The sequence below is a fragment of the Pseudomonas sp. NPDC089996 genome (assembly GCF_044748405.1).
Lineage (GTDB): Bacteria > Pseudomonadota > Gammaproteobacteria > Pseudomonadales > Pseudomonadaceae > Aquipseudomonas.
The window spans coordinates 172,088-286,165 of the sequence record NZ_JBIVGA010000008.1 but is presented as its reverse complement, the minus strand read 5'-3'; the positions used below and the strand labels follow the sequence as shown (position 1 = coordinate 286,165).

Here is a 114,078-nt window from a genome sequence, read left to right as displayed (position 1 = left end):
ACGGCCGCGGCTTCTTCCAGGTGTTGCAGCCGGACGGCACCGTCTCGTACACCCGTGACGGTACCTTCCACCTGAACTCCGATGGCCAGATCGTCACTGCCCAGGGCTTCGCCCTGGAGCCGGCGGTCGTGGTGCCGAACGAGGCCCAGACCTTCACCGTCGGCCAGGACGGCACCGTGTCGATCACCACCGCCGGCAACCCGGCCGCACAGGTCATCGGCAACATCCAGACCGCCGATTTCATCAACCCGGCCGGCTTGCAGGCGATCGGTGACAACCTGTTCCTGGAAACCGCCGCCAGTGGCGCACCGCAGGTCGGTACCCCGGGCCTGAACGGCTTCGGCACCACCCTGCAGCAGACCCTGGAAAACTCCAACGTCAGCACCGTCGAAGAGCTGGTGAACATGATCACCACCCAGCGTGCCTACGAGATGAACTCCAAGGTTATCTCCACCGCCGACCAGATGCTGTCGTTCGTGACTCAACAGCTCTGAAAGCCCTAGTGCAGGTTCTGTTCCCGTTACACCGTGAGGTAAGTGTCATGAAGCGTCTGTTGTCTGTGTTCGCCCTGGGGGGGGCGGTTGTGCTGGCCGGTTGCGTCGCGCCGACGCCCAAGCCTAACGACCCGTATTACGCGCCGGTTCTGCCGCGCACCCCGCTGCCGGCGGCAGCCAACAACGGTTCGATCTACCAGGCCGGTTTCGAGCAGGGCCTGTACACCGACCGCAAGGCGTTCCGCGTGGGTGACATCATCACCATCACCCTCAACGAGCGCACCTCGGCGAGCAAGAACGCGGGTTCGCAGATCCAGAAGAACAGTAACGCCAACATCGGCCTGACCTCGCTGTTCGGCACCACCCCGAACACCAACAACCCGTTCGGCAGCGGCGACCTGTCGCTGGAAGCGGGCTACAGCGGCGACCGCACCACCAAGGGCGACAGCAAGGCCACCCAGGGCAACACCCTGACCGGTTCGATCACCGTCACCGTGGCCGAGGTACTGCCCAACGGCATCATCGCCGTGCGCGGCGAGAAGTGGATGACCCTGAACACCGGTGAAGAGCTGGTGCGCATCGCCGGCCTGATCCGCGCCGACGACATCGCCACCGACAACACCGTGCCGTCTACCCGCGTAGCCGATGCGCGCATCACCTATTCGGGCACCGGGTCGTTCGCCGATGCCAGTCAGCCCGGGTGGCTGGACCGCTTCTTCCTGAGCCCGCTGTGGCCCTTCTGAGTACGGATGAACATGTTCAACGTTAGGCAGCTGATTGCCGCGACCCTGCTCCTGTCCTGCGCGTTCGGTGCCCATGCCGAGCGCCTCAAGGACATTGCCAGCATCTCCGGCGTGCGTTCCAACCAGTTGATCGGCTATGGCCTGGTGGTGGGGCTCAACGGCACGGGTGACCAGACCACCCAGACCCCGTTCACCCTGCAGACCTTCAACAACATGCTGTCGCAGTTCGGCATCAAGGTGCCGGCTGGCTCTGGCAACGTGCAGCTGAAGAACGTCGCCGCCGTGTCGGTGCATGCCGACCTGCCGGCATTCGCCAAGCCGGGCCAGGTGGTGGACATCACCGTTTCGTCGATCGGCAACTCCAAGAGCCTGCGCGGCGGCAGCTTGCTGATGACCCCGCTCAAGGGTATCGACGGCAATGTCTACGCCATCGCCCAGGGCAACCTGGTGGTCGGCGGCTTCGATGCCGAAGGCCGTGACGGCTCGAAGATCACCGTCAACGTTCCGTCGGCCGGCCGTATTCCTGGCGGCGCTTCGGTCGAGCGCGCGGTGCCGAGCGGCTTCAACCAGGGCAACAGCCTGACCCTGAACCTCAACCGCCCCGACTTCACCACGGCCAAGCGCATCGTCGACAAGGTCAACGAACTGCTCGGCCCAGGCGTGGCCCAGGCGGTGGACGGCGGGTCGGTGCGGGTCACCGCGCCCATGGACCCGAGCCAGCGCGTGGACTACCTGTCGATCCTCGAGAACCTCGAGATCGACCCGGGCCAGGCCGTTGCCAAGGTCATCATCAATTCGCGCACCGGCACCATCGTCATTGGCCAGAACGTCAAGGTATCGCCAGCGGCGGTGACCCACGGCAGCCTGACCGTGACCATCACCGAAGACCCGATCGTCAGCCAGCCGGGCCCGTTCTCCAATGGCCAGACGGCCGTGGTTCCGCGTTCGCGGGTCAATGCCGAACAGGAAGCCAAGCCGATGTTCAAGTTCGGCCCGGGCACCACGCTGGATGAGATCGTCCGTGCGGTGAACCAGGTCGGCGCGGCGCCGAGCGACCTGATGGCCATCCTTGAAGCCTTGAAGCAGGCCGGCGCCTTGCAGGCCGACCTGATCGTGATCTGAGGACGCCACGGATGAATTCGAAAAGCCTGGTCTCCAGCCACGCCGACAGCGGTGCCTACACCGACCTCAACCGCCTGAGCTCGCTCAAGCACGGCGATCGCGACAGCGACGCCAACGTGCGCAAGGTGGCTCAGGAGTTCGAGTCGTTGTTCATCAGCGAAATGCTCAAGGCCTCGCGCAAGGCCAGCGATGTGCTGGCTGACGACAACCCGATGAACACCGAGACGGTCAAGCAGTACCGCGACATGTACGACCAGCAGCTGGCCGTGAGCATGTCCCGCGAGGGTGGCGGTATCGGCCTGCAGGACGTGCTGGTGCGTCAGCTGTCGAAAAACAAGGCCGCCCCGGTAAACACCAGTCCGTTTCCGCGCATCGAAGGCAGCGCGCCGGCGCTGTGGGGCAGCAAGGTCGCGGAGCCGGTGCAGGCCGCCGCATCCACGGCCGCGCGCAACGACGTCGCCGCGCTCAATTCGCGGCGCCTGGCGTTGCCGGGCAAGCTCACCGACCGCCTGCTGGCCGGTATCGTGCCGTCGGCCACCAGCCCGGCTGCGGCCACTCATACCGCCGCAGTGCCGGCCCGTGACGGGCAGCAGGTGGCCAAGGCCATCGCCATTCCCGACAACGGCCTGCGCATCACCGGCCGCGCCGTGGCGCAGCCACCGCTGGCGCCGAACAAGGCCTTCAGCGACAGCGACACGTTCGTCGCGACCATGCTGCCAATGGCCGAACAGGCCGCCAAGCGCATCGGTGTCGACCCACGCTACCTGGTGGCCCAGGCCGCCCTGGAAACCGGCTGGGGCAAGTCGGTCATGCGCAACAGTGACGGCAGCAGCAGCCACAACCTGTTCGGCATCAAGGCCAGTGGCAACTGGGAAGGCGATTCGGCGCGGGCGATCACCAGCGAATTCCGTGACGGCCAGTTCGTCAAGGAGACCGCGGCGTTCCGCTCGTACGATTCGTACCAGGACAGTTTCCACGACCTGGTGAGCCTGCTGCAGAACAATTCGCGCTATCAAGATGCGGTGAAGTCGGCCGATAACCCAGAACAATTCGTGCGAGAACTGCAAAAGGCCGGGTACGCCACCGACCCGAACTACGCCAGCAAGATCACGCAGATCGCAAGACAGATGAAGTCGTACGAGAGCTACGCAATGCTCGGTACCACAACGAAACTTTAAGGGTATGGAACCATGGCGAGTCTGATCAATATTGGCCTGTCGGGACTGTCGGCCTCCCAGGCGGGGCTGCATACCACCGGCAACAACATCGCCAACGCCGATGTCGCCGGGTATTCCCGCCAGCAGAACATCCAGCGCGCCAAGGGCTCGCTCCAGGAAGGCCAGGTGTTCATGGGCACCGGCACCACCCTGGGCGATGTCCGCCGCGTGTACAACGCCTTCCTGGATGCTCAGTTGCAGACCGCCACGTCGCTCAACAGCGACAGCACCGCCTACCTGAACCAGGTTACGCCGCTCAACAACCTGTTGTCCGACAGCAATACCGGTATCACGGGTGCGCTGACCAACTTCTTCTCGGCCTTGCAGAGCGCTGCCAACAAGCCGACCGAAGACGCTTCCCGTCAGCTGTTGCTGAGCAACGCAGAGGCCTTGGCGAGCCGCTTCAACAGCCTGTCTGCCCAGTTCAAGGAGCAGAACAGCAACATCAACGGCAACCTCGCCTCGATGACCTCGCGCATCAACGAGCTGACGTCGAGCATTGCCCAGTACAACGAGCAGATATCCAAGACATCGGCCGTCAATGGCCAGCCGAACGACCTGCTGGACCAGCGTAACGAAGCGGTGCGCCAGCTCAATGAGCTGGTCGGCGTGCAGACCGTCGATCGCGACGGCAGCATCGACGTCTACCTGAAGAACGGCCAGTCGCTGGTGCTGGGCAAGACCACCAACAAGATGAGCGCCGAGCCAAGTGCCACCGACCCGACCCAGTTCGCGGTCAAGCTCGACCGTGGCAGCACCACCATGGACATCACCAGCAGCATCAGCGGTGGCGAAATGGGCGGCCTGCTGCGCTATCGCAGCGAAACCCTGGCGCCGGCCATGAACGAGCTGGGCCGCATCGCACTGGTGGTGTCGCAGCAGATCAACTCGCAGCTCGGCCAAGGTATCGACAAGAACGGCGAGTTCGGCGCGGCGCTGTTTGGCGACATCAACAGCGACAAGGCGATGTCCGCGCGCAGCACCCCCAAGGTCGGCAACAGCGGCAGCGCTGCGCTGAACGTGGTGATCCGCGATACCGGCAAGCTGAGCACCAGCGACTACCAGGTGACCTTCGTCGGCCCCGGCGCCGACAAGTATCAGGTCAAGAAACTGCCTGACGGCACCGACATGGGCACCTACAGCACCAACGACGACCCGGCACCGGTCATCGACGGTTTCAGCCTCGACCTCAAGAGCGGCACTGCCGCCGTGGGCGACAGCTTCAAGATCACCCCGACCCGCAACGCCTCGGCCGAAATCGGCGTGGTGCTCACCGATGCCAAGCGCCTGGCGCTGGCCGCGCCGCTGACCGCCACCTCGGGCAGCGGCAATACCGGCACCGGCGTGATCACCCAGCCGGTGCTGACCTCGGTGCTGGACATCGCCGACCCGGCACAACGCCAGGAGCTGCAGACCGGCATCAAGTATTCCACCCCGCTACGCCTGGTGTTCGGTGACGAAACCACGTCGCCGCAAACCTACGAAGCCTTCGATGCCAAGGGCAACAGCATTGGCACCGGCACTTTCGTCCCGGGGCAGAGCAACACCCTGAAATTCGATGTACCGATGATCGACTCCGCGGGCAACCCGATCAATGACGCCAGCGGCAACCAGAAGTCGTTCAGTTTCGAGATGGACGTTGCCGGTGCGCCGAAGAATGGCGACAGCTTCACCGTGTCGCTGACCGGCGCCGGTTCTTCGGACAACCGCAACGCGCTGTCCCTGCAGGAGCTGCAGACCAAGCAGACCATGGACATTGGTTCGACCAAGGGCATCAGCATCACCGATGCCTACGGCAAGCTGGTGGAAAACGTCGGGGCCCAGGCCAAGCAGGGCCAGATGGATGCGCAGGCAACCGGCGTGATCCTGACCCAGGCAACCGGCGCCCGCGATTCGGTATCCGGTGTGCAGCTGGATGAAGAAGCCGGCAACCTGGTGAAGTACCAGCAGTACTACACCGCCTCGTCGCAGATCATCAAGGCGGCGCAGGAAACCTTCAACACCCTGATCGCCGCGCTTTAAGGAGTCTTGACCCATGCGTATTTCCACGGCCCAGTTCTATGCGTCCAGCGCGGCAAACTACCAGCGCAACTATTCCAACGTGGTCAAGACCAACGAAGAAGCCAGCTCCTTCGTGCGGGTCAATACCGCCGCCGACGACCCGGTGGGTGCGGCGCGCCTGCTGCAGCTAGGCAACCAGGCAGACATGCTGGCGCAATACAAGACCAACGCCACCAACATCACCAACTCGCTGAACCAGAGCGAGACCACGCTCAACTCGATCAACACGATCCTGTCGCGGGTCAACGAGCTGGCGATCGAGTCGGGTAACGCCGGTTATACCGACACCGAACGCAAGGCCAAGGCGGCCGAGCTGGGCCAGCTGGAAGACCAGTTGCTGAGCCTGATGAACAGCCGTGACGAAAACGGCCAGTACCTGTTCGCCGGCTCCAAGACCGACACCGCGCCGTTCGTGCGCAATGCCGATGGCACCTATTCCTACCAGGGTGACCAGACCCAGCAGGAGCTGCAGGTCGGCGACATGCTCAAGATGGCCGGCAACACCTCCGGTTACAGCGTGTTCGAGCAGGCCCTGAACACCAGCCGCACCTCCACCACCATGACCTCGCCCGCCGTGGATGACGGGCGCGTGAAGCTGTCCAACGGCCAGGTGTCTGGCAGCGTCACCTACAACGACCGCTTCAGAAGCGGCCAGCCGTACACGGTCACCATGCTCAGCAGCACCAAGTTCAGCATCACCGACAGCCAGGGCAACGACGTGACCGCAGAAGCCAGCCAGGGCGGCAGCTTCGACCCCAACACCACCGGCGGCTCGATGGTCAGCTTCCGTGGCGTCGACCTGCGTCTGAACATCAACCTGCAGGATGGCGACAACGCCGATGCCGTGGTGGCCGGCCATACCTTCACCCTGCAGAGCAAGCCGGACACCATTACCGCCACCCGTAGCCCGGGCAACGCGTCCAGCGCCCAGGTATCGTCGATCAACGTCACCGACCAGGCCAAGTACAAGGCCATGTTCCCGAGCGGCGGTGCGGTGATCAAGTTCACCAGCGCCACCGACTTCGAGCTGTACGCCCAGCCGCTGACCGCCGACAGCCGGCCGGTGGCCAGTGGCAGCATGGCGGGCAACGTGGCGTCGGCTGCGGGTGTGGATTTCACCTTCACCAGCACGCCGCCGCAGCAGTCCGGTGACCAGTACATGGTCAATGTCGACAATCACCAGACCCAGAACGTGCTGGACAGTGTGGCCAAGCTGCGCACGGCCCTGAGCCAGCCGATCGACGGTGACAACGCGGCCTACCAGCAGCTGCGCGCCGACCTGGATTCGGCCATCGCCAACATCCAGAGCGGCCAGGACACGCTCAGCCGGGCCGTCACCGATATCGGCGCACGCGGCAAGGCGCTGGAAATCCAGCAGAACACCAACGAAAGCCTGAGCATCGCCAACACCACCACGCAGTCGTCGATCCGCGACTCGGACCCTGCCGAGGTGCTGATCCGCCTGACTCAGCAGAAGACCACGCTCGAAGCCTCCCAGCAGGCGTTCGCGCGCATCAGCCAGCTGAGCCTGTTCAACGCGCTCTGAGTGCGCGTGCTGGCGTCGCCCTACTCCTGACGGGGGAGGGGCGACGCCGCGTTCCAACCTGGTACCGACTGTTCTGAATTCTCTGCGGGCAGTCACCTGTCGAGAGATTTCCTCGTGAGCCAAGCCCCCCTAGTCAGCCTTGTCATCCCCGCCAGCAATCCGCAGTTCTTCCGTGCCGCCCTGGTCGGTGCCCTGGCGCAGGACTACGACAACCTCGAAGTCATCGTCTGCGACGACAGCCAGGGGCCGCAGATCGAATCGGTGGTCGAGTCGCTGCGCGACCTTGCGCGTCACCCGCTGATCTATGTGCGCAACCCGCAACCGCTGGGTTTTGCCGGCAACCTGCAACAGGGCCTGGAGCAAAGCCAGGGGTGCTACATCAAGTTCCTCTGTGACGATGATCGGCTGATGGCCGATTGCGTCTCCAGCCAGGTGCGGCTGTTCGAAGCCCGTGGCGATATCAGCCTGGTCGCGTCCCGGCGTCACTTGGTGGACGCCGAAGACCACATCCTGCCCCAGCGCCTGGAGACCAGCCCGGTCACCTTCGGCGATACCTTGTTCAACGGCGACGACCTGCTGGACTTTTTCGAGACCCGCCAGCTGAACTTTATCGGCGGCCTCAGCAGCGTGCTGCTGCGCGCCAGCGATTTGCGCGAACTGCTGCCGGCCTTGGCGCCGGGCTTTGTGGCCATGCTCGATTTCGTCTTGTTCGTGTGCCTGCTGCGGCGCGGGCAGTTGGCCGTGACCGCCGGGGTGCACTGCATGGAGCGGGTTCATCCCGGGCAGCTGCGTCGCCAGAGCGAGGTCAAAGCGGCAGCGGCCGGCGAGGCGCAGCAGCTGCGTGCCATGTTCGCGGCCCGCGTCGCCGAGCGCGAGCCGTTCTCTGGCTGGGTGCGGGTGCAGTTCTTCCAGTGGGATGGTCTGGATGGCCAGCGCGAGTGGGAAAACCTGTTCCTGGTCCACACCCTGCGCTGCCTGCAGGCGATCCAGGAATCCCATGTGGGCAGCGACAGCGACAGTTTTGTCGAGCTGTACGCCAAGTGGCTGGCCTGCCGTCAGGACCCCCTGGTGCTGGCACGGTTGATGCGGCTGAGCGAGCACTGGCCGCAGCGCCCGCGCATCGTGCCGGTGGTGATCGACAGCGAAGGCGATGCCCAGGCCCTGCAAGTGACCCTGGACAGCATCGCCAGCCAGGCCTATGGCGCCGAAGCGACCCTGGTGCTGTCCAGTGCGCGCCTGGCGGCCGGCCTGGGCAGTCACGTCGACTGCCAGCCGTTGCAGGCCGACTGGGCCGTGCAGTTGAACGCGCTGGTCGAGCAGCGCGACGGTGCGGACTGGGTCTACCTGCTGCGTGCCGGCGACCGGCTCAATGCCTTCAGCCTGATGCTGCTGGCCGAGCGGATCGTCTCGCACCCACAGATCGCCTGCTGCTACGGCGATGAAGGCGGCCTGCGCGATGGTGAGTCCGTGGAGCCAGTGTTCAAGCCAGACTTCAACCTCGACCTGATGCGCGGCTACCCCTACACCGGTCGCATGCTGGCGTTTGCCTGCGAGGGCTTGCACGCGCTGGGTGGTTTCACTGCCGGCTACCGCGAGCTGGCGCCCCACGACCTGCTCTGGCGCCTGGTTGAAAGCCGCGGCCCGCAGACCATCGAGCACATCCCGGAAGTGTTGGGGGAGAGTGCATTTGGCTACGCCGCCTGGCTGTCCTCGCCAGCGGTCATCGCGGAAAACCCGCAGGTGCTGGAAGCGCACCTGAAGCGCCTGGGCGTGGCCTATCGGCTGCAGAACAGCGGCGGGGCGATCAACCAGGTTCGCTACCTGCATGCTTCGCAGCCACTGGTCAGCCTGGTGCTCAGTGCCCAGGACCAGTTGCCGGCACTGGAGCGCTGCCTGGAAAGCGTGCTGCAGCACACGGCTTACGCGCAGTACGAAGTGCTGATCGTCGACAATGCCAGCCAGGGCGCGGATACCCACGCCTGGCTCGCCGCCCTGGAGCAGTTGGGCGGCGGCAAGTTGCGGGTGTTGAGGCTGGGCGAGGAAAGCAGCTTTGCCGCGGTGCAGAACCTGGCCGCGCAACATGCCAGCGGTGACTACCTGCTGATGCTCAGCCCTTACGCCGTGATCACCGAGCCTGATTGGCTCGACGCCCTGCTCAGCCATGGCCAGCGCCATGAAGTCGGCGCGGTCGGCGCCAAGCTGTGCAATGGTCACGGCCTGGTCGTGCATGCTGGCGGCGTGCTGGGCCTGCGGGGCGCCGTGGGCTCACCGTTCGTGGGCGAGCCAATGGAGGCGGGTGGCTACATGCAGCGCCTGCAGGTGGCGCAGAATTACTCGGTGGTCGGAGCTGACTGCCTGCTGGTGCGCAAGCAGCTGTTCCTGGAGTTGGGCGGGCTCGACGACAGCGTGTTCAGCCTTGCCTTCAGCGATGTCGACCTGGGGCTGCGCCTGGGGCAGGCGGGCTATCTCGTGGTGTGGACGCCCGACGCCCGGCTGGTCCTCGACCCGCCAGCGGCGCCGGCAGCCGATCCGCAGCGCGAGGCCGAGCGCCAGGCGCAGCTTGCGCAGCAGCACGAGGCCTTCTTCCGCGCCTGGATGCCGGTGGTGGCGCGAGATCCGGCCTACAACATCAACCTGTCGCTGAACGGGTCCAGCTTCTGCCTGGACCCTGGCCTGAAGGCCGCCTGGACACCGTTCATCAGCCGGCCGTTGCCCCATGTGCTGGCGTTGCCGATGAACAAGACCGCCGTTGGCCATTACCGCGTGATCCAGCCGGTAGTGGAGCTGGAAAAGGCCGGCTGGGTGACCCAGCAGCAGTACTTCGAGATTCCCACCAGCATCGAACTGGAGCGTTGTTCGCCGGACGTGGCGATTCTGCAGGGGCGTTATACCGAAGGGTTCGTCAAGGAGATCGAGCGGCTCAAGACGTTCTCCAAGGGCTTCTGCATCTATGAGCTGGACGATTACGTGATCGATGTGCCGAAGAAGAACGGTCACCTCAAGCATACGCCCAAGGATCTGGAGCGGTCGCTGCGCCGGGGGATCGAGCGCTGTGACCGGCTGGTGGTCTCGACCCAGGCCTTGGCCGATGCCCTGCATGACACCCACAGTGATATCCGGGTGATGCCGAACATGCTGGCCGAGCCACTCTGGACCGGCTTGCGCAGCCAGCGCCGGGCCTCGCGCAAGCCGCGGGTGGGTTGGGGCGGTGGCACCAGCCACACCGGCGACCTGGAGGTGATTGCCGATGTGGTCAAGACCTTGGCGAACGAGGTCGAATGGGTGTTCTTCGGCATGTGCCCGCCGGCGTTGCGGCCCTACATCAGCGAGTTCCATCCGCCGGTGCCGCTGGAGCTCTACCCGGCCAAGCTCGCCAGCCTGAACCTCGACCTGGCCCTGGCGCCGCTGGAATATCACATCTTCAACGACTGCAAGAGCAACCTGCGTTTGCTGGAGTACGGGGCCTGCGGATATCCGGTGATCGTCACCGATACCCGTGCCTATGAAGGCTACTTGCCGTGCACGCGGATCAAGACCAACAGCACGGCAGAGTGGTTGGAGGCGATTCGCATGCACCTGGCTGACCCGGATGAAAGCTACCGTCTGGGGGATCGCTTGAAGCAGGAAGTGCTGAGGGATTACGTACTGCGTGAAGAGCATGTGCAGCATTGGTATAGCGGGTGGATGCCGGGCTGACCAAAGCCGGCAACGAAAACGCGCCAGCTGGCGCGTTTCCTGCAAGCCCTCCGTCATATCGCCATAAATCGTGCAGTCACACGATCCTTGGCCGGTGACGAACAAGAGGGGACAACATGAAGGCGGTAATTCTGGCCGGTGGACTGGGCACGCGCATCAGCGAGGAATCCCACCTCAAGCCCAAGCCCATGATAGAGATCGGCGGAAAGCCAATTCTCTGGCACATCATGAAGCAGTACTCGGCCCACGGCATCCACGACTTCGTGATCTGCCTGGGCTACAAGGGCTACGCGATCAAGGATTTCTTCGCCAACTACTTCCTGCACACCTCCGACGTCACCTTCGACATGCGCGCCAATCGTATGGACGTGCACCAGAACTACAGCGAGCCCTGGCGTGTCACCCTGGTCGACACCGGTGAAGAGACCATGACCGGCGGCCGCCTGCGCCGCGCCGCACGCTATCTGGAAGATGAAGAAGCGTTCTGCTTCACCTACGGCGATGGCGTCTCTGACCTGAACATCGGCGCCCTGGTGGACTTCCACCTGGCCCATGGCAAGCTGGCCACGGTGACTGCCGTACAGCCCCCGGGGCGCTATGGCGCGCTGGAGCGCGACGGTGATCGAGTCTGCGGTTTCGTCGAGAAGCCCCGCGGCGATGGTGGCTGGATCAACGGCGGCTTCTTCGTGCTCTCGCCCAAGGTGATCGACTACATCGCCGACGACCAGACCTCCTGGGAGTCCGAGCCACTCGCCCGCCTGGCTGCGGCGTCGCAGCTCAATGCCTTCCAGCATGACGGCTTCTGGCACCCGATGGACACGCTGCGCGACAAGAACCATCTGGAACACCTCTGGCAAAGCGGGGAGGCCCCATGGAAGCAGTGGGACTGAGCCCGGCATTCTGGCAGGGCAAGCGCGTCCTGCTGACCGGCCACACCGGGTTCAAGGGCAGCTGGCTGGCCCTCTGGCTGCGAGAGCTGGGGGCGCAGGTCACAGGCTTCGCACTGGACCCGGGAACCGAACCCAGCCTGTTCGAACTGGCCCAGGTCGGCCGCGAGATCACCGATGTGCGGGGCGACCTGCGTGACCTTGGAGCGCTGCTCGATGCCGTGGCCACGGCGCAGCCTGAAATCGTCTTGCACCTGGCGGCGCAGCCGCTGGTGCGCGAGGGCTATCGCGACCCGCTGGGCACCTATTCCAGCAACGTCATGGGCACCCTCAACCTGCTGGAGGCCATGCGCCAGGTCGGTGGCGTGCGGGCCTGCGTGCTGGTGACCACCGACAAGGTCTATGCCAACCAGGAATGGCCCTGGCCCTATCGCGAGAACGAAGCCCTCGGCGGGCACGACCCGTACAGCAGCAGCAAAGCCTGTTGCGAGCTGCTGGCGCAGTCCTATGCCGCGTCGTTCTTCCCGGCCGACAAGCACGCCGAACACGGCCTGGCCATGGCGACCGCGCGTGCCGGCAATGTGCTGGGCGGTGGCGACTTCGCCGCCGACCGGTTGATCCCGGACGTACTCAAGGCCTGGTCCGCCGGTGAGCCGGTAACCCTGCGCTACCCGCAGGCCGTGCGCCCCTGGCAGCACGCCCTGGAACCGCTGGCCGGCTATCTGCAGCTAGCCGAGCGCCTGTATCGCGAGGGGCCTGCCTATGCAGGTGCCTGGAACTTCGGGCCCGGTGAGCAGGATATGTGCAGCGTCGGCGAGGTGGTTGCCCAGCTCGCCCATCAGTGGCCGCAAGCCCCCGGCATGCAGGTCGAGCCAAGCGAGCTGCACGAAGCCGGCCTGCTGCGCCTGGACAGCTCGCGCGCACGGCAGCTGCTGGGCTGGCGCACGCGCTGGTCGCTGCACGCGTGCCTCAAGCACACCCTGGACTGGCACCTGGCCTGGCAGCGTGGCGACAACATGCGTGCCCTTACCCTTGAGCAGTTGAACCTGTACGCGGAGCTGTCGTGACTGACCTGTTATTGCACGCCTTGCCCCTCGGCGGTCTGTTCAGTGTCCAGCACAAGCGCCACGGCGACGCCCGCGGCCAGTTCGCCCGGCTGTTCTGCGAGACCAGTCTGGGCGCACTGGGGGCGCCGTTCCATGTACGCCAGATCAACCATTCGCACACCGTCGGCCAGGGCAGTGTGCGTGGCCTGCACTACCAGCTCGGCGATGCCCCGGAAGCCAAACTGATCACCTGCCTGCGCGGCGAAGTGTGGGATGTGGCCGTCGACCTGCGTGAAGGCTCACCGACCTTCCTGCACTGGCACGCCGAACACCTGCGCGCCGGGGACGGCCGCAGCCTGCTGATCCCCGCCGGGTTCGCCCATGGCTTTCAGGTGCTGGGTGACGAGGCCGAGCTGCTCTACCTGCACAGCGCCGACTATGCCCCGGGCCGCGAGGGCGGCTTGTCGGTACATGATCCACGGCTGGCCATCACCTGGCCGCTGGCTGTCAAGAATCTGTCGGCCCGGGATGCCGAACATCCCTGGCTGGTCCCCTCGTTCACCGGAGTGTGTCCATGAATTGCCGTGGCTGTGGTACCTGCCTGAGCCTGCCCCTGATCGACCTCGGCACCGCGCCGCCGTCCAACGCCTACCTGCGCGCCGAGCAACTGGCGGCAGCCGAGGCCTGGGTGCCGCTGAAGGTCGCGGTGTGCGAGCAGTGCTGGTTGGTGCAGACCGAGGACTACACCCGCGCCGAGGCGCTGTTCGATGCCGACTACGCCTATTTCAGCTCCTACTCCAGCTCGTGGCTGGCCCATGCCCGCGACTACGTGGCGCAGATGGTCGAGCGCTTCGGCCTGACTGCACAGAGCCGGGTGGTGGAGATCGCCGCCAACGATGGTTACTTGCTGCAGTACGTGGCCGAGCGCGGCATCCCCTGCCTGGGCGTGGAGCCCACCCGCAGCACCGCCCAGGCGGCACGTGACAAGGGGCTGGAAATTCGCGAAGTGTTCTTCGGCCAGCAGGCTGCCGAGGCGCTTGTGGCCGAAGGCTGGTCGGCTGACCTGATGGCGGCCAACAATGTGTTGGCCCATGTGCCGGACATCAACGACTTCCTGCGCGGCTTCGCCACCCTGCTCAAGGCCGATGGCGTCGCCACCTTCGAATTCCCGCACCTGCTGTGCCTGATCGCCGAGCATCAGTTCGACACCCTGTACCACGAGCACTACTCGTACCTGTCGCTGACGGCGGTGAACACCCTGTGCCAGCGCAACGGCCTGGAGATCTTCGATGTCAGCGAACTGCCGACCCATGGCGGCTCGCTGCGGGTGTTCGCCCAGCGCGCCGGCGGCCCGCAGGCACGCTGCGCCAGTGTCGACGCGCTGCTTGAAATCGAGACGGGGGTGGGGGTGGCCACGGCGGCGTTCTACAACACCCTGGCGCCGGCCGCCGAACGTATCAAGCACCAGCTGCTGCGCTTCCTGTTGCAGGCCAAGGCCGAGGGCAAGCGTGTGGTCGGCTACGGCGCGGCGGCCAAGGGCAACACCTTGTTCAACTATGCCGGGGTCAAGCCTGACCTGCTGGCCTGGGTGGCCGACGCCAACCCGCACAAGCAAGGCAAGTTCCTGCCGGGTAGCCGCATTCCGGTGGTGGCCCCCGAGCGGCTGGCCATCGAACAGCCGGACTACGTGCTGGTGCTGCCGTGGAACCTGCTCAGGGAAGTCAGCGAGCAGCAGGCTCAGGTCCGTGAATGGGGCGGGCGCTTCGTCATTGCGGTGCCGGAGCTGACCGTCCTGTGAACGCCATGAACGTGCTGGTTACCGGCGCCACCGGGTTCGTCGGTCGCCACCTGGTTGGCGTACTGCTGGCGCGCGGCCATCAGGTGCGTGCCGTCGCACGCGGCCTGCAAGCTGCCCAGGCGATGCCCTGGTTCGACCAGGTCGAGTTCGTCCGCGCCGATATTCACGACCCGCAACTGGACGTCGGCACGCTGTGCGAAGGCATCGATGCGCTGGTGCACCTGGCCTGGCCCGGCTTGCCGAACTATCAGGGTCTGTTCCACTTCGAGCACAACCTGATGGCCGACTACGGCTTCATCCGGCGCGTTGTGCAAAGCGGCGTGAAGCAGGTGCAGGTCAGTGGTACCTGCCTGGAATATGGCCTGCAGGAGGGTGCATTGGCCGAGTCGCTGGCGTGCCAGCCGGGCAACCCCTATGGCCTGGCCAAGCATAGCCTGCGCCTGTTCCTCGAAAGCCTGGCCCGGCAGCAACCGTTCACCCTGCAATGGGTACGGCTGTTCTACCTGTTCGGTGAAGGCCAGAACCCCAACAGCCTGCTGGCGGCGCTGGACCGGGCCATCGATGCAGGCCAGCCGCATTTCGACATGTCGGGCGGGGAGCAGCTACGTGATTTCCTGCCCATCGAAACGGCTGCCGGTTACCTTGCCGGCCTGCTCGAACAGGCTGATTTCAACGGTGTGGTCAATTGCTGCAGCGGTCGGCCGATAGCCGTACGCACGCTGGTCGAGGCGCATATCGCCAAGCGTGGCGCGCAGATTGCGCTGAACCTGGGGCATTACCCCTATCCGGCCCACGAACCCATGGCGTTCTGGGGCGATGCCCGCCAGCTGCGGGCGCTGTTGGGAGTGGCTTGTGATGAAGCATGAGTTATACCGCGCCACCGGCTTGCCGGTGCTGCAGAACCGCACCTTCGCCGACGCAGCGTCGGCACGCGCCTCGGCCAGCGCCGACATGTGCCTGGTGCAGGATGGCCACACCGGCCTGGTCTACAACGACGCCTTCGATGCCGACAAGCTCAGCTACGACAGCGACTACCAGAACGAACAGGGCCATTCGGCGCGCTTCCAGCGCCACCTGGATGACGTCGAGGGCGTGATCGCCCGGCACTTCAGGGGCCGCAGCCTGATCGAGGTCGGCTGTGGCAAGGGCTGGTTCCTCGAACTGCTGCGCGAGCGTGGCTATGCCGTCACCGGCATCGACCCGGCCTACGAGGGCGACAACCCCGATGTGGTCAAGGCGCCGTTCACCCGCGAGCTGAATCGTCGGGCCGAGGGCATCGTGCTGCGCCATGTGCTCGAGCACATCCAGGACCCGGTGGCGTTCCTCGCCGCCATCGCCGACGCCAACGGCGGGGCAGGGCAGATCTACATCGAAGTGCCGTGCCTGGACTGGATCATCGAGCACAAGGCCTGGTTCGACCTGTTCTACGAGCACGTCAATTACTTCCGCCTGGATGACCTGCGCCGCCTGTTCGGTACGGTCGCCGAAGCCGGCCACCTGTTCGATGGCCAATACCTGTATATCGTCGCCGACCTCGCCAGCCTGCGTGCGACCTTGCAGCCGGTGCCCGCACTGACCCTGCCCGTCGACTTCAGCGCCAGCCTGGACCACGCCGTGAGCATCGTGCAGCGCGATGCCGGGCGCGGTTCGGCGATCTGGGGGGCGTCGTCCAAAGGCGTGATCTATTCGCTGTTCCTGCAACGTGCCGGCGCGCCGGTGGACTGGGTGATCGACATCAACCCGGCCAAGCAGGGCCGTTACCTGCCGCTCAGCGGCGCCCGGGTGAGCTCGCCGCAAGAAGCGCTGGCCGCCTTGCCTGACGGTGCGCACCTGTTCGTGATGAATTCCAACTACCTCGAGGAAATCCGCCGCATGACCGACGGCCGCTTCACCTACCACGCCGTCGACAGCGCCGATTTCACCCACCTGCCAACCGAGACCGCACAATGACCGACTCGCCGATCAAGGCCTTCGAAGCCGAATGCACCGCGCAAATCGCCGCCCAGGGTGAAGACCAGGCGCTGCAGCAAGTGTCCCGTGACTTCTTCAACCAGTCCGCTGCGCACAAGTACACCTACCACTTCTCCTGGATGGGCCGGCCGATCATTCAGCTGCCCCAGGACATGATGGCGATGCAGGAGATCGTCTGGCAGGTCAAGCCGGACCTGATCATCGAGTGCGGCATTGCCCACGGCGGTTCGATTCTTTACTACGCCTCCTTGCTGGAGCTGCAGGGCCATGGCGAAGTGCTGGGCATCGACATCGACATCCGCCCGCACAACCGCGAGGCCATCGAGGCGCACCCGATGAGCAAGCGCGTGCGCATGATCGAAGGCTCGAGCATCGACGCCGGCATCGCCGCGCAGGTCAAGGCGATTGCCGAAGGCAAGAAGGTCATCGTGGTGCTCGACTCCAACCACACCCACGCGCACGTGCTCAAGGAGCTTGAGCTGTATGCCCCGCTGGTGGCTGTGGGCAGCTACTGCGTGGTGATGGACACCGTGGTCGAGGACATGCCGGCCGACTTCTTCCCCGACCGCCCGTGGGGCCATGGCGACAACCCCAAGACTGCGGTCTGGGAGTACCTCAAGGGCAACGACAGTTTCGAGATCGACTACCAGCTGCAGAACAAGCTGCTGGTCACCGTGGCGCCGGACGGCTACCTGCGCCGGGTTCGCTGAGACACTCAACAACGGTTCGATTTCTTCGGCGGCAACGCCAATGGTGGTGAAGACTATGCAAGGCAATTTCGCGGCAGACCAGGCAGCCAAGCTGCGCGAGCGGTTCACGCTGGTACTGATGACGCACAACCGGCCGGCGTTCCTGCAGCGCACGCTGCAGTACTACAGCGACTACCCGTGCTCGATCCTCGTGCTGGACTCCTCGACCGAATCGGCCGAGGCGGTGGCCGCCTGCTACCCGGGCGTCGAATACCTGCACCTGCCACAGTTTTCCTACATGGGCTTCCAGGCCAAACTGACCTATGGCGTGAACCGGGTGAGCACGCCGTTCATGGCCTTTGCCGCCGATGACGACTTCCTGCTGTTCGACGGGCTGAACCAGTCGCTGGACTTCCTCGACGCCAACCCAGACTACGGCATGTGCCATGGCTACTGCCTCAACTACCTGGCCGAAGCCACTCAGGTGAACTACTACCGGCGCAACAAGAAGGTCCGTGAAGACTACGACGCACCGCGTGCCGAACAGCGCCTGCTGGACTACATGGGCGAGTTCATTCCGCCGTTTTTCGCCGTCACCCGCACCGCGCTGTTGCGCCAGTGGTTCGCGTTGCTGCCCGAGGGCACCAACTTCGAGTGGCAGGAAATCGGCCATGCCTACTTCCTGCTGACCAACGCCAAGGCGCGGATCCTGCCGATCGCCTATGCCGTGCGTGAAACCAATTACGGGGTTTCCGAGCACCAGACCGAGGTCATCCACGTGCTGGCCTTCACCGATGCCAAGTCGGTGGCCGAGCGTGAACAGTTCGCCGACTTCCTCGCCGGCCTGCCGACCGCGATCGAGGGGCTGGACCATGCGGCGCGGCGCCAGCTGGCCCTGGACAGCTTTGCCGCCATGGCCGACGGCCTGTTCAAGGGCCGTGCAGTAGCCCTGGACCTGGTCTGGGGGTCAAGCTGGACCGACCCGCTGCAGCCGCCAGTACGCACCTTCGAGCCGGCCCAGTATGTCGAGATGCCGTTCTACAACCAGGCGTTCTTCGACAAGCTCACCGCGTTCGAATTCCTGATCCATGCCATGCCTGCCGGGCGCCTGCAGTTGCAGCAACTGGAGCCTCTGCTGCTGCGCCAGGAGCAACTGTTGCAGGCGCAGGCCAACGACACCCCGGGCACCGTCGGTTCCCGCCTCTGGGCTGCGTTGGCGCTCAATGCCTTCAACCGCGAGGTGGTACGGCGCCTGGCCGGGCACCTGCGCGACAACGGCGAGGTGGAAGAGAGCGAGGCACTGTTCGCCTGGCTGGCGCGACTGGAAGGCGTGCTGCAGCAGAGCGGTCGCGAACTGCTCGGCAGCATGCCGTCGGGCCGCCTGCTCGACTGGCTGGAGGCACGCAAGCCGGATGCGACTGCACTGGCCGCCATCGATGAACACCTGGCGCTGCACCAGGGCGGCCCGCAGTTCGGCATCCTGCTGCTGGACCTGGACAACAATCAGGCCGCGCTGCAGGACACGTTCGACAGCCTGTTGGCCGGGCTGAGCAAAGCGTTCCGGATCGTGGTCTTCACCACCGGCGAGCCGCCGATGGCCACCTCGCTGCACAACACCCTGCATTTCATCAAGGTCAGCCGCGAGGACTATGTCGAGCGCATCAACCAGCTCGCCCGGCAGTCCTCTTGCGAATGGCTGCTGCTGGCCGAGGCCGGTGATCGCTTCACGGCGACCGGCCTGTTGCGCGCCAGCCTCGAACTGCTCAATACGCCGGACTGCCGTGCGGTCGCGGTCGACGAGATCCAGCAGCAGGCCGATGGCGTCTGGCGGGAACTGCTGCGTCCGGGGGTCAACCTGGACCTGCTGCAGACCAACCCGGCGCTGATGGCGCGCCATTGGTTGCTGCGTCGGGAAGTGCTGGTGGAAGCCGGCGGGTTCGACAAGCAGTACGACCAGGCCCTGGAGTTCGACCTGCTGCTGCGCCTGATCGAGCAGGGCGGCCTCAATGGCCTGGCCCACCTCGACGAGCCGTTGCTGATTACCCCGGCACCCCAGGCCGCGACCAGCGAGCATGCCCGTCAGGCCTTGGTCCGGCATCTGGCGAGCCGTGGCTACAAGGCCCAGGTCAGTACTCCGGTAGCCGGCACCTTGCGCATCGACTACCGCCACGTCGAACGGCCGCTGGTGAGCATCCTGCTGCGCAGCCAGGACAACCTGGACGCGCTGCAGCGCTGCCTGAAGAGCATCCTGCAGCGCACCCGCTATGCGCGCTACGAGGTGCTGATCGCCGACAACGCCAGCCAGTCGCCACAGCTGCTCGAATGGCTGGCGCAACAACAGCAGGGTGGCGGCAAGGTGCGCGTGCTGCAAAGTGCCGAGCGCCTCAGCCCGGCGGCGCTGTGCAACGCTGCCAGTGCCGAGGCCAAGGGCGACTACCTGGTGCTGCTGGCGGCGGATGCCGAAGTGGTCAATGCCAACTGGATCGAGGCGCTGCTGAACCAGGCGCAGCGCCCGGAGGTGGGCGTGGTCGGTGGCAAGCTGCTGGATGCCGGTGGCAAGCTCACCCAGGCTGGCTTGCTGCTGGATGCCGAAGGTGCAGTCACGCCGGCATTCGCTGGCGAGGCGGCCACTGCGCCGGGTTACCTGAACCGGCTGGCCGTCGAGCAGAACCGTCCGGCGGTCTCGGCGAGCTGCCTGATGGTCCGCAACGAGGTGTTCCAGGCCCTTGGGGGCCTGGACGAAACCACCTTCGCCCAGGCCTTTGGCGATGTCGACCTGTGCCTGAAAGCCGCCGCAGCCGGCTTGCTGACAGTCTGGACCCCGCAGGTGCAGGTGATCCACCCAGGCGTGGTGGCCGCGGACCCGGCGGCGCTGGCTGCACTGAGCGCCAAATGGTCGGCGCAGTGGCAGGGTGCGGTCCAGAACCAGCAGCTGAGCCCCGCCAAGGCGTCCCTGGACTGGGTCGCACTGATCGTCTGAAGCGGCGGGGTGCGGGGGCTGGCCTGTATCTTGCTTCGAGCTGCGATACAGCGCGCGCGAGTCAGAAATTTGTAGGCTGCGCGCCCGCCTGACCCTGCAACCGGGCGTCATCGTCAGTCGATGGCGCCGCCCCTAGGATCGACGTATGTTCGACGACAAGTCCATTTTCAAGCTCCGCTCCACGACAGGGATGCTGGCGTGATCCCCTATGCCCGGCAGAGTATCGATCAGTCTGATATCGGCGCAGTGGTCGAGGTGTTGCAGTCCGACTGGTTGACCCAGGGGCCGATGGTCGAACGCTTCGAGCAGGCCATCGCCGAGCGCTGTGGCGCAGGCCACGCCGTGGCGGTGTCTAACGCCACCGCCGGTCTGCACCTGGCTTGCCTGGCCGCTGGGTTGGGCAGCGGGGACTGGCTGTGGACAACCCCCATCAGTTTCGTCGCCTCGGCGAACTGTGGCCGTTACTGCGGGGCCGGCGTCGATTTCGTCGACATCGACCCACATACCTGGGCCCTTGATGCCGCAGCGCTTGCGCAGAAACTCGAGCAGGCCGCCCTGCAGGGGCGCCTGCCCAAGGTGGTGGTCGCCGTGGCATTTGCCGGCCAAAGCGCCAATATGCGTTCGATCAAGGCGTTGGCCCGACAATATGGCTTTACCTTGATCGAGGATGCGGCCCACGCGGTCGGCGCGCGTTACGCGGGTGTGGCCGTTGGCAGTGGCGAGTTCGCCGACATGACCGTGTTCAGTTTTCACCCGGTGAAGATCATTACCTCGGCCGAAGGCGGCATGGTCCTCACCAACCGGGCCGACCTGGCCCAGCGCCTGCGCTTGCTGCGCGGTCACGGGGTTACCCGCGACCCAGGCCAGATGACCGAAGAAAGCCATGGCGCCTGGTACTATCAGCAGCTCGATCTGGGGTTCAATTACCGTATCACCGACCTGCAAGCTGCCTTGGGGCTTTCCCAGCTGGCGCGGCTGGATGAGTTCCTGGAGCGTCGTCGGGCACTGGCGGCACGCTACCAGCACTTGCTCTCGCACTTGCCGGTGAGCGTTCAGGCGCCACAGCCGGAGGCCGAATCCGCCTGGCACCTGTTCGTGATACGCCTGCAGGGCGATCGCCTGCAGCGCTCGCACCGGGAAGTTTTCGACGGAATGCGGGCTGCCGGGGTCGGGGTCAATCTGCATTACATCCCCATTCACTTGCAGCCCTATTATCGCGAGCTGGGTTTCAAACCCGGGGATTTCCCGCAGGCCGAGGGCTATTACGCAGGCGCCCTGAGCCTGCCGATGTACCCGGACTTGAGCGAGGCCGAGCAAGATCACGTGGTCGACAGCCTGGGCAGGCTGCTGCAGCTGCCGGCAGGGCGCCGCCATGACTGAGCGCAGGGAAAGTAACGTCGCGATCATCCCGGCCCGTGGTGGCAGCAAACGCATCCCGAGCAAGAACCTCAAAAGCTTTGCCGGGCTGCCGATCATCGTCCATTCGATCCGCGCGGCACTCGCCAGTGGCTTGTTCGATCAGGTGGTGGTCAGCACGGACGACGCGGATATCGCGGCAGTGGCCAGGGAGCATGGTGCGCATGTGCCGTTTCGCCGGCCCGCGCACCTGGCCGACGACCATGCCACCACCCATGCGGTGGTCAGCCACGCCCTTGAGGTGCTGACCGGGCAGGGCCAGGAACTGACCCATGCCTGTTGCATCTACGCCACTGCGCCTTTCCTGCAGCAGCGCTATCTGGCTGAGGGGCTGGCGTTGTTGCGGCAGCACCCTGAGCGGTCCTTCGCCTTTTCGGTGAGCGGTTTCGGCTTCCCGGTGCAGCGGGCGCTGACGCTGGACGCCGAGGGTGCGCTGGTCCCCCTCAATCCGCAGTTCCGCGAAACCCGTTCGCAGGACCTGGCGCCGGCCTATCAGGATGCCGGCCAGTTCTACTGGGGGCGGGTGGAGGCCTGGTTGCACAACGAGGTGCTGTATTCCGAGCGCAGCCTGCCCGTGATCATTCCCCGGCACCTGGTGCAGGACATCGACACCGAAGACGACTGGCTGCGCGCGCAGTACCTGTACGCGGCGCTCAAGGCGGGAGGGGAGCTGGACTCATGAAGGTGCTGCTGCGGGCGGACGCGTCTTCATCCATCGGTGTCGGTCACACAGCACGTTGCCTGACGCTGGCCCAGGCGCTGCGTGAACAAGGGGCGCAGGTCAGTTTTGCCTGCTGCCTGCTCGATGGCCATCGCCGAGCGGCCATCGAACAGGAGGGCTTCGAGGTCTTCGCCTGGCCGCAGCCCGAACAGGCGCCGGGCACCGCATGCTGGGCGGCGGACATCGTCGCGCTGCGTGCAGTGTTGCCGGCCGATGCGTGGTTCGACTGGGTGATCGTCGACCATTACGCACTGGATGCGCGCTGGGAGCAGGCTGCCCGTGCCTTCGCCCGGCGCATCGCGGTCATCGATGACCTGGCCGACCGCGACCACGCGGCCGACCTGCTGCTGGATCAGAATTTCGGCGCCAGCGAAGCGCGCTACACGCCCCGGCTGACGGCAGCCTGTCGGTGCTTGCTGGGGCCACGCTACGCGCTGGTCCGGCCGGCGTTCCAGGTGCCGGCAAGTTCGCCACCCCGGCAGGCGCACCGGGTGCTGGTCAGCTTCGGCGGTTTCGATGTGGCCGGTATGCTGCCGCGGACCCTGCAGGCGCTGGCCGGGCTGGACGGACTGCAAGTGACCTGCATCGCCGGGCTCGGGCACCCCCACCGGGAGGCGCTGCGCCAGTTGTGCGCAGGGCGCGCGGGGTGGGATCTGCACGATTTTGTCGACGACATGCCGCTGCGGATGGCAGCAGCAGACCTGTTCATCGGTGCCGCTGGCGGCACGACCTGGGAGCGCGCCGCGCTGGGCCTGCCGAGCCTGTGCGTGAGCGTGGCCGACAACCAGCGGGCCGGTGCAGAGGCCATGGCCCGGGCCGGCATGCACCTGTACCTGGGTGAGGCCGGGCAGGTCGACATGCTGGCGCTGCGCCAGGCAACAGCCTTGCTGCTGAACAACCAGGCCCTGCGCCAGAGCTTCGCCGAGCGCAGCCGTGCGCTGGTCGATGGCCGCGGTGCGCAGCGGGTGGCTGTCGCCCTGCTGGGTGAGCAGCTGGCACTGCGCCCGGCGCGCCTCGAGGATGCCCGGCTGTTGTTCGACGGGCGCAATGCGCCCGAGGTCCGGCGCCGTTCACAACAGGGGCAAGCGCTGCACTGGGCCGAGCATCAAGCCTGGCTGGCGGCGATCCTGGCCGACCGGCAGCGCCTGCTGCTGATCGCCGAGAGCGCCGACGGGCCGGTCGGCAGCGTGCGCTATGACCGCCTGCCGGGCCAGCGTGCGCGGGTGTCGCTGTACCTCTTCACGGGGCGTTTCGGCCTGGGTTGGGGCAGGGCTCTGCTCGGCCGTGGCGAGGCCTGCGCACGTCAACACTGGCCGGACCTGCTGGCGATCGAGGCCCAGGTATTGCCCGACAATCAGGCGTCATTGCAATTATTCACGGGGGCCGGCTTCGTGCAGGCGCCGTGCGCATTCGAACGGGTATTCCAGGAGTAGCCCATGGACAGTTTCAACATCGGCCACCGCCGAGTCGGCGCGGACCAGCCACCGCTGGTGATCGCGGAGATGAGCGGCAATCACAACCAGTCGCTGGCGCGTGCGCTGCAGATCGTCGAGGCGGCCGCTGCGGCGGGTGCCCATGCACTGAAGTTGCAGACCTACACCGCCGACACCATGACCCTGGACCTGGCCCAAGGCGAGTTCTTCATAGCCGACCCGGATAGCCTCTGGCAGGGTTCGTCGCTCTACGCGCTGTACCAGAAGGCCCACACCCCTTGGGAATGGCATCGGCCACTCTTCGAGCGGGCCCGGGAGCTGGGCATGCTGGCTTTCTCCACGCCGTTCGACGAGACCTCGGTGGACTTCCTGGAAAGCCTGGATGTGCCGGCCTACAAGATCGCCAGCTTCGAGAACACCGACTTGCCGTTGATCCGCAAGGTGGCGGCCACGGGTAAACCGCTGATCATCTCCACGGGCATGGCCAGCCTGGCGGAACTCGAGCGCACCGTGCAGGTGGCGCGGGAGGCCGGGTGTCGTGACCTGGTCCTGCTCAAGTGCACCAGCACTTACCCGGCCAGCCCGCACAACAGCAACGTGCTGACCATCCCGCATATGCGCGAGCTGTTCGGTTGCCAGGTCGGGCTGTCGGACCACTCGCTGGGGGTCGGTGTGGCCGTGGCGGCCGTGGCGCTGGGAGCCACGGTGGTGGAAAAGCATTTCACGCTCGACCGCAGCGAAGGTGGCGTGGATGCGACATTCTCCCTGGAGCCCGGGGAGATGGCCGCGCTGGTGCAGGAAACCGAACGCGGCTGGCAGGCGCTGGGGCGGGTGTTCTATGGTGCCACCGAAGCCGAGCAGGCTTCGCGGCGCTTCCGGCGCTCGCTGTATGTGGTGCGCGACATGGCCGAAGGCGAGGTCTTCGACCTTGGCAATGTGCGCGCCATCCGCCCCGGGCTGGGGCTGGCGCCAGGGCATCTGGACGCGGTACTTGGGCGCAAGGCCCGGCAGCCGCTCACGCGTGGCACGGCGCTGGACTGGTCGCTGCTCGACTGAATACGGCAGCGGGCCTACCCGCCAAGAGCCGCATGGCCGTCCAGATCCCTTGGCATCAACTGCATTGCCGAGGTGACGCACCCAGGCAAAATGTGCGATTGTCTGGAAATATTCGTGACCTATCGGTCAGAGCGGGCATCTCCCTCTGTAACCGTTAATGGGGCTGGCGTGCCAATCGTCGCTTGCCTGCCCACCTGTCGCCTGGTCCACCCGGCGGCAGATCCCTTATTCTGGCGCTGCCCGAGTCATCCGGGCGGCGGTATCGAGCTGTTATTTTTTGGGAAGCCATGATGATCGGCATTAAAAGCATCGCGAGCTATGTGCCCGCTTCCGGCCTGGACAACTATGTGCAAGGCGCGAAATTCGGCAAGGACGAAGAGTTCATGTTCGGCAAGATCGGCGCGAGCTTCCTGCCACGCAAGGACGATGAGCAGGAAACGTCCGACCTGTGCGTGGAGGCAGTCAACAACCTGTTCGCCGCCAACCCGCAGCTCAAGCGCGAGTCGATCGATGCGCTGATCGTCGTTACCCAGAATGGCGACGAAGAAGGCTTGCCGCACACCGCTGCCATCGTCCAGCACAAGCTCGGCCTGCCGACCCATGTCGCGGCCTTCGACATCTCGCTGGGTTGCTCCGGCTACGTCTACGGTATCTATGCGCTCAAAGGCTTCATGGAAGCTGCCGGCCTGAAGAACGGCCTGCTGGTGACGGCCGACCCGTATTCGAAGATCGTCAACCCGGACGACCGCAATACAACCATGCTGTTCGGCGACGCCGCCACCGCCACCTGGATGGGCGAAGACGCCACCTGGCAGCTGGGCAAGGCGAAGTTCGGCACCGATGGCGCCGGCGCACCGCACCTGAAGGTGACCGATGGCGAGTTCTACATGAACGGTCGCCAGGTGTTCAACTTCGCCCTGATCAAGGTACCGGCGCACCTGCATGAACTGCTGGGCGAGTCGGGCCTGGAAAACAGCGACATCGACGCCTTCTGCATCCACCAGGGCAGCGCGGCGATCGTCGATGCCGTGGCACGGCGCTTCGAGGAAGACCCGGAGAAGTCCCAGGCCGACAAGTTCGTCAAGGACATGCTGGAGACCGGAAACACCGTATCCTCCAGCGTGCCGTTGCTGCTGCAGAAGCACATGTTCGACGGCAGCTGGAAGCGGGTGGCCATCAGCGGCTTCGGCGTTGGCCTGTCGTGGGGCTCGGCCATTCTGTACAAGGCTGAATAAACCCCGGCAGTAGGTTACCCTTCGGTGTTTCGCAGGCAAGGGAAGCTCAACCCATGAGCGCGTTTTTCCAGCGTAACGCTGAGGTGTTGCAAAGCCGCTGGCCGGCGCTGTTCGAGCGCCTGCAGGGCGAAGCGGGCGAGGCCTTGGAGGTCGAGCTGGTGGAGGGCCTGGGGTCGACCCTGAGCGTCGCCGGCATCCAGCTCACCAGCCGTCACGACCGGCTCGCCGAAGCGCGCCTGCAGGCGCAAGGTCTGCCGGCGGGCAGTTCCACTCTCCATCTCTACGGCACTGGCCTGGGTGACCTGCAGCGCGTGCTGCTGGAGCGGGCAGGGCTCGCCCGGCTGCAGGTGTACCTGCTCAATGGCGCCTTGTTCCACCTGGTGCTGCAACTGCTCGATCAGTCCGACTGGCTGGCCGACCCCCGGGTCGAGTTGGCCTACGCCGGTGACAGCACGGAAATTGCCCTGCCGTTCTTTGCCTTGCCCTCAGAGCTGGTGCTGGCTGATGAGGCCAACGCGAAGATCCGTGATCGGCTCATCAGCGAGGCCCACCTGGCGGACAACAACCGCGCTTTCGATGTGGCCGACCCGCGTCTGCAGAAGCTGCTCGAAGACAGCCTGCCGCTGTTGCGTCAGGACCCTGACGTGGCCGCGCTGTTCGATACCCAGCCCGGGCGTGACTGCTTCGTGATCGCCACCGGCCCGAGCCTGGCCGGGCACTTGCCGGCGCTGGCCAAGGTGCGTGCGCAGGCTGAGCGGCCCCTGTTCATCTGCGTCGACACCGCTTACCTGCCGCTGCTGCGTGCCGGGGTCCAGCCGGACATCGTGGTCAGCGTCGATCACAAGATCCGCATCCATCACCTGCCGCCGGACGATTCGGCTGCGACCGCCCTGGTGTACATGCCGATGCTGGACGTCGAGCTGCTCGGTAACTGGCGCGGGCCCCGCTACAGCGCCTATTCCGGCAGCGCCCTGTATGCCCGCGTGCGTGAGGCGATACCGCGTGCCGAACTGTTCGTGGGCGGCAGCGTGATCCACCCGGCGGCGGACCTGGCAGTGAAGATGGGGGCAAGGCGCGTCATTCTGTTCGGTGCCGACTTTGCCTTCCCGGGCGACCGCACTCACACCGGTTGGGACGATGGCGTGCTTGGCCCGGCGGTTTCGGCGGCGCGTCACTGGGTGCTGGATGGCAAGGGGCAGCGCGTGCGTACCCAACTGAACTTCCGTGGCTACCTGATCGAGCTGGAGCGCTTCATCGCGCGACATCCCGAGGTGCGCTTCGACAACACCAGCCGGGCGGGCGCGCTGATCGCCGGCACCGGCTTCGACCCGGAGTTCTGCCCATGAATGCTGCCAGGCACTGTGCTGCGGCCCGCGCGTGCGCCGCGCTGTTCCGTCTGGGGCGGGACGTGGAAGGGGCGCTGCGCATGGTCGAGCTGTTTGACGGGGTGTTGCCGCTGGTCGAGCCCCAGGCGGGCGCTGTGGTGCTGCAGGCCATGCTCGATGCGCAGCAGCGCCAGGACTGGTTGGCGCTGGCCGACTACCTCGAATACGAATTGCTGCACCTGATCGAGCAGGCCCCTTTGCACTGAAGTGTGATTCTCGTCACATTCGGCCTGCGGCCATCACGCCGCAGGGCAGGGCCGCAAGGCACGGTTTACAAGGGGTGGCGCCGTGATGGCATTTTTTTTTGGAAAACCCCTAAAGCAACGTGCAAACCCGACGATAACCATTACGAAGGTTCTCTAGGCCACACCCGGCGGATGCCAGGGCCGGAAGCCGCAGTATCCATCCAACGAGGAATTCGTCATGGCTTTAACCGTAAACACCAACACCACTTCGCTGGGCGTGCAGAAGAACCTGAACAAAGCTTCCGACGCACTGAGCACTTCGATGACCCGCCTGTCTTCCGGCCTGCGCATCAACAGCGCCAAGGATGACGCCGCTGGCCAGCAGATCGCCAACAAGCTGCAGACCATGGTCACCGGTACCACCGTTGCGATCAAGAACGCCAACGACGGTAACTCGATCACCCAGACCGCTGAAGGCGCTCTGTCGGAAATGACCAACATCCTGCAGCGTATGCGTGAGCTGGCCCTGCAGTCGCGTAACGACTCCAACGGCACCACTGAACGCGCAGCGCTGAACAAGGAATTCGCGGCCAAGTCCGACGAACTGACCCGTATCGCTACCTCCACCACCTACGGTACCAGCAAGCAGCTGCTGAACGGCACCGCCGGCACCATGGAGTTCCAGGTTGGCGCGATGACTGGCACCAGCCAGATCCTGAGCGTTTCGATGACCTCGTCGTTCGCAGCTTCGACCCTGGGCGTCGGCACCGGTACCCTGGCTATCTCGGGTACTTCGGACTCCGCCGTTCACACCTCGGTTGACGCCGCCATCACCGCGATCGACGCCGCCCTGCAGACCGTTGACAACAAGAAGTCGGACCTGGGTGCCATCCAGAACCGCTTCCAGTCGACCATCAACAACCTGCAGAGCATGAACGAGAACTCGGCTGCCGCCATGGGCCGTGTTCAGGACACCGACTTCGCCGCAGAAACCGCTCAGCTGACCAAGCAGCAGACCCTGCAGCAAGCTTCGACCGCCGTCCTGTCCCAGGCCAACCAGCTGCCATCCGCCGTACTGAAACTGCTTCAGTAATAGCGCGATGCAGTCTAGCGAGGGGGTGCATGCGCACTCTCTCGCTTTTTACTTTCAGAGGTGAAGTGCGATGGACATAAGCGTCAAGTCGAGCCCGTCGTATCAGATGTCATCGGTAGTCGCCAGCATCCAGAAGGATGAAGCGGCTGACAAGGCTGCCGGGCAAGCCCGCAAGGCCGTGCAGCAAGACGCTCCGAAGAGCGAGGTCGAGCTACACTCGGCCGTCAAGGAAATACAGGATTTCGTCCAGTCGTTGCAGCGCAACCTGGAATTTTCGGTGGATGATTCCACCGGTACGTGGGTGGTCAAGGTCGTTGCCCGCGACAGCGGCGAGGTGATCCGTCAGATCCCGTCGGAAACCGCGCTGGAGCTGGCCCGCAGTCTGCATGATGTCAACAGTCTGCTCTTCGACGAGAAAGCCTGACCGCCTACAGGTCAATTGAACGGTTGCGCGGCTGCAGATGTAGCGCCTGAGCTTCCGGCGTCAACCAGAAAAGGAGGATGTAATGGCAAGTCCAATTCTACCGAGTTTGGGGCTGGGTTCCGGTCTCGATACTACGGCCATTGTGAAGGCCCTGGTTGATGCCGAAAAAACCCCCAAGCAGGGCCAGCTCGATCGCCGTACTTCGGCGAACACCGCTTCGATTTCGGCGGTGGGCAGCCTCAAGAGCGCGCTGACGGCCTACAAGACGGCGCTGGACAAGCTCAACGACAGCGCCAACCCGGCGTTCATCGGCTCTGTGGCGGCTACTTCCAACGACAAGTATGTCAAGGCCACGGCCGGCAGCACGGCAGTCAACGGCAACTATTCGATCCAGGTCTCGCAGCTGGCGACGGCTTCGCGCGTGGCCAGTGAGCGCTATACGGACAGCAGTTCGGTGGTGTCCGCCAGTGGCGGCACCCTGACGCTGACCCAGAATGGCACCGCGGTCGACGTCACCATTCCGGCCAATGCCACGCTGCAGCAGACCCGTGACGCGATCAACGCCCAGGCTACCTCCAAGGGCTTCACGGCCAACATCGTCAACGACGGTACCGGCTCGCGCCTGGTGCTGAGCTCCGAGACCATGGGCGAGGGTTCGGATATCTCCGTCTCGGGCGTCATGACCATCGATCCTTCGGCGGCGATGACCGATGCCGGTGGTGCCGGTCGCGTCGGCGAGCTGGCCAAGGATGCCGAGTTCGAAATCGACGGCATGAAGCTCACCAGCAAGTCGAACAAGGTCGACAACGCCATCAGCGGCATGACCTTCGAGCTGCTGTCCAAGACCGAAACGCTGTCGCCGGTGTCCATCACCGTGACTGCGAACACCGACGGCCTGAAGAAGTCGGTGCAGTCGTTCGTCGATGCCTACAACGCGCTGGTCGGTACCATCAACAACGTCAGCGTTTCGACCAAGGCCGCAGACGGCACCTGGAACACCCCTGCACTGTCGGGCGACCCTGCGGTGCGCGGCATGCTGACGGCACTGCGCAACGAGCTCGTGGTGCCGGGCACCAATGGTTCGGGGCAGCTCAGCGTGCTCTCGCAGCTGGGCATCAATACCGTCCAGGGGACCGGCCTGCTGGAATTCGACAGCACCAAGTTCACCAAGGCGATCGACGATCAGAAGCTCGGTGGCGAGGTCCAGAACCTGTTCAATGGCGATGGTGGCCTGCTTGATCGCATGACCAAGGCCATGGAGCCGTTCTCTGCGTCCGGTGGCGTACTGGATGAGCGCAACAAGTCGCTCGAGGCGACCAAGAAGAGCCTGAGCCTGGAGCAAAGCTCGCTGGATGCCCGCATCAAGGACCTTGAAGCTTCGCTGACCAAGAAGTACAACAACATGGACACCCTGGTGGGCCAGTTGAACTCCCAGCGGGACAGCGTGCTGTCGATTTTCGAAGCCATGGCCGCCCAGCAGAAGAATTCCTGACAGGGCGTGACGGCTCAGGTCAGTGCCAAAAGCCCGGCAGCGCGTGACGCTCTGTCGGGCTTTTTGTATTCTCCCTAAAGTTTTTTGACGCCGCGCCGATAGCCCGGTCATACAGCAACCCCGTAGTGACGAGGTACCCATGAATCCAATGTTAGCCCTTCGGCAGTACCAGAAGATTGGCGCCCAGGCGCAGACCTCCGAGGCGAGCCCGCATCGTCTGGTGCAAATGTTGATGGAAGGCGGCCTGGACCGCATTGCGCAGGCCAGTGGTGCGATGCAGCGCAAGGATATCGCCGCCAAGGGTATCGCCATCGGCAAGGCCATCGGCATCATCGGCGGGCTGCGTGAAGGCCTGGATCGCGACAACATGACCGACGAACTCAATCGCCTCGACAACCTCTACCTGTACATGACGCGCCGGCTGAGCGAGGCCAACATCCAGAACGATCCGGCCATCCTCGACGAGGTCAGAGACCTGCTGATCACGGTCAAGGAAGGCTGGGACGCGATCGGCGCGCAGTAGGAGGGGGTATGAGCAAGGTGATCGAGCGTATCGAGCAGACCCGTGACGAGTTGCTGGCCGCGCTGGCCAGCCGTGACTGGCAGGCGGTCGGTGAGCTGGACCTTGCGTGCCGTGTCTGTGTCGATGATGTGCTGGCCGAAGCGCTCAGCAATGAGGCGGCGGTGCGTACTAGCCTGGAAGAGTTGCTGGTGGTTTATGGGCAGTTGATTGACGTTGCAAGTGGTGAGCGTCAATCAATAGTCGACGAGATGACGCAAATCCGTCAGGCGAAAAACGCTGCCAAGGTATACCATCTGTTCACTTGACCACAGATTCGCAAAAAGCCGTGCGCCATTAATTTGACTGCATAGGTTTTTTTGACTTTACTAGTGGCTGTTTTCGAATTTCAGACGTCCGAACACTGACCATTCAGTCGGAGATGTCGAGCATGCCCTGAGAAGGGCGCCGATATGACTAGGGAAGTTGCTATTGCATGTGGCGTGAAACCAAGATTCTCCTGATCGATGACGACAGCGCCCGCCGCCGCGATCTGGCGGTGGTCCTGAACTTTCTCGGCGAAGAAAACCTCCCATGCTCCAGCCAGGACTGGCAGCAGGCAGTAGGGGGCCTCTCTTCGAGTCGTGAAGTACTCTGCGTGCTCATCGGTACCGTCAATGCCCCGGGCAGCGTTCTTGGGCTCCTTAAGACAGTGGCCGGGTGGGATGAGTTCCTTCCGGTTCTGCTGATCGGTGAAATTTCTTCTGCGGAGTTCCCGGAGGAATTGCGCCGTCGGGTACTGTCCAACCTCGAGATGCCGCCGAGCTACAGCCAGCTGCTCGATTCGCTGCACCGTGCCCAGGTCTACCGCGAGATGTACGACCAGGCCCGCGAGCGCGGTCGTCAGCGCGAGCCCAACCTGTTCCGCAGCCTGGTCGGTACCAGCCGTGCCATCCAGCATGTGCGGCAGATGATGCAGCAGGTGGCCGACACCGACGCCAGCGTGCTGATCCTCGGCGAGTCCGGCACTGGCAAGGAAGTGGTGGCGCGCAACCTGCACTACCATTCCAAGCGCCGCGAAGCGCCGTTCGTGCCGGTCAATTGCGGGGCGATCCCGGCCGAATTGCTCGAGAGCGAGCTGTTCGGCCATGAGAAGGGCGCCTTCACCGGTGCGATCACCAGCCGTGCCGGGCGTTTCGAGCTGGCCAACGGCGGCACCCTGTTCCTCGACGAAATCGGCGACATGCCGCTGCCGATGCAGGTCAAGCTGCTGCGTGTGCTGCAGGAGCGCACCTTCGAGCGCGTGGGCAGCAACAAGACCCAGAGCATCGACGTGCGCATCATCGCCGCGACCCACAAGAACCTCGAAACCATGATCGAGGACGGGACGTTCCGCGAAGACCTGTACTACCGCCTCAATGTGTTCCCGATCGAAATGGCACCACTGCGCGAGCGCGTGGAAGACATCCCGCTGCTGATGAACGAGCTGATCTCGCGCATGGAGCACGAGAAGCGCGGCTCGATCCGCTTCAACTCGGCGGCGATCATGTCGCTCTGCCGGCACGGCTGGCCGGGTAACGTCCGGGAGCTGGCCAACCTGGTCGAGCGCATGGCGATCATGCACCCGTACGGGGTGATCGGGGTGTCGGAGCTGCCGAAGAAATTCCGCTATATCGATGACGAGGACGAGCAGCTGGTCGACAGCCTGCGCAGCGATCTCGAAGAGCGCGTGGCGATCAACGGCCATGCCCCGAACTTCAGCAACCCCGCGATGTTGCCGCCTGAGGGCCTGGACCTGAAGGACTACCTCGGCAGCCTCGAGCAAGGCCTGATCCAGCAGGCGCTGGACGATGCCAACGGTATCGTTGCGCGCGCTGCTGAACGTTTGCGTATTCGCAGGACCACCCTGGTCGAGAAGATGCGCAAGTACGGCATGAGCCGCCAGGGCGGCGAGGACCAGGCGGAAGACTGATTCCGCCTGTGCCGGCCCCTTCGCGGGCTCGCCCGCTCCCACAGGGTATTGTGGTGACCCCGTGGGAGCGGGCGAGCCCGCGAAGAGGCCGGGTCTGCGAAATCAGATTCCATCCCCGGCACGCCTATTGCTACACCGCTGGCACCACACCGTTTTTATGACGGTCAGCCACGCGAGAGAGCACGATGCCCCAGGCCGCCCACTTTTCCCGAGTCCCTGATCCGCAGGGGCGTACCCCGGTCGAACAGGAGAGTCGACAGGGGCTGGAGCAGGCGTTCGCCCTGTTCAATCAGGTTTCCTCTCAACTCAACCAGTCCTACAGCATGCTCGAAGCCCGGGTCAGTGAACTCAAGGGCGAACTGGCGGTGGTCGGCGCGCAGCGCATGGCCGAACTGAACGAAAAGGAGCGCCTGGCCAATCGCCTGCAGAACCTGCTTGACCTGCTGCCGGGCGGAGTGATCGTGATCGACGACCAGGGCCTGGTGCGCGAGGCCAACCCAGCCGCCTGCGACTTGCTCGGCGAGCCTGTGGTCGGCCAGCTGTGGCGGCAAGTGATCGCACGCAGCTTCGCCCCGCGCAAGGACGATGGCCATGAGGTCTCGCTGCGTGACGGTCGCCGGCTGTCCATCGCCACGCGCTCGCTGGATGCCGAGCCTGGTCAGCTGGTGTTGCTCAACGACTTGACTGAAACGCGCCGCCTGCAGGACCAGTTGGCCCGGCACGAGCGCCTGTCTTCGCTGGGGCGCATGGTCGCTTCGCTGGCGCATCAGATCCGCACGCCGCTGTCGGCGGCCATGCTGTATGCCAGCCACCTGGCCGATGGCGAGCGCGAACTCGCGCCAGAAACCCGCCAGCGCTTCGCCGGCAGCCTGAAGGAGCGCCTGCACGAGCTGGAGCACCAGGTGCGCGACATGCTCGTGTTTGCCCGCGGCGAACTGCCTTTGGGTGATCGGGTGACCCCCAAGGCCCTGTTCCAGGCCCTGCAGCAGGCTGCTCAGCCCCATGTGCAGGGGCACGCCGTGCGCTGGCAGTGCGACAGCCATCTGGGCGAGTTGCTGTGCAATCGCGACACCCTGGTCGGCGCCTTGCTCAACCTGATCGAGAATGCCATTCAGGCCAGTGACAGCCCTGCGCGGCTCAAGGTGCACCTGCTGCGTCGTGAGCGTACCTTGCTCCTGAACATCAGCGATGCCGGCAGTGGCATCGATGGCGAACTGCTGGGGCGCCTGGGTGAACCGTTCCTCACCACCAAAGCCACCGGCACCGGGCTGGGGCTGGCAGTGGTCAAGGCCGTGGTGCGTGCGCACCAGGGCACGTTGCAGCTGCGCTCGAAGGTCGGGCGTGGCACCTGTGTGAAAGTTGAGCTGCCGTTGATCGACGGGCAGGCAACGGAGGTCGTGTGATGGCAATCAAGGTGCTGCTGGTCGAGGATGACCGCGTATTGCGCCAGGCGCTGAGCGATACCCTGGAGATCGGTGGCTTCGCCTACGATGCCGTCGGCAGTGCCGAGGAAGCGCTGCAGGCAGTGGAGGGTGAGGTGTACAGCCTGGTGGTCAGCGACGTGAACATGCCGGGCATGGACGGGCACCAGTTGCTGGCGCAGTTGCGTCGTCATCACCCGCAATTGCCCGTGTTGCTGATGACCGCCCATGCGGCCGTTGAGCGCGCCGTGGAGGCCATGCGCCAAGGGGCCGCGGACTACCTGGTCAAGCCGTTCGAGCCCAACGCCCTGCTGAGCCTGGTCGAGCGCCATGCCGCCGGGCGCCTGACGGCGGCCGAGGCGCAGGGGCCGGTGGCCTGTGAGGCCGCCAGCCGGCAGCTGCTGGAACTGGCTGCGCGCGTGGCTCGCAGCGATTCGACTGTGCTCATTTCCGGCGAGTCGGGTACGGGCAAGGAAGTGCTGGCGCGCTATATCCACCAGCAGTCGCCGCGGGCGGCGCAACCGTTCGTGGCAATCAACTGCGCGGCAATTCCGGACAACATGCTCGAGGCCACGCTGTTCGGCCACGAGAAGGGCGCCTTCACCGGCGCCATCGCCGCCCAGGCCGGCAAGTTCGAACAGGCCGAGGGCGGCACCTTGCTGCTCGACGAGATCTCCGAGATGCCCCTGGGGTTGCAGGCCAAGCTGCTGCGCGTGCTACAGGAGCGTGAGGTGGAACGGGTCGGTGGGCGCAAACCGATCGCGCTGGACATCCGTGTGCTGGCCACCAGCAACCGCGATATGGCTGGCGAAGTGGCGGCGGGCCGTTTCCGTGAAGACCTGTACTACCGCCTTTCGGTATTCCCGCTGGCCTGGCAACCGCTGCGCGAGCGCAGTGGCGATATCCTGCCGCTGGCCGAGCGCTTGCTGGCGCGCCACGTGGCGAAGATGAAGCACGCGCCGGTGCGGCTGTCTGCCGAGGCGCGCGCCTGCCTGCAGGCACACGCCTGGCCAGGCAATGTGCGCGAGCTGGACAACGCCCTGCAGCGGGCGTTGATCCTGCAGCAGGGCGGGGTGATCGAGGCGGCGGATTTTTGTCTGGCGGGCGCCATTCCCTTGTCGGCTGGCGCGGTTGCCACGCTGTCGCCACTGCCAGTCGAGGTGATGGTCGACGCGGGGGGCTTGGGCGACGATATGCGTCGCCACGAATTCCAGATGATTATCGACACCCTGCGCGCCGAGCGCGGGCGGCGCAAGGAAGCGGCCGAAAAGCTGGGCATCAGCCCGCGTACCCTGCGCTACAAGCTGGCGCAGATGCGTGACGCCGGGCTCGACGTGGAAGCCAGCCTGTTCGGCTGAAGCATTCATTTATATGTATGCATTGCGGGCTGGCACACGTGTTGCTAGTTCAGGGCTATCCGCCGCATGAGTGTCAAAAAAATGCGGCCGCCGGAGAGAGAAGGTCATGAGCCAAGGTGTTGAATTCAATCGTCTGATGTTGGACATGCGGGCCATGCAGGCCGATGCCATGTCGTTGCCAAAAGCCACTGCCGCCCCTGAGCTGGCGCCTGGCCAAAGCACCTTTGCCGACATGCTCGGCCAAGCCATCGGCAAGGTCAGCGAGACCCAGCAGGCGTCGACCCAGTTGGCCAATGCCTTCGAGATCGGCAAGAGCGGCGTTGACCTGACCGACGTGATGATCGCCTCGCAAAAAGCCAGCGTGTCCATGCAGGCGTTGACCCAGGTACGCAACAAGCTGGTTCAGGCGTACCAGGACATCATGCAGATGCCGGTTTGAGGACGGACGTAACCCATGGCTGATGCAGTCGTCGAAAACGCCCCCGCCAAGAGCGGTGCGCCAGGTGCCAAGCCGGCGCGGTTCAACATGGCGTTTCTGGAAAACATCTCGCAGATGCCCATGCTGCGTCAGGTCGGCCTGTTGGTCGGGTTGGCGGCGAGCGTGGCAATCGGCTTTGCCGTGGTGCTGTGGTCGCAGCAGCCGGATTACCGGCCGCTGTACGGCAGCCTGGCGGGCATGGACACCAAGCAGGTCATGGACACCCTGGCCTCTGCAGACATCCCTTATCATGTCGAGCCCAATTCCGGTGCTCTGCTGGTCAAGGCCGACGATCTCTCCCGTGCGCGCCTGAAGCTGGCGGCTGCCGGCGTGGCGCCGAGCGATGGCAATGTCGGCTTCGAGTTGCTCGATAAAGAGCAAGGGCTTGGCACCAGCCAGTTCATGGAAGCCACCCGCTATCGCCGCAGCCTGGAAGGTGAGCTGGCGCGTACCGTTTCCAGCCTGAATAACGTCAAGGCCGCCCGCGTGCACCTGGCGATCCCGAAAAGCTCGGTCTTCGTGCGCGACGAGCGCAAGCCAAGCGCCTCGGTGCTGGTTGAACTGTACCCAGGCCGTTCGCTCGAGGCGGGCCAGGTCATGGCCATCGTCAACCTGGTCGCCACCAGCGTGCCCGAGCTGGACAAGTCGCAAGTCACCGTGGTCGACCAGCGTGGCAACCTGCTTTCCGAGCAGTTGCAGGACACTGCGCTGACCATGGCCGGCAAACAGTACGACTACAGCCGCCGCATGGAAGGCATGCTCACCCAGCGCGTGCACAATATCCTGCAGCCGGTGCTGGGCAATGATCGCTACAAGGCCGAGGTGTCCGCCGACCTGGACTTCAGTGCGGTCGAGTCGACGTCCGAGCAGTTCAACCCGGACCAGCCGGCGCTGCGCAGCGAGCAGGCGGTCAACGAGCAGCGTGCCAGCAGCCAGGGCCCGCAAGGCGTGCCGGGCGCACTGAGCAACCAGCCACCAGGCCCGGCCTCGGCGCCGCAAACCACTGGTGGTGCTGCCGCCCCGGCCGGCGCCATCCAGCCAGGCCAGCCGCTGGTGGATGCCAACGGCCAGCAGATCATGGACCCGGCCACCGGCCAGCCGATGCTCGCCCCGTACCCGTCGGACAAGCGTGAGCAGACCACCAAGAACTTCGAGCTGGACCGTTCGATCAGCCACACCCGCCAGCAGCAGGGGCGCCTGACCCGCCTCTCGGTGGCGGTGGTGGTCGATGACCAGGTCAAGGTCGATGCCAATGGCGAATCCACCCGTGCGCCATGGGGCGCCGAAGACCTGGCGCGCTTCACCCGCCTGGTGCAGGACGCGGTGGGCTTCGATGCCAGCCGCGGCGACAGCGTGACGGTGATGAACGTGCCGTTCGCCGCTGACCGTGGCGAGGAGATTGCCGACATCGCCTTCTACCAGCAGCCGTGGTTCTGGGACATCGTCAAGCAGGTGCTGGGCGTGCTGTTCATCCTGGTGCTGGTGTTCGGCGTGCTGCGTCCGGTGCTCAACAACATTACAGGTGGCGGCAAGCAGGCTGCTGCGGACAGCGACATGGAACTGGGCGGGATGATCGGTCTGGATGGCGAACTGGCCAACGACCGTGTCAGCCTCGGTGGCCCGTCAAGCATTCTGTTGCCGAGCCCGAGCGAGGGTTACGAAGCACAGCTGAACGCAATCAAGGGCCTGGTGGCCGAGGACCCGGGCCGCGTGGCCCAGGTCGTGAAAGAGTGGATCAACGCCGATGAGTGACAATCGAGCCATTACCGCCAAGCTGAGCCGTGTCGACAAGGCAGCGATCCTGCTGCTGTCGCTCGGTGAGACCGATGCTGCGCAAGTGCTGCGACACATGGGCCCGAAAGAAGTGCAGCGGGTCGGTGTGGCCATGGCGCAGATGGGCAATGTGCACCGTGAGCAGGTCGAGCAGGTGATGAGCGAGTTCGTCGAGATCGTCGGCGACCAGACCAGCCTGGGCGTGGGTTCCGACGGTTACATCCGCAAGATGCTCAACCAGGCTCTGGGCGAGGACAAGGCCAACGGCCTGATCGACCGCATCCTGCTGGGCGGCAACACCAGCGGCCTGGACAGCCTCAAGTGGATGGAGCCGCGTGCCGTGGCCGATGTGATCCGCTACGAGCACCCACAGATCCAGGCCATCGTGGTCGCCTACCTCGACCCCGATCAGGCCGGTGAAGTGCTGAGCAACTTCGACCACAAGGTGCGCCTGGACATCATCCTGCGCGTCTCCTCGCTGAACACCGTACAGCCGGCGGCGCTGAAGGAACTGAACCAGATTCTCGAGAAGCAGTTCTCGGGCAACTCCAATGCCGCGCGCACCACTCTGGGTGGTATCAAGCGTGCCGCCGACATCATGAACTTCCTCGATAGCTCCGTGGAAGGTGCACTGATGGACTCGATCCGCGAAGTCGACAACGACCTGTCGGAGCAGATCGAAGACCTGATGTTCGTCTTCAACAACCTGGCCGACGTGGACGATCGCGGTATCCAGGCGCTGCTGCGCGAAGTGTCGTCCGACGTCCTGGTGGTATCGCTCAAGGGCGCGGACGAGCGAGTCAAGGACAAGATTTTCAAGAACATGTCCAAGCGTGCCTCGGAACTGCTGCGCGACGACCTCGAGGCCAAGGGCCCGGTGCGCGTCAGCGACGTGGAAACGGCGCAGAAGGAAATCCTCACCATCGCCCGCCGCATGGCCGAGGCCGGCGAGATCGTGCTTGGCGGCAAGGGTGCCGAGGAAATGATCTGATCCATAAGTCGACACAAGCCCCTGTAGGAGCGGCCTTGTGTCGCGAAAGGGCTGCAAGGCAGCCCCAGGATTTCAGTGTTGTCGCCTATATTGCTGGGGCTGCGTTGCAGCCCTTTCGCGACACAAGGCCGCTCCTACAAGGATCGTGTCGCTCGCAGATGAGTAGCTGAAGACATGCCCACCAAAGAATCCCACCCCAGCGACCTGATCCGCGCCCGCGACCTCGAGGGTGTCGACGTCTGGGCGCTGCCCAGCTTCGACCCGGCGCCTGAGCCGGAACCCGAGCCTGAGCCGGAGGTCGTCGAAGAAGTCGAGGAAGTGCCGCTGGAAGAAGTCCAGCCGCTGACCCTCGAAGAGCTCGAAGCGATCCGCCAGGAGGCCTACAACGAAGGCTTCGCCACTGGCGAGCGTGAAGGATTCCACAGTACCCAGTTGAAAGTGCGTCAGGAGGCCGAGGAAGCCCTTGCCGCCAAGCTGGGCAGCCTGGAACAGCTGATTGGGCACCTGCTGCACCCGATTGCCGAGCAGGACACGCAGATCGAACGCAGCATGGTGCATCTGGTTGCCCATATGGCGCGCCAGGTCATCGGCCGCGAACTGCGCAGCGACTCCAGCCAGATCACCCACGTGTTGCGTGAGGCGCTGAAGTTGCTGCCGATGGGTGCCGACAACATCCGCATCCACCTCAATCCGCAGGATTTCGAGCTGGCCAAGGCCTTGCGCGAACGCCATGAAGAGCACTGGAAGCTGCTCGAAGACGAAGCCCTGCTGCCGGGTGGCTGCCGGATCGAGACCCTGCACAGCCGCATCGACGCGACCATGGAAACCCGCATCGAAAAAGCCGTTGCGCAATTGTTCGACCAGCTGCACGACCAGGCCCTGCATCCGGCAGTGGCGGACATGTCGGTCGAACTGGACGCCAGCGATGCGCCTTGATCGCACCAGCTTCGGTAAGCGCCTGGGTGGCTACGCCGAGGCAATCACGCTGCCGGTGCAGCCGGTGGTAGAAGGCCGCCTGCTGCGCATGGTCGGCCTCACCCTCGAAGCTGAAGGGCTGCGCGCCGCTGTGGGTGGGCGCTGCCTGGTGATCAACGACGACAGCTACCACCCGGTGCAGGTCGAGGCCGAGGTGATGGGCTTTGCCGGCAACAAGGTGTTCCTGATGCCGGTGGGCAGCATCGCCGGCATCGCACCGGGGGCACGCGTGGTGCCGCTGGACGACAGCGGCCGCCTGCCCATGGGCATGAGCATGCTTGGTCGGGTGCTCGATGGCGCCGGGCGCGCCCTCGATGGCATGGGTGGCATGCGCGCCGAAGACTGGGTGCCGATGGACGGCCCGATCATCAATCCGCTCAACCGTGACCCGATCAGCAAGCCGCTGGACGTGGGCATTCGCAGCATCAATGGCCTGCTCACCGTCGGCCGTGGCCAGCGCCTGGGCCTGTTCGCCGGCACCGGCGTAGGTAAGTCGGTGTTGCTGGGCATGATGACCCGTTTCACCGAGGCGGACATCATCGTGGTCGGCCTGATCGGCGAGCGGGGCCGCGAAGTCAAGGAATTCATCGAGCACATCCTCGGCGAAGAGGGCCTCAAGCGCTCGGTGGTGGTGGCATCGCCTGCGGACGATGCGCCGCTGATGCGTCTGCGCGCGGCCATGTACTGCACGCGCATTGCCGAGTACTTTCGCGACAAGGGCAAGAACGTTCTGCTGCTGATGGACTCGCTGACCCGTTTCGCCCAGGCCCAGCGCGAAATCGCCCTGGCCATCGGCGAGCCGCCGGCCACCCGCGGCTACCCGCCGTCGGTGTTCGCCAAGCTGCCCAAGCTGGTGGAGCGCGCCGGTAATGGTGAACCCGGTGGAGGCTCGATCACTGCCTTCTACACCGTATTGTCCGAGGGTGACGACCAGCAGGACCCGATCGCCGACGCGGCGCGGGGCGTGCTTGACGGCCACTTCGTGCTGTCCCGGCGCCTGGCCGAGGAAGGCCACTACCCGGCCATCGACATCGAAGCCTCGATCAGCCGGGTCATGCCGCAGGTCGTGGATGCCGACCACCTGCGCCAGGCGCAGAAGTTCAAGCAGCTGTGGTCACGCCTGTCGCAGAGCCGCGACCTGATCAGCGTCGGTGCCTATGTGGCCGGTGGCGATCCGGAGACCGACCTGGCGATTGCCTTGCAGCCCCGGCTGGTGGACTTCCTGCGCCAGGGGCTGGACGAAAATGTCGGCATGGGCCAGAGCCGCAGCGAGCTGGCGGCGATCTTCACGCCACCGGCGAAGGGCTGATAGACCATGAGTTTGCCTAGCCGCGCAGCACGCCTGGCACCGGTGGTCGACATGGCCGAAGAGGCCGAGCGCAAGGCTGCCCAGCGCGTGGGGCACTTCCAGCAACAGGTGGTTCAGGCCCAGGCCAAGCTGGCGGAGCTGGAATCGTTCCGCGAAGGTTATCAGGCGCAATGGATCAACCGCGGCGGGCAGGGGGTCAATGGCAGCTGGCTGCTCAATTACCAGCGTTTCCTGGCTCAGCTGGAAACGGCTATGACCCAGCAGCGGCAGAGCCTGGCCTGGCATGACAACAACCTGAAAAATGCCCGTGGCGCCTGGCAGCAGGCCTATGCCCGGGTAGAGGGGCTGCGCAAGCTGGTGCAGCGCTACCTGGACGAAGCGCGGCGGGCCGAAGACAAGCGCGAGCAGCGGTTGCTGGACGAATTGTCCCAGCGCTTGCCGCGCCAAGGCCATCTATAGCCTGCACCGGCCTCTTCGCGGGTAAACCCGCACAGATATCGTGCTGCCCTCGGGCCTTGTGATATCCCTGTGGGAGCGGGTTTACCCGCGAAAAGGCCGGTGCAGGCTTACCTTGCCAGTCCAGCCACAGGCTGCTAAACCTTGAACAGTTGAATTCGCCATCATCGAAGGAATCGCTAGCATGGCAGTCGAGACAGATTTTTCGCAGGAAGGGAAAAAGCTCACGATCAAGGTCAGGGGGCGCTTCGATTTCGGCAAGCATCAGGAATTTCGTGATGCCTACGAACGCCAGCCTGAAAAGCCCGACTCGGTAGTGGTCGACCTGAAGGACGCCACCTATCTGGACAGCTCCGCACTGGGCATGCTGCTGTTGCTGCGCGACCATGCCGGCGGCGACGACTCGGACGTACGTGTGGTGCATGCCAGCTCCGACGTGCGCAAGATCCTGGCCATTTCCAATTTCGAAAAACTGTTCGATATCAGTTGAGTGCCCAGATGCCGGCCGAACAGGCGTTGACCGTGCTGGTGGCCGAAGACGGGGCGGTCGACCGCATGCTGCTGGCGCAGATCGTCCGTCGCCAGGGCCACCAGGTTTTCACCGCGGAAAATGGCGAGCAAGCCGTTGCCTTGTTTGCCGAAAAGCGCCCGCAACTGGTGTTGCTCGACGCCTTGATGCCGGTAATGGATGGTTTCGAGGCGGCACGGCAGATCAAGGCGCTGGCCGGCGAGGCGCTGGTTCCGATCATCTTCCTGACCTCGCTGAACGAGGAGGATGCCCTGGTGCGCTGCCTGGAGGCCGGGGGCGACGACTTCATGGCCAAACCCTACAGTGCGGTGATCCTCGGGGCCAAGATTCGCGCCATGGACCGCTTGCGCCGCTTGCAGGCGACCGTACTGGAGCAGCGTGACCAGATCACTCGCCACCACCACCATCTGCTCAACGAGCAACGGGTGGCCAAGGCGGTGTTCGACAAGGTCGCCCACTCCGGATGCATCACGGCGCCGAACATTCGTTATATGCAATCGCCCTACGCCCTGTTCAATGGCGACCTGCTATTGGCTGCGTTCACCCCGGCGGGTGACATGCACGTGCTGCTCGGCGACTTCACCGGCCATGGCTTGCCGGCTGCAGTCGGTGCGATGCCGCTGGCAGAAGTGTTCTACGGCATGACCGCCAAGGGCTACGGCCTGGCACAGATGCTGCGCGAGATGAATGCCAAGCTCAAGCGCATCCTGCCGGTGGACATGTTCTGTTGCGCGCTGCTGCTCAAGATGAGCGTGCAGCGCGGTGTGGTGGAAGTGTGGAATGGCGGTATGCCGGATGGCTACCGGCTTTCGGCCGATGGCGCGATGCTTGGCCGCCTGAGCTCACGGCACTTGCCTTTGGGTATCCTGGCACCGGAGCGCTTCGACGACAGCACCGAAGTGCTGCCGCTGGCGGCGGGTGAGCGGCTGTTGCTGCTGTCCGATGGCGTGGTGGATACCGCAGACGAGCACGAGCGCCTGTTCGGTGTCGAGCGCTTGCGCGAGGTGCTGGCGGCCAATTGCGACCCGGCGCAGCTGTTCGATGAGGTGATGCTGGCCTTGAAGCGTTTCGGCGGTCGCCCCCGGGATGACATCAGCCTGTGTGACATTCGCATGTTCAGCGGCGAAGACCGGGTACCAGCGCCGACCTTGTATTCCGACAGCGGGCGCTCCAGCCCGCTGGACTGGTCGCTGGGGTTCGAAATGCGTGGCGAAAGCCTCAAGCGCTTCAACCCGGTCCCTTACCTGGTGCAGTTGTTGCAGGAAATCCACGGGCTGCGCCCGCATACCGGCGCGTTGCACAGTGTGCTCAGTGAGCTGTATTCCAATGCCCTGGAGCATGGTGTGCTGGGCCTGGATTCACAGCTCAAGCGTGATGTGCGGGGTTTTGCCGACTACTATCAGGAGCGGGCCCGGCGCCTGCTTTCGTTGGCCGAAGGTTTCGTGCGCATCGACCTTACGGTGGAACCGTTGGCGGCGGGTGGGCGTCTTACCATTGAGGTCCGCGACAGTGGCGCGGGGTTCGATGTGGGCAGCGTGCTGTCGCGACCCTCCCAGGAGCACGATCTGAGCGGGCGCGGATTGAACCTGGTGCAACGGCTTGGCAGCCGTGCGCAGTGGTGCGAGGGCGGCCGTTGTGCCCGCGTACAGTTCGATTGGTGACGCGTCTGGAGGGCCGCTGCGCGGCTCAGGCATAATCCGGCTTGATCAAGGAGTGAACAAGTGACAGAGATGCATATTGACCACAAGTTGCTCAGCGACTTGCAGGAGGTCATGGAAGATGGCTACCTGCAGCTGCTGGATACCTTTCTTGAAGACTCCGAGCGGCGTTTGAGCCAGTTGCACGAGGCCAAGAGCGCCGATGAGCTAGGCATGGCCGCGCACAGCTTCAAGGGCAGCACCAGCAACATGGGTGCTGTTGCGCTCGCACGGTTGTGCCAACAGCTCGAAGAGCGGGTGAAGGTGCGACCGCTTTATGGAATCGAAGACCTGATCCACCGCATCGATCAGGAATACCTGGAAGTGCAGTGCTTCTATCGGGGTGAGCGTGAGCGCGTTTCAGCGAGCTGATGACAAGTTGGCGCGACTTTTGCCTCTCTGTGGCCAGATGATATTCCAGTTTCTGGAGCGGAGACCGTTCAATGCCTGTCGCACCCAACCCTTTGTTGCAAGCCAACACCCTGAGCAAACCGGCGAACGCGGGCGCCTCGCGGGTGGACAAGCCGCTGCAGGCGGCGGGCGAGCAGGGCGGCGGCTTCGATCAGGTCATGGCCAGGCAAGGGCGTGACAAGGCTAGCGCGCGCCATGACAAGGTCGCCCAGCACGAACCGAAGGACAAACCCGACGTTGCCCAGGGCGGCAAGAAGCAGGCCGCCGATAAACCGGCGGTTGCCGATGACGGCAACAAATTGCCAGCTGACGATGCGCCGCCGTCCGCCGCCGATGCGGCAGCTGGCAGCGACTCGGGCTCGCTCGATGCCAACCTGGTCGCGGGCCAGGTAACCGATGCGCAGCCCGGCGCACAGTTGTTGCAGGCCCAGGCCGAAGCGGTGGCGCCCGTTTTGCAGGCCGCCATCCAGCAGCCCTCTGCGGCCGAGGTAACCGAACCCTTGCCGGCAGACCCTGAGGCCGAAGCCTTCGACCCGGACGCCGACCCCTTGGCCAACCTGCCGACCCTGCGCCTGGCCCTGGAGCACAGCGCGCAGGCCAAGGGCACGACATCGGCGCATGCCGGCGACGCATCCAAGGCTCAGCCCGATGACGGGCAGGCGCCCGTCAATCCGTTGGCGAGCCTGATCGACAAGGTCGAAGGCGAGGCAGCGAAGTCTGGCACGGGTGACAAGGCCTTCGGTGCCTTGCTCGAAGACGGGCTCAAGGACACCAAGAGCGCCAGCAGCGATACCCGTGTCGACGATTTTGCCAACCGCCTGGCCAGCCTGACCCAGGCGGTGACCGCCAAGACCGCCAATGCGCTGCCCAGCCCATTGCATCAGCCCTTGCAGATGAACCAGGGGGCGTGGGCCGAAGGCCTGGTCAACCGGGTCATGTACCTGTCCAGCCAGAACCTCAAGTCGGCGGATATCCAGCTGGAGCCGGCTGAGCTCGGTCGCCTCGATATTCGCGTCAATGTGGCGACTGACCAGTCCACCCAGATCACCTTCGTCAGCGGCCATGCCGGCGTGCGCGATGCGCTGGACAGCCAGGTGCATCGCTTGCGCGAGCTGTTTGCCCAGCAGGGTCTGGCGCAGCCGGACGTCAATGTCGCCGACCAGTCGCGTCAGCAACAGCAGCAGGCGCAACAGGAGGGGGCGCAGATGTCCGGGGTGGCCGCGCGCCGGGGGCAGGGTGGGGGCGAGCAGGGTGAGTCGGGCGAAGTTTCCCGGGCAGTCGAGCAGCAGGTGGTCATTGGCGACAGTGCTGTCGATTACTACGCCTGACCTTCAGTCGCCTGCACCGGCCTCTTCGCGGGCAAGCCCGCGAAGAGGCCGGGACAGGAAGTACACATCCTGACAAATCTGGCATAACACTTGCTCAAGCCACGTCATCCTCCTTTGAAACCCTGATGGACGACGGATTATTGGCATGGCGAAGAGCGACGCAGTGAAAGACCCCGCCGCAAAAGGCAAACTCAAGCTGATCCTGCTGCTGGTGCTGGCGCTGCTGCTGGCGGTCGGCCTGTCGGTGGGTGCCACCTGGTTCATCATGCACAAGAGTGAACCGGCCCCCGCCCCTGAAGCGGCGGCTACCAACGTCAAGGCCCCCGCAATCTACGTGCCGCTGACCCCCGCCTTCGTGGTCAACTTCAACCAGAACGGTCGCCAGCGCTACATGCAGCTGAGCATCACCCTGCAGGGCCGCAACCAGGCTGATCTGGACGCACTCTCGGTGCACATGCCGGTGATCCGCAACAACCTGGTGATGATGTTCTCCGGGCAGGGCTTCGACACGCTGTCGGCCAGTTCGGTGGGCCAGGAGATGTTGCGTCAGAAAGCCACCGCTGTGGTGCAGGAAGTGGCGCAGAAGGAAGTCGGCAAGCCGGTGGTCGACCAGCTGCTGTTCACCAATTTCGTATTGCAGTAGGAGTCCGCAATGGCCGTACAGGACCTGCTGTCCCAGGATGAGATCGATGCCCTGTTGCATGGCGTCGACGATGGGCTGGTACAGACCGAGAGCGTTGCCGAGCCTGGCAGCATCAAAAGCTACGACCTGACCAGCCAGGATCGGATCGTGCGGGGTCGCATGCCGACCCTGGAAATGATCAACGAACGTTTCGCCCGCTACACCCGCATCAGCATGTTCAACCTGCTGCGCCGTTCGGCCGACGTGGCGGTGGGCGGTGTGCAGGTGATGAAGTTCGGCGAGTACGTGCACTCGCTGTACGTGCCGACCAGCCTCAACCTGGTCAAGATCAAGCCGCTGCGCGGCACCGCGCTGTTCATTCTCGATGCCAAGCTGGTGTTCAAGCTGGTGGACAACTTCTTTGGCGGCGACGGCCGTCACGCCAAGATCGAGGGCCGCGAATTCACCCCCACCGAGCTGCGGGTGGTGCGCATGGTGCTGGACCAGTGCTTCGTCGACCTCAAGGAAGCCTGGCAGGCGATCATGCCGGTCAACTTCGAGTACATGAATTCCGAGGTCAACCCGGCCATGGCCAACATCGTCGGCCCGAGCGAGGCGGTGGTGGTGTCGACCTTCCATATCGAACTGGACGGCGGTGGCGGCGACCTGCATGTGACCATGCCGTATTCGATGATCGAGCCTGTGCGCGAAATGCTCGATGCGGGCTTTCAGTCCGACCTCGACGATCAGGACGAACGCTGGGTCAAGGCCCTGCGCGAGGACGTGCTGGACGTCTCCGTGCCGCTGACGGCCACGGTTGCCCGTCGCCAGCTGAAGCTGCGCGACATCCTGCACATGCAGGCCGGCGATGTGATCCCGGTAGAGCTGCCCGAGCACCTGGTATTGCGCGCCAATGGCGTGCCGTCGTTCAAGGCGCGCCTGGGCTCGCACAAGGGCAACCTGGCCCTGCAGATCATCGACCCGATCGGACGCCGCTGACTGCGTGCCGGTCGCTCTTAACGAATTGAATGCCTGTCGAGGACATCATGGCTAACGAAAACGAGATCACTTCCGCAGAAGACCAGGCCCTGGCCGACGAGTGGGCTGCAGCCCTGGAAGAAACCGGGGATGCCGGCCAGTCCGACATCGATGCGCTGCTCGCCGGTGACAGCGGCAAACCCGGCGCCGGTCGCCTGCCGATGGAGGAGTTCGCCAGCTCCCCGCGGCCGAACGACAACGTCAGCCTCGAAGGGCCGAACCTGGATGTGATCCTGGACATCCCGGTGAACATTTCCATGGAAGTGGGCAGCACCGAAATCAACATCCGCAACCTGCTGCAGCTCAACCAGGGCTCGGTGATCGAACTCGACCGCCTGGCCGGTGAGCCGCTCGACGTGCTGGTCAACGGCACCCTGATCGCCCATGGCGAAGTGGTTGTGGTCAACGAGAAGTTCGGCATCCGCCTGACCGACGTGATCAGCCCCAGCGAACGCATCAAGAAGCTGCGCTGAGTGAAGGGTACGATGCGGGCCGTGATGGCCCTGGCCACGCTGCTGGCCAGCGAAGTGGCCATCGCCGCCGCCACGCCTGCGGCCAGCCCGGCTGCAGCGCCGGCCGCTGCGCCAGGCAGCCTCGGCGGGCAATTGGCGCAGATGGTGTTCGGCCTGTTGCTGGTGGTCGGGCTGATCTTCTTCCTGGCTTGGGTACTGCGCCGCATGCAAGGCGCCACGCCCAGGGGCGGGCAGGTGATCGAGATCGTCGGCAGCCGTGCCATCGGCCCGCGGGACCGGTTGTTGCTGGTGCAGATCGGCAAGGAACAGATCCTCATCGGCCACACCCCCGGCAGCATCGAGGCTTTGCATGTAATGGCCGAGCCCGTCGAGGTGCCCGCCAGTGCCCGCCAGGCGACCCCGGAATTCGCCCAGCGCCTGATGGAGCTGATGGGCAAGGATCATAAGGACAAGAAGTGATGAGCAGTGCGCTGCGCATTGTGGTGACCCTGGCGCTGCTGCTGGCCGCGCCGCTGGCTTTGGCCGCCGACCCGCTGTCGATCCCGGCCATTACCCTGTCCAACACCGCGGACGGGCAGCAGGAGTACTCGGTCAGCCTGCAGATCCTGCTGATCATGACGGCGCTGAGCTTCATTCCGGCGTTCGTCATCCTGATGACCAGCTTCACCCGCATCATCATCGTGTTCTCGATCCTGCGTCAGGCCCTGGGCCTGCAGCAGACGCCGTCGAACCAGGTGCTGACCGGCATGGCGCTGTTCCTGACCCTGTTCATCATGGCGCCGGTGTTCGACCGGGTGAACCAGGATGCCCTGCAGCCGTATCTGGCCGAGAAGATGACAGCGCAGCAGGCCATCGACAAGGCCCAGGGGCCGCTCAAGGACTTCATGCTGGCGCAGACCCGGCAGAGCGACCTGGACCTGTTCATGCGCCTGTCCAAGCGCACCGACATCGCCGGCCCCGATCAGGTGCCGCTGACCATCCTGGTGCCGGCGTTCGTCACCTCGGAGCTGAAAACCGCATTCCAGATCGGCTTCATGATCTTCATTCCGTTCCTGATCATCGACATGGTGGTGGCCAGTGTGCTGATGGCCATGGGCATGATGATGTTGTCGCCGCTGATCATCTCGTTGCCGTTCAAGATCATGCTCTTTGTGCTGGTCGATGGCTGGGCGCTGATCATGGGTACCTTGGCCGGCAGTTTCGGCGGCGTCTGACGCCGCCAGGGAGAGCCCCGCATGACACCTGAAGTAGCTGTCGACCTGTTCCGTGACGCGCTGTGGCTGACTACGCTGATGGTCGCCGTGCTGGTGGTGCCGAGCCTGTTGGTCGGCCTGGTGGTGGCGATGTTCCAGGCCGCCACGCAGATCAACGAACAGACCTTGAGCTTCCTGCCGCGCCTGCTGGTGATGCTGGTCACGCTGATCGTCGCCGGGCCTTGGCTGACGCAGAAGTTCATGGAGTACATCACCGGCCTGTACACCAGCATCCCGCAGCTGATCGGTTGAGCCTGCCATGCTGGAGCTGACCGACGCGCAGATCGGCACCTGGGTCGCCACCTTCATCCTGCCGCTGTTCCGGGTGACTGCGGTGCTGATGACCATGCCCATCTTCGGCACGCGCATGCTGCCGGCGCGCATCCGCCTGTACGTGGCGCTGGCCATCACCGTGGTGATCGTGCCGGCGCTGCCGCCACTGCCGGAGTTCGACCCGCTGAGCCTGCGCGGCATGCTGCTGTGCGGCGAGCAGGTCATCGTCGGCGCGCTGTTCGGTTTCTCCTTGCAGCTGCTGTTCCAGGCCTTCGTCATCGCCGGGCAGATCATCGCCGTGCAGATGGGCATGGCGTTCGCCTCGATGGTCGACCCGGCCAACGGGGTCAACGTGGCGGTGGTCAGCCAGTTCATGACCATGCTGGTGAGTGTGTTGTTCCTGCTGATGAACGGCCACCTGGTGGTGTTCGAAGTCATGACCGAGAGCTTTACCACCTTGCCGGTGGGCAATGCCCTGGTGGTCGGTCAGTTCTGGGAAATGGCCGGCCGCCTGGGCTGGGTGTTCGGTGCCGGCCTGCTGCTGATCCTGCCGGCCATCACCGCGCTGCTGGTGGTGAACATCGCCTTCGGCGTGATGACCCGGGCGGCGCCACAGCTGAACATCTTTTCCATCGGTTTCCCGCTGACCCTGGTGCTGGGCATGGGCATCTTCTGGATCGGGCTGGCCGATGTGCTGTCCCACTACCAGACGCTGGCCAGTGAAGCGCTGCAATGGCTGCGTGAACTGGCAAGGGCGCGCTGAGCATGGCAGAGAGCGAAAGCGGTCAGGACAAGACGGAAGACCCCACCGACAAACGCAAGCGCGACGCGCGCGAAAAAGGTGAAATCGCCCGTTCCAAGGAGCTCAACACCGTCGCCTCGACCCTGGCCGGTGCCGGTGCGCTGCTGGCGTTCGGCGGCAACCTGGCGGAAACCTTGATGGCGCTGATGCAGATGAACTTCTCCCTGACCCGCGAGGTGCTGACCGACGAGCGCTCGATGGGCATGTTCCTGCTGGCATCGGGCAAGATGGCGATCTGGGCGGTGCAGCCGGTTCTGATGCTGCTGTTCGTCATCGCCTTCGTGTCGCCCATCGCCCTCGGCGGGTTCATTTTTTCGGGCAGCCTGCTGCAGCCTAAATTCAGTCGTATGAACCCCTTGTCGGGCATCAAGCGGATGTTTTCCCTGAACTCGCTCACCGAGCTGCTCAAGGCGATGGCCAAGTTCGTGGTGATCCTGATCGTGGCGCTGGTAGTACTGGCCAATGACCGCCAGGCGCTGCTGGCGATTGCCAACGAACCGTTGGAGCAGGCCATCATCCACAGCGTGCAGGTGGTGGGTTGGAGTGCCCTGTGGATGGCTGCCGGGCTGCTGCTGATCGCCGCGGCCGACGTGCCGTTCCAGCTATGGCAGACCCACAAGAAGTTGAAGATGACCAAGCAGGAGATCAAGGACGAGTACAAGGACAGCGAAGGCAAGCCTGAGGTCAAGCAGCGCATCCGCCAGCTGCAGCGTGAGGTGTCGCAGCGGCGCATGATGGCCGCCGTGCCTGAGGCGGACGTGATCATCACCAACCCGACGCACTATGCCGTGGCCTTGCAGTACGACCCGGAGAAGGGCGGAGTGGCGCCGTTGCTGGTGGCCAAGGGCACCGACTTCATCGCCTTGAAGATTCGCGAGATCGGCGTGGAGCACAAAATCCAGATCCTCGAATCGCCGGCCTTGGCGCGGGCGATCTACTACTCCACCGAAGTGGAAGGGGAGATCCCGGCAGGGCTGTACCTGGCGGTGGCGCAGGTGTTGGCCTATGTGTTCCAGATTCGCCAGTATCGCGCTGGCAAGGGCAAGCGGCCGGAGCCGCTTAAAGAAGACCTGCCGATTCCACCGGACCTGCGCCGTGACGAATGATTCCAGCCTGACACGGTCTGTGTGGGAGCGGCCTTGCGTCGCGAAAGGACTGCGAAGCAGTCCCGGCAATTTATGCGACAGCGCCGAAATCCTGGGGGCGCTGCGCACCCCTTTCGCGACACAAGGCCGCTCCCACAAGGTCCGCGCAGAAAGTTAGATCCCTCCTCCAGGCAAAGTTGGAAGGCTTCTTGCAAAGCCACGCCCAAGCGCCCCTTGGGCGTCAAAGTTTTGCATCAAGAGGACTCGCGGTGGATCGCACTCAGTTAATCAGCAACGCCCGCAACAACCTGGCCGGGCTCGGCCGGGGCAACCTGGGCGTGCCGTTGCTGCTGCTGGTGATGTTGGCAATGATGATGTTGCCGATACCGCCGTTCCTGCTCGACGTGTTCTTCACCTTCAACATCGCCCTGTCGATCGTGGTGCTGCTGGTCTGCGTTTACGCCCTGCGCCCGCTGGACTTCGCTGCGTTCCCGACCATCCTGCTGGTGGCGACCTTGCTGCGCCTGGCGCTGAACGTGGCCTCCACGCGGGTGGTCATGCTCCACGGCCAGGAGGGCCATGGCGCTGCCGGTAAAGTGATCCAGGCCTTCGGCGAGGTGGTGATCGGCGGCAACTACGTCGTCGGTGCGGTGGTGTTCGCCATCCTCATGATCATCAACTTCGTGGTGGTGACCAAAGGTGCCGGGCGCATTTCCGAAGTGAGCGCGCGCTTCACCCTCGACGCCATGCCCGGCAAGCAAATGGCCATCGACGCCGACCTCAACGCTGGCCTGATCGACCAGGCCCAGGCCAAGGCACGCCGCGCCGAGGTGGCCCAGGAGGCCGAGTTCTATGGTTCGATGGACGGTGCCAGCAAGTTCGTCCGCGGTGACGCCATCGCCGGCCTGCTGATCCTCTTCATCAACCTCATCGGCGGCATGCTGATCGGCATGCTGCAACACAATATGTCGTTTGCCGATGCGGGCAAGGTCTACGCACTGCTGACCATCGGTGACGGTTTGGTGGCGCAATTGCCATCACTGCTGCTGTCCACCGCCGCCGCGATCATGGTCACCCGTGCCTCGGGCTCCGAGGACATGGGCAAGCTGATCAACCGACAGATGTTCGACTCGCCCAAGGCGCTGGGTGTGTCTGCGGCGCTGATGATCGTCATGGGCCTGGTGCCGGGCATGCCGCACTTTGCCTTCATCAGCCTCGGCCTGCTGGCCGGGGGCGGCGCGTACCTGGTGTGGAAGAAGCAGCAGAAGGCCAAGGTCGATGCGCAGAAGGAGGTGCAGCGCCAGCAGGACCTGCTGCCGTCGCCGCAGCGCGCGATGGAGACCAAGGAGCTGGGCTGGGACGACGTCACGCCGATCGACATGATCGGCCTGGAGGTCGGCTACCGGCTCATTCCGCTGGTCGATCGCAACCAGGGTGGCCAGTTGCTGGCGCGGATCAAGGGGGTGCGCAAGAAGCTGTCCCAGGACCTGGGCTTCCTCATGCCGACCGTGCATATCCGCGACAACCTTGACCTGCAGCCCAGCGCCTATCGCCTGACGCTGATGGGGGTGATCCTCGCCGAGGCCGATATCTACCCGGACCGCGAGCTTGCGATCAACCCGGGCCAGGTGTTCGGCATCCTCAACGGTATCGCTGCGCGCGACCCGGCATTCGGCCTGGAGGCGGTGTGGATCGACGTCGCCCAGCGCGCTCAGGCGCAGTCGCTGGGGTATACGGTGGTCGACGCCAGTACCGTGGTTGCCACCCATCTCAACCAGATACTGCAGAAGCACTGCCATGAGCTGATCGGCCATGAAGAGGTTCAGCAGCTGTTGCAGGTATTGTCCAAGGCATCGCCTAAACTTGCAGAAGAGCTGGTGCCTGGTGTCATTTCCTTGTCGGGGCTGCTCAAGGTCCTGCAGGCATTGTTGTCCGAGCAAGTGCCGGTGCGTGACATCCGCAGTATCGCCGAGGCCATCGCCAACAACGCCAGCAAGAGTCAAGATACCGCCGCGCTGGTGGCGGCGGTGCGAGTCGGATTGTGTCGCGCCATCGTGCAAAGCATTGTCGGCGTTGAGCCGGAGCTGCCTGTGATCACCCTTGAGCCAAGGTTGGAACAGATCTTGCTCAATAGTTTGCAAAGGGCCGGGCAAGGTCAGGAAGACGGTGTTCTTCTTGAGCCGAGCATGGCCGAAAAGCTGCAGCGTTCGCTGATCGACGCCTGCCAGCGCCAGGAAATGCAAGGCCAGCCGGCCATTCTCCTGGTCGCTGGCCCGATCCGTGCCATGTTGTCGCGCTTCGGCCGCCTGGCTGTACCGAATTTGCATGTTCTGGCGTATCAGGAAATACCGGATAACAAGCAAGTCACCATCGTTGCCACAGTGGGCCCCAACGGCTGAGGTAGTGGGTTATGCAAGTCAAGCGTTTTTTCGCCGCCGATATGCGTCAGGCCATGAAGCTGGTCCGTGATGAGCTGGGCTCCGATGCCGCCATCATCGGCAACCGCCGCATCGCCGGTGGCGTCGAACTGACCGCCGCGCTGGACTACAAGCTGTCCGCGCTGGCCCCGCGCGTGCCCAATGCCGAGCTGGAAGAAGAGCTGCGCAAGACCCAGTCGCGCATCGCCACTGCCCAGGCCGAGCTGGACAACCGCGCCGAGGCCAGCGAGGGCAACCGCCAATTGTTCGCCGGCCAGTCGCTGACCGCTGCCGAGCCATTGATCGAGCCGCATGTCGATGTGCCGGCCGCACCGGCTGCGCCTGCTGCAGCGCCGGTCGACCCGCGCCTGTTCGATGCCATGCGCTCGGAGCTGTCGGGCCTGCGCGAGCTGCTCGAAGTGCAGCTCGGCTCGCTGGCCTGGAACCAGCTGCAAGGCAGCAAGCCGGCCCAGGCCAACCTTTGGCGCCGCCTGCAGCGTATTGGCCTGTCCGGCCCGATTGCCCGGCAACTGCTTGACCTCACCAGTGAAATCGAAGAGCCGCGCCAGGCCTGGCGCATGTTGCTGGCGCACCTGGCGCGGATGATCGAAGTGCCGCAGGTCGAACCGATCGAAGAGGGCGGTGTGATCGCCGTGGTCGGCCCGGCCGGCATGGGCAAGACCACCACCCTGGCAAAGCTCGCGGCGCGCTATGTGCTCAAGTACGGCCCGCAGAACCTGGCCCTGGTGAGCATGGACAGCTTCCGCATCGGTGCCCAGGAGCAGCTCAAGACTTTGGGCCGCATCCTCAACGTGCCGGTGACCTACGTCGACCCGGGCCAATCACTGGCGGCGGCGCTGGAACCGCTGCTGCGCAAGCGCGTGGTGCTGATCGACACTGCCGGCCTGCAGGCCAGCGACCCGGCTCTGCGCATGCAGCTGGAAACCCTGGCCGGGCGTGGCATCGCCGCGAAGAACTACCTGGTGCTGGCCACCACCAGCCAGAAGCAGGTGCTGACCGCTGCCTACCACAGCTACAAACGCTGCGGCCTGGCCGGTTGCATCCTGACCAAACTCGATGAAACGGCGAGCCTCGGCGATGTGCTGAGCCTGGCCATCAGTCATGAACTGCCCGTGGCCTACCTCACCGACGGCCCGCGCATTCCTGACGACCTGCACCTGCCGCGCCCGCACCAACTGGTGACCCGCGCGGTCAACGTGCAGTTGCAGGACGAGCCCAGCGAAGAGGCAATGGCCGACATGTTCGCTGATCTCTACCACAACCCGCGGCGCGCGGGTTGAGGATGAAGCGTATGCAAAGTACCTACATTCCGGGGCTGGCAGTAATGCTCCGCGTGTGGCTTGGGTCCAAGCGAGACAAGGTAAACAACGAACATGGGTAGCATGCATCCCGTACAGGTGATCGCCGTCACCGGTGGCAAAGGTGGCGTCGGCAAGACTAACGTTTCAGTGAACCTGTCCCTGGCGCTGGCCGAACTCGGCCGCCGGGTGATGCTGCTGGACGCCGACCTGGGCCTGGCCAATGTCGACGTCCTGCTGGGCCTCACCCCGAAACGCACCCTGGCCGATGTCATCGAGGGCCGCTGCGAGCTGCGCGACGTGCTGTTGCAGGGGCCTGGTGGTGTGCGCATCGTCCCGGCCGCCTCCGGTACCCAGAGCATGGTGCACCTGGCTCCGGCCCAGCATGCCGGCCTGATCCAGGCCTTCAGCGAGATCGGCGACAACCTCGACGTGCTGGTGATCGACACCGCTGCCGGTATTGGTGACTCGGTGGTCAGCTTCGTTCGCGCTGCCCAGGAAGTGCTGCTGGTGGTGTGCGACGAGCCGACCTCGATCACCGACGCCTACGCGCTGATCAAGCTGCTCAACCGCGACTACGGCATGAACCGTTTCCGCGTGCTGGCCAACATGGCGCAGAGCCCGCAGGAAGGGCGCAACCTGTTCGCCAAGCTGACCAAGGTCACCGACCGCTTCCTCGACGTCGCCTTGCAGTACGTTGGCGCCGTGCCGTACGACGAGTGCGTGCGCAAGGCGGTGCAGAAGCAGCGCGCCGTGTACGAAGCCTTCCCGCGCTCCAAGTGCGCCCTGGCCTTCAAGGCCATCGCGCAGAAAGTCGACAGCTGGCCGCTGCCCGCCAACCCGCGCGGGCACCTTGAGTTCTTCGTCGAGCGCCTGGTGCAACCCACCAGCGCAGGGCCCGTGTTATGAACGCGAGCGGTTTCAAGATGTACAGCAAGGCGTCGAAGGACGCCCAGTACGAGCTGGTGGAACGCTATGCGCCGCTGGTCAAGCGCATCGCCTATCACCTGTTGGCACGCCTGCCCGCCAACGTTCAGGTCGAGGACCTGATCCAGGCCGGCATGATCGGGCTGCTGGAAGTGGCCAACAAGTACGACGCCAGCAAGGGCGCCAGCTTTGAAACCTACGCCGGTATCCGCATCCGCGGGGCCATGCTCGATGAGGTCCGCAAGGGCGATTGGGCACCGCGTTCGGTGCACCGCAATACGCGCATGGTCAGCGATGCGATGCGCGCCGTTGAAGCAAGAACTGGCCGCGACGCTAAAGATCATGAAGTTGCTGCCGAACTCCAGTTGAGTCTCGATGATTACTACGGGATCTTGAACGATACCCTGGGTAGCCGCCTGTTCAGTTTCGACGACCTGTTGCAGGACGGCGAGCACGAAGGGCTGCACGAGGACGGTGCCAGTGGCCAGGTCGAGCCGTCGCGCGATCTGGAAGACGAGCGCTTCCAGGCTGCGCTGACCGATGCGATCGCCAACCTGCCGGAGCGTGAGCGGCTGGTGTTGGCGCTGTACTACGACGAAGAGCTGAACCTCAAGGAAATCGGTGAGGTGCTGGGAGTCAGCGAATCGCGTGTCAGCCAGTTGCACAGCCAGTGTGCCGCGCGCCTGCGCAGCCGCCTGGGGGAATGGCGGGCGCGTTGAGCCCGGGGTCGTTGCAGTCGTTTTCCACGTTCGTTTTCCATGTTGTACCGAATTGAATTAACGCGCGCCCGGGGGCCGGGCGCGTTTGAGACTGCTTGGAGGTCTACTTGAACAAAGACATGAAAATCCTCATCGTTGACGACTTTTCGACGATGCGGCGGATCATCAAGAACCTGTTGCGTGACCTGGGCTTCACCAACACCGATGAGGCCGACGACGGCACCACCGCGCTGCCGATGCTCGAAAGCGGCCATTACGACTTCCTGGTGACCGACTGGAACATGCCAGGCATGTCCGGTATCGACCTGCTGCGCAAGGTCCGTGCCCACGATCGCCTGAAAACCATGCCGGTGCTGATGGTGACTGCCGAAGCCAAGCGCGACCAGATCATCGAAGCGGCCCAGGCCGGCGTCAATGGTTACGTGGTCAAGCCGTTCACCGCCCAGGTGCTCAAAGAAAAGATCGAGAAGATCTTCGAACGCGTCAACGGCTGAGTCACGTCAGGGGGCGCCATGGAGTCATCAAACACGTCCTTGGGGGAGTTCGAATCGACCCTCAAGAAGCACGCGCAGGAACTGGTCGAGAGCCTTGAGAAGGGGCGCTTCGGCGATGCCGTGCAGCTGATCCATCAGCTGAACCAGACCCGCGACCGTGGCCTGTATCAGGAAGTCGGCAAGCTCACCCGTGAGCTGCACAGCGCGATCGTCAGCTTCCAGATCGACCCGCGCATGCCGCAGGCCGAGGAAGTCTCGCAGATCACCGACGCCACCGAACGCCTGTCCTACGTGGTCAAGCTCACCGAAGGTGCCGCCAACCGCACCATGGACCTGGTGGAGGAGAGCACCCCGGTGCTCAACGACCTGGCAGCCGAGGCGCAAGGCTTGAGCGTCGATTGGCAGCGCTTCATGCGCCGCGAAGTCGCCGCGCCGGAGTTCCGCGAGCTGGTCAGGCGCGTCGACAGTTTCCTGACGCACAGCGCCGAGGGCAACCGCAAGGTCGCCGGCCACCTCAACGACATTCTGCTGGCCCAGGACTATCAGGACCTGACCGGCCAGGTGATCAAGCGCGTGACTGCGCTGGTGACCGAAGTGGAAAGCAACCTGCTCAAGCTCGTGCTGATGGCCAGTCAGGTCGACCGCTTTGCCGGTATCGAACATGACCACCAGCAGCTGCGCGCTGAAAAAGATCAAGAAAAACATCCGACTCGGGGTGAAGGTCCGCAGATTCATGCCGATAAGCGTGAAGACGTTGTGTCCGGTCAGGACGACGTCGACGATCTGCTGTCCAGCCTGGGTTTTTAAGGAGCACGTTTAATGAGCTTCGGCGCCGATGAAGAAATCCTTCAGGATTTCCTGGTAGAAGCCGGCGAAATTCTTGAGCAACTGTCCGAGCAACTGGTCGAGCTGGAAAGCCGGCCCGACGATGCCGACCTGCTCAATGCGATCTTTCGCGGTTTCCACACTGTAAAAGGGGGCGCCGGCTTCCTTCAGCTGAACGAGCTGGTGGAGTGCTGCCATATCGCCGAGAACGTGTTCGACATCCTGCGCAAAGGTGAGCGCCGGGTCGACGCGGAACTGATGGACGTGGTGCTCGAAGCACTGGATACGGTCAACAGCATGTTCGGCCAGGTGCGTGAGCGCAGTGAAGTGACTCCGGCCACTCCGGAGCTGCTGGCGGCGTTGTCGCGCCTGGCGGAACCTGCCAGCGCCGACACCGCTGTATCGCTCGTCGAAGCTGCGCCTGAGCCTGTGGCCAGCGAAGCGGACATCACCGACACCGAGTTCGAGCAACTGCTCGATTCGCTCGATGCGGTCAAAGCCGAAGCGGCTGCCGCCGAACAGCAGATGCAGGGCGAGACCCTGAGCGGTTCGGGTGACGACATCACCGACGCCGAATTCGAATCGCTGCTCGACCAGCTGCATGGCAAGGGCCAGTTCTCGCCCGAGGTGGCCGTCGCCGAACCGGTGGTCACCGCCAGTGCGCCCGTGAGCGATGAGATCACCGACGAAGAATTCGAGTCGTTGCTCGACCAGTTGCATGGCAAGGGCACATTCCAGGCCGATGCCTTGCCAGTTGCAGCGGCTGCGGTGCAAAGCGCCGTCGTGCCTGCCAGCAGTGACGAGATCACCGAGCACGAGTTCGAAGCGTTGCTCGACCAGCTGCACGGCAAGGGCAAGTTTGCCGGCGAAACCGCCGTGGCCCAGGCGCCTGTCGCCGTGGCGGCCCCGGTTGAAAGCAAACCGGTCGCCCGGCCTGCGGCCGCTGCGCCTGCCGCTGCCAAGCCTGCCGCGCCAGCCCGCACCCCGGCCCCGGCCGCGGAAAAGCCAGCCAGCGAAGCGGAAACCACCGTGCGTGTCGACACCGCGCGCCTGGACGAGATCATGAACATGGTCGGCGAGCTGGTGCTGGTGCGTAACCGCCTGGTGCGACTGGGCCTGAACAGTGGCGACGAGGCCATGTCCAAGGCCGTGTCCAACCTCGACGTGGTCACCGCCGACTTGCAGACCGCGGTGATGAAGACCCGCATGCAGCCGATCAAGAAGGTCTTCGGCCGCTTCCCGCGCCTGGTCCGCGACCTGGCTCGCCAGCTGAAGAAAGAGATCAACCTGGAGCTGGTCGGTGAAGAGACCGACCTCGACAAGAACCTCGTCGAGGCCCTGGCCGACCCGCTGGTGCACCTGGTGCGCAACGCCGTCGACCACGGTGTCGAGATGCCGGACGAGCGTGAAGCGGCCGGCAAGGCCCGCACCGGCCGCGTGGTGCTCTCGGCTGAACAGGAAGGTGACCACATCCTGCTGTCGATCTCCGACGACGGCAAGGGCATGGACCCGAGCATCCTGCGCGCCAAGGCCGTGGAAAAGGGCCTGATGGACAAGGACGCTGCCGATCGCCTGAGCGAATCGGACTGCTACAACCTGATCTTCGCCCCGGGCTTCTCGACCAAGACCGAGATTTCCGATGTGTCCGGCCGCGGTGTCGGCATGGACGTGGTGAAAACCAAGATCTCCCAGCTCAACGGCTCGATCAACATCTTCTCGGCCAAGGGCCAGGGTTCGAAGATCGTCATCAAGGTGCCGTTGACCCTGGCGATCATGCCGACCCTGATGGTGATGCTGGGCAACCAGGCGTTCGCCTTCCCGCTGGTCAACGTCAACGAGATCTTCCACCTCGACCTGTCGCGCACCAACGTGGTCGATGGCCAGGAAGTGGTGATCGTGCGCGACAAGGCGCTGCCGCTGTTCTACCTCAAGCGCTGGCTGGTTCAGGGCCAGGTGCACGAAGAGCAGCGCGAGGGTCATGTGGTGATCCTGTCGGTCGGTACCCAGCGTATCGGCTTCGTGGTCGACCAGCTGGTGGGCCAGGAAGAGGTGGTGATCAAGCCGCTGGGCAAGATGCTGCAGGGCACGCCGGGCATGTCGGGTGCCACCATCACCGGTGACGGCCGCATCGCGCTGATTCTCGACGTGCCGAGCATGCTCAAGCGTTACGCGGCACGGCGTATCTGATTTTCGGCGGCGCACCCTGGCGGGTTGCGCCGCCTATATGGAGTGTTTATGGCAGTCAAGGTCCTGGTGGTGGATGATTCCGGTTTCTTCCGCCGCCGCGTTTCGGAAATCCTCTCGGCGGACCCGACGATCCAGGTGGTTGGCACCGCGACCAATGGCAGGGAAGCGATCGACCAGGCACTGGCGCTCAAGCCCGATGTCATCACCATGGACTACGAAATGCCCATGATGGATGGCATCACCGCCGTGCGGCACATCATGCAACGCTGCCCGACGCCCGTGCTGATGTTCTCTTCGCTGACCCACGAAGGCGCTCGCGTCACCCTCGATGCGCTGGATGCCGGTGCGGTGGATTACCTGCCGAAGAACTTTGAAGACATCTCGCGCAACCCGGAGAAGGTCAAGCAGCTGCTGTGCGAAAAGGTGCATACCCTCTCGCGCAGCAACCGCCGTTTTGGCAGTTACGCCAGCCACGCACCCGTCGCGGCACCGGCACCGGTCAGCAGCCAGGCACCCACCAGCAGCCTGGCCAGCCCAGCGCCGCTGCGCAGTGCCGCACCCGCCCGTGCGGCGGCACCGGCGCCGGGTGCAGCGCATGCCCCGGCACCCAAGCGCAAGCCATACAAACTGGTGGCCATCGGTACCTCCACGGGCGGCCCGGTGGCCCTGCAGCGGGTGCTGACCCAGTTGCCGGCGAACTTCCCGGCGCCGATCGTGCTGATCCAGCACATGCCGGCGGCCTTCACCAAAGCCTTTGCCGAGCGCCTCGACAAGCTGTGCAAGATCAGCGTCAAGGAGGCCGAGGACGGCGACCTGCTGCGCCCGGGCCTGGCGCTGCTGGCCCCTGGCGGCAAGCAGATGATGATCGACGGCCGTGGCACGGTGAAGATCCTGCCTGGCGACGAGCGCCTGAACTACAAGCCGTGCGTCGATATCACGTTCGGCTCGGCGGCCAAGTCCTACGGAGACAAGGTGCTGTCGGTGGTGCTCACCGGCATGGGCGCCGATGGCCGTGAAGGCGCGCGCCTGCTCAAGCAGGGCGGCAGTACCGTGTGGGCCCAGGATGAGGCCAGCTGTGTGATCTACGGCATGCCCATGGCCATCGTCAAAGCCAACCTGGCCGACGCGGTGTACAGCCTGGATGAAATCGGCAAACACCTGGTCGAGGCTTGTGTCTGATGGATGTACTTAGCCTGATTGGCCTGATCCTCGCATTCGTCGCCATCGTTGGCGGCAATTTCCTCGAGGGCGGCCACGTCGGTGCCTTGATCAATGGCCCGGCCGGCCTGATCGTGCTCGGCGGCACCCTGGCGGCGGCCTTGCTGCAGTCGCCGTTGTCGGCCTTCAAGCGCGCGCTGCAGATCCTGCGCTGGATCTTCTTCCCGCCACGGGTCGACCTGGCCGGCGGTATCGACCGGGTGGTCAACTGGAGCCTGGTGGCGCGCAAGGAAGGCCTGCTGGGCCTGGAGGGCGTGGCCGATGCCGAACCTGACCCGTACGCACGCAAGGGCTTGCAATTGCTGGTCGATGGGGCGGAGCCGGAATCGATCCGCAGCATCCTCGAAGTCGACTTCCTGACCCAGGAAAGCCGCGATATCCAGGCCGCCAAAGTGTTCGAAAGCATGGGCGGCTACGCCCCGACCATCGGTATCATCGGCGCAGTCATGGGCCTGATCCACGTCATGGGCAACCTGGCCGACCCCTCGCAACTGGGCAACGGCATTGCCGTGGCCTTCGTCGCCACCATTTACGGCGTGGCCAGTGCCAACCTGATCCTGCTGCCGATCGCCAGCAAGCTCAAGGCCATCGTCATGCGCCAGTCGCGCTACCGCGAGATGCTGCTCGAAGGCCTGTTGTCGATTGCCGAGGGTGAGAACCCGCGCTCGATCGAGCTGAAGCTGCAAGGCTTCATGGAGTAAGCCATGCGCCGTCGCCGTCATACCGAGGAACACGAGAATCACGAACGCTGGCTGGTGTCGTACGCCGACTTCATCACCCTGCTGTTCGCCTTCTTCGTGGTCATGTATTCGATATCCTCGATCAACGAGGGCAAGTACAAGGTCATCTCGCAAGCGCTGCTGGGGGTGTTCAACGACCCTGAGCGGAGCATGAGGCCGATCCCGATCGGCGATGAGCAACCGCTCAGCGTGAAGCCGGCAGAACCCTTGATCAAGGACAGCGAGCAGACCGATGCGGGCCTGGCGCAGACCAACGTCGACCCGCTGAAGACCATCAGCGACGATGTGCGCGATGCCTTCGGCGACCTGATCAAGTCCGACCAGATGACCGTGCGCGGCAACGAACTGTGGGTGGAGATCGAGCTCAATTCGTCCCTGCTGTTCGGCAGTGGCGATGCCATGCCCAGTGACAAGGCGTTCGACATCATCGAAAAGGTCGGCAACATCCTCAAACCGTTCGCCAACCCGGTGCACGTCGAGGGCTTCACCGACAACCTGCCGATCCGCACGGCGCAGTACCCGACCAACTGGGAACTGTCGGCGGCGCGCGCGGCGAGCATCGTGCGCTTGCTGGCCATGGAAGGGGTGAATCCGGCGCGCATGGCCTCGGTGGGTTATGGCGAATACCAGCCGGTCGTCAGCAACGACACGGCCGAAGGGCGCGCGCGCAATCGGCGGGTGGTGCTGGTGATTTCCCGCAACCTCGAGGTACGCCGCAGCCTGACCGGTTCCGGCGCTGCCAATGCCACCCCGGATGCGGCGCTACGCCGTGCTGGCACACAAAGTGCACCGCCAGCCCCAGCAGCGACGACGGCCAAGTGAGCCGTCAATTCTCCGTCACCGCATGCCCTGTGGGAGCCGGCGACACCAATGAGACAAGAGTTGTCCTATGAGAGTCTGGGCAGTAGCCAATCAAAAAGGGGGCGTGGGCAAGACCACGACCACCATCGCCCTGGCCGGCCTGCTGGCCGAGGCGGGCAAGCGCGTGGTCGTCGTCGACCTCGACCCGCATGGCTCGATGACCAGCTATTTCGGGCACAATCCGGACGCCCTGGAGCACAGTTGTTACGACCTTTTTCTGCACAAGGGCAGCGTCCCCGAGGGCCTGCCGGGGCAGTTGTTGCTGCCCACCAGTGATGAACGTATCTCGTTGCTGCCGTCGAGCACCGCATTGGCCGTGCTGGAGCGTCAGTCGCCCGGGCAGAGTGGCCTGGGCCTGGTGATCGCCAAGAGTCTGGCGCAGTTGTGGCAGGATTTCGATTTCGCATTGATCGACAGCCCGCCCTTGCTGGGTGTGCTGATGGTCAACGCCCTGGCTGCCAGCCAGCAGCTGGTGATCCCGGTGCAGACCGAATTTCTCGCGGTGAAAGGCCTGGAGCGCATGATCGGCACCTTGGCAATGATCAACCGCTCGCGCAAGCAGGCCTTGCCCTACCAGATCGTGCCGACGTTGTTCGACCGCCGTACCCAGGCTTCGCTGGGCACCCTCAAGGTGTTGCGCGATACCTATGAGCACCAGGTGTGGCAGGGCTATATCCCGGTCGACACGCGCCTGCGCGATGCCAGCCGCAATGGCGTCACGCCGTCGCAGTTCGATGGCAAGAGCCGTGGAGTGATCGCCTACCGGGCACTGCTCAAACATATGCTGACTTACAAGCCGGCCGCGCAGGTGGTTTCATGAACCGCCCTGTCGGCACCAAGCCGCAACTGGCTCTGCAGTCCTACCTCGATGGGCTGTTGCAGGAGGCCACCGAGGCCGAAGATATCCTCGACTTGCCGACACCGGGCGAAGCGCCCCCGGGCAGCGACGAATTCGCCGCTGCGGTGCGTGAAGAGCAGGCCCGAGATGCGCGCCAGCCCCCCCCTGTAGCGAGGCCTTTTGCCGAGCCGCAGTTGAAAGTGCTGCCAGCTGTGCTGCCGGTCGAGCAGCCGGTGGTGGCGGTTGTCGAGAGCGAAGTGGTGGCTGAGGCCAGCATCCCGGTGCTGACCGAGGAGCCGGAGCCGGTTGCACCCTTGGTGGAAGTGCACCTGCCCGCAGCAGGCATGGCTGACGCACCGGTGCCCCCGGCCAGCGTCGATGGCCGCCCGGCCTGGGCGGCCGAGCCGTTCGAATGCCTGCTGTTCGATGTTGCCGGGCTGACCCTGGCGGTGCCGCTGGTATGCCTGGGCTCGATCTACAGCCTGGAAGGCCAGGAGCTGACACCGCTGTTCGGCCAGCCGGACTGGTTCCTGGGCATCCTGACCTGCCAGGCCGGCAACCTCAAGGTGCTGGACACCGCGCGCTGGGTCATGCCCGATCGCTACCGCGATGACTTCCGCCAGGGCCTGAATTACGTGATTTCCGTGCAGGGCTACGAATGGGGCCTGGCGGTGCATCAGGTCAGCCGTTCGCTGCGCCTGGACCCATCCGAGATCAAGTGGCGCAGCCAGCGTGGCCAACGGCCCTGGCTGGCCGGCACGGTGATCGAACACATGTGTGCATTGCTGGACGTTGCCGAACTGGCCGAGCTGATCGCCAGTGGCGCGGTCAAGCAGTTGCATGCCAAACACAAATAACTGCGAACACTCCGCCATTGGCGGTACTTGAGGGCTAGGGGAATGAAAAAGTCGTCTGCACAGGGTTCTGAGGATCCGATCCTGCAATGGGTAACCTTCCGTCTGGACAACGAGTCCTACGGCATCAACGTCATGCAGGTGCAGGAAGTGCTGCGCTACACCGAAATCGCTCCGGTGCCGGGCGCGCCAAGCTACGTGTTGGGCATCATCAACCTGCGCGGCAACGTGGTGACGGTGATCGATACCCGCCAGCGTTTCGGCCTGATGCCGTCGGACGTGACCGACAATACCCGTATCGTCATCATCGAGGCTGACAAGCAAGTGGTCGGTATCCTGGTCGACAGCGTCGCCGAGGTGGTGTACCTGCGCCAGTCGGAAATCGAAACGGCGCCGAACGTGGGTAATGAAGAATCGGCAAAGTTCATCCAGGGTGTGTGCAACAAGAACGGTGAACTGCTGATCCTGGTCGAGCTGGACAAGATGATGACCGAGGAAGAGTGGTCAGAGCTGGAGAACATCTGAGTTGATCTTCGAGGTCGCGGTAATCTTCCTGGCGTTGCTGTGGGCCCTGAGCCTGTGGTTCTTCCTCAACTACAGCAAGCGCCAGCGCGAACTGGCGGCGCAGCAGGCGTTGGGCGATGCCCTGCGCGATCAGCGCATCAAGGACTTGGCCAAGCGCCTGGATGACTACCAGAACGGTACGGTGCGCATGGGCGAGGCTATTCATGAACTGCGCGCAACCGTGGCGCCGCTGCCGGAAAAGCTCCAGCAACTGGAGCAGCGTGACCCCAACAGCGTGACCTTCACCCAGGCCGCCAAACTGGTGGGCATGGGCGCGAGCGTGGCGGAACTTACCGAAACCTGCGGGCTGACCCAGGCCGAGGCGGAGCTGATGAGCAAGCTGCACCGCGGCGATTGAGTTTGCGCTGCGGTGCCCGGCCCTGACATTGCCAATCGGCTAAACAGGGCCGGGCGGCGGTCATCGTACCCAGGACTGGTAGGCGCCGATCTTCGCCAAGCGCTCCAGTGGCAACAGGTGGTACATGGCTGCACCAAAGCGCTCAAGGTCGAGAAACGCTACAAAGCCGCGCTGGCTCATACGCCCCACATTGCTGATCTGGTGTAGCAGGCGCAAATGCGGCAGGCGCCGCAACACCATATCGGTCAGCAGCCCAGGCCCGGAAATCTGCGATAACCGCTGGGCATAGGCCTCGAACGCCTGGCTATCGTCCTGCTCGCGGGGCAATTGGTCATAAAAGTGGGGTGTTTCACGGTAGCGTGCCAGCATTTCCTGCGAAATTGCATCCAGTGTCGGGTTACCGGCATGGCTACCGATCAGGCTGTTGTTGAACATATTGCCGTTCGCCATCTTCTCGTTGCCAACCGGGGGAAACAGCAGCAAGCCGTCGTCGGTTGTCTGCAGAGCGACATTGTTGAGCCCTTCACTGCGAGGGCCGAAACCTCTGCCGTCGCGTATCTCGGGGTACTCGCCCGCAGCCAGCAAGGTATCGTCCAGATCCATGTACAGGCCGCCTTCGGCTTGCAGCAGGCGGTAACGCAACACGTCGGCTGCCGAGGCGTAATGCGCGGGGCCCATGCCGTTGCCGGTGAGTGCTGCCTGATACTGCGCGTGGTAGGGGGATTGGCGGAAGGCTTCGAACACCGCTTGCTGCTCCAGCGGCAAGATGCGCAAACCTGGCGCTTTTTCATGCAGCAGCCGCAGGTTTTGCGCATAGGCTTGCGGGTGTGCATCGGACAGGTACAGGGTATAGGTGTATTCCGTGTCAGCCAGCCGCGTGGCATTGAGGGCAATGTTGTCGACCAGAGCGGGGCTCAGGATTTTGTCGCCGATCCACAGGCTGAGAATCTTTTTCGGGATCGGCCTGGCATTTTCCAGAGGCACTGGCGGTATTTCCACTGGCAGGTGCAAGTCCACGCCCAGGGCGCGGAGGGTACGCATGCGCATCTCGTGGGTGACTGGCCGGTTGTCGATGTTCACCGGTACCATGCTGCGGCCCTGCCCAGGTTCTGGTGGCCGGTAATACGTTGGGTCGACCTCGTTCGCATCGCTGGCGGCCAGGAATGCATCGGCTTCGACGTCGTAGATCAGGTTGAAGCAGTAACCGCCCAGTTGTCCCTGCAGGGCGTCTGGCTCGGGTGTGAAAGTAGGAACCCGTTGGACAGCTGCCATCACCCTTGGGTCGGCATCAGGAAGCGCTGGGACGACGTCCGGATCATGGAAGAAATGAGCGATATCATCGGCAGGCAGTCGGGGTGGATCGAATGGGCTCAAGGCATAGCCAAGCTGGCCGTTGATCCGCTGTGGCACCACGAAACCGTCATGCCTGAAGCGCCACAGCCGAGGTGCCTTGGCTGCCCATTCGCCTGCCAATGGCGCTGCATTGAGTAGGCCGAAGACCACACCGTCCACGCCACCTGCCTTTTCTGCAAGGCTCTTGCCTTCGATGGCCTGATCCAGCCCGATGCCGAACTGGGCCGCTCCGCCAATGGCGAACAGAGGCGCCAGTTCCGGCACCACCAGCGCCAACGGTGCCAGGTAGTTGATGGCTGAGCTGATATAGTTTTGCCAGCGGACCTTGTTCACTTGGGCGTTGGTAATGATCTGCTGGTCCGCATCGCTGTAGCTGCGTCGTTTCAGGCGTAGTGCGAGGGACTTGAACACATCGCCAGCGATCAGCGGGCTGTAGGTATTTTCCTTGTAATTGACATATTCCCGCGGCGGCCAATGGCCTTCGGCGGTAAAACCCGGCCGGTTCGCATTCAGGTGGTTGCGTTTCGGGTATACCGCCAAGCCATCGAGCGCGGTCGCCAGCCCGCTGTAGTCCAGCCCGTCTGGAACATCGGCGGCGGCGAAGTGAGCCATCAGGGCGGTGCGTTTGCCCAGGTCCTTGCATTGCGCGGCGACCCAGTCCTGCATCTGGCCATGCTCGGCGAATTCGTGCAGAGGCGAGGCATTGCCTGGTATGAACAGCACGGTCCTGGGCTGATCACGGTGCTTGAAGTAAACGATGTCGGTCGCCACGTAGCCGTACACATTCAGCGCTCGCACCTGCAAGGCCGGGCTCGCAGGGCTCAGGCCTGCGACCTCCCAGGCCAGCGCCGTGCCCTCGGGGGAGAGGCTACGCTGCTCGGCCTGAAGGTTGCAGGCAGCGACGAAATTGAGCCGGGCGCAGCTGCCGTAGCTGTGGAGCTGGCCGGCCCAGTAGTGATCGAGCATGGCTGTGTAGTGGCTGTGCAAATCCATGTTCCAGATGAACGACTGGAACGCTTCGGCCGGCAGGTCGATCAGGGTGGTGTGGTCATAGACCTGGGGCGTGCTGCGGCGAAACAGGCCATTGAAGACCTGGTAGTCCGAGCCGTTGCTCAGTGGGCCATGAAGCCGCAACCGCTCGACCAGATGGACTGTTCCTGGCCAATGCCCGGCCCAGGGTTCACGGAACAGGGCGCCGATCAGGTCGCTGTCGGAATCCCCTTGCCAATTGTCGAGCAGTGCCTGTGTCAGGCTCAGACGCTGCATGATCACGGCATCGACTGGATGGTCGGTGCCAGGCTGGTAATGCAGTGTGACCACATCGACCCCGTCGGGATCGATGTCGATGCCATGCTTCGCCGTCCATTGGCGAACGGCATCTGCGGCGGCGCGGTCGGGGCGGGGGAAGTGGCTGAGGTGATCGACGACGTGGCGAACACCCTGGCGGTCGAGGTGAGGAATGCGCATGGAAGCTCCTTGCTGGTGATGGGGTCTTCAAAGTGCCAGCGGCGGGTGGGGCGCAGGTGCCAATTATGTAGGGGCGGGCGTGCTAATCGGGTCGCGGCGCGGTCCTGGCCCAGCTGTGGGCGCTGCCCATACGCGCAATCCTGTCCAGCGGTAACTGTTCATGCACCACCTGGCTGAACTGGCTCAGATCGAGCGCGGCATGCAGGTCGTGGATGGGACTTGCCAACAAATTACAGATCTCCCGCAGCTGCTTGAGCGAAGGCAGGTGCTCGTCGATGATCGCGTTGAACATGGCCGGGCCGCTTAGCAGGCTGAGCCGTTTTCCGTAGCGGCGGAACAGCGCAGGTTGCAGCACGGGGTCGGGACGGCGGGCGTAAAAGTCCGGAACCACGCTGAACCGGCGCAGGATCTCCTCCGAGAAGGCAGTCAGCGTGGGGTTGCCCGGATGGCTGCCGATCATGCTGCTGTTGAACTGGATGAACATGCCCATCTGCTCGTTGGACACGGGTGGGGCCAGGAGCAGGCCTTTTGCCGTGGTTTGCAGCGTCATTCTGGCGATGGGCGCGGGGGTGTCGGCCCTGCTGGCGAGCAGCAACCGGTCATCTGCGTCCAGGTACAGGCCGCCTTGATGATGGAGCAGGCGATAACGCAGGATGTCGCAAGCAGAGGCGGGGTTGGGGGCACCACCCGTCAGCGCGGCCTGGTACTGCACGAAATAGGGCGTGCGCTGGAAGTCTGCGAAGAAGTCCTGATCCTCCAGCGGCAAGATTTGTGCTCCGGGTGCCCTGGTGCTTAGCGTGGAAAGGTTTAGCGCATAGCTGGCCTGGTCTTGCCGGGAAAGGAATATCTGAAAGCGGTAACCGCTGTCACTCAAGGCTTGGGCGTTGTGTGCGAGAGCCTCGAGAAATTCACCGTAGACAAGCTGATCACCTAACCAGATGCTGCTGACAAGCTTCGGGATGGGGCTGCTTTGCAACCCGGCGAACGCGCTGTAGTCGATGGGCAGCTTCACGTCGATGCCCAGGGTTTGCAGGGTTGCCATGCGTTGCTGGGCGGTCGCTGCTGGCGTCAAGTTCGAGCGGGTGAGGGGTGTGTCGCCACGGCCTGTCACTTTCCAGCGGGGTGGGTTGGCCTGGTCAGCATCGCTGCGGCGGATGAAGCTGTCGGTGGTGAATTCATACTCGACCGGTTCGATGACCACGCTTTGGCCTGTTTGCAGCCGTGCCATGAAGCGATGTTGCTGGGCGGCATCCACGCGGGTCACCACTGCGCCCGTGGTGTGGGGTGAAATGACCGAACTCTCGTGGAAGGCCTGTTCTGCCAGCTCCAGTTCCTGGGGTATTGGTGCAGCGCCAAGGGGTACCCCGAGCACTTCTGGCAGGCGCGCAGGGGTGAAGAATCCTCGCCTTGCGTAGCGGTACAGACCACCCGTTTCGGCAAGCGCCGTACCGGGCAATGCAACGGCATTCAGCAGCCCGTAGACTTGCTGGGTCACGCCCTCATCCTTGGCTTCCAGGCTTTTGCCGTTGATCGCTTGCTCCAGGCCGAGGTTGAATTGCAACAGGCCACCAATGGCCAGCACCGGTGACAGTTCGGGAAACACGATCGCCAGAGGGGCGAGTATCGTGGTGGTCAGGCTGAGGTAGGTGTTCCAGCGCGCTTTTTCTATGTCGTGATTGCTGGTGATCTGGCTGTCGGCATCGGCGTAGGACCGTTGTTTTTGTCGCAGGGTCAGGTACTCGAACAGGTTTCCCGACAAGGTGGGGCTGTATTTCTCGGGTTGGTAATCGATGAACGTTTGAGGGTCCCAGAAGCCGCTGGTGGCAAAGCCTGGGTGGGTGCTGCCAAAACGGTGCGCACGTGGGTAGAGGCCCAGGCCTTCAAGTGCGGTGCGCAGGCCGCTGACACCGAGGCCGTCTGGCCAGTCGGCGCGTGCGAAATGGGTCAGCAAGCGCACCCGTTTTTCCTCGCACTGGCATTGTTCGGCAAACCAGCGCTTCATGTGCGCGGCATCCTCGAACTCGTGCAGCGGAGCGGCATTGCCAGGAACATACAGCAGCACGCGCCCTTGGCTTGCTTGGCTGATCTGCAGGATGTTGGTGGAACTGTAGCCGTAGACGTTCAGCATCGACAGCCGAATATCACCTGACGGCAGCACGCCTGCTGCCCTCCCGGCCATCTGACGCGCAGCTTCCGACAGTTTGCCTTGCAGCAGTTGCGAATTGCAGGCAGTGAGCAAGGCGACGCGCAGTGCCTGCTGGTAGAGCGCCTGGTGTCTGGACCAGTAGGTATCGAGTGCAACCTTGAAGCTGTTGTGAAAATGCAGGCTCCAGATATAGATGTGCAAGTGTTCGGCGGGCAACGCTACCCGAGTGTCCGGTGCGTAGCGGGGCGGGTCGGTACGACGGTAGAGGCCATTGAACACCAGGTAAGGTGAGGCGTTGGAATACACGCTCACCGGCTCCAGACGGTCCACCAAAGTGAACGGCCTCGTTGGGACGAGGCCCGCCCAGTTACCGTAGTGGAAGCCGCCATAACCTGCGGCGCTTTCACCTTGCCAGTTGCTCAACAACGTTTCGACCATATTCATCTTCTGGGTGATGACCGCGACTTCCTTGCCATCCGGCCCAGGTTGATGATGGAAAGTGACGACGTCGATCTGCTGAGGATCGTCTTCGAGGCGCAACTGTTGCAACCAGCTCACCAGTTTCTGACGGGCCAGCAGGTCAGGGCGTGGAAAGTCCTGCAGGACCTGGCGAACCAGCTCCAGGTTTTCGAGGGGAATAGGAGTCATGTTCAGGCAGCCCTTGTAGTGAAGAGGGCTACAGGTTGGCGCTCGAAGACAGCGCCGGGTGCTACATAGAGCTGCCCGGAACCGGCAGGGCCAGCGGTTGTGGCGTGATATCGCGTGGCTGCGCGGGTGGGTCGTCGAAGCCGGGTGGTACTTTGCCACGCAGTTGCCAGGCGAAGGCGATGATCTCGGCGATGGTCAGGTACAGCGCCTCGGGGATCTGGTCGCCTAGCTCCAGACGCGCCAGCAGGCGGACCAGTTCTGCGTTTTCGTAGATCGGCACCTCGTGTTCGCGGGCCAGGGCCAGGATGGCTTCGGCGAGCTCGTCGTCGCCCTTGGCGGTCAGTGTGGGGGCTTGCTGGCCGTCGTAGCTCAGGGCGATGGCCTGGCGCGGTTGCTTGTCGATCATGCGGTTTCATCCACCCAGCGCTGTTCCACCCGCGTGCGCGGGCCCTGTGGGGGAATGCCTGTGTGGCATTCCAGGTCGCCGACCTCCAGGCCTCGGGCAAGCAGGCGTTCGCGCAATGTGCCGAGCTGGCTGTCGATCAACTGCGCGGTCTGCTCGCGCTCGGCCCACAGCTGGCCCGACAGACGTCCTTGGCTCAGCTGCGCCTGGACCTGCAAAGGGCCCAGTGGCGCCAGGTCGAACGCCAGGTCGATCCGCCACAGTGCCTGCAGCGGGTCTGGCTGCTCGCGCTGCTGGCGCTCGGCCTGCTGCTCGCGGGTTTCTTCGCGCTGCAGCTTCACTTGCAGGGGGATGAACTCCTGGCCGTGACGGATGGGCACTTCGGTCTGCCAGGTGGTCTGCAGGTTGCCGTTATCCAGCGTGCCGGATTGCTGCAGGCTGCTCAGGGCGTGGCTCTGCAGGCGCGAAATGGCAGCGGCGGCCAGGCGCAACAGCTGTTGCAGGTCGCCTTCGTTTTCCATGGCCTGCAGCAGCCGGGATGGCAGCGGGAATGCGCCTGGCGCTGTCCTTGGGCCGACCCGGTCGAGCATGCCCAGGGCACTGCGGGCCATGGCCGGCAGGGCCTGGGCCAGGGTGCTTGAGGCCGTCACCGGGTTGGCAGGCGTGTTCACCGAGGCCTGCGCCACCAGCTGCACCAGTTGTGCCTTGAGGTCAGTGGCCACGCCACCGCTGTGGCCGCCGAGCAGCTTGGCTTCGAGGAAGGCACCGCTATTGTTCAGGGCCTGGGCGAGCGCCTTGCCGTCGCTGAGCTGGCGGGCATCCGGCAGGCTGGCCAGCAGGCTGTTGGCGCTGCTGCGTAGTTCCCCGTCACTGCCTGGGTTGTTGGCAATCTGCTGCAGCGCACCGAGCAGGCCGGGCAGGGACGCCTGGCGACCTTGCTGGGTGAGCAGTTGCTGGGCAATGTTCAATTGGTCCTGGCGGCCGCTGAGGGGCACGAAGCGCAGCGACTGGTCACCTTGCACCAGGGCACTGAGCAAGCTGCCGATCGGCAGGGGGCGAGGGCTGTCGATGGTCAGTGTGGCGCCAGCCTGGGCGCTGTTGAGCAGGCTGACCAACGAGCGGAAGCTGGCAGCTTGCCCAGGGGGCAGCGGCAGTGCCTGGCTGGTCAGGACCTTGCCCTGCAGCAAGGTGCCCAGTGGAACCTTGCTGGTATCGATCTGGGTGAGGGTGGCGACATGGCTGGCGCCGGCCTGCTGTACCATCACCGCCAGGCGATTGCTTTCGGGCTGGCTGACGGTGATCTGGCTGCCTTGTACCAGCGGCTGGCTGGCATTGGCCTGGACCTGGGTCTGGCTGCCATTGGCCTGGATCACCTGCAGCACCAGCTGGAAGGTGCTGCCACTCTGGCGCATGCTCAGCACTTCGGCCTGAGCGGTCTCCCCAGGCTTGAGCAGGCCTGGCTGCGCCTGGGTCAGGTTGAGCAGTTCACCGGTCAGCTGGGCCTTGATCGCTTGCGGATTCACGGCGGTTTGTGCGCCGAGACTATTGATTTCAGTCATGATTGTATACAACCTGTGGGGCCCACCCTCTTGGCAGCGTGGCAGCACATGTAATAATGCCTGCCGCCTGCCACTGCCAGTATAACGGCCGCGAGGTGGGCGACTTGAGAAGCATTGAGATAAGGCGAATCCGTGACCCTTCACCTTCAAGCCGTGGGCCTGGCCTGCGAGCGCGACTGGCGCCTGCTGTTCGAGCACCTCGATTTCGGACTGCGCCCCGGCGACATGCTGCAGATCAGCGGCCCCAACGGCAGTGGCAAGACCAGCCTGCTGCGCTTGTTGGCCGGGCTGATGCAACCGACTGCCGGGCAGATCCTGCTGGATGGCCAGCCGCTGGGCGAGCAACGCCATGCCCTGGCCAGCATCCTGCTGTGGATTGGCCATGCCGCCGGCATCAAGGACTTGCTCACCGCCGAGGAAAACCTCACCTGGCTCTGCGCCCTGCATCAGCCTGCGCCCCAGGAGGCGATCTGGGCGGCATTGGCGGCGGTCGGCCTGCGCGGTTTCGAAGATGTTCCCTGCCATACCTTGTCCGCCGGCCAGCAGCGCCGCGTTGCGCTGGCCCGGTTGCACCTGGACAGCCCGCCGCTGTGGATTCTCGACGAACCTTTCACTGCCCTCGACAAGCAGGGTGTCGCCCAGCTCGAAGCGCACCTGGCTGACCACTGCGAACAAGGCGGCACCGTGGTGCTGACGACGCACCACACCCTCGCACGCAAGCCGTCCGGATACCGTGAACTCAATCTGGGGCAATGGGCGGCATGAGCGTATTCATTCTTTTGCTTCGCCGCGAAGCGCGCCTGCTGTTCCGCCGTCCGGCGGAGCTGGCCAACCCGCTGGTGTTCTTCGCCATCGTCGTGGCCTTGTTCCCGCTGGCGGTGGGGCCGGAAAGCCAATTGTTGCAAACCTTGTCGCCGGGGCTGGTCTGGGTCGCGGCCTTGCTGGCCGTGCTGCTGTCGCTCGACGGCCTGTTTCGCAGCGATTTCGAGGACGGCTCACTGGAGCAGTGGGTGCTCTCGCCGCATCCGCTGGCCTTGCTGGTACTGGCCAAGGTGCTGGCGCACTGGATCTTTTCCGGGCTGGCACTGGTATTGTTGGCACCCTTGCTGGCGCTGATGCTCGGGTTGCCCAGCCACTGCCTGCCGGTGCTGCTCGGCTCCCTCCTGCTGGGTACGCCGGTCTTGAGCCTGCTGGGCGCGGTCGGCGCTGCACTGACGGTCGGCCTCAAACGCGGAGGTTTGTTGCTGGCGCTGCTGATTCTGCCGTTGTATATCCCTGTATTGATCCTGGGCAGTGGTGCGTTGCAGGCGGCGTTGCAGAATATGCCGGCCACCGGCCACCTGCTCTGGCTCGCCAGCCTGACTGCCCTGGCGGTCACCCTGGCACCCTTTGCGATAGCGGCCGGCCTGAAGATCAGCGTCGGCGAATAACGAGTCCCGGGCTCTCAAGCCCGGCCAATACCGGATTTACCTGATGAAAATGAGCTGGACGTGGTTCCACAAACTGGGTTCGCCGAAATGGTTCTATGCCATCAGCGGCCGCATGCTGCCATGGCTGGCCATCTCCGCCGCCCTTTTGCTGGTCACCGGCGTGGTCTGGGGCCTGGCGTTCGCCCCCGAGGACTACCAGCAGGGCAACAGCTTCCGCATCATCTATATTCATGTACCGGCGGCGATGCTGGCGCAATCCTGCTATGTGCTGCTGGCGGTCGCCGGCGTGGTGGGACTGGTGTGGAAGATGAAACTGGCCGATGTCGCCCTGCAATGCGCAGCGCCCATCGGTGCCTGGATGACCGCCGTGGCGCTGGTCACCGGGGCCATCTGGGGCAAGCCGACCTGGGGCAGCTGGTGGGTCTGGGACGCACGGCTGACGTCGATGCTGATCCTGCTGTTCCTGTACTTCGGCATCATCGCCCTGGGGCAGGCCATCAGCAACCGCGACAGCGCCGCCAAGGCCTGCGCGGTGCTGGCCATCGTCGGCGTGATCAACATCCCGATCATCAAGTATTCAGTAGAATGGTGGAACACCCTGCACCAGGGGGCCACCTTCACCCTCACCGAAAAACCGGCGATGCCGGCCGAAATGTGGCTGCCGCTGTTGTGCACGGCGCTGGGTTTCTACTGCTTCTTCGGTGCCGTGCTGCTGTTGCGCATGCGCCTGGAAGTGCTCAAGCGCGAAGCCCGCGCCAGTTGGGTCAAGGATGAAGTGTTGAACAGCCTGGGGCGGAGGGCCGCGCAATGAGTTTCGCAACCTTCGGCGATTTTCTCGCCATGGGTCACCATGCCCTGTATGTCTGGTCGGCCTATGGCATCTGCCTGGCGGTGCTGGCACTGAATGTCGCCGCACCGTTGTTGGCCCGCCGTCGCTACCTGCAAGATGAGGCGCGCCGTTTGCGCCGGGAGAACCACCAGTGAATCCGCAGCGCAAGAAACGCCTGTTCCTGATCCTCGGCCTGCTGGTCGGGGTTGCAGTTGCCGTCGGCTTTGCCTTGAGCGCCCTGCAGCAGAACATCAACCTGTTCTACACCCCGACCCAGATCGCCAATGGCGAAGCGCCGCTGGACACGCGCATCCGTGCCGGCGGTATGGTCGAGAAGGGCTCGGTGCAGCGTTCCTCCGATTCGCTCGATGTGCGCTTCGTGGTCACCGACTTCAACAAGTCCGTGCCAATTACCTATCGCGGGATCCTGCCGGACCTGTTCCGTGAAGGGCAGGGCATCGTTGCCCTCGGCAAGCTCAGCGGCGACGGCGTGGTAGTCGCCGACGAGGTGCTGGCCAAGCACGACGAAAAATACATGCCCCCGGAGGTCACCAAGGCCCTCAAGGAAAGCGGCCAGGCGGCCAGCGGTGCGGAGGCCAAGCCATGAACGCGGCACTGGTGATACCCGAACTCGGCCAGCTGGCGATGATCCTGGCGATCTGCTTCGCTGCCGTGCAGGCAACGGTGCCGCTGCTGGGTGCCTGGCGCGGTGACAGCCTGTGGATGGGCCTGGCGCGTCCGGCGGCCTGGGGCCAGTTCACCTTCCTGGTCTTCGCCTTCGCCTGCCTGACCCACGCCTTCATGACCGACAACTTCTCGGTGGAGTACGTGGCCAGCAACTCCAACAGCGCCTTGCCGTGGTACTACAAGTTCAGTGCGGTGTGGGGCGCCCATGAAGGTTCACTGCTGTTGTGGGCGTTGATCCTGGGTGGCTGGACGTTCGCCGTGTCGATCTTCTCCCGCCAGCTGCCGCAGGTGATGCTGGCACGTGTGCTGGCGGTAATGGGCATGATAAGCGTGGGCTTCCTGAGCTTCCTGATCATCACTTCCAACCCGTTCCAGCGCTTGCTGCCGCAGGTGCCGACCAATGGCCGTGACCTCAACCCGTTGCTGCAGGACTTCGGCCTGATCGTCCACCCACCGATGCTGTACATGGGCTATGTGGGCTTCTCGGTGGCGTTCGCCTTCGCCATCGCCGCGCTGCTCGGCGGGCGCCTGGACGCAGCCTGGGCGCGCTGGTCGCGGCCCTGGACCATCGTCGCCTGGGCCTTCCTTGGCGTTGGCATCACCCTCGGCTCGTGGTGGGCCTACTACGAACTGGGCTGGGGCGGCTGGTGGTTCTGGGACCCGGTGGAAAACGCCTCGTTCATGCCCTGGCTGGTGGGCACCGCGCTGATCCACTCGCTGGCGGTGACCGAAAAACGCGGGGTATTCAAGAGCTGGACCGTGCTGCTGGCGATTGCCGCGTTCTCGCTGAGCCTGCTGGGCACCTTCCTGGTCCGCTCTGGCGTACTGACTTCGGTGCACGCGTTCGCCTCCGACCCGGCGCGCGGCGTGTTCATCCTGATCTTCCTGTTGTTCGTGGTCGGCGGCTCGCTGACCTTGTTCGCCCTGCGCGCCCCGGTGGTCAAGAGCCAGGTCGGCTTTGCCCTGTGGTCGCGTGAAACACTGCTGCTGGCCAACAACCTGGTACTGGTGGTGGCGGCGTCGATGATCTTGCTGGGTACCCTGTACCCGCTGGTGCTTGACGCCCTGACCGGGGCCAAGCTGTCGGTCGGCCCGCCTTACTTCGATGCCCTGTTCCTGCCGTTGATGGCGCTGCTGATGCTGGTGCTGAGCCTGGGCGTGGTGGTGCGCTGGAAAGACACCCCGGTCAAATGGCTGGTGAGCATGATGACCCCGGTACTGATCGGCAGCGCCGTGCTGGCGCCGGTTGCAGGCTTCATCGTCGACGACCTCGACTGGCCGGTGCTGACAGCCTTCGCCCTGGCAGCCTGGGTGGTGCTGGGTGGCCTGCGCGACATCGTCGACAAGACCCGCCACAAAGGCCTGGCCCGCGGCGTGCGTGGTCTGACCCGCAGCTACTGGGGCATGCAACTGGCGCACCTGGGCCTGGCGGTGTGTGCCCTGGGCGTGGTGCTGTCGAGCAACAACAGCGCCGAGCGCGACCTGCGCATGGCGCCGGGCGAGAGCGTCGAGCTGGGCGGTTATCACTTCCTGTTCGAAGGTGCCAAACACTTCGAGGGTCCGAACTTCATCTCCGACAAGGGCACCATCGTGGTCACCCGCGACGGCCGCGAAGTGACTACCCTGCACCCGGAAAAGCGCCTGTACACGGTGCAGCAGTCGATGATGACCGAAGCCGGCATCGATGCGGGCTTCACCCGTGACCTGTACGTTGCCCTGGGCGAACCGCTGGAGAACGGCGCCTGGGCAGTACGTGTGCATATCAAGCCTTATGTTCGCTGGATCTGGCTGGGCGGTCTGCTGACCGGCCTGGGCGGGTTGCTGGCGGCCTTCGACCGGCGCTATCGCGTCAAGGTCAAGACCCGGGTGCGTGAAGCCCTGGGCGTGTCTGGAGCTGCTGCATGAAGCGTTGGATCATGGTCGTGCCACTGGCGGTTTTTCTGCTGATGGCAGTTTTCCTCTACAAGGGGCTGTTCCTCAAGCCCGACGAGCTGCCGTCGGCAATGATCGGCAAGCCGTTCCCGGCGTTCACCCTGGCGTCGACCCAGGGTGACCGCAACCTGACCCAGGCCGACCTGCAGGGCCGGCCGGCGCTGGTCAACGTGTGGGCCACCTGGTGCCCGTCATGCAAGGTCGAGCACCCTTACCTGAATCAGCTGGCCCAGCAGGGGGTGGTTATCCACGGCATCAACTACAAGGACGACAACGCTGCCGCGCAGAAGTGGCTGGCCGAGTACCACAACCCATACCAGCTGGATATTCGCGACGAGCAGGGCAGCCTGGGGCTGGACCTGGGTGTGTATGGCGCACCGGAAACCTTCCTCATCGACGCCAAGGGCATCATCCGCTACAAGCACGTCGGCATTGTCGATGCTGACGTGTGGCGCCAGCAGCTGGCGCCGCTGTACCAGGGCCTGGTCGACGAGGCCAAGCCATGAGGCGCTGGCTGGCAGCCGCCGTGCTGGGCATGAGCCTGGCCGGCGTGGCCAAGGCGGCCATCGATACCTACCAGTTCCGCGATGACGCCGAGCGCGAGCGTTACCAGCAGCTGACCAAGGAGCTGCGCTGCCCCAAGTGCCAGAACCAGGACATCGCCGACTCCAACGCACCGATCGCTGCCGATCTGCGGCGTGAGATTTTTCGCATGCTCGGCGAAGGCAAGAGCAACCAGCAGATCGTCGACTTCATGGTCGATCGCTATGGCGACTTCGTGCGCTACAAGCCGGCGCTCAGTGGCCGCACCTGGTTGCTCTGGTTCGGCCCGGGCATCCTGCTGGCCGGTGGCTTCGTGGTGCTGGCGCTGATCGTGCGCCGTCGTCGTGGCCCGGCGACCCAGGCTGCACAGGTACTGTCCGTCGAAGAACGCGAGCGTCTCGCCAAACTGCTGGAAAAAGAACAGACCCATGACTGAATTCTGGCTTAGCGCGGGCCTGTTGCTGCTCGCGGCCCTCGGCTTTCTGTTGATCCCGATCCTGCGTGGCCGTCGCCAGCAGCAGGAAGAAGACCGCACGGCACTCAATGTCGCTCTGTACCAGGAGCGCGTTGCTGAACTGGGCGCCCAACAAGCCGCCGGTGTTCTCGACGAGGCGCAATTGGCCAGGGGGCGTGACGAGGCTGCTCGGGAGTTGCTGGCCGATACCGAAGGCGCCGAACCTGCGCGCCAGGGCCACCTGGGCAAGGCGTTGCCTTTGCTGGCGGCAGTGTTGGTGCCTGCAATGGCGCTGGGGCTGTACCTGCACTTCGGGGCGGCGGACAAGGTCGAACTGACCCAGGAATTTGCCGCCGCGCCGAAGACCATGGACGAAATGACCACCCGCCTCGAGCGTGCCGTGCAGGCTCAGCCGGACTCGGCCGAAGGCCTGTACTTCCTGGGCCGGGCCTACATGGCCCAGCAACGTCCGGCCGATGCGGCTGCTGCCTACGAGCGCGCCGTGGCCCTGGCCGGTCGCCAGCCTGAGCTGCTGGGCCAGTGGGCCCAGGCACTGTACTTCGCAGCGGACAAACAATGGAGCGCCCAGGTGCAGGCCCTGACGGACGAGGCACTCAAGGCCGACCCGAACGAGGTCACCAGCCTTGGCTTGCGGGGCATCGCCGCGTTCGAGGGCGAGCGCTACCAGGAAGCCATCGACTACTGGAACCGCTTGCTGGCGCAGTTGCCCGAAGGCGACGCCTCGCGGGCGGCGCTGCAAGGTGGCATCGACCGTGCGTCGCAGCGCCTGGGCGGCAAACCGCAGGCCATCTCGACAGCCCGCCTGAAGGTGCGGGTGGAACTGGCGGCGGCGCTCAAGGACAAGGTCAAGCCTGATGACACCGTGTTCATCTTCGCCCGTGCCAGCAACGGGCCGCCTATGCCACTGGCGGCCAAGCGGGTGACCGTGGCGCAGTTGCCGCTGGAGGTGGAATTGTCCGACGCTGACGCTATGCTGCCGCAGATGAAACTGTCCCAGTTCGCCGAAGTCCAACTGGTTGCACGTGTATCGCGCGCCGGCCAGCCGACCCGCGGCGAGTGGATCGGCCAGGGCGCGCCCCTGGCCAATACCACCCAGGCCACCCAGCACCTCACCATCGACAGCCCAGACCAGTAAGAGAGCAACGCCATGCATAGCACCGTCCGCCTGACCTTGATCACCCTGGCACTGGGTTTGTCCGCGTGTACGGCGCATCAACCGTACGAGCAGCCGTCCCCGCCGATCGAGACCGTGCCCCCACACCAGGGGCCGGCGGTGAAACCGTTGCCGGGTGGGCAGCCCTCGACGCAGCCGAGCAAGCCAGCGGCGATTCCCAAGCCGATGCCGCGCACTTCCGCCAGTTTCGCGCCGCCGCCGGGCGGGGCCAGCCACTGGGACCCGAAGCTTGGGGTGTATGTGCTGGAGAAGAAGACCAATGTCTTCTACCGGCAGCGGACCTACTACCGCTATGACAACGGCTGGAGCTGGTCGCTGAACCCGGATGGGCCGTGGCAGGAGACTGACAGCAGTGGTGTGCCTGGCGGGCTGGGGCGCGCATACGGGCAATAGTTTTTTGTGGCTTGCGGGTGTTGGCCTTTAGAGGTCTGGCGCCTGTGAGATCGAACGCCGCCCGCGCGGCGCTCGATCTGACAGGCGCTGCAACTCTCACGGCATACACCTGGAAGCCCTGACACGTTCTAAATCCCGCCCCACCCATACAGTACAGTTCCCCGCTATTTTCCCCATTGACTGTACCGGCCAGTCACTCCGCATAATGCCCTTCTGAAACTCAAAGGAGGGGTGGCATGAGCAAGACAGTCCTGGTACTGGTGGAAACCGTCGACGACTACCTGCCACTGCTCGAACAGGCCGGCTACCGCCTGATCCGTGCCCCATCCCCGCAAATGCGCGCCGACGCCATCCAGCGGCATGCCGATCAGATCGACGCCGTGCTGACCCGTGGCCCGCTGGGCCTGACCGCCGCTGAAATCGCCGCCCTGCCCAAGCTGCAGATTATCTGCGTGATCGGTGCCGGCTACGAGCAAGTCGATCTGGCCGCCGCTGCCGCCCGCGGCATCACCGTCACCAATGGCGCTGGCGCCAACGCAGCAACGGTCGCCGATCACACCCTGGCCTTGCTGCTGGCGCTGCTGCGCGACATCCCTCGTGCCGATGCCAGTACCCGCAGTGGCGAGTGGAACCGAGTGATCAGCCCTTCGGTCAGCGGCAAGCGCCTGGGCCTGCTGGGCCTCGGCGCGGTTGGCCTGGCCATCGCCAGGCGCGCCAGCCTGGGCTTCGACATGCACATCAGCTATCACAGCCGCACCCCGCGCCAGGACGTCCCCTACACCTGGTACGAAAGCCCGCTGCACCTGGCCGATGCCGTCGACATTCTGGTGGTCGCCACCCCCGGTGGCGCCCAGACCCACCATCTGGTCGACGCCCATGTACTCAAGGCGCTGGGTGCGGAGGGTTACCTGGTGAATATCGCCCGGGCCAGCGTGGTCGACACTCAGGCGCTGATATCGGCCCTTGAGCGAGGCCAGCTCGCTGGCGCCGCGCTCGATGTGTTCGATGACGAACCCGCAGTGCCTGGCGCCCTCAAGGCCCTCGGCAACACAGTCCTCACCCCCCATGTGGCCGGCCAGTCGCCCGAGGCTGCCCGTGACACCGTGAACCTGGTGCTGCGCAACCTGCAGGCCTTCTTTGCCGGCGAGCCGGTGCTCACTCCGGTCCGTGGGTAAACTTTTCAATACCCGGCATTGCCCGGATCACAAGGAGCGTTTGATGCAACTCGAAATCTTCCAGGTCGATGCCTTCTCCGCCGAGCCCTTTGGCGGCAACCCGGCGGCAGTGATCCCGCTGCAAAGCTGGCTGCCGGATGACGTGCTGCAACGCATCGCCGAAGAGAACAACCTGTCGGAAACGGCGTACTTCGTGCGCAACGGTGAAACCTTCGACCTGCGCTGGTTCACCCCCGCCGTCGAAGTCGACCTGTGCGGCCACGCCACACTGGCTTCGGCCTACGTACTGTTCGAACAGCTGGGCGAGCAAGCCGAAGTGCTGCGCTTCAATACCCGCAGTGGCGAACTGCGAGTCGGCCGGGGGGCAGACGGCCTGTTGGCCATGGACTTTCCGGCGAAGCAGCCGCAAGCCGTGGACGTGCCGGCAGGGTTGCTGGAGGCGCTGGGCCTGGTGGCGGCCAAGGCGGTCTATCGCTCCGACGACTATGTGGTGGTGGTCGATGACGCAGCGTTGCTCGACCCGCTGAAGCCCGATTTCGTCGCCTTGTCGGCATTCGACGTGCGTGGCATCGCGGTCACTGCCGCCGGCCGCGGCTTCGATTTCGTCACCCGCTGGTTCGGCCCCAACGTGGGCGTCAATGAAGACCCGGTCACCGGCTCCGCGCACACCTCGCTGGCGCCAGTGTGGGCTGAACGCCTGGGCAAGTCGTCGCTGAGCTGCGAGCAGGGCGGGGCGCGTAAAGGGCAGTTGCACTGTGACGTCCCTGGCAATGGCCGGGTGATCATCAGCGGGCGTGCGGCGCTGTACCTGCGCGGTAGCGTGTTCATCTGACCCAACGGTCGGGGCTGCGGGCTCTGTGGTCTGGGGCCCGATCTATACTTGCAGGCCCAACCTGCAAGGAGCCTGATCATGACCTTGGTAAAAAGCGGCAGCTGCCTCTGCGGTGAAACCCGTTTGCGCGTCACGGTCGACACTACTCAAATCAGTGCTTGCCATTGCAGCACGTGCCGTAAATGGACCGGCGGCCCGCTGCTGGTCGTGGACTGCAACAAGGCGCCGGTCTTCGAGGGGCTGCCTCCTTCGGTCTACGACTCGTCCGATTGGGCCCAGCGTGGTTTTTGCAACCGCTGCGGCACGCACCTCTATTACCGGCTCAAGGATAAAGTCCATTATGCGATCCCTGTAGGCTTGCTCGATGGCGACGAAGCCTGGGATTTCGCCCTGCAGATCTTCGTCGAGCAGAAGCCCACCTGGTATTGCTTCGCCAACCAGACACAGGAGCTGACCGGCGAGCAAGTGTTCGAGCAGTTCGCCTGAGCCATTGCCGCCAGCCCCACACAGCGGTAGCCTGCGCGCATCCACGAACAGGAGCGAATAGCGTGAAGCGCGGTGTGATGTATGCCGGTGGGGCCGGTGCGTTGTGGGGCATGGTACTGATGGTTCCGGAGCTGTTGCCGGAATTCAACCCGATGCTGCTGAGCAGCGTGCGCTATGCGATGGTCGGCCTGATCTCGCTGCTGCTGGCGGTGCCGATGGCCCGTCAGCTGCGCCAGCTGACCCTGGCGGATGGCTGGATGCTGCTGCGCCTGGCGGTGGTCGGCAACCTGGTGTACTTCATCTGCCTGGTGGCGGCGATCCAGCGGCTGGGCGTGGCACCTGCCTCGCTGATCGTTGGCGTGTTGCCGCTGTCCATCACCCTGTATGGCCGCAACGACAGCGGCGCGGTGCCGATCCGGCGGTTGATCGGCCCGTTGGCGCTGATCCTTGCGGGTATGTTGTGCATCAATCTCGAGACCTTTGCCTTCGCCCCGGGTGATACAGGCGACAAGCTCATGGGGCTGTTCTATGCCTTGGCCGCGCTGGCCTGCTGGACCTGGTACGCGGTACAGAACAGTCGTTACCTCAAGCAGAGCGGGCATTTCGACAGCCACCAATGGTCGGTGCTGATCGGCGTGCTGACCGGCCTGAGCAGCCTGGTGATGGTTGCCGCGCTGGCGATGTGGCAACCGCAGCAGTTGCAGGTCGAGGCGCCGATGGCACGCTGGTGGCTGTTCTGGGCGGCTTGCCTGGGTTGCGCCGTGCTGGGCTCGTGGTTGGCTACGGCGCTTTGGAATGCCGCATCCAAGCGCTTGCCGTTGACGTTGAGCGGGCAGTTGATCGTGTTCGAGACCCTGTTCGCACTGTTGTATGCCTTCCTCTGGCGACAGGCCGGGCCGAGCCTGCTGGAAGCGGCGGCGATCATGCTGGTGATCGGCGGGGTGCTGTGGTCGATGCGCCAGCACGGCACGCCACGCGAACTTGCCAAACCCGTGCATTCCTGAGAAAAGGACGCCCTTGAATTTCAGCGTTGGAGCATGCCCATGAGCAGCGAATTGCAGATCACCGACCTCGTCGAAGGCGACGGCAAGGCCGCCGTCAAAGGCGCCCTGATCACCACCCAATACACCGGCTGGCTGGCCGACGGCAGCGAGTTCGACTCGTCGTGGTCGCGGGGCAAGCCTTTCCAGTGCGTGATTGGCACCGGCCGGGTGATCAAGGGCTGGGACCAGGGGCTTATGGGTATGCGCGTTGGGGGCAAGCGCAGGCTGCAGGTGCCGGCGCACCTGGGGTATGGCGAGCGCAGCGTGGGTGCGATTCCGCCGAATTCGGACCTGACCTTCGAGATCGAATTGCTGGAAGTGCTGACGCGGGATGATTGATTAGGTCGCGTCCTGGAGTGTGTGGAAAAGGACTACACGATTTGTTGGCTTGCATCTGATTGTGGTGTATTTCTCAGAGGGCTAACCTTGCAGCTCTCATCGAGTCAAGAGGGTGCCATGCCCATGAAATCGTATTTTTCCTCGAAGGTTATCCGTGAAGCGAATGCGTTGCTTGTGGCTTCGGGTGGCCGTATGGAAATTCCTTTGCCAAGGGAGCTTGCAGGCGTCGTTACCAGTACCCGGAAAACCCGTTCCGAGCTGAATGCTGCATTCGAAAGCGCATACATGCGTTTACGCAAGGAGTAACAGCCTCATGGCCGATGGCTGTTACAACCACATCTACTCAGTCTCAACCAAGGGCCGAAACAGGTTATCGAGCAGGTATTCGATGTGGTCATCACTGATTCGCACTCGACATAATTCGGCAACACGCCTGCTCTAACGTATTCCTTGCCTAGGGAACGGCATCCACACTCAGGGAGGAACCAAACGGGATGAGGACACTCTGAGTCCTGCTCGTTGCCAAGGATGGCAATCACCATACGGATACCCTGCGGCTTTGGCCGCAGGAGAATGTGGCGGGTACCCGATACTTATAGCCACAAGAGCCTCCTACATGAAGTTGCCATCTTTCTTTCGACGTCGTCGCCATCAGCTGCTGAGCCTGGTGCTGGCCGCAGCGGCCGTGCCGCTGGCACTGGAAGTGGTCGAAAGCCGTGCCCAACCGGTCGACGGCACCCAGACGCTGGTGTTCCTGCGCCATGCCGAAAAACCTGGCGAAGGCCTGGGGCAACTGAACTGCCAGGGGCTCAACCGTGCGCTGGACCTGGCCACCTTGCTGCCAGAACGTTTCGGCAAGGCCGACTACGTGTTCGCGGCCAACCCTTCGCGGCATGTCGAGGAAGGGAGCCAGGACCAGAGCTACAGCTACATCCGTCCGCTGATGACCATCACGCCCAGCGCCATTCGCCTGGGTTTGCCGGTCAACATCGACTTCGGCGCCAACGATACCGACGAACTCGCCGACGAACTTGTCAGCGACAAGTACCGCAATGCCACGGTCTATACCGCCTGGTCCCACGGCTACCTGCCGGATCTCATCAATGCCGTGGCCGGCAAGGCGTTGGGCGATGAGCGGGTGATTACCGAAGATTGGAAAGGCGACGATTTCGACACCCTCTACGTCCTCACCCTGACCTGGCACGACGGCAAGGCCAGCCTGCTCAGCCGCAACGTCCGCCAGGGCCTCAATGGCGGCGCCCATAGCTGCCCGACTTGAGCCGCTGCAGCTAACCGAACGCTAGCGGCCCAACCGCATCGGCCAGCCCACCACCTTCTTCTGCCTTGGTGTGGCATAGGTGCGCACCTTGGAGGTGCTGAGCCCCATCCGCACCAGCGACTCGGCAATGGTCACCGCCGCGCTCACGCCATCGACTACCGGCACCCCTGTGCGCTGGCGGATCTGCTCATCCAGCCCGGCCATGCCGCCGCAACCCAGGCAGATCACCTCGGCCTTGTCGTCACGCACGGCACGCTCGGCCTGCTCGACGATGGCCTCCACCGCACGCAGCGGGTCTTCTTCCAGTTCGAGCACGGCCAGGCCGCTCGCCCGCACCGAGGCGCAACGGTCATACAGCCCGGACAGCTTCAGGCGGTCTTCGATCAGCGGCACGGTGCGGTCCAGGGTGGTCACCACCGAATAGGCGTGCCCCAGGTACATGGCAGTGCTGGCGGCGGCATCGGTGATGTCCACCACCGGAACGTTGAGCAACTCCTGCAGGCCTTCGCGGCCATGCTCGCCGTAACCGGCCTGGATCACCGCGTCATACGGCTGGTCGTAGGCCAGCACGCGGTCCATCACGGCGATGGCGGCCAGGTAGCTCTCGAAATTGCCTTCCACGGACTCGGCGCCGAACCAAGGGGTCAGGCCGATGATTTCCGTGCCGGGCGCGGCGACACTGCGCGCCTGCTCTGCGATGGCCTCGGTGATGGCTTCGGTGGTGTTGACGTTGGCGATCAGAATACGCATGGGCAGTCCTCCTTGATCAATGGCTGCTGTGGTCCACGGCGATGCACTCGCCGCTGACATCGTGGTAGTGGCGGTTGCGCGGAGCGATCAGCAGATACATGGCGGCAGCGATGCCGGCGCCGATCAGCCAGGAAAACGGCGCGATACCGTGGAAGTTCGGCACCAGCGCCAGGATGATGGCCAGCAGTGCCGCAGGCACGAACGCGGCCACGGCGCGCAGGTTGATGCCCTTGCTGTAGTGGTAGGCGCCAGTCGGGTGCTCGGTATACAGCTCCGGCACGTTGATGCGGCCTTTGCGCAGCAACCAGTAGTCGGCCATGATCACCCCGTACAGCGGGCCGAGCAGGGCGCCCAGGCCAGACAGGAAGTACACGATCACCAGCGGGCTGTTGTAGAGGTTCCAGGGCAGGATCAGCACCGCCAGGGTCGCGCTGATCAGCCCGGCGCGGCGGAAGTTGAGGTGGCGTGGTGCCAGGTTGCTCAGCACGAATGCCGGGGCGACGAAGTTGGCCATGATGTTCACCGCCACGGTGACGATCAGGAACGCGAGGCAGCCGAGCACCAGGAACGCTGTACTGGGGATGCTGGCGACGATCTGGGTCGGGCTATCGATGATCTGGCCGTTGATCTGGAACTGCGCGCCGCACAGCACCACGGTGATCATGGCGAACACCAGAATGTTCACCGGCAGGCCCCAGAAGTTGCCGACGCGGATGGTCTTGCGGCACGGCGAGGAGCGGGCGAAGTCGCAGAAGTTCAGCACCAGGGTGCCGTAGATCGCCAGCCACAGGGCGCCGCCAGCGAAGATGTTGCGCCACATCTCGAAGCCCGTCAGCGGTTCGGCCACCGACCGGGCGATGCGTGCATCGGCCTTGAAGTACATGTACAGCGCCAGGCTGGCCACGGTCAGCAGGATCACCGGGCCGGCGAAGGCCTCATAGCGGCGCACCATCTCCATGCCGTAGGCGAGGATCACCAGCTGCACCAGCCAGATCGCCACGAAGCACACCCAGCCCAGGCTCGACAGGCCCAGGATGCTGTCGTGGTCATAGGCGGCGACCTGCGGCCACACGGCGGTGAGCAGCACGCGCAGTACCACGGAGGCCAGGTAGGTCTGGATGCCGAACCAGGCGATGGCGATCACCGCACGGATCAGCGCCGGGACCTGTGCCCCGTGGATACCGAAGGCGATGCGGCTGATCACCGGGAACGGCACCCCGGTTTTCTGCCCCATGTAACCGGACAGGTTCATGAAGAAGTACACCAACGCCGCACCGATCGCCAGCGACAGCAGGATCTGCCAGCCGCCCAGGCCCAGGGCGAACAGGCCCATGGCGAAGGAGTAGTTGGCGATGTTGTGCACATCGTTGGTCCATAGCGCAAAGATGCTGTAGCCGCCCCAGCGGCGGCCTTCGCTGCGGGTGGGTGCGAGGTCGCGGTTGTGCAGGCGTGGGCTCAGTGCCAGGGGCGGGATATCGCCTGCAAGGGTGGAGGAGGGGCTGGTGCTGGCGACGGATAGTTCAGGGGCAAGGTCGAGGCTGGTACTCATTCCGGCAGGCTCCTGATGCACGTGGACTGCGATGAGCGGGCATGCGCACGGGCTCGCCATCTCGTCGGTGCAGCTTGGCATCACTGGGTTCTGGGCGCGGCGGCCGGTGTTGGGCCGGCGTCGCGAGTTCTTGTGTATTTATGTTTTGTAAGGTTTGTATACAAAACACGAACACACAAAAGCGAGTTCCATGCCAGAGGGAAACGAGTGCTTAGATAACCGTCCAATTGAAACTAAGCATTTGAAAATTAAGTTGATGAAATGAAGGGAATATAACTTGACCAAGTGAACAGGTTTAATTTTTTAGTTGGTTGATTAGTTGATCATTTGGTCAGAATTAGTTTAGCGGAATGTGTAACGTATTGGGGCGTTACCTGGAAAAGTGCACACAAAAATGGCACTTATGGTGACATCTTTGTGTACAAAAATTAGTCAATTTGCCTGGTGAGTGGATACACTCAGTTCATCGGCGGCAAGCGCCGCTTCACCGGGCTCTTCTTGATGATCGCGGTGTTGGTTTCCGCCAGCACATTGATGCGGTCGAGCAGCGTGTCGAGCTGCTCCATCGATCGCACATGCAGGCGCGCGATAAAGCAATCTTCGCCCGTCACCTTGTCGCACTCGGTGAACTCGGGGATGGCGATGATCTGCCGCTCCACCTCCTGCAACTGCCCCGGCAGCGGGCGAATGCGCACGATGGCCTGCAGTTGGTAGCCAAAGCTGCGTGGGTCGATATCCACCGTGTAACCACGCAGCACGCCGCGTTCTTCCAGTCGGCGCAGCCGCTCGCTGACGCTGGGGGCGGAGAGGCCGCTGATGTGCGCCAGCGCCTTGAGCGAACGGCGCGAGTCTTCCATCAGAGCATTGATCAGCAATTGGTCGATGGCATCGGTCATGTGCACCTCATCAGGCACTCCAGGGATTTTGCCTTGATAGTAAAGGTGAACAGGCTGATCTGCCTTGGTTATCCGCTGGAAGGCGCATGGTGACCCTCCGCATACTGTGCCCATCATCCAAAGGAGGTGTGAGATGGACAGTTCGTTGCGCCGTGGCTCGCTGGAAATGGTCGCCGCCATGCTGATTTCCGGGACTATCGGCTGGTTCGTGCTGGTGTCGGGGCAGCCGGTGCTGGACGTGGTGTTCTGGCGCTGCGTATTCGGCACCGGCACCTTGCTGGTGATCTGTGCGGCGTTCGGCTTTCTCAAACCGGGCGTGATAACCCGTACGGCGTTCCTGCTGGCCATTGCCAGTGGTGTGGCCATCGTCGGCAACTGGGTACTGTTGTTCGCCTCCTACTCGCGGGCGTCCATCGCCATCGGCACGGCGGTCTACAACGTCCAGCCATTCATGCTGGTGGGGCTCGCGGCGCTGTTCCTGGGCGAGAAGATCACCGCCGCCAAGGTTACCTGGCTAAGCGTGGCGTTCCTTGGCATGCTGGCGATCGTCAGCGCCCATGGCGCGGGGCAGGCCAGTGGGCAGGACTACCTGCAGGGCATTGGCCTGGCACTGGGCGCGGCGTTGCTCTATGCGATTGCCGCGTTGATCATCAAACGCCTGAAAGGCACGCCACCCCACCTGATCGCGCTGATCCAGGTCGCCACCGGGGTGCTGTTGCTGGCGCCGTGGGTGAACCTTGGTGAGTTGCCGGGGGAACCCTCGGCCCTGGCCAGCTTGGTGACCCTGGGCATGGTCCACACCGGGTTGATGTACGTGCTGCTGTACAGCGCCATCCAGCGCCTGCCTACGGCGTTGACCGGGGCCCTGTCGTTCATCTACCCGATTGCTGCGATCCTGGTCGACTGGGTGGCCTTCGGGCACCGTCTGGCGCCGTTGCAGTGGCTGGGGGTGGCATTGATCCTGCTGGCGGCAGCGGGCATGCAGCAGGGCTGGTGGTTCCGTTCGGCACAAGTGCCGGCCAAGGGGTAGAATGGCGGCCTTTTCACTTGCTTGCGACCCGCCATGACTTCGCCGATCCACACCCTCGAACAGCACCTGATCGCTGCCCTTGACCCCGCCCCGGTGGAAACCCGCCGCCTGTTCCACGGTCGCGGCCGGTGCTGGGAGGGCCTTGAACAGGTCACGGTGGACTGGCTGCAGGGTGTGCTGTCGGTGGCACTGTTCCGCGAACCACCCGAGGGTCAGCTGGCCGAGCTGGAAGCCATGCTGCGCCAGCTGGCCGAACGCCCGCAATGGACCGGCCAGGCGATTCTCATCCAGCACCGTTACCTGCCCGACAGCCCGGGCCAGTGGCTGCTGGGTGAGCCTTGCCAGCAGCGTGAAGTGGTCGAGGATGGCCTGACCTATCTGCTCGATCTGGGCGTGCGGCAGAACAATGGCCTGTTTCTCGATATGCGTCATGGGCGGCGCTGGGTGCGTGAGCAGGCTGCCGGCAAGCGGGTACTGAACCTGTTCGCCTACACCTGCGGTTTCTCGGTGGCGGCGATTGCTGGCGGTGCCGAGCAGGTGGTGAACCTGGACATGGCCAAGTCGGCGCTGTCGCGGGGGCGCGATAACCACCGGTTGAACGGGCACGATGCATCGCGGGTCGCCTACCTGGGGCATGAGCTGTTCAAGTCGTGGGGCAAGGTGCGCAAGTACGGGCCTTATGACCTGATCATCATCGACCCGCCGACCTTCCAGCGCGGCAGCTTCGTGCTGACCCAGGATTACGCCAAGATCCTGCGGCGCTTGCCGGAGTTGCTGAGCGCGGGCGGGACGGTGCTGGCCTGTGTCAACGACCCGGGGATCGGGCCGGAATTTCTGATCGAGGGGATGGCCGAGCAGGCGCCCTCGCTGGCCTTCGTCGAGCGGCTGGAGAACCCGCCGGAGTTTCCTGATGTGGACCCGGCGGGGGGCCTGAAGGCCCTGGTATTCCGCCAGCTGTGATGCTGCTGTGCTGGCCTCTTCGCGGCTTCAGCCGCGAAGAGGCCAGCCCTGCTTGCATCAATTACTGCTGATTGGTGTAGATCTGGTCAAACACGCCACCGTCGTTGAAGTGGGTCTTCTGCACGGTACGCCAGTCACCAAAGGTCTTCTCCACCGACAGGAAGTCGACTTTCGGGAAGCGGTCGGTGTACTTGGCCAGCACCGTCGCGTCACGCGGGCGCAGGTAGTTCTGCGCGGCAATTTCCTGGGCCGCCGGCGACCACAGGTACTTCAGGTATTCCTCGGCCACGGCCTGGGTGCCTTTCTTGTTCACTACCTTGTCGACCACGCTCACCGGCGGCTCGGCCTCGGCCGACACGCTCGGGTAGACCACTTCGAACTGATCGCGGCCGAACTCGCGGGCGATCATCTCGGCTTCGTTCTCGAAGGTCACCAGTACATCACCGATCTGGTTGGTCATGAAGGTGGTAGTAGCGGCACGGCCACCGGTGTCCAGCACCGGCGCCTGCTTGAACAGCTTGCCGACAAAGTCCTTGGCCTTGGTTTCGTCACCACCTTGCTTGAGCACATAGCCCCACGCCGACAGATAGGTGTAGCGGCCGTTGCCCGAGGTTTTTGGGTTGGGCACGATCACCTGCACGCCGTCCTTGAGCAGGTCGGGCCAGTCTTTCAGGGCTTTCGGGTTACCTTTGCGCACGATGAACACGGTGGCCGAGGTGAACGGCGCGCTGTTGTTCGGCAGGCGGGTTACCCAGTTGTCCGGCACCAGCTTGCCGTTGTCGGCCAGGGCATTGATGTCGGTGGCCATGTTCATGGTGATGACATCGGCCGGTAGGCCATCGATCACCGCCCGCGCCTGCTTGCTCGAGCCGCCGAAGGACATCTGCACGTTGACCTTCTCGTTGTGCTCGGCTTCCCAGTGCTTCTGGAAGGCCGGGTTGTAGTCCTTGTAGAAGTCGCGCATCACGTCGTAGGAAACGTTCAGCAGGGTCGGGGCAGCCTGGGCCAGGTTGCCGAGAGCCAGGCCGGCGGCGAGCAGTGAGGCGGTGAAGAGTTTTTTCACGTTGCGTCCTTGTTATCGTAGGCAGTTTGCCCGCGACTATAGCGGGTGGAATTGTGAGTACTAAAGAACAAAAAAGACTTTGGTTATGCCGACCACATCACTGCTTGGGGAACAGCGCATTGCCGCATCGCGAGCAGAAGGCAGCGCCGTGCTCGTGGGTCTTCTTGCTGCAGATTGGGCAGTCATGCCGCAGCTGCTCACCGCGCATCGCGTTGGCCAGTTCGGCGGTAAAGATCCCGGTTGGAACGGCGATGATCGAGTAACCGGTAATCATCACCAATGATGACAGCACCTGCCCCAGCGGCGTCTTCGGCACGATGTCGCCGAAACCTACCGTGGTCAGCGTGACAATGGCCCAATAGATCCCTTTTGGGATGCTGGTAAAGCCGTGCTCCGGCCCTTCGATCACGTACATCAAGGTGCCGAATACCGTCACCAGGGTAGAAACCGTCACCAGAAACACGATGATCTTCTGCTTGCTGCCGCGCAGCGCCTCCAAGAGGTAATGCGCCTGCTTCAGGTAGGGGCTGAGCTTGAGCACGCGGAAGATCCGCAGCATCCGGATCACCCGGATGATCAGCAGGTACTGGGCGTCGCTGTAGTACAGGGCAATGATCCCCGGCACGATCGCCAGCAGGTCGACTAGGCCGTAGAAACTGAAGGCATAGCGCAATGGCTTGGGCGAGCAGTACAGGCGGGTGAGGTACTCGGCCAGGAAGATCGCGGTGAAGCCCCATTCGATGCCGGCCAGCAGCCCGGCGTAGCTGTGATGCACATCGTCGATGCTGTCGAGGATCACTGTGACCAGACTGGCCAGGATGATCAGCAGGAGGATCTTGTCGAAGCGTCGGCCGGCTACGGTGTCGGTCTGGAAGACCATGATGTAGAGGCGTTCGCGCAGAGAATGCATTGAAGTTGGTTCCAAGAGTACGAAGGCAAGGGAGCAAGTCAGCCTGATAAATCTACCAGTTTCAACATAATCGTAGATCCGTCAATCTAGACTGCGTTTACCATCTGATGAGGAGCATGAGTATGCATAGTCTGTGCTACGCGCCCTATGGGTACCAGGCGGCGAGCCAGTCGGAAAGCGTGCTTGGGTTCAACGGTGAGTACCGCGAGCTGTTGAGTCAAGGATATCTATTAGGGAATGGGTATCGACTCTACCAAACCCGAATTTGTTGTTTTCTCAGTCCAGATACCCTTAGTCCTTTTGGCGACGGAGGGCTCAATTGCTACGCGTATTGCGCCGGAGATCCGATAAACAAAATTGACCCCTCAGGGCGGAAAGGTACAGGGCTGAAGGCGCTGATCCGTCAACATGGTCTTAATAAAACACATGCCAAGAAAGTACTGAATGGCATGCCAATCCCAGAGCGAGATACTCACGTCCAGACTAAACGCTACGTCGATCCAAATGGTAAGCATCTAATCGTGTACCGGAACAATACAGGGCGGTTCTCTGCCATTCCTCATTCATCAGATCTTCAACCATTCGAGGCCACGAAGTTGAAGCGCCTGATTGAGAGTCAATTGACCCTCATCGGTGAAACATTGCCCCGTAGGAGAATTAGGACATTGCTTTCAGGCGGCGGCGTTCAAGGTGGGACAAAGCATCTTCAAGGGTTGGAGCCATCGGATTATTCGAGTTATAGAGCCAATTCACAAGCACCCATGACGGGAGGGACAGTGCTTGTCAAGAGAATCCGACAAGGCTCCGCTAGCCATCAAGATAGCTTGAACTAATTTTTCAACTGATCAGGATGATTACGTCTTATCGGCCGAAGCAGATGATGGGCCCACTGCATCAGCCAGCATGCTATTACAAAGGGTGCAGTAAGTGCAGCTATAGGCAGAGCGTTGAGCAGGGGTTTCAGAAGCAGTGCCAGGGTAATCGCCAACAACGTCACCCAAGGCTTTTCACCCTGGCGGCTGAATGCCAGCGCCGCCAGAGCGGCATTGAAGCCATATAGCCCCAACCATGCGGCTTGCGCCTGGTCGGCAAGCAGTGCCACGCCGCCGCCAATGGCTGAGCCGAACACAGCCCACATCGCCGCATAGGGATTGGCAATGAACATCCCGATTATGATCAATAACCCGGCCAGCGGCTGGTCGAGCAGGAAGATCTGCCCCACGCCACGTGCCAGGGCATACGCAGGTTCTGTCTCGACGAATCCGCTGGGAGCAGGGCTTGCGAACAGCAGTGCAACCCAACCAAGCAGCACGAACGGCGCGGTATAGGCGACCAGCAATTTGCCGCCGCGCTTGCGCCACTGATGGGTGATGATGCTCGACAGGCCGCCCGCCGCGATGATCAGCGGCGGCAGGATGGCCGACCAGGGCAGCACGGTGCTGAGCAGGATGCCGATCAGCACGCCGTTGTAGCAGTACAGCCCGGCCTGGCGGTCGGCGCGGTCGTAGCCGCGGCGTTGCGCGGTGAGCAGGCCGGACAGGGCGCCGAGCAGGGCGCCGCCGACCAGGTCGGGGGCGGTCAGCAGGATGGCCAGCAGGCAGCACAGGCCGCACAGGGGGTTGCGCAGCAGCAGCACCTGGCTGAAGCCGTTGAGCAATGCCGTGGCCCAGTCGGGGCACGGGTTGACGAAATTCTTGGTGTACATGGGCAGTCAGCAAGGTTGATGGAAGAGCGGTGGGCCTCTTTGGGCCTCGGTTTTCCGCAGGTTCGGTGTGTTGGGAGGGCTTTGCCCTCCTTTCGCGACACAAGGCCGCTCCTACAAGGGATCGCGGTCTCCTGTAGGAGCGGCCTTGTGTCGCAAAAGGGGCGCAAAGCGCCCCCGGCGATCTCAGACCAGGGTCTCGATGCGCAAGGTATTAGTCGACCCCGGCTTGCCGAAAGGCACACCGGCAGTGATCAGCAGCGTGTCGCCACGGCTGGCCATGCCCTGCGCCTGGGCGATCTCCAGCGCGGTGGAAACCACCTCGTCAACCTGGCGCAGGCGGTCGTTGACCACCGAATGCACACCCCAGGTCACACTCAGGCGGCGGGCGGTGGCCAAGTTCGGTGTCAGGTTGAGGATCGGTGCGCGTGGACGCTCGCGGGCAGCACGCAGGGTCGAGGCCCCCGACTCGCTGTAGTTGACCAGTACCGCCACCGGCAGGATGCCGCTGATCCGGCGGATCGCGCAGCTGATGGCATCCGACACGGTCGCCTCGGCCTTCGGCCGGCCGACGTCGAGCTGGGCCTGGTAGTCCGGGCCATTCTCCACCTGACGGATGATCTTGCTCATCATCTGCACGGCTTCCAGCGGGTAGTCACCCGAGGCGGTCTCGGCCGACAGCATGACCGCGTCGGCGCCTTCGGCAACGGCGTTGGCCACGTCGGTGACTTCGGCACGGGTCGGTGCTGGCGAGAAGCGCATCGATTCGAGCATCTGGGTGGCCACCACCACCGGTTTGCCCAGCTGGCGGCAGGTGCCGATGATGCGCTTCTGAATTTGCGGCACGCTTTCGGCCGGCACTTCCACGCCCAGGTCACCACGGGCAACCATGATCGCATCCGCCAGTTCCGCGATGGCTTGCAGTTGTTCGACCGCCGAAGGCTTCTCGATCTTGGCCATCAGGTAAGCACGGTCGCCGATCAGCTGGCGTGCCTCGACGATATCTTCCGGGCGCTGCACGAACGACAGCGCCACCCAGTCCACACCGAGTTCCAGGCCGAAGGCCAGGTCGCGGCGGTCCTTTTCGGTGAGCGGGGAGAGGTCGAGCACCGCTTGCGGCACGTTGACGCCCTTGCGGTCGGACAGCTCGCCACCGTTGAGCACTTCGGTGTCGATGGCGTCACTGTGCTTGGCGGTCACCCGCAGGCGCAGCTTGCCGTCGTCGAGCAGCAGGTCCATGCCTGGCTCCAGCGCAGCGATGATTTCCGGGTGCGGCAGGTTGACCCGGCGGCTGTCGCCCGGGGTCTTGTCCAGGTCCAGGCGCAGGGCCTGGCCGCGTTGCAGCTGGACCTTGCCTTCAGCGAAGCGGCCGACACGCAGCTTCGGCCCTTGCAGGTCCATGAGGATGCCCAGCGGGTAGTTCAGCTGCTGCTCGACTTCGCGGATCCACTGGTAGCGCAGGGCGTGGTCGGCGTGCTCGCCGTGGCTGAAGTTGAGGCGGAAGATGTTCACGCCCGCTTCAACCAGCTGGCGGATGTCGTCGATGCCTTCGATCGCAGGGCCGAGGGTGGCGAGGATCTTTACTTTTTTATCAGGCGTCATGATTGGGCAGTCTCGAGGATCAGGATGGCGCGGAAGTCGTTGACGTTGGTGCGGGTCGGCTCGGTGACGATCAGCGCATCGAGCGCGGCGAAGTAGCCATAGCCGTTGTTGTTGTCCAGTTCGTCGCTGGCCGACAGGCCCAGGGCCTCGGCGCGGGCGAAGCTGCCTGGGGTCATGAAGGCGCCGGCATTCTCTTCCGAGCCGTCGATGCCGTCGGTGTCGCCGGCGAGGGCATACACGCCCGGCAGGCCCTTGAGGCTTTCGGTGAGGCTGAGCAGGAACTCGGCGTTGCGCCCGCCACGGCCATTGCCGCGCACGGTGACGGTGGTTTCACCGCCGGACAGGATCACGCAGGGCGCCTTAAGAGGCTGGCCGTGCAGTACGATCTGCCGGGCTATGCCGGCGTGCACCTTGGCCACTTCTCGCGATTCACCTTCCAGGTCACCGAGGATCAGCGGGCTGAAACCGGCCTGGCGGGCTTTCACTGCAGCGGCTTCGAGCGACTGCTGGGGCTTGGCGATCAGCTGGAAATGGCTGCGGGCCAGCGCGGGGTCATTGGCCTTTACGGTTTCCGAGGCGGGGTTGTTGAGCCAGTCGATGACGGCTTTCGGCGCTTCAATGTTGTAGCGCTTGAGGATCGCCAGGGCATCGGCCGAGGTGCTCGGGTCGGCCACGGTCGGGCCGGAGGCGATGACGGTGGCCAGGTCGCCCGGCACGTCGGAAATCGCATAGGTGTAGACGGTGGCCGGCCAGCAGGCCTTGGCCAGGCGGCCGCCCTTGATCGCCGAGAGGTGCTTGCGCACGCAGTTCATCTCGCCGATGGTGGCGCCGGATTTGAGCAGCGCCTTGTTGATCTGTTGCTTGTCCGCCAGGGTCAGGCCTTCGGCCGGCAGTGCCAGCAGGGCAGACCCGCCGCCGGACAGCAGGAAGATGACGCGGTCTTCTTCATTGAGGTTGCTGACCAGCTCCAGCACCCGCTTGGCCACGGCCAGGCCGGCGGCGTCGGGGACCGGGTGAGCGGCTTCGACCACCTCGATCTTCTGGCAGTTGGCGCCGTGACCGTAGCGGGTCACGACCAGCCCGGAGACTTCGCCCTGCCAGCTCTTCTCGACCACTTCGGCCATGGCGGCTGCGGCCTTGCCGGCGCCGATGACGATGACCCGGCCGCTACGGTCGGCGGGCAGGTAGGGTTCGAGGACTTGGCGTGGGTGGGCGGCGGCGATGGCTGTGTCGAACAGGTCGCGTAGAAGTTTTTGCGGATCGACCGACATGGCAGGCTCCCATTTATTGTTGTTCTGCAGAATCGAAAACGCCCCTGGAACTGCCTCCGTGCAGGCCGAACCAGGGGCGGGTGTTGCTCGGGGTCACCCCTGAGCCTGTGGTCGCAGGTTCAGCGGTGTTGGATCTGGAATTCTGGGGGCGCTTTGCGCCCCTTTCGCGACACAAGGCCGCTCCTACAAGAGACCGCGATCCCTTGTAGGAGCGGCCTTGTGTCGCGAAAGGGCTGCGCAGCAGCCCCAAACTCAAGTCAGTTCTCGTCGCGGATCGAGAAGTTGGCCATGTGCTCCAGGCCTTTGATCAGCGCCGAGTGGTCCCAGTTGCCGCCACCCAGGGCCTGGCAGGTGTTGAACACTTGCTGGGCGTTGGAGGTGTTGGGCAGGTTGATGCCCAGTTCCTTGGCGCCTTGCAGGGCCAGGTTGAGGTCCTTCTGGTGCAGGTTAATGCGGAAGCCCGGGTCGAAGGTGCCTTTGATCATGCGCTCGGCGTGCACTTCGAGGATCTTCGACGAAGCGAAGCCGCCCATCAGTGCTTCACGCACCTTGGCAGGGTCGGCGCCGTTCTTGGCGGCGAACAGCAGGGCTTCGGCTACGGCCTGGATGTTCAGGGCGACGATGATCTGGTTGGCGACTTTGGCGGTCTGGCCGTCACCGTTGCCACCGACGCGGGTGATGTTCTTGCCCATGGCTTCGAACAGCGGCTGGGCGCGCTCGAAGGCTTTCGGGCAGCCACCGACCATGATGCTCAGGGTCGCGGCCTTGGCGCCGACTTCACCGCCGGACACCGGGGCGTCCAGGTAGGCGGCGCCGGTGGCCTTGATCTTCTCGGCGAAGGCTTTGGTGGCGGTAGGGGAGATCGAGCTCATGTCGATCACCACCTTGTTCGGGCCCACGCCTTCGGCGACGCCGTTTTCACCGAACAGGACGCTTTCGACCTGCGGAGTGTCCGGGACCATGACGATGATGAACTCGGCTTCCTGGGCCACTTCTTTCGGGTTGGCCAGGGCCACCGCGCCAGCGGCGATCAGGTCAGCCGGGGCAGCGTCGTGGTGGGTGGAAACAAAGATGCTGTGGCCTGCTTTCTGCAGGTTCTGCGCCATGGGCTTGCCCATGATGCCGGTGCCGAGGAAACCGATTTTAGCCATGAGAAATTACCTCTTTTATATTTGTTCGCGTTCCCGGTGGGAGCGGTGATTCAGATCGCGTTATGCGTTTTCAGCCAGCCCAGGCCTGCTTCGGTGGTGGTCAGCGGCTTGTACTCCGCGCCCACCCAGCCCTGGTAGCCGATGCGGTCCAAGTGTTCGAACAGGAACCGGTAGTTGATCTCGCCAGTGCCTGGTTCGTTGCGGCCCGGGTTGTCGGCCAACTGCACGTGGTTGATCAGCTTCAGGTTGGCTTCCAGGGTGCGAGCCAGGTCACCTTCCATGATCTGCATGTGGTAGATGTCGTACTGCAGGAACAGGTTGTCGCTGCCGACTTCGGCCTGGATTTCCAGCGCCTGCTTTGTGGTGTTCAGGTAGAAGCCCGGGATGTCGCGGGTGTTGATCATTTCCATGACCAGGCGAATCCCGGCGGCCTTGAGCTTGTCGGCGGCGTAGCGCAGGTTTTCCACGAAGGTCTTGCGTACGTCGGCGCACTGCAGGCCTTGCGGGCGAATGCCGGCCAGGGCGTTGACCTGGGTGTTGCCCAGCACCTTGGCGTATTCGATGGCCTTGTCGACACCGGCGCGGAACTCCTCGATGCGGTCGGGGTGGCAGGTGATGCCGCGCTCACCTTTCGACCAATCGCCCGCGGGGAGGTTGAACAGCACCTGGGTCAGGCCGTGGGTGTCCAGCTGCTGCTTGATTTCGGCTGCGCTGAAGTCGTACGGGAAGAGGTATTCGACGCCGCTGAAGCCAGCGTCGGCGGCAGCCTTGAAGCGGGCCAGGAAGTCCTGTTCGGTGAACAGCATGGACAGGTTGGCAGCGAAGCGAGGCATGTTGTGTCTCCTTGCGATGAAGGCCCCCGGCGCACGCGCACCGGGGGCGTCAGGCGATCAGTCGAGCATCGAGATGGCGGTTGGCGCGTCGTTGCCGACCAGGGCCAGGTCTTCGAATTCGTTGACCGCGTTGATCTCGGTGCCCATGGAAATGTTGGTCACACGCTCGAGGATCACTTCGACCACGACCGGCACGCGGAACTCTTCGGCCATCTTCTGTGCCTTGAGCAGGGCAGGGGCGATTTCAGCCGGCTCGAACACACGGATGGCCTTGCAGCCCAGGCCTTCGACCACGGCGACGTGGTCGACACCGTAGGTGGCAGCGTCGGTCGAGTTGATGTTCTCGAACGCCAGTTGTACACAGTAATCCATGTCGAAGCCACGCTGCGCCTGACGGATCAGACCCAGGTAGGCGTTGTTCACCAGCACGTGGACGTACGGCAGGTTGAACTGCGCGCCAACGGCCAGTTCTTCGATCATGAACTGGAAGTCGTAGTCACCCGACAGCGCGACGACCTTGCGTTTCGGGTCGGCTTTGACAACGCCCAGCGCGGCAGGGATGGTCCAGCCCAGCGGGCCGGCCTGGCCGCAGTTGATCCAGTGGCGTGGCTTGTACACGTGCAGGAACTGCGCGCCGGCGATCTGCGACAGGCCGATGGTGCTGACGTAGGTGGTGTCCTTGCCGAACACTTCGTTCATTTCCTGGTACACGCGCTGCGGCTTGACCGGGACGTTATCGAAGTTGGTCTTGCGCTGCAGGCTCGCCTTGCGCTGCTGGCAGTCTTCCAGCCAGGCTTTGCGGCACTTCAGCTTGCCAGCGGCTTTCCACTCGCGGGCCACTTCGAGGAACACGTCCAACGCCTTGCCAGCGTCGGAAACGATACCCAGGTCCGGTGTGAATACACGGCCGATCTGGGTCGGTTCGATGTCCACATGCACGAACTTGCGGCCTTCGGTGTAGACGTCGACGGAACCGGTGTGGCGGTTAGCCCAGCGGTTACCGATACCGAATACCAGGTCGGACTTGAGCATGGTCGCGTTGCCGTAGCGGTGCGAGGTCTGCAGGCCGACCATGCCGACCATCAGTGCGTGGTCGTCAGGGATGGTGCCCCAGCCCATCAGGGTCGGCACAACCGGTACGCCGGTCAGTTCGGCGAACTCGACCAGCTTGTCGCTGGCATCGGCGTTGATGATGCCGCCACCGGCTACCAGCAGTGGGCGCTCGGCGTCATTGAGCAGGGCCAGGGCTTTCTCGGCCTGTACGCGGGTAGCGGACGGCTTGTTGATTGCCAGTGGCTCGTAGGCGTCGATGTCGAATTCGATTTCGGCCATCTGCACGTCGAACGGGAGGTCGATCAGCACTGGGCCAGGGCGACCGGTGCGCATTTCGTAGAAGGCCTTCTGGAAGGCGTAAGGCACTTGGCCTGGCTCCAGAACGGTGGTGGCCCACTTGGTCACCGGCTTGACGATGCTGGTGATGTCGACAGCCTGGAAGTCTTCCTTGTGCAGGCGGGCGCGGGGCGCCTGGCCGGTGATGCAGAGGATCGGGATGGAGTCGGCCGAGGCGCTGTACAGGCCGGTGACCATGTCGGTGCCGGCCGGGCCGGAGGTACCGATGCACACGCCGATGTTGCCTGGGTTGGCGCGGGTGTAGCCCTCGGCCATGTGCGAGGCGCCTTCGACGTGACGAGCGAGGACGTGATCGATGCCACCGACTTTCTTCAGGGCCGAGTACAGCGGGTTGATGGCAGCCCCCGGGATGCCGAACGCGGTATCTACACCTTCACGGCGCATGACCAGAACGGCTGCATCGATTGCTCTCATTTTGCTCATGGTTTGTGCCTCATTGATTTTGTAATTGTATACAACTTGCTTTGTGCCAGAGTGTATTCATGGCTGGCCGCTCAGGTCAACGGGTTTTCGTCGGACAGAGTCGCTTTCGTTCGAGCGCCCGTGAAAACGGCGGCTTGCGATCTCGCATACGATCGTTTCAATTTATTGTATACAAAAATAGATTCAGTTGTGTTCTATTGGCTTATCGGTTTTTTACCTGCCCTCAGGGCTTCTCACAACAAGAAGAGGACCTTTCCATGAACGCTTTGAACCTGAAAGTCGCTGTCAGCCTGGTGAACGCCGCGCTTGCGGCCGGCCGCAAGATCAATGCTGCGCCCCTGACCGTGGCCGTGCTCGATGCCGGCGGGCACGTGCTGGCCTTGCAGCGCGAGGATGGCGCCAGCCTGATTCGCCCGGAAGTGGCCACCGGCAAGGCCTGGGGAGCGATTGCCCTGGGCAAGGGCTCGCGCTTGCTGGCGCTGGACGCGCAGCAGCGGCCGGCGTTTTTCGCGGCGTTGAACGGGTTGGGCGAGCGGCCGGTAGTGCCTGCGCCGGGTGGGGTGCTGATTCGTGATCAGGACGGCAAGGTGATGGGCGCGGTGGGGATCAGCGGCGATACGTCGGATATCGACGAGCAGTGCGCGATCAGTGCGATCGAAGAGGTGGGGTTGAAGGCGGATGCCGGGGTAGCGGCGTAGGGTCTGAAAATGCGGGGGCCGCTTTGCGGCCCTTTCGCGACACAAGGCCGCTCCTACAGGGGATCGCGTTAATCCTGTAGGAGCGGCCTTGTGTCGCGAAAGGGCTGCAAAGCAGACCCGTTGGCCCTGTCAGGCCGCTTCGGGCTCACAGCCCTTGAGCACCATGCGGATGATGGTATCGGCCGCAGCATCGTAATCGCTGTCGGCCAGCTTGGCCTTGCCGGTCACTGCCGAAATCTGCCAATCGAAATCGGCATAGGTCTGGGTCGCAGCCCAGATGCTGAACATCAGGTGGTGCGCATCGACATGGGCGATCTGCCCGCGATCTATCCAGCGCTGGATGCACTCGATGTTGTGCCGGGCCTGCTCGTTCAGCTGCTCCACCTGCTTGGGCGACAGGTGCGGTGCGCCATGCATGATTTCGCTGGCGAACACCTTCGAGGCATGCGGCAGGTCACGCGAAATGCGGATCTTCGAGCGGATGTAGGCACTCAACACTTCTTTCGGATCACCGTCGGCATTGAACGGCGTGGACGCCTCCATGATCGGCGCGATGATGCTCTCCAGAACCTCGCGGTAGAGGTTGTCCTTGGACTTGAAGTAGTAGTACACGTTCGGCTTGGGCAGGCCGGCCTTGGCGGCGATGTCACTGGTCTTGGTGGCGGCGAAGCCCTTGTCGGCGAATTCTTCACTGGCTGCGCGCAGGATCAGCTCCTTGTTGCGCTCGCGAATGGTGCTCATGTCAGGGATCTTCCTCGTATATGGCCACCTCTAAGAGGGATCGGGCATGGTAGCACCGCGCCCGACGGGCGCTCAAGGCAGCGGCTTTGGGCTAGAATCCGGCACATTGACTCATTTGGATACAGCAAACATGGCAGGAAGCAGTCTACTGGTACTGATCGACGACATCGCCACGGTGCTCGACGATGTTTCGCTGATGACCAAGGTCGCCGCGAAAAAGACCGCGGGCGTGCTGGGGGATGACCTCGCGCTCAATGCCCAGCAGGTCACCGGCGTGCGCGCCGAGCGCGAGATCCCGGTGGTGTGGGCGGTGGCCAAGGGGTCGCTGGTGAACAAGGCGATCCTGGTGCCTGCGGCGCTGTTGATCAGTGCGTTCATCCCCTGGGCGGTGACACCGTTGCTGATGCTCGGTGGCGCTTACCTGTGCTTCGAGGGCTTCGAGAAGCTCGCGCACAAGTTTCTGCACAGCAAGGAAGAGGATGACGCCCAGCACGAGGCGCGCAAGGAGGCCGTGGCCGATGCCAGTATCGATCTGGTGGCATTCGAGAAAGCCAAGATCAAGGGCGCTGTGCGTACCGACTTCATCCTGTCGGCAGAAATCATCGCGATTACCCTGGGGATCGTCGCCGACTCGCCGCTGACCCAGCAGATCATCGTGCTGTCGGGCATTGCGGTGGTCATGACCATCGGGGTGTATGGGCTGGTGGGCGGCATCGTCAAGCTTGACGACCTGGGGTTGTGGATGACCCAGAAAACGTCGAGCCTGGCCCGCGCTGTCGGCAATGGCATCCTGCGTGCCGCGCCCTACATGATGAAAAGCCTGTCGGTGATCGGCACTGCGGCGATGTTCCTGGTCGGGGGCGGGATTCTGGTGCATGGCATTGCGCCACTGCATCATGCCATTGAAGCCTTTAGCGAAGGGCGGGGTGGGGCGTTGACCGGAGGGCTGCTCAATGGTGGTGTCGGGGTTGTGGCCGGTGCCGTGGTGCTTGCGTTGGTGAGCGCAGTGGGGAAGGTGTGGCGGGCGTTACGGCCAGCCTAATGATGCGGCATGGCCGGGGCTTTGCCCCGGTTCGCGGGTGAACCCGCTCCCACAAGGGCCTGCGCGGTCCCTGTAGGAGCGGCTTCAGCCGCGATGGGCCGCAAAGCGGCCCCACTGATCAGAAGTGCACTTTCACCAGGAAGCTCATGGTGTTCTGGTCGGTAGTGAACGCATCGCTGTCCTTGATGCCGTACTTGTTCTTCCAGTAGTCGTACTCAACACCCACGTACAGCTGCTTTTCACCCAGGTGCAGCGCCTTGCCCAGGTCATACTTGATCTGCGGGTTGAAGTGCAGGTTGGCGTGGTAGGTGCCGCGACGGTTCTCGTCGTTGTCCACCACCCAGTCCATGAAGCCATCGATCAGCACGTCGGAATCGCCAACCGGGATGGTGTAGGACCATACCGGGGTGATCTGCCAGACGTTGTCGCCTGCACGGCTGCCGTCGGTGGTGCGGTTGTAGAAGTTCAGCTGGAAGTAGTCGAAGCCGGGGATGGCCAGGTCGAAGCCCGGGCCGATCAGATACGACTCGGTGTCACCCTCGCCGAACTCGTAAGTCATCGCCAGCAGCACGTCCTTGACTGGGCCGAACTCGATCTTCTGGTCGAAGATCTTGTTGAACGACAGGCGCGGGCTGACTTCACCGTAGTAGGTGTTGGGGCCGTTGCCCGCGTCCTTCTGGCCCTGGTAGAAGATCTTGTCGACGAAGATGAAGTTGTCGCCGTACTTCCAGCCATCGGCGTGTTCGAAGGTAACGGTCTGCTGGATCGCCGGGTTGACCTTGAAGTTCTTGCCCCACAGGTAGGTCAGGCTGTTGTTCTGCCACTGCAGCAGGTCGCCGGCGAAGGTGGTGCCGCAGGCCAGCAGGCCGCCCGCGAGAATCAGGCTGTTGATGGTACGCATTGCGAGTGTCGCTCCCTTGATTGATCTGTTGTCAGCGCTCGGTGTTGGCGCTGTTTTTGTCTTTTGAGTCAGCTTTTTTCGATTGGCCACAGCTGTTTGGCAAGTGTCGCGCCAACTTTTTCCGCGTTAGCTGCAACCTTCCTGCTCGACTCGTTCTGAACGGATGAAAATGGGTGTTTCAGGCTGGCAACACGTTGGCCAACCGCCCGAATTCATTGACTGAGCGGTCAGTAAACGCGGGCAGAATCCCTCCTGCCCCGATCGAGGGGGCGCGCAGATTACTGGCTTGCGCGCCGCGCCTCAAGTGCTCCGTCCTGGAGCACAGTGATTCAAACTTGAGCGTTTGGTCAATATTTTAGAAATGTACCTTGATCAGCGCACTGGCGACACTCTGGTTGCTCTCCAGATTGCCGCGGCTGTCGATGCCGTACTTGTCTTTCCAGTAGCTGTACTCAAAGCCGACGTAGAGCTGCTTGGCGCCCAGGTTCAGCGCCTTCCCCAGGTCGTATTTGACCTGCGGGTTGAAGTGCAGGTTGGCGTGGTAGGTGCCGCGGCTGTTCTGGTCGTTGTCGGGGACCCAGTCCATGTAACCGTCAATCAGAATGTCCGATCTGCCCACCGGGATGGTGTACGACCAGCCGGGGGTGATCTGCCAGACATTGTCGCCCGGGCGGCTGCCTTCGGTGTTGCGTACATAGAAGTTCAGCGTGAAGTAGTTGAAGCCGGGGATGTCCAGATCGAAGCCGGGGCCGATCAGGTAGGCCTCGTTGTCGCCTTCGCCTCGCTCGTAGGTCATGGCCAGCAGCACATCCTTGACCGGGCCGAAGGCGAGCTTCTGGTCGAAGATCTTGCCGAAAGACAGGCGCGGGCTGAACTCGCCGTAATAGGTGGTCACGCCTTTGCTGGCGTCGGGCTTGCCGTTGTAGAAAATCTTGTCGACGAACATGAAGGTGTCGCCGTACTTCCATTTGTTGGCGTGTTCGAAGGTGATGGTCTGCTGGATATCGGGGTTGACCTTGAAGTCCTTGCCGTACAGGTACGTCAGGCTTTCGCCATGCCACAGCAGCCAATCGCCTGCGTGCGCGGGGAGGGTGGCCAGCAGGCTGCTGCCCAGCAGCAGGGACGTGGTGATGCGCTTCATGTTGTGATTCCCGGACTTATTGTTTTTGTTTGGGTTTATTCGGCGCGCAGGCGCCCCGAGCGGCCCATTCCGGCGGGCCGACGGTGAAGCGGTTACTGCGGAAAACGAGCAGGGGCGGCAAACTGCGCCGCCCCGACCAAGGCTCAATGCTGGTGGCAGGCGTCGTTATGCACGGCGCGCTCGGCACCACCGAGGATGTTGAACAGCACGTTGAGTACCAGGGCACTGACCGTGGCCATGGCGATCCCGCTGTGGGTGATCGGTTCCATCCATTGCGGCATCTGCGCGAAGAACTCCGGCTTGACCACGGGGATCAGGCCAAAGCCGATGCTCACCGCCACCAGCAGCTGGTTGCGACGATCGCCGATGTCGGCTTCCTGGAGGATCTTGATCCCGGTGGCGGTGACCATGCCGAACATGGCGATGGACGCGCCGCCCAGTACCGCAGGCGGGATCGAGGCAATCAGGTAGGCCGCCTTGGGCAGCAGGCTGAGCAGGATCAGCAGTGCACCCGCCGTAACCGTGACGTAACGGCAGCGCACGCCAGTCATCTGCACCAGGCCGATGTTCTGGGCGAACGAGGAGTGGGTGAAGGTGTTGAAGAAGCCAGCGACGAACGACGCACCGGCATCGCACAGCAGGCCGCGACGCAACATCCCGGGGGTGACTTCGCGATCAGTCACCTTGCCCAGGGCGAGGAACATGCCCGTGGACTCGACGAAGATGATCACCACCACCAGGCACATCGACAGGATCGGCGCCAGGCTGAAGGTCGGCATGCCGAAGTGCAGTGGCGTGACCACTTGCAGCCACGGCGTATCGCCCAGACCAGACAGGTCGACCATGCCGATGGAGCCGGCCAGGATGTAGCCCAGGCCCATGCCCACCAGCACCGACACGTTGACCCAGAAGCCGCGCATGAAGCGGTTGATCAACAGGATGACCGCCAGCACCAGGCCGGCCACCAGCAGGTAGATCGGCGAACCGAAGGTTGCAGCGCTCTCGCCGCCACCGGCCCAGTTGACCGCCACCGGGAACAGCGACAGGCCAATCGAGGTGATCACCGTACCGGTGACCAGCGGCGGGAAGAAACGCACGACCTTGGACATGAACGGTGCCATCAGCATGCCGAAGAACCCGGCAGCGATAGTCGCGCCGAAGATCCCCTGCAGGCCGACGCCCGGCATGCCGGCCATGGCCACCATGCTGCCGACGGCAGCGAAGCTGGCACCCATCATCACCGGCATGCGGATCCCGACCGGACCGATACCGAACGACTGGATGATGGTGGCGACACCGGCGACCAGCAGGTCGGCGTTGATCAGAAAAGCGACTTCTTCACGGGACAGACCCGCGGCCTGGCCGATGATCAGAGGGACGGCGATCGCCCCGCCGTACATCAATAGCACGTGTTGCAAGCCAACCAGGATCAGTTGGAACAGGGGCAGAGGCTGTCGCGGCGGCGCAACTGGAATGTACGCCTTGCGTGACTCGGACATGCAGCACCTCGAGTTTTGTTTTTATTCTCGGATCCAAGCGCCAGTCGCATACGGCAGGCCCGGTGGCGGCAGCCTGGGGTTCCCGCATGCAGTCGAACGCTCGATGCTTGCTTGTTGCATGAATCTATAAGGGCGAGGCCGGGGTTGCCGGCCTCTTGCGGCGCAAGGCCGCCCCCGCCCGGGCGCGCGGACGCCCAGGCAGGAGAGGGTGGATCAGTTGACCTGGGCGCCTTTGGCGATCCAGTCACCGACGAGCTTGCGCTCTTCGGCAGTCATCTGGGTGATGTTGCCCAGCGGCATGATCTGGCTGGCGACCGCTTGCGCCTGGATGCGCGCGGCCTGGGCCTGGATCTGCTGCGGGGTGTCGAACATCACGCCGGCAGGTGCTGCGCTGAACAGTGGGCTGGTCGGTTTCGACGAGTGGCACACGGTGCAGCGTTCCTGGATGACGTTGTGGATCTTGTCGAAGCTGCCACCGGCGGCCTGCGCGGTCGCCTGGGCCGGGGCCTCGGCTGGTGCGGCTGGGGCTTCGGCGGCCTTGGCAGCTTCCTCGGCGCGCAGCTCGGCGGCGGTCTTGCCGCCTACGGCGGTGGCTGGCAATGGCTGGTACTCGACCTTCGCCGCGGCCTGCTCAGGGCTGACTGCCATCGGCTTGGGACCGGTGACATAGGCCAGGCAGATCATCGCCAGGGCACCGACCGGCAGGGTCCAGGCGTACTTGTTGCTGTCGTGGCGGGTGTTGAAGTAGTGGCGAATCAGAACCGCGGCTACTGCGATACCGGCCAGGATCAGCCAGTTGTACTGGCTACCGTAGGTGCTCGGGAAGTGGTTGCTGATCATGATGAACAGCACCGGCAGGGTGAAGTAGTTGTTGTGACGCGAGCGCAGCAGGCCCTTGGCCGGCAGTACCGGGTCAGGGGTCTGGTTGTTCTCGATCGCCGCCACCAGCTGGCGCTGGGCCGGCATGATGATGCGGAACACGTTGCCGACCATGATGGTGCCGATGATCGCGCCGGTGTGCAGGTACGCACCACGGCCGCTGAACACCAGGCTGAAGCCGAAGCAGGCAGCGATGATCAGGACGAACAGCACGGCACCGAGCAGGGCAGGGTGCTTGCCCAGCGGCGAGTCGCACAGGAAGTCGTAGATGAACCAGCCGGCCACCAGCGAGCCGATACCGATGGCCACGCCTTCAGCACCGCTGAGGGTGCTGCCGGGTGCCAGCAGGTACAGGGTCGGGTTCCAGTAGAACACCACGCACAGCAGGGCGATACCGGACATCCAGGTGAAGTAGGCTTCCCATTTGAACCAGTGCAGGTTCTCGGGCATTTTCGGGGGTGCGAGCTTGTATTTCTCCAGGTGGTAGATACCACCGCCGTGAATTGCCCAGAGATCACCCGACAACCCATCGCGCGGGTTGCTTCGGTTCAGGTGGTTCTCCAGCCAGACGAAGTAGAACGATGCACCGATCCAGGCGACACCGGTGATCATGTGAACCCAGCGAATGCTCAGGTTCAGCCATTCGTGAAGGTGTGCTTCCACAGTATGTACCTCTGCCGATCACCGTGAACGATGACCGACCTTTTCTTATTGGTGGGGATTGAGGATCAGCATCTGTTCCTCGGTGAAGTAATGCTCATCGCAGTTGTTGCCAGAACCACTGCGATCAACCACCAGGAAGTCATCCCGCTTTTCGATCGTCAGCACCGGGTGGTGCCAGACGCCGCGATGGTAATTGACGCCCTGCCTGCCGTTACTACGGAAGGCACGGACCAAGCCTGATACAGGTGCATCGCCAACCGGCGCGACCACGATCAGAAAGGGGTTGCCGAGCAGCGGGATGAAAGCCTGGCTGCCCAGCGGATGGCGCTCCAGCATGCGCACGGTCAGCGGCATGTCCAGCGCGTCGGCGCGGAAGATGCTGATGATCGCCTTGTCTTCAGGCTCGGCGGTCTCGACCGTGGCGAGCTTGTGAAAGCGCATGGTCGAGCCGTTGTTGATCATGAAGTGGTCGCTGCCATCGGTTTCGATCACGTCTCCGAATTCGGCGAAGGCTTCTTTGGTCAGGGGCTCGATCATCAGGGTGCGCATGCGGTTATCTCTTCTGTTGTTCGTTTTTCTGAAATAGGGTTCGGCTGTTGCTTACAGCTGCAGCAGGCGGAACAGGGCGATCAGGTTGATCTGCGCCAGGGCTTCCTTGAACTCCGCATCGGTGTCGTTGTGGATGCGTTTTTCGAAGGCGGCGAGGATCTGGTGCCGGTTGCTGCCTTTGACCGCCATGATGAACGGGAACTGGAACTTGGCCTTGTAGGCGTCGTTCAGTTCGGTGAACCGGGCGAACTCTTCGGCGGTGCACTCGTGGATGCCGGCGCCGGCCTGTTCGTTGGTGCTCGATTCGGTCAGCTCGCCCTGGATGGCGGCCTTGCCGGCCAGGTCCGGGTGAGCGTTGATCAGCGCCAGCTGGTCGGCGTGGTTGGCGCTGAGCAGGATGTCGCTCATGCGCTGGTGCAGTGCCTCGATCTCGTCCAGTTCGCCCAGTTGGCCCAGGTCGTAGGCTTTTTCGGCGACCCACGGCGAGTGCTCGTAGATGTCGGCGAACACCTTGACGAAGGCGTCACGGTCCAGGGCGGAGGGCTTGAGGGTCTTGAAGGCGGTCATCAGGCGTTCTCTTTCTTGTACGGGTGGGTGGCGTGCCAGTGGCGGGCGATGTCCACGCGACGGGCGAACCAGACCTGGTCATGGCTCTTGGCGTAATCGACGAAGCGCTTGAGCGCAGCCAGGCGCGCCGGGCGGCCGACCAGGCGGCAGTGCAGGCCGATGGACAGCATCTTCGGCGCTTCGGCACCTTCGGCGTAGAGCACGTCGAAGGCGTCTTTCAGGTACTGGAAGAACTGCTCGCCGCAGTTGAAGCCCTGCACCTGGGTGAAGCGCATGTCGTTGGTGTCGAGGGTGTAGGGGATCACCAGGTGCGGCTTGCCGGTGGGGTTGTTCGGCTCCCAGTAGGGCAGGTCGTCGTCGTAGGTGTCGCTGTCATAGAGGAAGCCACCTTCCTCCATCACCAGGCGGCGGGTGTTCGGGCCGGTGCGGCCGGTGTACCAGCCGACCGGGCGCTCGCCGGTGAGCTCGGTAAGGATGCGGATGGCTTCGAGCATGTGCTCGCGCTCCTGGGCCTCGTCCATGTTCTGGTAGTCGATCCAGCGGTAGCCGTGGCTGCAGATCTCGTGGCCGGCTTCGGCCATGGCGCGGATCACGTCGGGGTGGCGCTGGGCGGCCATGGCCACGGCGAAGATGGTCAGCGGTACGCTGCTGTCCTTGAACAGCTTGAGCAGGCGCCACACGCCGGCGCGGCTGCCGTACTCGTACAGCGATTCCATGCTCATGTTGCGCTGGCCCTGCAGCGGCTGGGCAGCAACCATCTCCGACAGGAAGGCTTCGGACTCTTTGTCACCGTGCAGAATGTTGCGTTCGCCGCCTTCTTCGTAGTTGAGGACGAAAGACAGCGCGATGCGAGCGTTGCCCGGCCATTGCGGGTGAGGAGGGTTGTTGCCGTAACCGATCAGGTCGCGAGGGTAGTCAGCGCTCACTGCAGTCTTCCTTCTTGTGTGTTGGTGCGGGGTGGGCGTGCCGCGTCGGGATGTCGCACCACCGGATGGGCTGATTGTATACAACTTCTGAAATCTTTTGTAAGCCTGTTTTTCCGCATTTCTTCCCTTTTGTCGCTTGAGAATGGGTTGCAAGAAACCTGCCTGATTGGTCAGCTAATGGCATTCACGTCCGTGCACCGCCTGAATTTGCGACTGAAGGGCGTTTTGGCGGGGTCGCGACGGAAGGGATCAAAAAATTGTGTACAATCTGGCGTTGAAATGTCTTAATGGCGTCATTCCCGCACATCGCAGGCCCTATATCGGGGCGTCAGCTGTGTATTTTTTGCCCATAGATTGAACAAGAGGCGACAAGCAGATGGGACGTTTGACCACACACGTACTGGATGCCGCGCATGGCTGCCCAGGCAGCTCGATCAAGGTCGAGCTGTACCGCGTCGAAGGCCAGCAGCTGGAGCTGGTGAACACTGCCCTGACCAACAGCGATGGCCGCGTCGACGCCCCGCTGCTGCAGGGTGACGATTACCGTACCGGCGTCTATCAGCTGCAATTCAGCGCTGGCGCCTACTACCGTGCCCGCGGCGTGCAGCTGCCGGACACTGCATTTTTGGATGTTGTCGTGCTGCGCTTCGGCATCGATGAAACGCAGGAGCACTACCACGTGCCGCTGCTGATCTCGCCGTACAGCTATTCGACCTATCGCGGAAGCTAGTTGGTCGCTAGAAGAATCTTCGTAGGTCCTTTGGCCCGCTCCCACACTGGCGGGCTTTTTTTCGTCTGCTGTTTATAAAAGTCAGGTGGAATCAGCTGCGTGACTGATATTTCTGTCAGTAGTCACTCATAGGGCCGTGCGGCATGATCGGACTTCGCGTGACTCCCGAGGAGCCTGGCTGATGAGCAGAACAAATGCGTATTTGCCCTATGGTTACCGAAGCACCCAAGCGGCGACCACTGGAGCATTAGGTTTCAATGGTCAGTTTTTTCATGCTGAATTGGGAGGCTATGCGCTCGGAAACGGGCACCGAATATATAACCCCCGCCTGATGCGATTCATCAGCCCAGATGCCTATAGCCCTTTCCTCAGGGGCGGCGTCAATGCCTATGTCTACTGCCTGAGCGACCCTGTCAATGGACATGACTCCAGTGGGAAATGGCCCATTTTCAGGAACTTAGTAACCAGAGCTCTGACCGCCGCTCGTACTATGGTAGATTCCATGGTTCCAGTTCAGGGCACTACGCTAAAGAACAATGGGGCCGTATATCTTGCGGATGAAGTGCTGCAATCAAGGCTGGCAATCAAGGCTGCTTCTGTCGAGTACAAGGTTGTAAAAAGCAAAATGGCACTCGACTTACTCGACGGGGAGCAGACTCACAAATACGTTCTGACGGAAAACAATGAATTCGCGGTCTTTAGCGCCAAATCTGACGCAGGCATGCCTACTCACGCTAGCCTTGCAGAGCGATTAGGGCTTGGTGCGAGCGATTCAGTCGTAAGCGCAGGGTATATCAGCCCAAAAAATGGTGAGTTTTCTATCGATAACTATTCCGGCCATTATCAGCCCCCTCCCCAGCGCTTGTATGTCGCAGAACAATACTTGCGCACGCTCGATATTGAAGTGAAGCTCGTGCGAGCTGACTCAGGTTTCAGCTTCTGAAGGCATTAGGCTGCCCGTCCTTCGCGTGTATCAGCTTGCCCACCAAGCGATCGCATTTGGGAAATTGACAAGGGGCGCCGAAGCGCCCTTTGCCAATGGGAGGGATTTACAGGAACACAAACTTGGCAATGAAAATCGCGCACAGCACCCACAGGCTGGCGGAGATTTCCTTGTACTTGCCGGTACCGGCCTTCAGCGCCACATAGCTGATAAAGCCCAGGGCAATACCATCGGCGACCGAGAAGGTCAGCGGCATCATGATCACCGTCACGATTGCCGGAATGCTGTCGGTGGCTTCGTCCCAGTGAATGTGCGCCATGCTACCCATCATCAACATGGCCACGTAGATCAACGCGCCCGCAGTTGCATAGGCAGGAATCATCCCGGCCAACGGAGCAAAGAACATCGCCGCCACGAACAGCAGGCCAACCACTACCGCCGTCAGGCCAGTCCGGCCGCCCGCAGCGACACCCGCAGCACTTTCCACATAGCTGGTAACTGGCGGCACACCCACCACGGCGCCAAACACGCTCGAAGCACTGTCAGCCTTCAACGCCCGCGACAGGTTCTCGATGCGCCCGTCCGGTGCCACCAGGTTGGCCCGCTGCGCCACGCCCATCAGCGTGCCGGCAGTGTCGAACATGTGCACGAACAGGAACGCCAGCACCACGCTGATCATGCTGACGTTGAACACCCCCGCCACATCCATGGCCATCCAGGTCGGTGCCAGGCTTGGCGGCATCGACATCACCCCGCCGAACTTGACCAGGCCCAGGCCCCAGCCGGCCAGGGTGACGCCGATGATGCTGATCAGGATTGCGCCAAACACGCGCTTGTAGCTGAGGATGGCGATCAGCAGGAAGCACACGGCCGCCAACAGAGGCCCTGGCTCATGCAGCGAACCCAGCTTGATCAGGGTGGCGGGGCTGTCGACGATGATGCCGGCGGTTTTCAGGCCGATCAGCCCGAGGAACAATCCGACGCCAGCCCCCATGGCATGGCGCAGGCTCACTGGAATGCTGTTGAGCAACCACTCGCGCACTTTCGACAAGGTCAGGAACATGAACAGCACGCCGGAGACGAACACCGCTCCCAGCGCCGTTTCCCAGTTGTAGCCCATGGTGCCGACCACGGTGTAGGTAAAGAAGGCATTTAGCCCCATACCCGGCGCCAGGCCCACCGGCCAGTTGGCGTACAGGCCCATCAGCAGGCAGCCGAGGGCGGCGGCGATGCAGGTGGCGACGAAGGCGGCACCATGGTCGATGCCGGCGTCGGCCATGATGTTGGGGTTGACGAAGATGA

110 protein-coding genes (2 of these 110 only partly in view) are annotated in these 114,078 nt (G+C 63.6%); 86 read left to right on the top strand and 24 right to left on the bottom strand.

The genetic code is table 11. The features are described from left to right. The 62 genes from flgG to ACIPW4_RS16395 all read left to right on the top strand — a co-directional run. Positions 1-494, top strand: the 3' portion of a protein-coding gene (gene flgG, locus ACIPW4_RS16700) for a flagellar basal-body rod protein FlgG (RefSeq protein ID WP_400659630.1). Its footprint begins 292 nt before the window's first position; only the last 494 of its 786 coding nucleotides appear in the window; its start codon lies beyond the left edge, outside the window; the stop codon is at positions 492-494. Between the two features lie 47 nt (positions 495-541). Continuing rightward, positions 542-1,237 (top strand): flagellar basal body L-ring protein FlgH, encoded by a 696-nt coding sequence (flgH, locus tag ACIPW4_RS16695; protein ID WP_400659628.1) that lies wholly within the window; start codon positions 542-544, stop codon positions 1,235-1,237. Between the two features lie 12 nt (positions 1,238-1,249). Further along, a complete protein-coding gene (locus tag ACIPW4_RS16690) occupies positions 1,250-2,359 on the top strand; it encodes a flagellar basal body P-ring protein FlgI (RefSeq protein WP_400659626.1) in 1,110 nt (369 codons plus the stop codon). An 11-nt stretch (positions 2,360-2,370) separates the two neighbouring features. Next, on the top strand, positions 2,371-3,537 hold the full coding sequence (flgJ, locus tag ACIPW4_RS16685; RefSeq protein WP_400659623.1) for a flagellar assembly peptidoglycan hydrolase FlgJ: 1,167 nt from the start codon (positions 2,371-2,373) through the stop codon (positions 3,535-3,537). A 12-nt stretch (positions 3,538-3,549) separates the two neighbouring features. Then, on the top strand, positions 3,550-5,598 hold the full coding sequence (flgK, locus tag ACIPW4_RS16680) for a flagellar hook-associated protein FlgK (RefSeq protein ID WP_400659620.1): 2,049 nt from the start codon (positions 3,550-3,552) through the stop codon (positions 5,596-5,598). 13 nt (positions 5,599-5,611) lie between these two features. After that, positions 5,612-7,183 carry a flagellar hook-associated protein 3 gene (locus ACIPW4_RS16675; protein WP_400659617.1) on the top strand — a complete coding sequence of 524 codons (1,572 nt, stop codon included), beginning with the start codon at positions 5,612-5,614 and terminating at the stop codon, positions 7,181-7,183. A 114-nt stretch (positions 7,184-7,297) separates the two neighbouring features. Beyond that, positions 7,298-10,879, top strand: a complete 3,582-nt coding sequence (locus ACIPW4_RS16670) for a glycosyltransferase (RefSeq protein WP_400659615.1) — start codon at positions 7,298-7,300, stop codon at positions 10,877-10,879. Positions 10,880-10,995: 116 nt separating this feature from the next. Continuing rightward, positions 10,996-11,769 carry a glucose-1-phosphate cytidylyltransferase gene (gene rfbF, locus ACIPW4_RS16665; protein WP_400659612.1) on the top strand — a complete coding sequence of 258 codons (774 nt, stop codon included), beginning with the start codon at positions 10,996-10,998 and terminating at the stop codon, positions 11,767-11,769. Next, positions 11,751-12,833, top strand: coding sequence for a CDP-glucose 4,6-dehydratase (rfbG, locus tag ACIPW4_RS16660; protein ID WP_400659610.1), 1,083 nt, complete (start codon positions 11,751-11,753; stop codon positions 12,831-12,833). Before rfbF ends, rfbG begins: the two co-directional genes overlap by 19 nt. Next, positions 12,830-13,390: a dTDP-4-dehydrorhamnose 3,5-epimerase family protein gene (locus ACIPW4_RS16655; RefSeq protein WP_400659608.1), complete on the top strand. Its 561-nt coding sequence runs from the start codon at positions 12,830-12,832 to the stop codon at positions 13,388-13,390. Before rfbG ends, ACIPW4_RS16655 begins: the two co-directional genes overlap by 4 nt. Continuing rightward, positions 13,387-14,610 carry a methyltransferase domain-containing protein gene (locus ACIPW4_RS16650; RefSeq protein WP_400659605.1) on the top strand — a complete coding sequence of 408 codons (1,224 nt, stop codon included), beginning with the start codon at positions 13,387-13,389 and terminating at the stop codon, positions 14,608-14,610. The genes ACIPW4_RS16655 and ACIPW4_RS16650 overlap by 4 nt, the downstream gene beginning before the upstream one ends. 5 nt (positions 14,611-14,615) lie before the next feature. Further along, on the top strand, positions 14,616-15,476 hold the full coding sequence (locus ACIPW4_RS16645) for an NAD-dependent epimerase/dehydratase family protein (RefSeq protein WP_400659688.1): 861 nt from the start codon (positions 14,616-14,618) through the stop codon (positions 15,474-15,476). Further along, positions 15,466-16,560 carry a class I SAM-dependent methyltransferase gene (locus ACIPW4_RS16640; RefSeq protein WP_400659602.1) on the top strand — a complete coding sequence of 365 codons (1,095 nt, stop codon included), beginning with the start codon at positions 15,466-15,468 and terminating at the stop codon, positions 16,558-16,560. Before ACIPW4_RS16645 ends, ACIPW4_RS16640 begins: the two co-directional genes overlap by 11 nt. Beyond that, entirely contained in the window at positions 16,557-17,291 is a 735-nt protein-coding gene (locus ACIPW4_RS16635; protein ID WP_400659600.1) for a cephalosporin hydroxylase family protein, read from the top strand. The genes ACIPW4_RS16640 and ACIPW4_RS16635 overlap by 4 nt, the downstream gene beginning before the upstream one ends. A gap of 55 nt (positions 17,292-17,346) precedes the next feature. Beyond that, positions 17,347-20,250, top strand: a complete 2,904-nt coding sequence (locus tag ACIPW4_RS16630) for a TIGR00180 family glycosyltransferase (RefSeq protein ID WP_400659597.1) — start codon at positions 17,347-17,349, stop codon at positions 20,248-20,250. A 198-nt stretch (positions 20,251-20,448) separates the two neighbouring features. Next, positions 20,449-21,630, top strand: a complete 1,182-nt coding sequence (pseC, locus tag ACIPW4_RS16625; RefSeq protein WP_400659595.1) for a UDP-4-amino-4,6-dideoxy-N-acetyl-beta-L-altrosamine transaminase — start codon at positions 20,449-20,451, stop codon at positions 21,628-21,630. Next, a complete protein-coding gene (gene pseF / locus ACIPW4_RS16620) occupies positions 21,623-22,348 on the top strand; it encodes a pseudaminic acid cytidylyltransferase (protein WP_400659593.1) in 726 nt (241 codons plus the stop codon). The genes pseC and pseF overlap by 8 nt, the downstream gene beginning before the upstream one ends. After that, a complete protein-coding gene (pseG, locus tag ACIPW4_RS16615) occupies positions 22,345-23,820 on the top strand; it encodes a UDP-2,4-diacetamido-2,4,6-trideoxy-beta-L-altropyranose hydrolase (RefSeq protein ID WP_400659590.1) in 1,476 nt (491 codons plus the stop codon). Before pseF ends, pseG begins: the two co-directional genes overlap by 4 nt. Before the next feature lie 3 nt (positions 23,821-23,823). Further along, entirely contained in the window at positions 23,824-24,876 is a 1,053-nt protein-coding gene (gene pseI / locus ACIPW4_RS16610; protein ID WP_400659587.1) for a pseudaminic acid synthase, read from the top strand. A 290-nt stretch (positions 24,877-25,166) separates the two neighbouring features. Then, positions 25,167-26,111, top strand: coding sequence for a ketoacyl-ACP synthase III (locus tag ACIPW4_RS16605; RefSeq protein ID WP_400659584.1), 945 nt, complete (start codon positions 25,167-25,169; stop codon positions 26,109-26,111). Positions 26,112-26,164: 53 nt separating this feature from the next. Beyond that, the gene (locus ACIPW4_RS16600) at positions 26,165-27,457 is read left to right on the top strand and encodes a motility associated factor glycosyltransferase family protein (protein WP_400659582.1); all 1,293 of its coding nucleotides are present in this window, start codon (positions 26,165-26,167) and stop codon (positions 27,455-27,457) included. After that, entirely contained in the window at positions 27,454-27,702 is a 249-nt protein-coding gene (locus ACIPW4_RS16595; RefSeq protein ID WP_400659579.1) for a hypothetical protein, read from the top strand. The genes ACIPW4_RS16600 and ACIPW4_RS16595 overlap by 4 nt, the downstream gene beginning before the upstream one ends. A 217-nt stretch (positions 27,703-27,919) precedes the next feature. After that, positions 27,920-28,774, top strand: a complete 855-nt coding sequence (locus ACIPW4_RS16590; RefSeq protein WP_400659577.1) for a flagellin domain-containing protein — start codon at positions 27,920-27,922, stop codon at positions 28,772-28,774. Between the two features lie 70 nt (positions 28,775-28,844). Next, complete coding sequence (locus ACIPW4_RS16585; protein WP_400659575.1) at positions 28,845-29,198, top strand: flagellar protein FlaG; 354 nt, start codon at positions 28,845-28,847, stop codon at positions 29,196-29,198. An 82-nt stretch (positions 29,199-29,280) separates the two neighbouring features. Then, positions 29,281-30,690 (top strand): flagellar filament capping protein FliD, encoded by a 1,410-nt coding sequence (fliD, locus tag ACIPW4_RS16580; RefSeq protein WP_400659572.1) that lies wholly within the window; start codon positions 29,281-29,283, stop codon positions 30,688-30,690. A gap of 139 nt (positions 30,691-30,829) precedes the next feature. After that, complete coding sequence (gene fliS, locus ACIPW4_RS16575; RefSeq protein ID WP_400659569.1) at positions 30,830-31,213, top strand: flagellar export chaperone FliS; 384 nt, start codon at positions 30,830-30,832, stop codon at positions 31,211-31,213. An 8-nt stretch (positions 31,214-31,221) separates the two neighbouring features. Next, complete coding sequence (locus tag ACIPW4_RS16570; RefSeq protein ID WP_400659568.1) at positions 31,222-31,518, top strand: flagellar protein FliT; 297 nt, start codon at positions 31,222-31,224, stop codon at positions 31,516-31,518. A gap of 167 nt (positions 31,519-31,685) precedes the next feature. Beyond that, positions 31,686-33,161: a transcriptional regulator FleQ gene (gene fleQ, locus ACIPW4_RS16565; protein ID WP_400659565.1), complete on the top strand. Its 1,476-nt coding sequence runs from the start codon at positions 31,686-31,688 to the stop codon at positions 33,159-33,161. 185 nt (positions 33,162-33,346) lie between these two features. Continuing rightward, the gene (locus ACIPW4_RS16560) at positions 33,347-34,564 is read left to right on the top strand and encodes a sensor histidine kinase (protein WP_400659562.1); all 1,218 of its coding nucleotides are present in this window, start codon (positions 33,347-33,349) and stop codon (positions 34,562-34,564) included. Beyond that, the gene (locus ACIPW4_RS16555; RefSeq protein WP_400659559.1) at positions 34,564-35,940 is read left to right on the top strand and encodes a sigma-54-dependent transcriptional regulator; all 1,377 of its coding nucleotides are present in this window, start codon (positions 34,564-34,566) and stop codon (positions 35,938-35,940) included. Before ACIPW4_RS16560 ends, ACIPW4_RS16555 begins: the two co-directional genes overlap by 1 nt. Before the next feature lie 106 nt (positions 35,941-36,046). Beyond that, positions 36,047-36,379 (top strand): flagellar hook-basal body complex protein FliE, encoded by a 333-nt coding sequence (fliE, locus tag ACIPW4_RS16550; RefSeq protein WP_085677773.1) that lies wholly within the window; start codon positions 36,047-36,049, stop codon positions 36,377-36,379. 15 nt (positions 36,380-36,394) lie between these two features. Beyond that, entirely contained in the window at positions 36,395-38,170 is a 1,776-nt protein-coding gene (gene fliF, locus ACIPW4_RS16545) for a flagellar basal-body MS-ring/collar protein FliF (protein WP_400659555.1), read from the top strand. Beyond that, positions 38,163-39,182: a flagellar motor switch protein FliG gene (gene fliG / locus ACIPW4_RS16540; RefSeq protein ID WP_008097328.1), complete on the top strand. Its 1,020-nt coding sequence runs from the start codon at positions 38,163-38,165 to the stop codon at positions 39,180-39,182. The genes fliF and fliG overlap by 8 nt, the downstream gene beginning before the upstream one ends. A 174-nt stretch (positions 39,183-39,356) precedes the next feature. Then, positions 39,357-40,118: a flagellar assembly protein FliH gene (gene fliH / locus ACIPW4_RS16535; RefSeq protein ID WP_400659552.1), complete on the top strand. Its 762-nt coding sequence runs from the start codon at positions 39,357-39,359 to the stop codon at positions 40,116-40,118. Next, positions 40,108-41,466, top strand: a complete 1,359-nt coding sequence (gene fliI / locus ACIPW4_RS16530; protein ID WP_400659550.1) for a flagellar protein export ATPase FliI — start codon at positions 40,108-40,110, stop codon at positions 41,464-41,466. The genes fliH and fliI overlap by 11 nt, the downstream gene beginning before the upstream one ends. Before the next feature lie 6 nt (positions 41,467-41,472). Then, positions 41,473-41,925: a flagellar export protein FliJ gene (gene fliJ, locus ACIPW4_RS16525; protein ID WP_400659548.1), complete on the top strand. Its 453-nt coding sequence runs from the start codon at positions 41,473-41,475 to the stop codon at positions 41,923-41,925. Positions 41,926-42,106: 181 nt separating this feature from the next. Beyond that, complete coding sequence (locus ACIPW4_RS16520) at positions 42,107-42,412, top strand: STAS domain-containing protein (RefSeq protein ID WP_400659546.1); 306 nt, start codon at positions 42,107-42,109, stop codon at positions 42,410-42,412. 8 nt (positions 42,413-42,420) lie between these two features. Beyond that, positions 42,421-44,112 carry a SpoIIE family protein phosphatase gene (locus ACIPW4_RS16515; RefSeq protein WP_400659544.1) on the top strand — a complete coding sequence of 564 codons (1,692 nt, stop codon included), beginning with the start codon at positions 42,421-42,423 and terminating at the stop codon, positions 44,110-44,112. A 60-nt stretch (positions 44,113-44,172) separates the two neighbouring features. Next, positions 44,173-44,520 (top strand): Hpt domain-containing protein, encoded by a 348-nt coding sequence (locus ACIPW4_RS16510; protein WP_400659541.1) that lies wholly within the window; start codon positions 44,173-44,175, stop codon positions 44,518-44,520. A 71-nt stretch (positions 44,521-44,591) separates the two neighbouring features. Then, entirely contained in the window at positions 44,592-45,887 is a 1,296-nt protein-coding gene (locus tag ACIPW4_RS16505) for a flagellar hook-length control protein FliK (RefSeq protein ID WP_400659538.1), read from the top strand. Between the two features lie 145 nt (positions 45,888-46,032). Then, positions 46,033-46,530: a flagellar basal body-associated protein FliL gene (gene fliL, locus ACIPW4_RS16500; protein ID WP_400659536.1), complete on the top strand. Its 498-nt coding sequence runs from the start codon at positions 46,033-46,035 to the stop codon at positions 46,528-46,530. 9 nt (positions 46,531-46,539) lie between these two features. Beyond that, a complete protein-coding gene (fliM, locus tag ACIPW4_RS16495) occupies positions 46,540-47,508 on the top strand; it encodes a flagellar motor switch protein FliM (RefSeq protein ID WP_400659534.1) in 969 nt (322 codons plus the stop codon). Between the two features lie 47 nt (positions 47,509-47,555). Then, positions 47,556-48,020 carry a flagellar motor switch protein FliN gene (fliN, locus tag ACIPW4_RS16490; RefSeq protein WP_400659531.1) on the top strand — a complete coding sequence of 155 codons (465 nt, stop codon included), beginning with the start codon at positions 47,556-47,558 and terminating at the stop codon, positions 48,018-48,020. 12 nt (positions 48,021-48,032) lie between these two features. Further along, positions 48,033-48,479, top strand: coding sequence for a flagellar biosynthetic protein FliO (fliO, locus tag ACIPW4_RS16485; RefSeq protein WP_400659685.1), 447 nt, complete (start codon positions 48,033-48,035; stop codon positions 48,477-48,479). Beyond that, a complete protein-coding gene (fliP, locus tag ACIPW4_RS16480; RefSeq protein WP_400659528.1) occupies positions 48,479-49,234 on the top strand; it encodes a flagellar type III secretion system pore protein FliP in 756 nt (251 codons plus the stop codon). The genes fliO and fliP overlap by 1 nt, the downstream gene beginning before the upstream one ends. 21 nt (positions 49,235-49,255) lie before the next feature. Beyond that, on the top strand, positions 49,256-49,525 hold the full coding sequence (gene fliQ / locus ACIPW4_RS16475; protein ID WP_346613994.1) for a flagellar biosynthesis protein FliQ: 270 nt from the start codon (positions 49,256-49,258) through the stop codon (positions 49,523-49,525). Positions 49,526-49,532: 7 nt separating this feature from the next. Then, entirely contained in the window at positions 49,533-50,309 is a 777-nt protein-coding gene (gene fliR, locus ACIPW4_RS16470) for a flagellar biosynthetic protein FliR (RefSeq protein WP_400659525.1), read from the top strand. Between the two features lie 2 nt (positions 50,310-50,311). Then, positions 50,312-51,454, top strand: coding sequence for a flagellar biosynthesis protein FlhB (gene flhB, locus ACIPW4_RS16465; protein ID WP_400659524.1), 1,143 nt, complete (start codon positions 50,312-50,314; stop codon positions 51,452-51,454). 248 nt (positions 51,455-51,702) lie between these two features. Then, entirely contained in the window at positions 51,703-53,832 is a 2,130-nt protein-coding gene (gene flhA, locus ACIPW4_RS16460) for a flagellar biosynthesis protein FlhA (protein WP_400659522.1), read from the top strand. Positions 53,833-53,843: 11 nt separating this feature from the next. Then, positions 53,844-55,151: a flagellar biosynthesis protein FlhF gene (gene flhF, locus ACIPW4_RS16455; RefSeq protein ID WP_400659520.1), complete on the top strand. Its 1,308-nt coding sequence runs from the start codon at positions 53,844-53,846 to the stop codon at positions 55,149-55,151. Positions 55,152-55,244: 93 nt separating this feature from the next. Then, positions 55,245-56,078, top strand: coding sequence for a flagellar synthesis regulator FleN (gene fleN / locus ACIPW4_RS16450; RefSeq protein WP_016393812.1), 834 nt, complete (start codon positions 55,245-55,247; stop codon positions 56,076-56,078). Next, positions 56,075-56,815, top strand: a complete 741-nt coding sequence (gene fliA / locus ACIPW4_RS16445; protein ID WP_400659518.1) for an RNA polymerase sigma factor FliA — start codon at positions 56,075-56,077, stop codon at positions 56,813-56,815. The genes fleN and fliA overlap by 4 nt, the downstream gene beginning before the upstream one ends. A 119-nt stretch (positions 56,816-56,934) precedes the next feature. After that, entirely contained in the window at positions 56,935-57,309 is a 375-nt protein-coding gene (locus ACIPW4_RS16440; RefSeq protein WP_103446503.1) for a chemotaxis response regulator CheY, read from the top strand. Between the two features lie 18 nt (positions 57,310-57,327). After that, a complete protein-coding gene (locus ACIPW4_RS16435) occupies positions 57,328-58,116 on the top strand; it encodes a protein phosphatase CheZ (RefSeq protein ID WP_400659515.1) in 789 nt (262 codons plus the stop codon). Between the two features lie 12 nt (positions 58,117-58,128). Beyond that, complete coding sequence (locus ACIPW4_RS16430; RefSeq protein ID WP_400659512.1) at positions 58,129-60,321, top strand: chemotaxis protein CheA; 2,193 nt, start codon at positions 58,129-58,131, stop codon at positions 60,319-60,321. Between the two features lie 48 nt (positions 60,322-60,369). After that, positions 60,370-61,500: a chemotaxis response regulator protein-glutamate methylesterase gene (locus ACIPW4_RS16425; protein ID WP_400659510.1), complete on the top strand. Its 1,131-nt coding sequence runs from the start codon at positions 60,370-60,372 to the stop codon at positions 61,498-61,500. Next, entirely contained in the window at positions 61,500-62,240 is a 741-nt protein-coding gene (locus ACIPW4_RS16420) for a flagellar motor protein (protein WP_400659508.1), read from the top strand. Before ACIPW4_RS16425 ends, ACIPW4_RS16420 begins: the two co-directional genes overlap by 1 nt. Positions 62,241-62,243: 3 nt before the next feature. Next, entirely contained in the window at positions 62,244-63,101 is an 858-nt protein-coding gene (gene motD / locus ACIPW4_RS16415) for a flagellar motor protein MotD (RefSeq protein WP_400659506.1), read from the top strand. A gap of 67 nt (positions 63,102-63,168) precedes the next feature. Continuing rightward, on the top strand, positions 63,169-63,960 hold the full coding sequence (locus ACIPW4_RS16410; protein ID WP_400659503.1) for a ParA family protein: 792 nt from the start codon (positions 63,169-63,171) through the stop codon (positions 63,958-63,960). Next, entirely contained in the window at positions 63,957-64,835 is an 879-nt protein-coding gene (locus tag ACIPW4_RS16405) for a CheW domain-containing protein (protein ID WP_400659500.1), read from the top strand. Before ACIPW4_RS16410 ends, ACIPW4_RS16405 begins: the two co-directional genes overlap by 4 nt. 42 nt (positions 64,836-64,877) lie before the next feature. Continuing rightward, entirely contained in the window at positions 64,878-65,357 is a 480-nt protein-coding gene (locus tag ACIPW4_RS16400; RefSeq protein ID WP_016393802.1) for a chemotaxis protein CheW, read from the top strand. A gap of 1 nt (position 65,358) precedes the next feature. Then, complete coding sequence (locus ACIPW4_RS16395; RefSeq protein WP_400659497.1) at positions 65,359-65,754, top strand: DUF2802 domain-containing protein; 396 nt, start codon at positions 65,359-65,361, stop codon at positions 65,752-65,754. Positions 65,755-65,814: 60 nt separating this feature from the next. Here the strand turns inward: ACIPW4_RS16395 and ACIPW4_RS16390 are convergent, their stop codons facing one another. From ACIPW4_RS16390 to ACIPW4_RS16375, 4 genes are all read right to left on the bottom strand, one after another. Beyond that, on the bottom strand, positions 65,815-68,574 hold the full coding sequence (locus ACIPW4_RS16390; RefSeq protein ID WP_400659494.1) for a dermonecrotic toxin domain-containing protein: 2,760 nt from the start codon (positions 68,572-68,574) through the stop codon (positions 65,815-65,817). 82 nt (positions 68,575-68,656) lie between these two features. Beyond that, complete coding sequence (locus ACIPW4_RS16385; protein WP_400659492.1) at positions 68,657-71,368, bottom strand: dermonecrotic toxin domain-containing protein; 2,712 nt, start codon at positions 71,366-71,368, stop codon at positions 68,657-68,659. A gap of 61 nt (positions 71,369-71,429) precedes the next feature. After that, entirely contained in the window at positions 71,430-71,774 is a 345-nt protein-coding gene (locus ACIPW4_RS16380; protein ID WP_400659489.1) for an EscU/YscU/HrcU family type III secretion system export apparatus switch protein, read from the bottom strand. Continuing rightward, positions 71,771-73,330 (bottom strand): flagellar hook-length control protein FliK, encoded by a 1,560-nt coding sequence (locus tag ACIPW4_RS16375; RefSeq protein WP_400659487.1) that lies wholly within the window; start codon positions 73,328-73,330, stop codon positions 71,771-71,773. Before ACIPW4_RS16375 ends, ACIPW4_RS16380 begins: the two co-directional genes overlap by 4 nt. Positions 73,331-73,462: 132 nt before the next feature. On the opposite strand from ACIPW4_RS16375, the gene ccmA reads away from it, so the two are divergent. From ccmA to ACIPW4_RS16290, 17 genes are all read left to right on the top strand, one after another. Further along, entirely contained in the window at positions 73,463-74,095 is a 633-nt protein-coding gene (gene ccmA, locus ACIPW4_RS16370; RefSeq protein WP_400659484.1) for a cytochrome c biogenesis heme-transporting ATPase CcmA, read from the top strand. Further along, positions 74,083-74,760, top strand: a complete 678-nt coding sequence (gene ccmB, locus ACIPW4_RS16365) for a heme exporter protein CcmB (protein WP_013973563.1) — start codon at positions 74,083-74,085, stop codon at positions 74,758-74,760. The genes ccmA and ccmB overlap by 13 nt, the downstream gene beginning before the upstream one ends. Before the next feature lie 43 nt (positions 74,761-74,803). Beyond that, entirely contained in the window at positions 74,804-75,571 is a 768-nt protein-coding gene (locus tag ACIPW4_RS16360) for a heme ABC transporter permease (protein ID WP_400659481.1), read from the top strand. Further along, positions 75,568-75,744, top strand: a complete 177-nt coding sequence (gene ccmD / locus ACIPW4_RS16355) for a heme exporter protein CcmD (protein ID WP_400659478.1) — start codon at positions 75,568-75,570, stop codon at positions 75,742-75,744. The genes ACIPW4_RS16360 and ccmD overlap by 4 nt, the downstream gene beginning before the upstream one ends. Continuing rightward, positions 75,741-76,196 (top strand): cytochrome c maturation protein CcmE, encoded by a 456-nt coding sequence (ccmE, locus tag ACIPW4_RS16350; RefSeq protein ID WP_400659476.1) that lies wholly within the window; start codon positions 75,741-75,743, stop codon positions 76,194-76,196. Before ccmD ends, ccmE begins: the two co-directional genes overlap by 4 nt. Positions 76,197-76,207: 11 nt before the next feature. Continuing rightward, on the top strand, positions 76,208-78,181 hold the full coding sequence (locus tag ACIPW4_RS16345) for a heme lyase CcmF/NrfE family subunit (protein WP_400659678.1): 1,974 nt from the start codon (positions 76,208-76,210) through the stop codon (positions 78,179-78,181). After that, positions 78,178-78,714, top strand: coding sequence for a DsbE family thiol:disulfide interchange protein (locus ACIPW4_RS16340; protein WP_400659473.1), 537 nt, complete (start codon positions 78,178-78,180; stop codon positions 78,712-78,714). Before ACIPW4_RS16345 ends, ACIPW4_RS16340 begins: the two co-directional genes overlap by 4 nt. Continuing rightward, positions 78,711-79,187 carry a cytochrome c-type biogenesis protein gene (locus tag ACIPW4_RS16335; RefSeq protein WP_400659470.1) on the top strand — a complete coding sequence of 159 codons (477 nt, stop codon included), beginning with the start codon at positions 78,711-78,713 and terminating at the stop codon, positions 79,185-79,187. The genes ACIPW4_RS16340 and ACIPW4_RS16335 overlap by 4 nt, the downstream gene beginning before the upstream one ends. Then, the gene (gene ccmI, locus ACIPW4_RS16330; protein WP_400659468.1) at positions 79,180-80,361 is read left to right on the top strand and encodes a c-type cytochrome biogenesis protein CcmI; all 1,182 of its coding nucleotides are present in this window, start codon (positions 79,180-79,182) and stop codon (positions 80,359-80,361) included. Before ACIPW4_RS16335 ends, ccmI begins: the two co-directional genes overlap by 8 nt. Positions 80,362-80,373: 12 nt before the next feature. Next, the gene (locus ACIPW4_RS16325; protein WP_400659465.1) at positions 80,374-80,793 is read left to right on the top strand and encodes a hypothetical protein; all 420 of its coding nucleotides are present in this window, start codon (positions 80,374-80,376) and stop codon (positions 80,791-80,793) included. Between the two features lie 236 nt (positions 80,794-81,029). Beyond that, entirely contained in the window at positions 81,030-81,968 is a 939-nt protein-coding gene (locus ACIPW4_RS16320; RefSeq protein WP_400659463.1) for an NAD(P)-dependent oxidoreductase, read from the top strand. A gap of 43 nt (positions 81,969-82,011) precedes the next feature. Next, positions 82,012-82,800 (top strand): PhzF family phenazine biosynthesis protein, encoded by a 789-nt coding sequence (locus ACIPW4_RS16315; protein ID WP_400659460.1) that lies wholly within the window; start codon positions 82,012-82,014, stop codon positions 82,798-82,800. A gap of 78 nt (positions 82,801-82,878) precedes the next feature. Further along, positions 82,879-83,286: a GFA family protein gene (locus ACIPW4_RS16310; protein WP_400659458.1), complete on the top strand. Its 408-nt coding sequence runs from the start codon at positions 82,879-82,881 to the stop codon at positions 83,284-83,286. 62 nt (positions 83,287-83,348) lie between these two features. Then, on the top strand, positions 83,349-84,290 hold the full coding sequence (locus ACIPW4_RS16305) for a DMT family transporter (RefSeq protein ID WP_400659455.1): 942 nt from the start codon (positions 83,349-83,351) through the stop codon (positions 84,288-84,290). A 39-nt stretch (positions 84,291-84,329) separates the two neighbouring features. Next, positions 84,330-84,668 carry an FKBP-type peptidyl-prolyl cis-trans isomerase gene (locus ACIPW4_RS16300; RefSeq protein WP_400659453.1) on the top strand — a complete coding sequence of 113 codons (339 nt, stop codon included), beginning with the start codon at positions 84,330-84,332 and terminating at the stop codon, positions 84,666-84,668. Between the two features lie 117 nt (positions 84,669-84,785). Then, on the top strand, positions 84,786-84,974 hold the full coding sequence (locus ACIPW4_RS16295) for a hypothetical protein (protein WP_400659450.1): 189 nt from the start codon (positions 84,786-84,788) through the stop codon (positions 84,972-84,974). Positions 84,975-85,284: 310 nt separating this feature from the next. Next, complete coding sequence (locus tag ACIPW4_RS16290) at positions 85,285-85,947, top strand: histidine phosphatase family protein (RefSeq protein WP_400659448.1); 663 nt, start codon at positions 85,285-85,287, stop codon at positions 85,945-85,947. Between the two features lie 21 nt (positions 85,948-85,968). Here ACIPW4_RS16290 and ACIPW4_RS16285 read toward each other — a convergent pair whose 3' ends face one another. The 3 genes from ACIPW4_RS16285 to ACIPW4_RS16275 all read right to left on the bottom strand — a co-directional run bounded on the left by ACIPW4_RS16285 (position 85,969) and on the right by ACIPW4_RS16275 (position 89,142). Then, the gene (locus tag ACIPW4_RS16285; RefSeq protein WP_400659445.1) at positions 85,969-86,697 is read right to left on the bottom strand and encodes an aspartate/glutamate racemase family protein; all 729 of its coding nucleotides are present in this window, start codon (positions 86,695-86,697) and stop codon (positions 85,969-85,971) included. Positions 86,698-86,713: 16 nt separating this feature from the next. After that, positions 86,714-88,246: an NCS1 family nucleobase:cation symporter-1 gene (locus ACIPW4_RS16280; protein WP_400659443.1), complete on the bottom strand. Its 1,533-nt coding sequence runs from the start codon at positions 88,244-88,246 to the stop codon at positions 86,714-86,716. Positions 88,247-88,704: 458 nt separating this feature from the next. Beyond that, complete coding sequence (locus ACIPW4_RS16275) at positions 88,705-89,142, bottom strand: Lrp/AsnC family transcriptional regulator (protein WP_400659440.1); 438 nt, start codon at positions 89,140-89,142, stop codon at positions 88,705-88,707. A gap of 133 nt (positions 89,143-89,275) precedes the next feature. Here ACIPW4_RS16275 and ACIPW4_RS16270 point away from each other — a divergent pair, with 133 nt between their 5' ends. Together ACIPW4_RS16270 and ACIPW4_RS16265 are read left to right on the top strand one after the other, a co-directional pair. Then, complete coding sequence (locus tag ACIPW4_RS16270) at positions 89,276-90,172, top strand: DMT family transporter (protein WP_400659438.1); 897 nt, start codon at positions 89,276-89,278, stop codon at positions 90,170-90,172. Positions 90,173-90,205: 33 nt separating this feature from the next. Continuing rightward, positions 90,206-91,132: a class I SAM-dependent methyltransferase gene (locus ACIPW4_RS16265; RefSeq protein WP_400659436.1), complete on the top strand. Its 927-nt coding sequence runs from the start codon at positions 90,206-90,208 to the stop codon at positions 91,130-91,132. Between the two features lie 61 nt (positions 91,133-91,193). Here ACIPW4_RS16265 and ACIPW4_RS16260 read toward each other — a convergent pair whose 3' ends face one another. Together ACIPW4_RS16260 and ACIPW4_RS16255 are read right to left on the bottom strand one after the other, a co-directional pair. After that, positions 91,194-92,195 (bottom strand): sulfate ABC transporter substrate-binding protein, encoded by a 1,002-nt coding sequence (locus ACIPW4_RS16260; protein WP_400659434.1) that lies wholly within the window; start codon positions 92,193-92,195, stop codon positions 91,194-91,196. A gap of 97 nt (positions 92,196-92,292) precedes the next feature. Further along, a complete protein-coding gene (locus ACIPW4_RS16255; RefSeq protein WP_400659432.1) occupies positions 92,293-93,105 on the bottom strand; it encodes an ion transporter in 813 nt (270 codons plus the stop codon). A gap of 107 nt (positions 93,106-93,212) precedes the next feature. On the opposite strand from ACIPW4_RS16255, the gene ACIPW4_RS16250 reads away from it, so the two are divergent. Beyond that, positions 93,213-93,938, top strand: a complete 726-nt coding sequence (locus ACIPW4_RS16250; protein ID WP_400659430.1) for an RHS repeat-associated core domain-containing protein — start codon at positions 93,213-93,215, stop codon at positions 93,936-93,938. On the opposite strand, the gene ACIPW4_RS16245 is transcribed toward ACIPW4_RS16250, so the two are convergent. From ACIPW4_RS16245 to gcl, 6 genes are all read right to left on the bottom strand, one after another. Continuing rightward, complete coding sequence (locus tag ACIPW4_RS16245; RefSeq protein ID WP_400659428.1) at positions 93,935-94,810, bottom strand: urea transporter; 876 nt, start codon at positions 94,808-94,810, stop codon at positions 93,935-93,937. The two genes, ACIPW4_RS16250 and ACIPW4_RS16245, sit on opposite strands and share 4 nt — an antisense overlap. Before the next feature lie 183 nt (positions 94,811-94,993). Beyond that, positions 94,994-96,409, bottom strand: a complete 1,416-nt coding sequence (gene pyk, locus ACIPW4_RS16240) for a pyruvate kinase (RefSeq protein ID WP_400659426.1) — start codon at positions 96,407-96,409, stop codon at positions 94,994-94,996. Then, entirely contained in the window at positions 96,406-97,680 is a 1,275-nt protein-coding gene (locus ACIPW4_RS16235; protein ID WP_400659424.1) for a glycerate kinase, read from the bottom strand. Before ACIPW4_RS16235 ends, pyk begins: the two co-directional genes overlap by 4 nt. 257 nt (positions 97,681-97,937) lie before the next feature. Beyond that, a complete protein-coding gene (locus tag ACIPW4_RS16230; RefSeq protein ID WP_400659422.1) occupies positions 97,938-98,831 on the bottom strand; it encodes a 2-hydroxy-3-oxopropionate reductase in 894 nt (297 codons plus the stop codon). Positions 98,832-98,881: 50 nt separating this feature from the next. Further along, positions 98,882-99,664 carry a hydroxypyruvate isomerase gene (hyi, locus tag ACIPW4_RS16225; protein WP_400659420.1) on the bottom strand — a complete coding sequence of 261 codons (783 nt, stop codon included), beginning with the start codon at positions 99,662-99,664 and terminating at the stop codon, positions 98,882-98,884. Positions 99,665-99,721: 57 nt separating this feature from the next. After that, positions 99,722-101,497: a glyoxylate carboligase gene (gene gcl / locus ACIPW4_RS16220; protein ID WP_400659418.1), complete on the bottom strand. Its 1,776-nt coding sequence runs from the start codon at positions 101,495-101,497 to the stop codon at positions 99,722-99,724. A 257-nt stretch (positions 101,498-101,754) separates the two neighbouring features. Between gcl and ACIPW4_RS16215 the strand changes: the two genes are divergently transcribed. Beyond that, the gene (locus ACIPW4_RS16215; protein ID WP_400659416.1) at positions 101,755-102,195 is read left to right on the top strand and encodes a heme-binding protein; all 441 of its coding nucleotides are present in this window, start codon (positions 101,755-101,757) and stop codon (positions 102,193-102,195) included. A 129-nt stretch (positions 102,196-102,324) separates the two neighbouring features. On the opposite strand, the gene ACIPW4_RS16210 is transcribed toward ACIPW4_RS16215, so the two are convergent. After that, on the bottom strand, positions 102,325-102,936 hold the full coding sequence (locus ACIPW4_RS16210) for a TetR/AcrR family transcriptional regulator (RefSeq protein ID WP_400659415.1): 612 nt from the start codon (positions 102,934-102,936) through the stop codon (positions 102,325-102,327). A gap of 130 nt (positions 102,937-103,066) precedes the next feature. On the opposite strand from ACIPW4_RS16210, the gene ACIPW4_RS16205 reads away from it, so the two are divergent. Further along, positions 103,067-103,978 carry a DUF808 domain-containing protein gene (locus ACIPW4_RS16205; protein ID WP_400659413.1) on the top strand — a complete coding sequence of 304 codons (912 nt, stop codon included), beginning with the start codon at positions 103,067-103,069 and terminating at the stop codon, positions 103,976-103,978. A 118-nt stretch (positions 103,979-104,096) separates the two neighbouring features. Here the strand turns inward: ACIPW4_RS16205 and ACIPW4_RS16200 are convergent, their stop codons facing one another. The 7 genes from ACIPW4_RS16200 to puuE all read right to left on the bottom strand — a co-directional run bounded on the left by ACIPW4_RS16200 (position 104,097) and on the right by puuE (position 111,103). Then, positions 104,097-104,879: an outer membrane protein OmpK gene (locus ACIPW4_RS16200; RefSeq protein ID WP_400659411.1), complete on the bottom strand. Its 783-nt coding sequence runs from the start codon at positions 104,877-104,879 to the stop codon at positions 104,097-104,099. A 355-nt stretch (positions 104,880-105,234) separates the two neighbouring features. Further along, positions 105,235-106,020, bottom strand: a complete 786-nt coding sequence (locus ACIPW4_RS16195) for an outer membrane protein OmpK (protein ID WP_400659409.1) — start codon at positions 106,018-106,020, stop codon at positions 105,235-105,237. A gap of 143 nt (positions 106,021-106,163) precedes the next feature. Further along, entirely contained in the window at positions 106,164-107,519 is a 1,356-nt protein-coding gene (locus ACIPW4_RS16190) for a nucleobase:cation symporter-2 family protein (protein WP_400659407.1), read from the bottom strand. Positions 107,520-107,732: 213 nt separating this feature from the next. Continuing rightward, entirely contained in the window at positions 107,733-109,061 is a 1,329-nt protein-coding gene (locus tag ACIPW4_RS16185) for a urate hydroxylase PuuD (protein WP_400659405.1), read from the bottom strand. Positions 109,062-109,106: 45 nt separating this feature from the next. Further along, positions 109,107-109,610: an ureidoglycolate lyase gene (locus ACIPW4_RS16180; RefSeq protein ID WP_167065432.1), complete on the bottom strand. Its 504-nt coding sequence runs from the start codon at positions 109,608-109,610 to the stop codon at positions 109,107-109,109. A gap of 51 nt (positions 109,611-109,661) precedes the next feature. After that, positions 109,662-110,177: a 2-oxo-4-hydroxy-4-carboxy-5-ureidoimidazoline decarboxylase gene (gene uraD, locus ACIPW4_RS16175; protein WP_103446552.1), complete on the bottom strand. Its 516-nt coding sequence runs from the start codon at positions 110,175-110,177 to the stop codon at positions 109,662-109,664. Then, the gene (gene puuE, locus ACIPW4_RS16170; RefSeq protein WP_400659402.1) at positions 110,177-111,103 is read right to left on the bottom strand and encodes an allantoinase PuuE; all 927 of its coding nucleotides are present in this window, start codon (positions 111,101-111,103) and stop codon (positions 110,177-110,179) included. The genes uraD and puuE overlap by 1 nt, the downstream gene beginning before the upstream one ends. 376 nt (positions 111,104-111,479) lie before the next feature. Here puuE and uraH point away from each other — a divergent pair, with 376 nt between their 5' ends. Both uraH and ACIPW4_RS16160 read left to right on the top strand, forming a co-directional pair. After that, on the top strand, positions 111,480-111,833 hold the full coding sequence (gene uraH, locus ACIPW4_RS16165; protein WP_400659400.1) for a hydroxyisourate hydrolase: 354 nt from the start codon (positions 111,480-111,482) through the stop codon (positions 111,831-111,833). Positions 111,834-112,014: 181 nt separating this feature from the next. Continuing rightward, positions 112,015-112,776 (top strand): RHS repeat-associated core domain-containing protein, encoded by a 762-nt coding sequence (locus ACIPW4_RS16160; RefSeq protein ID WP_400659398.1) that lies wholly within the window; start codon positions 112,015-112,017, stop codon positions 112,774-112,776. A 106-nt stretch (positions 112,777-112,882) separates the two neighbouring features. Here ACIPW4_RS16160 and ACIPW4_RS16155 read toward each other — a convergent pair whose 3' ends face one another. Further along, positions 112,883-114,078: the 3' portion of an NCS2 family permease gene (locus ACIPW4_RS16155; protein WP_056801455.1), read on the bottom strand. Its footprint extends 154 nt past the window's final position; only the last 1,196 of its 1,350 coding nucleotides appear in the window; the start codon falls outside the window, past its right edge — the gene reads right to left on this strand; its stop codon occupies positions 112,883-112,885.

Bases quoted from the DNA above. Each gene is read 5' to 3' on its own strand.
- flgH (WP_400659628.1), top strand. From the start codon at position 542: ATGAAGCGTCTGTTGTCTGTGTTCGCCCTGGGGGGGGCGGTTGTGCTG.
- ACIPW4_RS16690 (WP_400659626.1), top strand. From the start codon at position 1,250: ATGTTCAACGTTAGGCAGCTGATTGCCGCGACCCTGCTCCTGTCCTGC.
- flgJ (WP_400659623.1), top strand. From the start codon at position 2,371: ATGAATTCGAAAAGCCTGGTCTCCAGCCACGCCGACAGCGGTGCCTAC.
- flgK (WP_400659620.1), top strand. From the start codon at position 3,550: ATGGCGAGTCTGATCAATATTGGCCTGTCGGGACTGTCGGCCTCCCAG.
- ACIPW4_RS16675 (WP_400659617.1), top strand. From the start codon at position 5,612: ATGCGTATTTCCACGGCCCAGTTCTATGCGTCCAGCGCGGCAAACTAC.
- rfbF (WP_400659612.1), top strand. From the start codon at position 10,996: ATGAAGGCGGTAATTCTGGCCGGTGGACTGGGCACGCGCATCAGCGAG.
- rfbG (WP_400659610.1), top strand. From the start codon at position 11,751: ATGGAAGCAGTGGGACTGAGCCCGGCATTCTGGCAGGGCAAGCGCGTC.
- ACIPW4_RS16650 (WP_400659605.1), top strand. From the start codon at position 13,387: ATGAATTGCCGTGGCTGTGGTACCTGCCTGAGCCTGCCCCTGATCGAC.
- ACIPW4_RS16645 (WP_400659688.1), top strand. From the start codon at position 14,616: ATGAACGTGCTGGTTACCGGCGCCACCGGGTTCGTCGGTCGCCACCTG.
- ACIPW4_RS16640 (WP_400659602.1), top strand. From the start codon at position 15,466: ATGAAGCATGAGTTATACCGCGCCACCGGCTTGCCGGTGCTGCAGAAC.
- ACIPW4_RS16635 (WP_400659600.1), top strand. From the start codon at position 16,557: ATGACCGACTCGCCGATCAAGGCCTTCGAAGCCGAATGCACCGCGCAA.
- ACIPW4_RS16630 (WP_400659597.1), top strand. From the start codon at position 17,347: ATGCAAGGCAATTTCGCGGCAGACCAGGCAGCCAAGCTGCGCGAGCGG.
- pseF (WP_400659593.1), top strand. From the start codon at position 21,623: ATGACTGAGCGCAGGGAAAGTAACGTCGCGATCATCCCGGCCCGTGGT.
- pseG (WP_400659590.1), top strand. From the start codon at position 22,345: ATGAAGGTGCTGCTGCGGGCGGACGCGTCTTCATCCATCGGTGTCGGT.
- pseI (WP_400659587.1), top strand. From the start codon at position 23,824: ATGGACAGTTTCAACATCGGCCACCGCCGAGTCGGCGCGGACCAGCCA.
- ACIPW4_RS16605 (WP_400659584.1), top strand. From the start codon at position 25,167: ATGATCGGCATTAAAAGCATCGCGAGCTATGTGCCCGCTTCCGGCCTG.
- ACIPW4_RS16600 (WP_400659582.1), top strand. From the start codon at position 26,165: ATGAGCGCGTTTTTCCAGCGTAACGCTGAGGTGTTGCAAAGCCGCTGG.
- ACIPW4_RS16595 (WP_400659579.1), top strand. From the start codon at position 27,454: ATGAATGCTGCCAGGCACTGTGCTGCGGCCCGCGCGTGCGCCGCGCTG.
- ACIPW4_RS16590 (WP_400659577.1), top strand. From the start codon at position 27,920: ATGGCTTTAACCGTAAACACCAACACCACTTCGCTGGGCGTGCAGAAG.
- ACIPW4_RS16585 (WP_400659575.1), top strand. From the start codon at position 28,845: ATGGACATAAGCGTCAAGTCGAGCCCGTCGTATCAGATGTCATCGGTA.
- fliD (WP_400659572.1), top strand. From the start codon at position 29,281: ATGGCAAGTCCAATTCTACCGAGTTTGGGGCTGGGTTCCGGTCTCGAT.
- fliS (WP_400659569.1), top strand. From the start codon at position 30,830: ATGAATCCAATGTTAGCCCTTCGGCAGTACCAGAAGATTGGCGCCCAG.
- ACIPW4_RS16570 (WP_400659568.1), top strand. From the start codon at position 31,222: ATGAGCAAGGTGATCGAGCGTATCGAGCAGACCCGTGACGAGTTGCTG.
- fleQ (WP_400659565.1), top strand. From the start codon at position 31,686: ATGTGGCGTGAAACCAAGATTCTCCTGATCGATGACGACAGCGCCCGC.
- ACIPW4_RS16560 (WP_400659562.1), top strand. From the start codon at position 33,347: ATGCCCCAGGCCGCCCACTTTTCCCGAGTCCCTGATCCGCAGGGGCGT.
- ACIPW4_RS16555 (WP_400659559.1), top strand. From the start codon at position 34,564: ATGGCAATCAAGGTGCTGCTGGTCGAGGATGACCGCGTATTGCGCCAG.
- fliE (WP_085677773.1), top strand. From the start codon at position 36,047: ATGAGCCAAGGTGTTGAATTCAATCGTCTGATGTTGGACATGCGGGCC.
- fliF (WP_400659555.1), top strand. From the start codon at position 36,395: ATGGCTGATGCAGTCGTCGAAAACGCCCCCGCCAAGAGCGGTGCGCCA.
- fliG (WP_008097328.1), top strand. From the start codon at position 38,163: ATGAGTGACAATCGAGCCATTACCGCCAAGCTGAGCCGTGTCGACAAG.
- fliH (WP_400659552.1), top strand. From the start codon at position 39,357: ATGCCCACCAAAGAATCCCACCCCAGCGACCTGATCCGCGCCCGCGAC.
- fliI (WP_400659550.1), top strand. From the start codon at position 40,108: ATGCGCCTTGATCGCACCAGCTTCGGTAAGCGCCTGGGTGGCTACGCC.
- fliJ (WP_400659548.1), top strand. From the start codon at position 41,473: ATGAGTTTGCCTAGCCGCGCAGCACGCCTGGCACCGGTGGTCGACATG.
- ACIPW4_RS16520 (WP_400659546.1), top strand. From the start codon at position 42,107: ATGGCAGTCGAGACAGATTTTTCGCAGGAAGGGAAAAAGCTCACGATC.
- ACIPW4_RS16515 (WP_400659544.1), top strand. From the start codon at position 42,421: ATGCCGGCCGAACAGGCGTTGACCGTGCTGGTGGCCGAAGACGGGGCG.
- ACIPW4_RS16505 (WP_400659538.1), top strand. From the start codon at position 44,592: ATGCCTGTCGCACCCAACCCTTTGTTGCAAGCCAACACCCTGAGCAAA.
- fliL (WP_400659536.1), top strand. From the start codon at position 46,033: ATGGCGAAGAGCGACGCAGTGAAAGACCCCGCCGCAAAAGGCAAACTC.
- fliM (WP_400659534.1), top strand. From the start codon at position 46,540: ATGGCCGTACAGGACCTGCTGTCCCAGGATGAGATCGATGCCCTGTTG.
- fliN (WP_400659531.1), top strand. From the start codon at position 47,556: ATGGCTAACGAAAACGAGATCACTTCCGCAGAAGACCAGGCCCTGGCC.
- fliO (WP_400659685.1), top strand. From the start codon at position 48,033: ATGCGGGCCGTGATGGCCCTGGCCACGCTGCTGGCCAGCGAAGTGGCC.
- fliP (WP_400659528.1), top strand. From the start codon at position 48,479: ATGAGCAGTGCGCTGCGCATTGTGGTGACCCTGGCGCTGCTGCTGGCC.
- fliQ (WP_346613994.1), top strand. From the start codon at position 49,256: ATGACACCTGAAGTAGCTGTCGACCTGTTCCGTGACGCGCTGTGGCTG.
- fliR (WP_400659525.1), top strand. From the start codon at position 49,533: ATGCTGGAGCTGACCGACGCGCAGATCGGCACCTGGGTCGCCACCTTC.
- flhB (WP_400659524.1), top strand. From the start codon at position 50,312: ATGGCAGAGAGCGAAAGCGGTCAGGACAAGACGGAAGACCCCACCGAC.
- flhF (WP_400659520.1), top strand. From the start codon at position 53,844: ATGCAAGTCAAGCGTTTTTTCGCCGCCGATATGCGTCAGGCCATGAAG.
- fleN (WP_016393812.1), top strand. From the start codon at position 55,245: ATGGGTAGCATGCATCCCGTACAGGTGATCGCCGTCACCGGTGGCAAA.
- fliA (WP_400659518.1), top strand. From the start codon at position 56,075: ATGAACGCGAGCGGTTTCAAGATGTACAGCAAGGCGTCGAAGGACGCC.
- ACIPW4_RS16440 (WP_103446503.1), top strand. From the start codon at position 56,935: ATGAAAATCCTCATCGTTGACGACTTTTCGACGATGCGGCGGATCATC.
- ACIPW4_RS16435 (WP_400659515.1), top strand. From the start codon at position 57,328: ATGGAGTCATCAAACACGTCCTTGGGGGAGTTCGAATCGACCCTCAAG.
- ACIPW4_RS16430 (WP_400659512.1), top strand. From the start codon at position 58,129: ATGAGCTTCGGCGCCGATGAAGAAATCCTTCAGGATTTCCTGGTAGAA.
- ACIPW4_RS16425 (WP_400659510.1), top strand. From the start codon at position 60,370: ATGGCAGTCAAGGTCCTGGTGGTGGATGATTCCGGTTTCTTCCGCCGC.
- ACIPW4_RS16420 (WP_400659508.1), top strand. From the start codon at position 61,500: ATGGATGTACTTAGCCTGATTGGCCTGATCCTCGCATTCGTCGCCATC.
- motD (WP_400659506.1), top strand. From the start codon at position 62,244: ATGCGCCGTCGCCGTCATACCGAGGAACACGAGAATCACGAACGCTGG.
- ACIPW4_RS16410 (WP_400659503.1), top strand. From the start codon at position 63,169: ATGAGAGTCTGGGCAGTAGCCAATCAAAAAGGGGGCGTGGGCAAGACC.
- ACIPW4_RS16405 (WP_400659500.1), top strand. From the start codon at position 63,957: ATGAACCGCCCTGTCGGCACCAAGCCGCAACTGGCTCTGCAGTCCTAC.
- ACIPW4_RS16400 (WP_016393802.1), top strand. From the start codon at position 64,878: ATGAAAAAGTCGTCTGCACAGGGTTCTGAGGATCCGATCCTGCAATGG.
- ACIPW4_RS16390 (WP_400659494.1), bottom strand. From the start codon at position 68,574: ATGCGCATTCCTCACCTCGACCGCCAGGGTGTTCGCCACGTCGTCGAT.
- ACIPW4_RS16385 (WP_400659492.1), bottom strand. From the start codon at position 71,368: ATGACTCCTATTCCCCTCGAAAACCTGGAGCTGGTTCGCCAGGTCCTG.
- ACIPW4_RS16380 (WP_400659489.1), bottom strand. From the start codon at position 71,774: ATGATCGACAAGCAACCGCGCCAGGCCATCGCCCTGAGCTACGACGGC.
- ACIPW4_RS16375 (WP_400659487.1), bottom strand. From the start codon at position 73,330: ATGACTGAAATCAATAGTCTCGGCGCACAAACCGCCGTGAATCCGCAA.
- ccmB (WP_013973563.1), top strand. From the start codon at position 74,083: ATGGGCGGCATGAGCGTATTCATTCTTTTGCTTCGCCGCGAAGCGCGC.
- ACIPW4_RS16360 (WP_400659481.1), top strand. From the start codon at position 74,804: ATGAAAATGAGCTGGACGTGGTTCCACAAACTGGGTTCGCCGAAATGG.
- ccmD (WP_400659478.1), top strand. From the start codon at position 75,568: ATGAGTTTCGCAACCTTCGGCGATTTTCTCGCCATGGGTCACCATGCC.
- ACIPW4_RS16340 (WP_400659473.1), top strand. From the start codon at position 78,178: ATGAAGCGTTGGATCATGGTCGTGCCACTGGCGGTTTTTCTGCTGATG.
- ACIPW4_RS16335 (WP_400659470.1), top strand. From the start codon at position 78,711: ATGAGGCGCTGGCTGGCAGCCGCCGTGCTGGGCATGAGCCTGGCCGGC.
- ccmI (WP_400659468.1), top strand. From the start codon at position 79,180: ATGACTGAATTCTGGCTTAGCGCGGGCCTGTTGCTGCTCGCGGCCCTC.
- ACIPW4_RS16325 (WP_400659465.1), top strand. From the start codon at position 80,374: ATGCATAGCACCGTCCGCCTGACCTTGATCACCCTGGCACTGGGTTTG.
- ACIPW4_RS16320 (WP_400659463.1), top strand. From the start codon at position 81,030: ATGAGCAAGACAGTCCTGGTACTGGTGGAAACCGTCGACGACTACCTG.
- ACIPW4_RS16315 (WP_400659460.1), top strand. From the start codon at position 82,012: ATGCAACTCGAAATCTTCCAGGTCGATGCCTTCTCCGCCGAGCCCTTT.
- ACIPW4_RS16310 (WP_400659458.1), top strand. From the start codon at position 82,879: ATGACCTTGGTAAAAAGCGGCAGCTGCCTCTGCGGTGAAACCCGTTTG.
- ACIPW4_RS16300 (WP_400659453.1), top strand. From the start codon at position 84,330: ATGAGCAGCGAATTGCAGATCACCGACCTCGTCGAAGGCGACGGCAAG.
- ACIPW4_RS16295 (WP_400659450.1), top strand. From the start codon at position 84,786: ATGCCCATGAAATCGTATTTTTCCTCGAAGGTTATCCGTGAAGCGAAT.
- ACIPW4_RS16290 (WP_400659448.1), top strand. From the start codon at position 85,285: ATGAAGTTGCCATCTTTCTTTCGACGTCGTCGCCATCAGCTGCTGAGC.
- ACIPW4_RS16285 (WP_400659445.1), bottom strand. From the start codon at position 86,697: ATGCGTATTCTGATCGCCAACGTCAACACCACCGAAGCCATCACCGAG.
- ACIPW4_RS16280 (WP_400659443.1), bottom strand. From the start codon at position 88,246: ATGAGTACCAGCCTCGACCTTGCCCCTGAACTATCCGTCGCCAGCACC.
- ACIPW4_RS16275 (WP_400659440.1), bottom strand. From the start codon at position 89,142: ATGACCGATGCCATCGACCAATTGCTGATCAATGCTCTGATGGAAGAC.
- ACIPW4_RS16270 (WP_400659438.1), top strand. From the start codon at position 89,276: ATGGACAGTTCGTTGCGCCGTGGCTCGCTGGAAATGGTCGCCGCCATG.
- ACIPW4_RS16265 (WP_400659436.1), top strand. From the start codon at position 90,206: ATGACTTCGCCGATCCACACCCTCGAACAGCACCTGATCGCTGCCCTT.
- ACIPW4_RS16255 (WP_400659432.1), bottom strand. From the start codon at position 93,105: ATGCATTCTCTGCGCGAACGCCTCTACATCATGGTCTTCCAGACCGAC.
- ACIPW4_RS16250 (WP_400659430.1), top strand. From the start codon at position 93,213: ATGAGGAGCATGAGTATGCATAGTCTGTGCTACGCGCCCTATGGGTAC.
- ACIPW4_RS16245 (WP_400659428.1), bottom strand. From the start codon at position 94,810: ATGTACACCAAGAATTTCGTCAACCCGTGCCCCGACTGGGCCACGGCA.
- pyk (WP_400659426.1), bottom strand. From the start codon at position 96,409: ATGACGCCTGATAAAAAAGTAAAGATCCTCGCCACCCTCGGCCCTGCG.
- ACIPW4_RS16235 (WP_400659424.1), bottom strand. From the start codon at position 97,680: ATGTCGGTCGATCCGCAAAAACTTCTACGCGACCTGTTCGACACAGCC.
- ACIPW4_RS16230 (WP_400659422.1), bottom strand. From the start codon at position 98,831: ATGGCTAAAATCGGTTTCCTCGGCACCGGCATCATGGGCAAGCCCATG.
- hyi (WP_400659420.1), bottom strand. From the start codon at position 99,664: ATGCCTCGCTTCGCTGCCAACCTGTCCATGCTGTTCACCGAACAGGAC.
- gcl (WP_400659418.1), bottom strand. From the start codon at position 101,497: ATGAGCAAAATGAGAGCAATCGATGCAGCCGTTCTGGTCATGCGCCGT.
- ACIPW4_RS16215 (WP_400659416.1), top strand. From the start codon at position 101,755: ATGAACGCTTTGAACCTGAAAGTCGCTGTCAGCCTGGTGAACGCCGCG.
- ACIPW4_RS16210 (WP_400659415.1), bottom strand. From the start codon at position 102,936: ATGAGCACCATTCGCGAGCGCAACAAGGAGCTGATCCTGCGCGCAGCC.
- ACIPW4_RS16205 (WP_400659413.1), top strand. From the start codon at position 103,067: ATGGCAGGAAGCAGTCTACTGGTACTGATCGACGACATCGCCACGGTG.
- ACIPW4_RS16200 (WP_400659411.1), bottom strand. From the start codon at position 104,879: ATGCGTACCATCAACAGCCTGATTCTCGCGGGCGGCCTGCTGGCCTGC.
- ACIPW4_RS16195 (WP_400659409.1), bottom strand. From the start codon at position 106,020: ATGAAGCGCATCACCACGTCCCTGCTGCTGGGCAGCAGCCTGCTGGCC.
- ACIPW4_RS16190 (WP_400659407.1), bottom strand. From the start codon at position 107,519: ATGTCCGAGTCACGCAAGGCGTACATTCCAGTTGCGCCGCCGCGACAG.
- ACIPW4_RS16180 (WP_167065432.1), bottom strand. From the start codon at position 109,610: ATGCGCACCCTGATGATCGAGCCCCTGACCAAAGAAGCCTTCGCCGAA.
- uraD (WP_103446552.1), bottom strand. From the start codon at position 110,177: ATGACCGCCTTCAAGACCCTCAAGCCCTCCGCCCTGGACCGTGACGCC.
- uraH (WP_400659400.1), top strand. From the start codon at position 111,480: ATGGGACGTTTGACCACACACGTACTGGATGCCGCGCATGGCTGCCCA.
- ACIPW4_RS16160 (WP_400659398.1), top strand. From the start codon at position 112,015: ATGAGCAGAACAAATGCGTATTTGCCCTATGGTTACCGAAGCACCCAA.